The organism is Halobacillus sp. ACCC02827 (genome assembly GCF_030291935.1).
GTDB lineage: Bacteria > Bacillota > Bacilli > Bacillales > Halobacillaceae > Halobacillus.
Genome location: NZ_CP128168.1, coordinates 344,666 through 460,008, shown reverse-complemented (window position 1 = coordinate 460,008; position 115,343 = coordinate 344,666). Strand labels below are relative to the sequence as shown.

Below are 115,343 nucleotides of genomic sequence, written 5' to 3'. Positions count from 1 at the left end.
ACAGCCGCCGTTGTTACAGCGATGCTCGGCGGGACGAAGGAAGAAGTCACCGATGCCGTCTCGCAGGCATGGGTCGATAATTCCAGTCTCCGCACATACCGCCACGCGCCAAACACCGGATCACGGAAATCCTGGGCTGCCGGTGATGCGACAAGCAGGGGTGTCCGTCTGGCTTTAATGACGAGAAAAGGAGAAATGGGATATCCCACAGCACTATCTGCGCCAGGGTGGGGCTTTCAGGATGTCCTGTTCAGCGGGAAAAAGCTGACACTGGCCCGCCCGCTCGGTTCCTATGTCATGGAGAATATCCTGTTTAAAATCGCATACCCAGCCGAGTTTCATGCCCAGACGGCTGCGGAAGCCGCCGTCCAGCTCCACACGGAAGTAAAAGACAGACTCTCCGACATTGCCAGGATTACCATCACAACCCATGAATCGGCGATTCGGATCATTGATAAGAAAGGACCGCTGCACAACCCTGCGGATCGCGATCACTGCCTGCAGTACATCACAGCTGTCGGATTGATTTACGGCACCCTGAACGCCGACCACTATGAAGATGACACGGCCCGGAATCCGGATATCGACCGACTAAGAGGGTTGATGACAACGGTGGAGTGCGAGGAATACAGCCGCGATTACCTCGATCCGGATAAACGTTCGATCGCCAATGCTGTTCAGGTATTCTTTACAGACGGTTCCTGCACTGAACAAGTGGCAATTGAATACCCCCTTGGCCACCGCAGACGCCGGGATGAGGGAATCCCGCTTCTTTGGAACAAGTTCCAGGACAATTTGAAGACACGCTTCCCATTCCGTCAGGTGAACCGGATTATGAATCGATGTGAGGATTACGACCAATTAATCGATACATCCGTGCCTCAATTCATGGAATTATTCCGTATATAAGGAGGAGAACGTATCATGACATGGATAGTGGAACCTACATCGACCCAGCCGGAACGAGCAGCAGCGTTCAAGCGATTGATGGAAGAACAGGACCTGCTCAGGATTCCCGGTGCCCATGACGGCATGTCTGCCAAAATAGCCAAAGACGTCGGGTTCAAGGCCCTTTACTTATCAGGTGCCGCCTATACTGCCAGCCGTGCACTGCCCGACCTCGGCATGATTTACTCCAACGAAATGGCAGCAAAGGCACAAGAGTTGATCCGTGCCTCCGACCTTCCCTTACTTGTCGATATCGACACCGGGTACGGCGGGACCATCACCGTCGCCCGCGCAGCGATGGAAATGGTAGAGGCAGGAGTTGCTGCCGTTCAAATCGAGGATCAGCAGCTCCCGAAGAAGTGCGGCCACTTAAACGGAAAAACACTTGTCGATACAGAAGAGATGATGCAGAAAATCCGCACGATTAAAGAAACGGCTCCTACCCTCCTGGTCGTCGCCAGAACAGATGCTAAGTCGGTGGAAGGAATGGATGCGGCGGTCGAACGTGCGAATAATTATGTAAAAGCGGGCGCAGATGCTGTTTTTCCAGAGGCTTTGACGTGCGAGGAAGATTTCAAAAAGGCGTCCGATGCCATTCACGCCCCTCTTCTGGCCAACATGACGGAATTCGGGAAAACCCCGTATTTCACCGGGGAAGACTTCGAGGCATTCGGAATGAACATGGTGATTTATCCTGTCACCTCCCTTCGCGTCGCTGCTAAAGCCTACGAACGGATTTTCACGGAAATCCTGACCCAAGACACACAAAAGCACAAATTGTCCGACATGCAGTCCCGTGAAGAGTTATACGAAACGATCAACTATTATGATTATGAAGCACTGGACAAGAAAGTAGCCAAAACCATCCTCCCTGAAATCGGAAGGGAATCAAAATCATAAAAAAAGCCCCGGGATGCCTCTCCCGGGGCTTTTCATCAGCCGCGATGCTTGATCGCAAGGCCTTTCAGGAAATTCCTCGCATACTTATCGCCGCATGGTTTGTAGTTTTTATGCCCTTCTTTTCTAAGCAGCGCACTCAATTCGCCTTTTGTTATCGTCACACCGGCAAGTCCGATGATGTCGATCACATCTTCGTTGGTGAGTTTCAATGCTATTTTCACTTTCTTCAGCATGACGTTATTGACGCTGGAATAGTTCTTGATGGAACGGTCCGGTTTGACAGGGGTGCCATCCTTAGAAAGCTGAGGGCCCCTTTCAAATGTAATCAACCCGTTCAGGAAGGACTCCAACATGCTGTTCGTACACTTGATATGCACCTCGTCCTCGTACGCTTCATCATCGTATTCCTCATACTCTTCCTCCGGCTTGGTGAGAACTTTACGCACGTCCTCTTTCGTCAGCTCTACACCGCCGAGCTTGAATATTTCAACCATGTCCATGTCGCGGATATCGAGGGCATATCGCAGCCGTATCAATATATCATTATTATCCATATCATAACCTCCATGTAGTGTCGCGGATTCTTTTGCAGCAAAAGACGACCGGCCTGTTAAAGGACTATTTTAACACAAGTATCCCATTATCCATATCCCCTTCATCTTACCCAAGAACACACCGAAAAAACCGCCCCCATAGCGGGAAGCGGTCTATCGGGTTACGTCTCTGTTTTCAGCAGCCGCCTTAGTATTTTTCCTGCGCTCGTCTGCGGCAGCGAGCGGCGGATTTCGATGGCTGAAGGTACCTTGTAGCGGGCCATATGCTCCTTGGCCCATCCTTTCAGCTCTTCTTCCGTTACGTCGGCCTCCTGCTGCAGAACGAGGAACGCCTTCACAACCTCCCCTTTTCGCTCATCCGGGATACCGATGACGGCTGCCTGTACGACAGCCGGGTGCTTCTTCCACAGCGATTCCACATCTTCCGGGAAAATACTGAACCCGGAGGACTTGATCATCTCCTTACTCCGACCTTGAAAATACAGATAGCCGTCCTCATCGAAGTAACCGATATCGCCCGTATGCAGCCAATCATCCTTCCTAACCTCTGCTGTAGCCTCCGGACGATTCCAGTAGCCCTTAAACACACCCGGGCTTCGGATAACAATCTCCCCGGACTCCCCTGGTGGACAAGCTTCTCCTGTCCATGGATCATGGATCTCTATCCTGGAACCAGGAACCGGAACGCCGACGGAACCGAATTTCACCTTTTCCGCAGGCATATACGTATCGACCGTATGTGATTCACTCAAGCCGTACGATGCTTCAAACAAACGGCACCCCGGCGCTAGCTCCCTCCACCTTTCCGCAAGACTCTCCGTCACCGGCATACCGAAACTGGTACACAGGTTCAACCGCAAGTGTTCAAGCGTTCCTTCTGTTCCCATGTCAAGTATCGCCTCATTCATCGGTGCGGTGCTGTACCAGACCGTCACTTCATAATGTTTAAGCATCCTCAACGTTTCAACCGGATCAAAGCGTTCCATCAACACACACGGAGCCCCTGTGTAGACAGGGATATTCACGCCCATCACCATTCCCGCTATATGGCACAGCGGCATGACCGCAAGCCACGTTTCCCGATTCTCCACTCCGTTGGCGCTGACTGCAGCCGCCGTTTTGTAAAGGGCATTGCCGTAGGTAAGCATGGCCGCTTTCGGACGCCCGGTCGTCCCGGATGTAAAAGCAAGCAGAGCGGTCTCATCCATATCAACGGCGGTTGGCTTTTGTAACGAAGGGCCTTCAAGAAGAACATCTCTCCATGCCACTTCCCGCTGCTGCAGGGTTGAATCCTTCTCTGAAACGGCGTCTGCTCGGTACTCGCTGTTTCGAACGGCAATGACACGGGCGAGCGTATGCTCCATTTTTCTAACTTCCGAAAGCAGTTCGCTGCCCGCGAAAACGGCGCACATCCCTACTTCTTCCACGAAGTAATCCAACTCTCCAGCCTTATACATCGGACTGAGCGGACAGACGACTGCCCCGATGTACTGAATGGCATAATGAGCGATCACGTATGGTGGTCCGTTCTGCATGAAAAGCCCGATCCGATCACCTTTTGTAAATCCAGCGGAGGTTAAGAACCCTGCGACCTTCTGAACCTGCTCCAGCACGTCTCTCCAGTTCCAAGCCTTTCCGTAGTAAATGTACGCCGGATCGTTCGGACGCTGCCTGGCATGGTCCTGTAAGTATTCCGCCAAAGGTTTCTTCCCCTTTTTATACATCACCGTATCGTCTCGTCCCTGCTTCTTCATTCCATCCCTCCTACTGCGACATCGGCCAATCAGCGAGACGTCTGTCGCTTTTCACTGGACCGGAAGCCGTCGCCGATCGAAGGAAACGGAGAAGAAAGGAACGGGTAGCTTCCGGTTCAATAATGTCTTCAATCAGAAATTTGCCTGCTGCCTTCATCGGGGAGCTGTCGAAATTCCACTGCTCTAAATATTTGGCTCGTTCCTGCTTCGGATCTTCTGCCTGTTGAATATGCTTTCCATACACCACATTCACACCGACCTCAGGACCGGTGAAGTTGATTTCCGCCTCCGGCCAGGCAGCGACGACGTCTGCTCCCATTCCGGGTCCGCACATATTTCCATAAGCGGCTCCAATACTCTTTCGGAGAACGACCGAGTATTTCGGCACCGTCGACTTAGCAAGGGCCGTGTTCCAGTTCATAATCTTCGAAGCCATCTTCCGCTTCTCCGCCTGGCTGCTGATCCGGAAACCAGGCGTGTCATGAAGAAAGACGAGGGGAATATGGTAGGAATCGCACAGGCAGATGAAATCCACCGCTTTATCACATTCCTCCGGTCCCGGTGCACCTGCCATCTGCATCGGTTGGTTTGCGACGATCCCGGTTACCTGCCCGTCCAGACGGGCAAAACCGGTGATCAGTGCTTTTCCGTAAAACGATCGGTATTCCATGAACGTCTGCAGATCAAACAGAGTTGCGATAACCTCCCTCACATCATAAGGGCGCCGCAAATTGGCAGGTACGATGTCCATTACATCAATCCTCCGATCGCCATCCCCGCTGTGAACGACCGGCGGGGTGTCTTCTGCATTGGAAGGTAGGTAACGGAAAAATGTGCGCAGCATCTCGATGGCATCTTCCTCGGTTTCCGCTATGTGATCGATGTGACCCGTGTGGACGGCATGGACGCCGGTTCCGCCAAGATCGTCCGCTGTCAGCCGCTCCCCGCTTGCCATTTCGAGCATCCTTGGTCCTGCTACGGCCATCCCCGTTCCCTTCACCTGAGTGACAAAATCGGAGGTGACGGCCATCCATGTCGGACCGCCGTAGCATTCTCCAAGTATGGCAGTCAGGACCGGTGTTTCCCTCCCATGATCGAGCATGCAGCGAGGGAACAGTTTGTCACTGATGCCGTCGGAACCCATCCCGTCCGGCATCCGCAGTCCTCCGCCTTCACATAAGTTGAACAGCGGCAGCTTCCGTTTCTTCGCATAGGAATAGAAGAACTCACTCTTTCGCAGGTGCACTTCCCCCTCTGTTCCGGACAGCACGCGGACGTCCATCGCCTGAACGACCGCCTCTCTCCCTTCCACGCGGATCATGCCGCCGATCAGTCCGTCTGCCGGTGTCCGCTCTTCCATACCAGGTACCGGAGAATGTGCGGCCGCCCCTAGTTCCCAGAACGACCCGGCATCCGCAAGCAGATCGATTCGTTCCCTTGCACTTAATTTCCGCTGTTTCACTAAGCTTTCCTGTTTTCCCTCCACTATCGTATCCCCCTCACATACTAACCAGTCGGTATGTTTCGATTATACGTTTACCGTTCTGAAAATTCAATTATATTCCAAGTCAAATAAAGACGCTCCTCTCTTCCAAAGGAGCGCCTACTTATCTTCTTCCGGACGATACGTTTTCGTGAGATAGATCACAACGGTAAAGAAACATCCTCCGAAAATAAAACCGAGCTTCAACCATACGTTCGGAGCAATGAAAAACGCGGAGAAAAGAAAGGAAAACCATATCATGATCAGGACAGATACCTTCGCTTTGACAGGAATCCCTCTGCCCGATTTATAATTTTGGATATAGGAACCGAACCATTTATTCGTCATCAGCCAATTGTACAGACGGTCGGAACTGCGCACATAACAAGCTGCTGTCAACAGCAGGAACGGTGTCGTCGGAACCAGAGGGAGAACGATTCCCAACACGCCAAGACCGAGTGATATACTGCCAATGACGATCAACAGTACCTTTACAAACTGTTTCATCGATTAACCCCTTACTACATTCGTCGTATCTCTTCTTATGTTAACCTGATTCCCTTCATAATTTCCATTCGTAACCGTCAGTAATTGTTTCCATACAAAAAAAAGGCCGCCCTACGCCAAAGGTGCGACCTATTAATACCTTCTTTCCTTTATGTATGAAAGAAACTTCAGATTCCTCTAGTTCACGGTAATGGGTTTCTCTTTATGGGTATGCCAGTCCCCTTTTTCCACATGCAGCTTCACTTGATAGGTTCCGGATTCCGGGAACACATAGTCAGCCGTATACGTCTCTCCCGCTTCCTCCGCATCGACGAAATCATGGGACTCTTCCCCTTCTTTCCACACTTCGAAACGGACGTCCGCACCTTCCACCGGCGCTTCTGCTTCCATCACATGCGCGGTCAAGGTCGTCTCTTCCCCTTTTTCAACAGGCTCCTCCATCATGATATGGACCATCCCACCTTCCTCTTCCGAAGGCTCTTTCTGTGCAGAATCGACATCTCCGATGACAAGCTCGTCCTTCGGCATGTTGTGAGATCCTCTTGCCTGGACGTGGGAAACGACATAGTACAGACCCGCTTCCTCTACAGAGGTTTCGACCTCATACATGCCGTCCCCCGTTGATTCGCCTTCGAGCATTTTGTGGTCTTCCTCATCCTGGCCGTCCTGCCACATCTCGAATTGGACCTCGTCGGCATCATTTACAGCTTCTTCCCCTTTCGTTACATGGGCCTGTAAGGTGAAAGTGTCACCAGGTTCCAGCTGTTCTTCCGGAGTCGTTGAGAAACGGACGTCGAGAGGTACCAGATCACTATCCGCCGCCTGCTGTTCCGCGTTGTCTTCCCCTCCGCATGCCGTGAGCATCAGCAGTATACCAACCATAAGAAAAGTTCCGATTATTGACTTCCTGCCCATTCCGAAGCACTCCCTTTCATTATTGGACTTTCTTCAGATCTTCCACAATCTTGTCCATTTCGCTCCGCTTCGTTCCATCATACTTCTTGATGACCTTCCCTTCCGGATTGACGAGGAAGAAGCTTGTCCCGTGCATGTACTGATCAGAATCCGGGATCTCGTCGACCAGGTTGCTGAACGACTTGATGGATAATTCCTTAATCGTCTGGAATTCATACCCTGTCAAGAAGGACCAGTTGTCGTAGTCCGCTCCGAATTTGTCGCCGAATTCTTTCAACGCTTCCGGTGTATCATTTTCCGGATCGATGCTGAAAGAGACAAGCTGGGCATCGATATCCTCTTCCTCCATTTTCTGCTGCAGCACAGCCATATTATTCGTCATCGGAGGACAGACCGTCTCGCAATTTGTGAAAATCGTATCAGCCACCCACCAATCTCCCTCTAAATCTTCGTTACTTAATTTACCGTTATCTTGCGTCGTGAAGGAGAAAGACTGGACAGAGCCTGACATGTTCGACTCAATTTCCCCGCCGCAACCTGCCAGCAGCAATACTCCCAACAGAACCATTACGTATCGCTTCATGAAAACAACACCTTTCATTATTCATCTTCCAGATCCAATAAAGGAAAGGAAAGAGTAACTTTCGTCCACTCGTTTTCTTTAGATTGGATATTTATGTCCGCCTCGTGTTTGACGATAATTTGCTTGACGATGGCAAGTCCGAGACCAGATCCTCCTTCTTTTCTCGATCTCGACTTATGTACACGATAGAATCGATCCATGATCTTGGCCAAATCCTTCTCAGGTATTCCTGCCCCTGTATCGTGAATTTCAAGCAGGGCACGGTCTTCTTGCTGTCGCACAGTAATCGTCACTCCATCTCCTTCTTGACTATAGCGGATGGCATTATCCAGGAGATTGCTTAAGACTTGCTCGAGACGATCTGCGTCCCCTTTAATGATCAGCTCTTCATCAAGCTCAACCTTACAATCCATCCCCTTCTGTTGCAAAGGCAGTCGGAACTTTTCCACCACCTCCAGGACAAGCTGTGAGAAAGGAAGAATATCCAGCTGCATCGGATACGACTCCCCTTCCAGCTGAGCCAGGTCGAGCAGATCATGAACCAGCCGGGAGAGCCGGATTGTCTCCTGATGAGTGATTCGGATATATTTCTTTTCCTCTTCCTTTCCCATGACTCCTTCTATAATCGCCTCTGTATATCCTCTCATATAGCTTAGAGGGGTACGTAATTCATGGGAAACGTTCTGAAGGAACTCTCTCCGGTTGTTCTCAACTTCCTCCAGCGATTGAGATAATCGATTGAAAGAGTGGGCAAGAGCACCGACTTCATCCGATGAAACAACCTCCATCCGCTTGGTAAAATCCCCACCGGCCATTTCTTCAGAGATCATCCTCATATTCTCCAACGGCTGCACAAGCTGGGCAGCTATTTTCCTCCCCGCCCACACTAACAACGATAAGAGAATGAGAATCGCCCCGATTAAAATAAGAGAAATGGAATGAAAGGGCGCATAGACATCGTCCAGGGGCATATACAAAAATACCGCACCTGAGAGAGCATCTCCCTCCAGCAAAGGAATGGCCACAGCCAGAATATCCTGCTCAAAGAGCGGATGCTGCCGGACCATTGTAACGGTTTCACCATCAAGCAGCTTCTGCCTCTCTTCAAAAGTGATCAATGATTCCTGCAGCGGTTCCTCATAAGGCAGCGCACCGCTCAGCTCCATTGGATTCTGAGTAAAGATGATTTCCGCTTCCATATTTTCATTCATCCACCGCAGACGCTCCTGGAAGGTACCTCCCTCCCCATCTTCCATATACACATCCTTCAGATTGTTTCCTTGTAGAAGAAGCGTGTCTTTCTGATTGTCTACATAAAATCTTTCATAAAGAAAGTAGGTAAGTCCGATGACGATCAGTACAGCTCCGATGGAAACTACAGCCATCGTCACCCATATCTTCTGTTTCAATCCAATCGCTTTCAGCCAGTCTCTAATTGAATTTATAGCCGACACCCCAAACCGTCTGCACGTAAACTCCTGCTGACTTCAGCTTCAATCTCAACGTCTTGATATGGGTATCTACGGTTCTCATCGTCCCTTCGCTTCCAAATCCCCACACACGGTCAAGCAGTTGATCACGTGTGAACACCTGGCCTTGATTCTGGATTAAATGAGCGAGCAGTTGAAATTCCTTTCTCGTCAAATTTACTTTCTTTTGTTCGACCCGCACGACATGTCCTTTCAAGTCCACTTCTATCTTTTTATACCTGAAGTATCCTTCTCCTTCTATCTGGAAGCCTTTCGTACGACGGAGAGAAGCTTCGATTCTAGCTACCAGTTCCTTCGGGCTGAACGGCTTGACAATGTAATCATCCGCTCCTACCTTCAAACCATACACCCGGTCGTCTTCATGGCTCTTCGCCGTCAGCATCAGAACAGGAACATCAGAAAAACGCCGGATTTCCCTGCAGGCCTCCATTCCGTCCATCTTTGGCATCATGACATCCAACAGGACAAGGTCGATTTCTTTTGTCTTCAGCAATCGAACTGCTTCTTCTCCGTCCTGGGCCGTACACACCTGATAGCTGTGCGCCTCTAAATACGAAGTAATCAGGCGGATCATTTCCTTCTCATCATCCACAACTAATATGTTCATTCCTCTTTCCCTCCAGCTATCATCGTTACAGGCCCTCCATCTACAGCAATTTCCCTTGTGACTTCGAACGATTCGATGTCCATGACGGTTACTTTATCACTGTCGATGCTTGATACATAGAGGTTGCCATGTTGGGAGATGACGTCAAAAGGATTCGCTCCCACTTTAACCGTCTCTTTGTTTTCATAATCATCGAACGGGACCTTCACTACTTCATGAGACCCGTGACAGACTACATACAAATTCGAACTTCCTTCCGGGCTGTACAGATTGACCGGCATCAAGCCGACAGCTATCCGATCCATCTGCTCCCCTTTGTCGACATCAAACACATAGACGTGGCGGTTTAATTCACCATGTACCGGTCCATGGCCGCCGATATACAGTTTAGAATCGTTATACCACAGCCCCTCCGGCAGATGGGGAACTGCAATTTCCCTAACCACTTCAAAAGTCTTCGTATCAATGACGGAGACCGAGTCATCCTGCTGATTCAACACATACAGCATTTCTCCATGATCATCCGTCACCATGGAAAGGGGAAAAGAACCGACTGGTATCATCCCCGTAATCGCCTCTTTTTCTGTATCAAACACCTGTACCTGATTGTTTTTACTGTCTGCCAGATACAACTGGTGGCTGTCTGCATCATAAAGTAGCTTATTGACATCCGGTCCGACATCCGCCCAATTCTTTGTTTTCCCTGTTTCCAAATTCAACAGGACCAGGAAATCCTCTTTTTTCGTCGTGAAAGCTATATGTAGATCATCGATCCTTTCCATATCAGCAATAACGGTCCCAACCTTTGTATCCTTCAACAAATTACCCTCCGGATCCAGAAACGACATCCGATTGTCTTTCAAGTGGGAAATAACAATCGAATCTGCCGCCCCCTGCGGAATCACAACCTTGTCCTCCCGGCAGCCGGACAATAGAAGTAAAAGGACCAACAACAAAAACATCCAACACTTATTCATACCGTCCTCCCAACCTTATCCAATCATCCTGTCCAGTTACTAATAAGTATAAAAGATAATTATGAAATCTTTGCGAAATTCCAGGCAATTATTTCAAAATCATGGAAAGAAAGGAGAAACGCATTTTCATAGGAAAAACACCTCTCTATGGAGGTGTTTTCCTCTTTTATTTGTTAAGCAAGTTTTCTGCGCTTTGGAAGAGACTTTATCGATACTGCTGCCTCCGTACCCACATCGTTGCCGCCCACTTCTCTCCGGCAGTGACCGGCGAACCTCCATGAAGCGTACGCTCATTGATCGCAGGATCGTTATAGAAATACTCGAAATAGACCGCCATTCCTTTGTGAGGGGAGACGGTAAGGTTCATTTCCGGGAAATATGTTTCCCCGCCTTCTTCGACATCATTCAAGTAGAGGACGAGGGTGCTGATCCTCGGGTTTTTCGCGGCTCTGGAAGTAGAACGGAAATAGTCATGGTGCGCTTTATATTCCTGACCCGGTTTATAATGAAGGATATGAATCCCTTCTCCATGCTCCACCGGCACATTCATAATCTGAGCGAGGCGCTTCTCGATCCTGCCCGTCAACTCATCGTCCGGCAGAAACGCACTGCTGCTCGTACGGATATCACTCACATCATGATCGGAACCGATTTTGGAACGGTTCACCTTATCCTTCGACAGACGGATCAACGCTTCACACTCTTCCTCACTGACGACATTTCCCAATATAGCGATCTTCGGTTCTTCCATCTTCGCAAGAATCGTCACGTCACGATCCTCTGTCACAATCCTGCTTCCCGTATGATCGAAAATAGATGCTTCATTTACATGTGTTGCCACTTATTCATCAACCTTTTCTCATTTGATAAAACGCTTACAAAACAAAGGCATATCTTTATGGATATAAAAGCTATTCTATCATTTTTCTCTCCTTTTTTCTGCTGGTTTTCATAAAATTTACAAAATTGTTCACATATGAAATCGGATATCCAAAAAAAAGCTCTTCCTGCCTCATGGACAGGAAGAGCCTTCAACAAGCTGCTTCAATTCGGAGAAGTTTGAGGTCCGCCCCATCGCCCACATCAGCTTCGGCAGCAGCGCCTCGGTATTCATATCGTTCGAAAGGATGACCTTCTCCTGATCGATCACCCTGCCGACCTTATAGAGCGATAAGTCCGCTCCTTCTTCCAGGCACTGTGTCGTGATGACGACGATCTTCCCTTCCCCGATCAGTTCCTCTACGGTTTTGGTGAGATCGCGCTCGAGAAACGGCAGTCCGCCGCTTCCGAATGTTTCAATAATGACGGCCTGAAAATGATCTTTGATGAGATTTAACATTTCCGGTTTGACTCCCGGATACAGCTTGAACAAATGAACATCCGTGCACAGCCCCGTTTCCAGGCGAAAATCACCTTCCACACGATCCGGCACATCCATATTAGGCTCAATACGGTCGCCCTCGATATAAGCAATATATGGATAGTTGATACTTTCAAACGCATCATAGCTTTCGGTCCTCATTTTGACCGCATGCGTTCCTTCAATGACCCGTCCGCCGAAGACGACGAACACACCGGGTTCTCCTTGTTTTGCATAGGTAACAGCATCCGTCAAATTCCGCACTCCGTCCGTCTTCTGTGCATCGATCGGCTGGATGGAGCCGGTCAATACCACCGGCTTCTGCAGATTCGGCAGCATGTAGGACAAGGCTGCGGATGTATAGGACAGCGTATCCGTTCCATGAGTGATGACGAACCCATCGTAGTCCGGATAATGCGCATAGACAGCCTTTGCTATCTCTTCCCAATGCTCCGGCTGCATGTTCGTACTATCGATGTTGAGAACCGTATCCGTATCAATCTGTACGTCCTCTTCCTTCAATGGCAGATAACCGACCAGATCCTGGATGGGAATGCCCGGGATCAGCCCCTCCTCCGTTTGGATACATCCGATCGTTCCACCTGTCGACAAGAGAAGAATTCGTTTCATTATCTCCACACCTTTTTTATAAAATCCTAAAGCTCTATCTACTATAACAGACAGGAATGATTTTGGTATGCACTCCAATTAAGCTATACTAAGTCATGGGAGGATTACCAAATGAAATTAACCAGACTCACTGAACTTCGCAAACAAAAGAAATGGACGATGCAGGAAACGGCCGACCAGCTCGGCATCGCCAAAAGTACATATGCCGGTTATGAATCCGGATACCGCCAGCCTTCGCTGGATTCCCTGATCAAACTGGCCGATATCATGAACACCTCGATCGATTATCTATTGAACCGCACCGACGATCCCCGCTCTCCCGATGATCAAAAAATGGTTCTGTTGGACGATTCCAACCAGCCGCCGGATTGGGAAATCCGCATTGACGGTGCCGCCGCTACGGAAGATGAGCTTCACGATTTCCTGGCATTCGTAAGGACAAAACGTCAGCTCAGACAGTAATCAATCCATACTGACGATGCCGGGGCTTGTCATCTTATGCGTATCAAGAATACGGTTCAGTTCCAATTCTGTCAGCACCCCTTCTTCTAAACAGATATTCCTGATTGTCTGTCCTGTACGCAGGGCCTTTCGAGCAATTTCCGACGCTTTCTCATATCCGATATAAGGATTCAGTGCGGTAATGATACCGATACTGTTCTCTACATTGTTTTTCATCACCATATCATTCGCCTTAATATCTTTCACACAATAATCGGTGAATACTCCGAAACCGTTCTTCATGATTTTGATGGACTCCAACAAATTGAACACGAGCACCGGCTCCATGACGTTCAGCTGCAGCTGCCCTGCTTCTGAGGAGAGGCTGATCGTCTGATCATTGCCGATCACCTGGAAAGCGATCTGATTGATCACCTCTGCCATGACAGGGTTCACCTTCCCAGGCATGATGGAGGAACCAGGCTGGCGCGCCGGAAGATCGATTTCATTCAAACCGGCACGTGGACCGGAAGCCATTAATCGAAGATCGTTCGCAAGCTTGGACATGTTCAACATGCACGTCTTCAAGTAGCCGGAAATCTCCGTATATAAATCCGTGTTGGCTGTAGCGTCCACAAGGTTCTCCGCGGAAACAACCGGATAACCGCTGATGTCCCGCAGGCGGTCCACGACTTTGCTGACATAGGCAGGGTCGGCGTTCAACCCGGTACCGACCGCTGTCGCCCCTATATTAATTTCGTATAATTTCTCCAACGAACCGGAAATTCTTTCGATGTCCCGCCCGATCATTCTGCCGTAGCTGGCAAATTCCTGTCCGAGACGAATCGGAACAGCATCTTGTAAATGCGTCCGTCCCATCTTGATGACGGTATCAAACTCTTCCGCCTTCTCCATAAATACCACCTGCATACGGCGCATCGTATCAAGAAGCAGATCCAGCTGTGAAAGCACGGCCAGGTGAATCGTTGTTGGAAACGCATCGTTGGTGGACTGAGACATGTTCACGTGCGTATTCGGACTTAAAAATTTATAGTCGCCTTTTTCACGGCCCAGGATTTCCAAGGCCCGGTTGCTGATTACTTCGTTTGCATTCATGTTAATGGACGTACCTGCTCCACCCTGAATCGGATCGACGATGAAGTGATCGTGATGCTTCCCTTCAATAACCTCTGAAGCCGCCTTAATGATGGCGTCTCCCAAATGGGCGGACAAGCGCCCCGTGAAAACATTCGCTTCCGCCGCGGCCTTCTTCACCATGGATACGGAGGTGATGAGAGATTCATGGATTCTGTAACCTGTAATCGGGAAATTCTCGGATGCCCGCAGTGTCTGAATCCCGTAATAAGCGTCTGCCGGAATCTCTCTTTCTCCTAAGAAGTCTTTTTCTACTCGAGTTGTCTGTACTTTATACATGATGAAACCTCCTTCATTGTTTTATGAAATTCACAGCGAGATGTCGCAGCTGAACAGCGAATCGTCGCTTTCTTTCTCAATATCCAAATGGATGTTATCGATGACTTCCTGCATATTAACGTATTTTCCAAGATAGATCATCAATTTTGCAAGCAGAGCTTCCGTATTCATGTCTTGGGAAATGACGACCTGGTTTCGATCAATCTTCCTTCCCACTTCATACAAGTCGATGTCGATTCCTTCCTCCAAGCATTGCGTCGTCAGCACAACGACGACTCCGGCGTCGATCAAGGCCTTCACTTCTTCTGCCAGGTCGACTTCGTAGAATGGAATCCCCCCGCTGCCGAAACATTCGATGATGACACCCTTGTAGCTAGTAGAAATGAAGCGGAAAATCTCTCGGTTGATACCCGGATAGAGCTTCAGGACGAAGACATCCGTACACAACCTCGTCTCCAGCTCCAACCTACGTCCGCGTTCCGCGTCCAACGGCTTTGAATGGTAAGTGATGCGTGTATTATCAACATAGGCGACGTAAGGATAATTGACGCTCTCGAACGCGTGCTTACTTTTCGTCCTCATTTTCATCGCCCTCGTCCCCTTGATGACACGACTGTTGAAGACGATATACACCCCGGCCAGACCATCCGCTGCATAATGAACGGCATCCATCAAGTTCTGTTCTCCATCGGAATCGACCAGTGTCATTGGTATTTGTGAACCTGTCAGGACGACCGGCTTATCCAAATGCATCAGCATCGAATCGAGCGCTGCTGCCGTATAGGCCATTGTATCCGTGCCGTGGGTGATGACGAACCCGTCATAGTGGTCGTAATGGTCATGGATCATTGTCGCAAGCTTGACCCAATGATTCGGGTAAATATTTGTACTGTCCAAGTTCAAGGACACGATACAATCTACATCACACTGAAAGCGAAATTCGAGCCTCCCGACCATTTCCTCCGGACTCAGCCCCGGCGTGAGTCCCTGCTCGCTTTCGACCGAGGCAATGGTTCCGCCCGTACCGATAAGAAGAATTTTTTTCATTGATGAACACCCTTTCCCTGCTTCCTTTTTTTCTCTGTCATTTTGCTATATCAGATACATCCTCTTCCATATCCGTTTCTATTTCCGTTTCTGCTCCATCCGTATACCAGATGAATTTGCCTGTGTACCCGTAGATGATGACAAGCGCGATCGATACGAAGCTCATCCACATGAACGGCAGATAAGACAACGTCGACACACCGAGGATTCCCGCCATGAAAATCCCGTTATCCGACCAAGGCACCATTCCGGATGTCATCGTCCCGCCGACCTCCGTATTCCTTGATAGAACCCTGCGGTCGATATGTAGTCTGTCATAACTGCTTTCCATCAGCTTCGGTGTCAAAATCAGCGACACATACATCGCACAGCCGAAAATATTGGTGAACAACCCGGTAAAAATTGTTGATACAGAAAGGCTCCCGGCATTCTTGATCTTGTCCACGAACGTGTTCATGATGACGGTCAATACGCCCACCTTCTCCAGCATACCTCCGATACCAAGACCGAGAATGATGACCGCAATGGAGCCGAGCATCCCGCTTATTCCTCCCCTGTTCAGTAATTCATCGATGAATTCAGAGCCGGAACTGATCTGGAACCCATTGTAAGCTGTCTCAATGGATGACACGACATCCGCATTCTGAAACAATACGGCCCATATGATCCCGACCAATGCACCGAAGGAAATCGTCGGGATGGACGGCTTCTTCATGATCAACAATCCAATGACAATAACCGCGGGTGCAAGCATAAGCGGACTGATGTTGAAGGTATCATTCAAGGACGTCATGATCGATTGGACCCTGTCCAGATCGATATTGCTGCTGCCATGGTAGAACCCTGCTCCTGTAAAGAGAATAGCCGTAATGATAAACGCTGGTACATCAAGGTACAACATCGATTTCACGTGGGAAATGACGTTGACTTTCGACATCGATGCAGCCAACACCGTACTGTCTGAAAGCGGTGACAATTTATCTCCGAAATAAGCACCGGACAAGACTGCACCTGCTACTAACGGAAGCGGAAGCCCAAGCCCCTCACCGATTCCCATCATTGCAATCCCGGCGGTGCCGACAGTTCCCCAGGACGTTCCTGTGGAAAGAGATGTCAACGCACATATAATTAAAGTAGCTAATAAAAAGATAGAAGGATGAATGAAGTCAAGACCATAATAAATGATCGTTGGAACGACCCCTCCGGCAATCCACGTACCGATTAAAGCACCAACCGCCATCAAGATGATGACTGCTTCCAACCCGTTCGATATTCCTTTGATGATCGAACCCTGCAAGGAATCATACGTAAAACCCAATCTCAACCCAAGTAACATGACGATAAACCAACCGACAAACAGCGCCAGCTGAATCGGCAGTTCCAACAGCGCGGTAAACGAAAACACCACAGCCAGAAACGCAGCCAGCACACAACAGACTTCCAATAGAGACGGTAACCTTGCTTCCTTCATTGCAATCTCCTCCTATTTTCTTTTTAAAAACAAGCCAAGTACGCAATACGAGAACAATTTTCCTCATAATAACATAGGAATCTACTTTTTTGAATGCGTTTTTACGCATTTTGAGAATAATAAAGATTCTGGGATATTCTACAATAAAAAAAAGCCCTCCTGTCGCAGCGGCAGGAAGAGCCTTTTTGTCATATCTCTATCAGTGAACGGAATCGGACAAATCTTCTTCCGCTTCCTCTTGATTGGTATACCAGATGAATGTACCTGTGTATCCATATAGGATGACAAGCGCGATCGATACGAAACTCATCCACATGAATGGTAGATAGGATAACGTCGACACGCCAAGAATACCTGCCATGAAAATGCCGTTATCCGACCACGGTACCATTCCGGAGGTCATCGTCCCGCCGACCTCCGTGTTCCTCGATAAGACTCTCCGGTCGATTCGGAGCCTGTCATAACTTTTCTCCATCAGCTTCGGTGTCAGAATTAAGGAGACGTACATTGCACAACCGAATATATTCGTAAACAATCCGGCGAAAACCGTCGATACAGACAAGCTGCCCGCACTTCTGATTTTATCTACGAACGTATTCATGATGACTGTAAGGACGCCGACCTTCTCCAGCATGCCGCCGATACCAAGGCCCAGGATAATTACCGCGATGGATCCAAGCATGCCGCCGATACCACCCCTGTTCAGCAGTTCATCGATGAATTCGGATCCGGATTCAATTTGAAAGCCATTGTAGGCCGCATCGATCGAAGAAACCACATCCGCTCCCTGGAAGACCACCGCCCAAATGACTCCTACCAGCGCCCCGAAGGATATCGTAGGAATAGACGGTTTCTTCAAGATCAGCAAGCCGATGACGATCAATGCTGGCACGAACATGACAGGATTGATGGTGAACGTCTCATTCAAGGACGTCATAATCGACTGGACTCTGTCCAAATCTACATCTCCCGTCCCGTAATAAAAACCGGCAGCCGTAAACAGAATCGATGTAATGATGAATGCGGGCACATCCAGATAAAGCATCGACTTCACGTGCGAAATCACGTTAACCTTCGACATCGATGCCGCAAGGACGGTGCTGTCTGAAAGCGGTGATAATTTATCACCAAAGTAGGCCCCGGATAACACAGCACCCGCTACAAGTGGAAGCGGCAGTCCGAGTCCTTCCCCGATCCCCATCATTGCAATCCCCGCTGTACCGACCGTTCCCCAGGATGTTCCTGTGGATAGGGAGGTCAGTGCACATATAATTAATGTAGCTAATAGAAAAATAGAAGGGTGGATAAAGTCCAAGCCGTAATAAATGATTGTGGGAACGATCCCACCTGCAATCCAGGTACCAATCAAAGCACCGACCGCCATCAGGATGATGACTGCTTCCAACCCATTGGAAATCCCTTTGATCATGGAGTTCTGTAGAGAATCATACGTAAACCCTAAACGCAAACCTAGTAAAATGACAATGAACCACCCGACGAACAGTGCAAGCTGGATCGGCAGTTCAAACAGTGCCGTAAATGAAAATACGACAACCAGAAATGCAGCTAATACGAGAAATACTTCCAATAAAGACGGTAATCTTCCTTCCTTCACTTCAATCTCTCCCTATATCCTTTTCATATAATTTAAGTATTTTCTCATCATACCAACATAGAGAGCTTTTTTGAATACGATTTGTCATATTTGCTGACATTGGACAAGAAAAATTGTTCGGAATGAACACCTATCCGAGAGGCTTGAGGTGTAGAATCCACCCATTGCGGGTATATGAATAAACAAATGCTTCTTCAGGAGGTGACGCAGCATGGCAATGGATGTTCTGTGTGACGTGAAGAACTGTGTGCATAATGAAGACGGTCAGAAGTGTGGAGCAGAAACAATCTTCATCATCAGTGAATCAGGAAAAACCGCCTCGTCTCAAAACGAAACAGACTGCAAGACATTTGAAGCGAAGCACTAGACACATAACCGAATAGAAGGTATTCCTGGTAGCCGATGAGGGCTACTTTTTTTAGTTAAGACTGATAAAGATTATCGTTATCATGTTGTGCTTACAAACAAAATTTTGTAAAACAACCTCCCCCTCCCCCTCCAGCTCTATGGATATCGGAAAGACTACTTCCCTTTCCTCACAAATCGGCCGCCTCATGATTATTTGTTTATTCTTGTTTTATTTTGTTTATATAAAGGGGCCGTTTACGCGGCCGTCCCAAGGACCGCTTCTCCGGCCATTTCCGGGGATTAGTCCGGCCCTAGGCCATTATCGCAAACCGTCTCCCCTCATTTTTTTTTCGGCTATTTCGACGCAGGCTTGTATATGTATAATCGACTAACGGTACCTTAATGGTGTCTAAAGACAGAAGAAAAAAGCAGACATCCATGTCAAAAGATGTCCGCTCTGTTTTCTTATATATCGTACGGCTGGGGATCCCTTTTCGTAAAAGTATAGAGGCGCTTAAATCCTGCCTGTTTCGCCATGCTGACCGCGCTCTCCCAGTAATCTCCCGTTGTCTCCGGCTTGTGCGAGTCCGACCCGATTGTCAGGATCTCGCCGCCCACCTCTTTATAAAGCTTCAAAATATCCATCGTAGGAAAAGCCTCTCCGACTTTCTGGTTGGATAAGCCGGACGTATTGATTTCGATCCCGATGCCGCGATCGACCGCCTTCCGCAAAATTTTCCTTAACAATGCTTCGTAGTCGCGGAATGCGTATTTCTCTCCTGCCGTCCCGTCGTAGCGTTTCATCAAATCCAAGTGAGCGAGCACGTCTATATCGGCACCTTCGACAAGCGCGTACATTTCCTCGAAGTAGGCGCGGTAAGCCGCTTCCCGCTCCTTCTCCTGCAGGACTTTCCTAAGCTTCGTTTCTTCTATGTTGTGAACGGAACCGAGGATGAAATCGAGGTCTTTATCCCGTAAGACCTCCTCGTATTCCGCTTTCATCAAGTGCGGTTCGCATAATTCGATCCCTGCTTTGATGGTCAGCCTCCCCTCAAACTCCTCGCGGCATCTCTCTATCTCAGAAAAGTACCTCTCGAAGTCCATGTGTCCATATGTCGGCACATTCGGATTGACAGAGAAGTGTTCGGTAAAGCAAATCTCGTTAAACCCTTTATCCACTGCACTCGCACAAACGTCCTCCATCTCTGCCTTTGAATCAAACGAATGGTTCGTATGATGATGATAATCCGCTGCGTACATAATGCTTCCTCCTTGCCTTCTTCTAGTAAAAAAAGAAATAAGGTAACCCAGAAAAAGGTTACCTCATACAGGAACTTACTTCAACAGAGACTTGAAGTTATGAACGACGTTCTCTACGGTGAAACCGAACGCGGCGATCACTTCATCTCCAGGACCTGACGTGCCGAAAGTATCGACACTCATTACCAAGCCTTCGTCTCCTGCATACTCTCTCCAACCAAGCTTCGATCCCATCTCGACGACCAGCCGCTTTTTGATGGCCTTCGGAAGCACGTGCTCTTTGTACTCCGGCGCTTGTTTTTCAAACAGGTCCCATGACGGCATGCTGACGACCCGGACATACAGCCCTTCCGCTGCCAATTGTTCCTGCGCTTCCAAAGCCAAAGGCACTTCTGATCCAGCCGCTATCACAATCCCCGACGGTTCTCCAGTTGCTTCAGAGAGGATGTAGGCACCTCTTCTCACGCCGTCTGCTGCATGCGAATCCGTATGTTTAAGCGTTGGTACGCCCTGCCTTCCCAACACCAGCATCGTCGGCTGATCTTGCTGCTCTACGGCAATCTTCCAAGCTTCCTTCGTTTCATTTGCATCCGCCGGACGGAGGACACACAATCCCGGCATTGCCCGGAACGAGGCAAGCTGTTCGACCGGTTCATGCGTAGGTCCGTCCTGTCCTACCGCTACACTGTCATGGGTAAATACGTACGTGACCGGTATTCCCATGAGTGAGGCAAGCCGGACAGCGGGGCGCAGGTAATCCGAGAAAACGAAGAACGTACTGACAAATGGCCTTAAATGGTGCAGAGCGAGACCGTTGGCGATCGCTCCCATAGCGAATTCCCTGACACCAAAGCGGATGTTTCTACCCACGTAGTCGGAAGGAGTGAAGTCCGGGTACTTTTTCAATCGCGTCTTCGTTGAGGAATCTAAATCAGCAGACCCTCCGACAAATTCGGGCATTACATCAGCAAGTGCATTCAGCAGTTCTCCAGAAGCCGCTCTGGTAGCAAGCGTCTCCCCCTCTTCATAGGAAGGAAGCACCCGTGACCAGTCAACCGGGAGCCTGCCCGCCAGGAGCCTTTCTAATTCCACAGCCTGCTCCGGGAAGGCTTTTTTATATTCACTGAAGGTCGCTTCCCATTCCTGCTCCTTCGCTTTCCCTCTTTCTTTGATCGACCGAAAATCCTGGTAGACTTCTTCCGGAACGAAGAACTCCTCTTCATACTCCCACTTGTAGAATCGTTTCGTCCGCTCCACTTCTTCTTTCCCAAGCGGATCGCTGTGCGCATCGCTCGTTCCTTGAATACTGGATGCTCCGTAACCGATAATCGTTTTGATCTCGATAATCGTCGGCTTCTCCGTCTCCGCCTTCGCTTCCTCGATGGCACGCTCCACTGCCGAAATATCGTTGCCGTCTTCTACTTTAAGATAATGCCAATGACAGGAGGTGAACCTGCTTTCCACATCTTCCGAGAAAGAAAGGTCAACATCACCATCCAAGCTGACATCATTGGAATCATAGAGGACGATCAGGCGCCCAAGCCCTAAGTGACCTGCGAGAGACGCAGCTTCATAGGATACGCCTTCCATCAAGTCGCCGTCCCCGCAGATCGTGTACGTATAATGGTCGACAACCGGATATCCATCACGGTTGTAGGTTTCCGCCAGGTGCCTCTCCGCCAAGGCCAAACCGACACTTGCCGGTATTCCCTGACCGAGCGGCCCTGTCGTTACCTCTACTCCCGGAGTGATGCCGTATTCCGGGTGGCCGGGCGTTTTACTGCCAAGCTGCCGGAAATTTTTCAGATCATCGATCGATACCTCATATCCGGAAAGGTGAAGCAGGCTGTAAAGCAGTGTCGAGCCATGCCCTGCCGAGAGGACGAACCGGTCTCTATTGAACCAATTGGGGTTGTCCGGGTTTACGTTGAGGAAGTTCTTCCACAAGGCATAGGCCATAGGTGCAGCCCCCATCGGCATCCCAGGGTGACCATGGTCGGCTTTTTCTACACTATCGATATTCAACGTACGGATCGTATTGATGGACAACTCGGATACCTTATCTGTCGAAATGGACATGCTATCGCCTCCGTTATTTGAATTGGCACAAGATCAACTGGTTTTCTTCTTGAACGGGATGACCATAAGCGCCAGAATGACGACAAGACTGATGACAATAGCCAGCGGCCCGGCGTAGTTGGCAAGTGTTCCGAAGAAGATTCCACTCACACCGAAATCGGCATCCGAGAACGTCGTGTTGGCGAATCCAAGCTCTCCCAGGACCGGCAGCAGGAAGATCGGCAGAAACGAAATGATGATACCGTTTACAAAAGATCCCCCAACGGCTCCTCTTACCCCGCCTGTAGCATTACCGAACACGCCGGCAGCTGCTCCTGTGAAGAAGTGTGGAACGACGCCCGGAAGAATGATGGTACTTCCGACAAGTGCCATGACGACCATACTGAAGAGACCTCCGATGAAACTGGAGAAGAAGCCGATCAATACGGCATTCGGCGCGTACGTATAGACAATCGGAACGTCCAAGGCAGGCTTCGCATTAGGAACAAGCTTCGTAGAAATCCCTTTGAAAGCCGGGACGATTTCCGCAAGAACGAGACGTACTCCGGACAAAATGATGAATACACCAGCAGCAAAATTACCTGCCTGAATGAAAGAGAAGACAAGGAAGTTCGTGCCGTCGCTGAGTTCCGCTTCAATGAAAGACGGACCTGCTGCCAAAGCGACAATCAAATACATGACGACCATTGTAAGTGCAATACTTACCGTACTGTCCCGTAAGAAACCAAGACCTTTCGGAAAGTTGATTTTCTCTGTCGATGTGGACTTCTCTGATTTCAAGGCTTTCCCGACTAAGCCGCTGATTGCATAACCGACCGCACTGAAGTGACCTAATGCGACGTTATCGTTCCCTGTCAGCTCCCGCATGAACGGCTGAAGAATCGCAGGGGATAAGGTCATGATGATACCCAACGCAACCGCTCCGGCGGCGATTTGCGGAATCGTGTTGAAGCCGGCCACGGCCATGATGACGGCGAGCATACAAGCCATATATAACGTGTGATGCCCCGTCAGGAAAATGTATTTAAACCGGGTGAAACGGGCGATCAGAATATTTACAATCATTCCGAAGAACATGATAAGTGCTGTATTGGAACCATACTCATTTAAGGCAAGGGCTACAATCGCTTCATTATTCGGTACTACCCCGGAGACGTTGAACGCCTCCTGGAACATGGAGCCGAACGGTACCAAGGACGTTTCCAAAATACCGGCTCCCGCTGAGATGACGAGGAAACCGACGAATGTCTTCGTCGTTCCCTTCATCGTGTCTGACACGTTTTTCTTCTGGGCGACTAACCCGATCAAGGCAATCATAGCAACAAGAATCGCCGGTTGACTTAATATATCCACCAACACCGTCAGAAAGCTGTTCATTTTCTATCCTCCCCTTCCGCATGTTTCAACTGTGTTTATGCCAGGTTCTTCTCTTCGACGATCTGCTTCACTTTGTCACGCAGTTCATCCATATCAACGATGTTCTCCAGAACGACAACTTCTCCAAGATGCTGTCCGCCTTCTGCTATATCTTTAGCCAGGAAGAAGACATCCGCATCTCCGGGTGCTGCCGAGCTCAAATCCGAGTGTGACACTTCTACACCAGTAACCCCAAGCTCGCTCAAAATTTGATTAATATTCATTTCCACCATAAAACTCGTTCCCAGACCTGATCCACATACCGCTAAAAATTTCATTATAATTCCTCTCCTTCTTTTATAATCTCCATGATTTCTTCTTCACTTGCTGCATCCTTGATGGCCGCAAGCTTCGTATTATCACCAAGCAGCTTCGTTAAATGCGCCAGCGCCTTCAAGTGTGCTTCATTATCAATCGCAGCCAGACAGATGAACAGATCGATCGAATGCTCCGGCTTATCCAACAAAAGCACAGGCTCCCTCGTTCGGAGGAAGGACATACCGACTTCTTTCACTCCCGCATCGGGTCTCGCATGGGGAATCGCAATTCCCTTTCCGATGTGAATATAAGTCCCTATCTCTTCGACATTCTGAATCATGGCGTCGATGTATCGCTGTTCAATCTTCTCTGTATCAAGAAGCGGCTCTGCCGCCTTGGAGATGGCTGAACGCCAATCCAGTTTTTCATTTGTAAAATGGATCGTTTCTTTCGTTAATAGATCAGAAAGCAATGGCTTCTCCCACCTTTTCTCGGTATTTTTGAAGTACATGATTTCTATTAATTCGGAGACCAATTTCTTCTCATTCTTGATATCCGTATTCCTTCGGATGACTTCCATCACCTTTTCCAAAGGCACGCTGTTCTCGTGCAGCGAAGGAAACTCTTCCCTTACCGACTGGATCAAATGAGTCTTCTCCACCGATGACAACAGCGGCTTGACGAGGAACACAGGCTTGATGGAGGTCAACGCCACCGTGGAGAAAATCAAATCATAACTGGATGGCGGAACGCTCCCAATGGTGTCGGCTGTATGAGCCCGGGAGAATTGAACAGCCGGGAACATCTCCTTCAGCTGCGCCCGCAGCATGATCGAGGAACTAACCCCGTTGGAGCAGATGACCAACGCCTTGACATCCTCCGGATTCTCTCGTCTGTCCCTCTCCAGATAGCCTCCGAAATGGAGAGTGAAATATCCGATTTCCGCTTCGCTGATTTGTTTACCGGTCCATTCCGCCAGAGGCTTCAGCGACCTTCTCACAAACTGGAACAGCTCTCCATACTCCCCCTTGATCACTTCTTTCATCGGGTTGATCAGCGGAATATCGAACATAAGGCGGTAATAGGTCGGGACAAGGTGGTTGAACAGGCTTTGAATCAGGCTCGCTTTATTCTCGATGGGAAGAAGCGTATTCTTCTCAAATGCTGCAACGATTTTCTCTCCCATCTCCATGAGCAGCGGATGCGCATCACGGTTCACTTCTCCTTGTGAGGTCAACAGCTGAACAGCTGTAAAATAAACATCCTCCCCTGGACCTTCCGGAAACAGCTCAAAGGCTAACTCTTCCGCGGCCGGGTAAATACGCTCCTCTTCCAGCACCTTTTTTTCTTCGGACGTATAGAGAAGGTCGTCTTTCCTGCTTCGAGCCCGCATGAACACGAGATGATACACCATCTCCACCTTCCTGCTCCTCACAAGTCGGATTGTCTGCCACCGGTCTAAAAACGCTTCCATGATTGAAGTCGTTTCTTCGACCATCTCCTCCTTATGCCAGGCACCCAGAGTCCGGTCGATGATTTCTCTACCGAGCGGCTGAGAAAGTAAGTAATCCAGACAGTAGAGGGCGAAGCGCCGCTTGTCCATCTCGGAACCTTGGAGATGATACCCCTCCATCCGCTTGTAAACGAACTCCACATTCCATTCCAGGCACCATTCCCGAGCCTTCTTCACGTCGGCTAATGCCGTGTTTTTACTTACATTCAACAACAGTTGAAAATGGTAGCCGGATATCGGTTCCTGTTTGATGAACGCATAAAGATAGATCATCAGCGGACGATTCTCCTCTGAAATTATGAGATCGTTCCCATTAATATCCAACGGACCCCCGGAAGCTACGAATTCCTTCACCCGCTCATCCGCGACGATCCACTGATTTTCCATTTGTAGAGGCGGCAGATCCACGAAGGCCAGACTGTTATTCACTTTTTCTAAAAGGTAGTCGAATCTTCTTTCTGTCAAATCCAGTTCCAACATCATTTCAGGCTTCGTAATTTGCTTATACTTCATGATTCTCTCAAGAAACTGATAGGTTTTTTGATCAAGCAAAGCAAGTACCTCCGTTTCTAATTTAAATTATAAAACGCTTACATTATGATAACAACGCTATTCGAGCCCAACCTTTGTAGGAAGACTCCACACAGATTGGACTCTTCCACATAGTCATCCCCTCTATCTGCCTATTCTCATTCCTTTCACCCATTTTACCAGACGCCCTCCCCACCCTATCCAACTCCGCATATGGATACTATATCGATATCTATATAGATGATAAAAGGAGGAACGACATGGTACGAAGAGTAAGCCGATACAGGGCGTCCCTGCGGCAGCAAGCAGAGGAAGGACCTTCCTGTATGGTGACTGATTTGAATTATGTAGAAATCCCCCAGCCCGGCGGAAGAGAAGAAAGAGTGTTCACACTCCCGGATGGCACCCAGCTGGTCCTTCAACGCGTAAACATACGCATCACAGGGACCGTGACCGTCCTTTTGGAAACGGGAACGACGGATTCTACCGACTTTACGATTTGTGAAAGCTACTACTTGTGTGCGCCTACAGGAACCGACATTGAAGTCCGGGCCGCAGAAGCAGGCTGCCGGATTTGTACGGTTTCGACAAGCGAGGAAGGAACAGAGGTGACCATCACCATCGATCTCTGCCAGGATGTGCAGTCCGTCGCTTCTGTCGTTGTAGACTTAGAGGCAGGTTTCTGCAATCCGAGACAGCAGGAAGTGGAGCGCACGTGCCTCCCCCCTGTCCGTCCAAGGCAGTGCCCTGCCGTCTTCGGCGAAGAAGAGACGGATCCGGAACCAGAAACGTTTCCGACCCTTCAGTCGAGCTGCGTGGAAATACAACCTCAACAGGAGGAGAACCTCTGCATCCGCACGAACAGCGTTTATGATTGGATCAGAAGCAGAGTGGACGCGGAATTCACCGTCCTCTTCCCGCCGGTGTTCTGCCTTTATACCGTGACAGATACGGAAGGGGATTGTGGAGGAATCGTCGTCGGGGACACCATCTGTTATCCATGTGAAACCCCTTGTCCCCAAACGCTGCAATGCTCGAACGGGGTTTGCTCCCTGCTGCTTGAACTGACCGATGATGGATGTGTGACTTGTCCACCGGAAGCTGTAACCCTCCCGGCAGGATTCGCTTGTGAAGTACCCGGCCTTTCGTGTATTTATGTAGTGACAGAAGCGGACGGCGATTGCGGAGACCTTGTTGTCGGGGATTTGATCTGCCTGCCATGCGAGGCAGCCTGCGAGGATATCCTGCAATGCTCGAACGGGGATTGCACACTGATCTTATCCTTAACAGACGAAACATGTACCGTCTGTCCACTGGATGCCGTCCCGCTTCCTGCAGGGTTCGCTTGTGAAGTACCTGTCCTTTCCTGCGTCTATGAAGTGACAGAGGTCGAAGGAGACTGCACAGAAATCGTGGTCGGAGACGTACTTTGTTTCCCTTGTGAGGAGCCGTGTGAGGAAGTGCTGCAATGTACCAACGGCGTTTGCACACTTGTACTGAATAGAACGGAGGAAACATGTGTATTCTGTCCTCCTAATGCAGTGACCCTCCCCGAAGGCTTCTTCTGCGGTGTACCTTCCTGCGTGTATGCGGTCGGACTTATAGAAGGGGATTGCGGAGGTCTGGAAGAAGGCGATTTAATTTGTTTCCCTTGTGAGGAACCTTGTGCAGAAACGCTGATTTGCGGAAGCCAAACGTGCAGCCTCACATTGAATAGGACATCCGAAGAATGTCTACCTTGCCCGGTGGACGCTGTGCCTCTCCCTGCAGGAATTACCTGCAGCATTCAAGCAGGCCGCATTTACAATGTGAATCAACAGACGTTCTATGACTTGATCGCCGTCGCCGTTGCAGATGCGAACGACGGAGATACGTTGATCGTTACACCTGGAACCTACACCCAGACGGCTGCGCTTACCATTGATAAACCGTTGACCATCCGCGGCTTTTCCGCAGGCAGTACGCTCGTAGACTTCCCAGCACCCTTTACCGCTGAAACAGCCGTTTTCCTGCAGGCAGATGCGATTACACTGGAGAACCTCAGCTTCACTCGAACGTTCAGCGATGTGGCTCCTGATGAAACGTTAATCCGAATTCCTGCGCAAGGCGTCGGCGACTATTACAGCGGCATTGTCATCCGGGATTCCAACTTGACCGGCGGGGAACGGACGCTGATCGTAAACGTCGATGATTTCACGTTGGAGAACAATACCATCACCCACACAGGTGATGAGCAGTCCCTGGAAATACGTGGAGCGTTGGGTACTACGACAATCTCAGGGAACTCCTTCATCGGTGGAGCGACCAGTCTTGCCGCTATCCGCTTCCAGCCGAATACTCCGACGGATGAGTTCAGCGGAACCTTTTTAGTGGATGATAACACCATGGAGCGGCACAGCCAGTTCGTCTTCTTTGAAAACTCGGCTTTTACCAACGTTTCTATCTTTGTCCGCAGAAATACGATTAACCACCTGGACCGCGCGGGAAGCTCCATCATTTTCTATCCATTCAACTTCCCGGGTATTGATACGATTCTTATTGAAGAAAATAACATTACTAATCCGAACACCCAACGTTTAGCCGTGTATGTCGACTATAGGGATGGAGGCACCACTGCTCCTACCGCAGGACAGATCCAAGTGGTACGTAATACGTTGGCAGTCGCCTTGCCGTGGGGAAGAGCCTTCGATACCGTTTCTCCCGATGCGCCTGTTGGTTTCACTACCATCGGCATCCCATTCGGAATGTCGCTCACAGCCTTTGATTTAGTTGATAATACCATTATTCCTATTTAAGAAAAAAGAACTGTTAAATAATGAAAAAAAGGATGAACATTAAATACGTTCATCCTTTTTCTATATTCCCACCATAAGAAGATACATAGGCAGCAGGCGGCTTGCTGCTTAGAAACGTCTGGACAATGAAATCCCGCTTCGGCACATCTAAACGGTAGAGCGCTTCTACAACCCTTCCTTTATCATATGGTATTTCTCTCAGCTCGACTGATGCCTGCCCTTCCCCCAAATGAATAAGTGCATAACGCGCCAGCGGCTTATGGTAACAACCAAGCGCCCCCGGATTCAAATACATCCGCTTCTCCGTTTGAAAAAGATGCACCGGATGATGATGCCCGAAACAGACAATATCCCAGCTGCCTTCCACCTCCTCATAAAAATCGTCCAGCTTCCGGGCGGTCGGATGATAGTCCACCGGTTCAAAAGGATTCCGCCATATAGGGAATTCCCGTCTCGTTTCCTTCATATGATAATGCTGAAGAAGGATGTTGACCCCTTCCCGTTCCAGCGTGAGCTGCCTTGGTAGGGCGGTGAGCCAAGGGATGTAGGCGTCATCCAGGGATGCTGCCACCCATTCGTGATGAGCCCTGATGGTCTCACTCCGCTTCGGATACGCCTCTCCATGGATCAGAGCCAGCACCGCTTCTTCATGATTTCCACTTACGACCTGGACGTTCTCTCTTGCACAGATACAGGCCAGCACTTCATTCGGATGTGGACCAATGCCGATCAAATCGCCCAGGCAGAAGATTTCCGTAACGTCCGCGTGCTGCTCCATGTCTGCAAATACAGCCTCCAGCGCCTCCAAATTCCCGTGAATATCTGCAAGCACAGCGATTGTTTTCCTCATGGACAACCTCCATTTTCCGTATAGGACCTACCTCCATTATATTTGCCGGGAAGTAAGATTATGTAAACACAATGATCTGAACACTTTTTCCCCATAAAAAAGAAGGCCTCCGAAGAGACCTTCTTTCATAAAGTATTTATTCTACTGTACCAGCATCGGCAGGGTGTACACCGTGACGATAGAAGTCAGCATCGATTGGATCAAGCGGCTTACGGCCAAGGATAAGGTCCGCAGCTTTTTCAGCCAGCATCAATACTGGAGCGTGGATGTTACCGTTGGTTACGTAAGGCATAGCAGATGCATCGACAACGCGTACGTTATCAAGACCGTGAACTTTCATTGTGTTCGGGTCAACAACGGCCATCGGATCGGAAGCTGGTCCCATTTTCGCCGTACAAGACGGGTGAAGGGCCGTTTCCGCATCTTCACGTACCCAATCCAGGATTTCTTCATCAGATGTGACAGTTGGTCCTGGAGAGATTTCTCCGGCATTGTATTTCTTCATAGCAGGTTGCTGCATGATTTCACGAGTGATGCGGATCGCTTCGATCCACTCACGCTTATCTTGTTCTGTAGAAAGGTAGTTGTACACCATGCTTGGGTGTTCTTTCGGATCTTTGGAACGGATCTTCAAGGAACCACGTGCATCGGAGTACATTGGTCCGATGTGGACTTGGAAACCGTGATCTGTCGGTGCTTTTTGTCCGTCGTAACGTACGGCAACCGGCAGGAAGTGGAACATCAAGTTCGGATAGTCGACTTCGTCGTTGGAACGTACGAATCCGCCACCTTCGAAGTGGTTCGTCGCAGCTGGACCTGTGCGTCCAAGCATCCACTGAAGACCGATCCATGGGAACTTCTTGATATCAAGGTTCGGCTGTTCAGAAACAGGAACCGGGCAAGCGTGCTGTACGTACACTTCCAAGTGGTCCTGAAGGTTTTCACCGACACCAGGAAGGTCTACGACCGGCTTAATGCCGAGAGACTTCAGGTGTTCCGCATCACCGACACCGGAAAGTTGAAGCAGTTGTGGTGTATTGATCGCACCACCGGCAAGCACGATTTCTCCTGCTTTGACCGTATGCATCTTACCGTTACGCTTATACGTCAATCCTTTCGCCTTCGTACCATCGAAGTCGATGCTTGTAACGAATGCACGAGTCTTAACTGTAAGGTTCTCGCGGTCCATTACAGGGTGTAGATAAGCGCGGGAAGCAGATAGACGCTGTCCTTTGTACACGTGCTTATCGAACGGTCCGAATCCTTCTTGACGGAAGCCGTTTACATCTGGAGTTTTGTTATAACCAGCTTCTACAGCTGAGTTAAAGAAGGCTTGGAATAGAGGGTTTTTAGCTGGTCCGCGCTCCAATTTAATTGGACCGTCGTGGCCGCGAAGTTCATCATCCGGTGATCCTAGAGCATTTTCCAGACGTTTGAAGTATGGCAGGCAGTGTTTCCAATCCCAGTTCTCCATACCTTCATCAGCGCCCCAGCGCTCGTAGTCCATCGGGTTACCACGTTGGTAGATCATACCGTTGATGGAGCTGGATCCACCCAGTACTTTACCGCGGGCGTGCTTGATGCGACGACCGTTCATGTGTGGTTCAGGGTCTGATTCATATTTCCAGTCATAAAGGCTCTTACCTGCAGGGAACGGCAGGGCAGCTGGCATTTGGATCAAAAGGTCCCAGTTATAGTCACTGCGTCCAGCCTCAAGAACGAGTACATTTTTAGTTCCATCTGCACTTAGACGGTTACCCAGTACGGAACCCGCACTACCGCCACCAACAATTACAATATCATATGCTTCTGTCATATCTGTTCCTCCTTGGTGATGATTAGGATGGAGGGATGCAGGTCCATCCTGCTCCCTCCTCCTTCTATTTAAAAAAAGTAATTTACAAGAGTGTCTTCCTTAACCGGATAGCTGCTCGGAATTAAAACCAGTTGATTTGTTCCGGTTTAAGGTTTTGGAAAATGTGTTTTGTTTCTGTGTATTCTTCAAGCCCAAGTTTACCAAGTTCACGACCGATACCGGACTGCTTAAATCCACCCCATGGTGCGTGTGGGAAGTAAAGGTTGAATTCATTGATCCAAACCGTACCCATGCGCATCTTAGCAGCACAGCGCTCGGCTTTTACGATGTCATTCGTGAACACACCGCCGGCAAGACCATAAATAGAATCATTGGAAAGTTTAACAGCTTCTTCTTCTGTGCTGAATTTCTCAACAGTGATGACAGGTCCGAATGCTTCTTCCTGTACCACGGTCATGTCTGTCGTACAATCTGTGAAGATCGTAGGCAGATAGAAGAATCCTTTCTGCAGTTCCGGATCTTCCGGACGTTTACCACCGGCAGCAAGAGTCGCACCTTCTTTGATTCCTGCTTCTACATACTTCTCTACTTTCGCAAGGTGCTCCGCAGAAATCAGCGGCCCCATTTGTGTATCTTCATCAAATCCGCTGCCGAGTTTGAAGTTGTTCACACGGTCAACCAGTGCCTGAACGAAGTCATCATGAATGCTTTCTTCCACGATCAAACGTGTACCTGCAGAGCAGATCTGGCCTGCGTGGAAGAATACGCCGTTCAACGCCTGATCGACAGCCAATTCGAAATCAGCGTCGGCGAAGATGATGTTCGGGTTCTTACCGCCAAGCTCAAGTGCCAGCTTCTTCACGTTGGAGCTTGCCGCCTGCATGATCTTCTTACCTGTCACGATTCCTCCTGTGAAGGAAATAAGATCAACGTCTTCGCTGCTGGAAAGCTCCGCCCCGATGGTATCTCCTGCACCAAGGACAAGGTTGACAACACCTGCAGGCACTCCCGCTTCCTCCATCAATTGGAACGTCTTGATCGTTGTAAGTGGTGTGATCTCACTCGGCTTCATAACAAGCGTGTTTCCGGTAACTAGTGCCGGAGCAAGTTTCCATGAAGCTTGTAACAGAGGATAGTTCCAAGGAGTGATTTGACCACAAACACCGACTGGTTCATGTACAACTCTGCTGACAGAGTTCGGAATTGGAGAAGGGATGATTTCGCCGCCGTCCTTATCTGCAATCTCTGCATAATAACGGAACACGCCTGCGATGTCGTCCATATCTCCGCGGCTTTCTTCTACTGTTTTACCTGTGTCCAGAGACTCAAGGTAAGCAAGTTCTTCCTTATCTCTTTCAATAAGTTCCGCAATCTTACGTACGATTGCTCCACGCTCTGTAGAAGGAGTAGTCGCCCAGTCCCCTTGATCGAACGCTGCTCTCGCTGCTGCGATCGCTTCTTTTGCTTCGGTTTCATCGCCTTCCGGTACGGTCGCGATTACTTCCTGGTTATATGGGTTAATGATGTCACGCGTCTTCTCGGAATCCGCGCCTACCCATTTCCCGTTAATATAATGCTGCATTTGTAATTTAAGATCCATTTTTATCAACTCCACCTTTGAAGTAGATTAACTTTGTTAAGAATTTATTTAACGTTTTTAACACTAACACGAGAAAAAAATCATGTCAAACGTATTTCGGCATCAAATGTGCTTTCTTCGAAGATAACTCCTGGAATCCTTCTCTTATGCGAAAAATTGGACAGGTCAACTTCCTGAAAGTTACAATTATATTTGACATTCTCTCCAAACGAGTTATTATGAAGTTCGTTAAGAAGATTTGAAAAAAATTTAACACGATTTACTTTTCATCTGAAGGAGCGACCCTATGAGTGAATCTAAAGTAAACCCAAATGACAAAATAGAAGAAGCCAAAGATAAAGTCATAGGCGCCATTGCAGAGACGATGGATACGTACGGGGTGACCCCGGCTGCCGCGAACCTTTATGCGACCATGTACTTTGAAGATCAAATGACGCTTGATGAAATGCGTACAGAACTGGGCATGAGCAAACCGAGCATGAGTACCAGCGTCCGCAAACTCCAGGAAATCGAAATGGTCAAAAAAACATTTACACGCGGATCCAGAAAACACACCTATATAGCAGAAAAGAATTTCTTCCGTTCCTTTATGGCGTTTTACTGTCAAATGTGGGAACGGGAAGTGAAAACGAACCTGGCTGCAATAGCAGAAGCACAAGAAGATTTCATCGATGTCATGAAAGACGCCAAAAGCACGCAGGACGATGTGGCGAAAGCAAAGAAATACTACGATCAATTGGAAGAATCAAAAACCTATTACCACTGGCTGGATGACTTGGTCGAGAGGATCAGGAGCGGTAAGATCTTCGATTTCTTACCGAAAGAGCAGAGAGATTAAGTATAGACCGGACAGAAACGCTTCATACAGGCTCTTTGGCTGTATTAATGTTCCTTTTGTACGTAAAATTTATACCCATCAGCTATGGCATCTAAACAGTATTATTTTTACAAATAAAGCCTGGAGCACATCTCAATGTGCTCCAGGCTTTATTTGATTCCTTCTTATTGTAAACTGCTGTTTCCCGGCCTATGGAAACCTGGGTAAAAATAATACGTAAGATAACCTGACAACAAAACTGAATTTTCAGAACATTTATGGTTAACTATGGTTACATTGCATACATAGGAGGAATAGCCATTCGAAACGAAGCAGAAATACATAAAAGACAGACGCAATCCAAACAACTCCAAGAACCCCCTGTTGGTTGGAGGGAAAGAATCAAATCGCTCGGTCCTGCCCTGATCGTCGCTGCGTGCATCGTCGGCCCCGGAACGGTTACGACCGTCTCCATCGCCGGAGCAAGCTACGGCTTCCAAGCGATGTGGATTCTTATCATCGCCTGCTTGACGGCCTACTACTTTCAGAAACCGGTCGTTAAGTTCACCATCAAAACGAAAATGTCCGCTATGGATGGAATCCGTCTCTATATGGGGAAATGGTGGTCCGGCACGATTTATTTCGCCCTGCTGCTCGGAGCGATCGCTTTCCAGGCCGGTAACTTCACCGGAGCGGCACTGGCACTGAACTTCTTCCTCCCCTCCATCTCCATCCTGACATGGGTCGCCATTCTTGCCGTCTCCGCCATCGTCGTATCCTGGATCGGCATTTACCGGTTACTCGAAAATATCAACCGCGTCTTCATCGGACTTATGGTCCTTTCCTTTGTTCTGACCGTATTCCTTTCCGGTCCCGACCTCGGAGCATTGGTCACCACCGGATTCTCCTTCCAGGTTCCGGATCAGAATTACTGGCTCGTGCTGGCGCTGATCGCAACGACCCTGCCACCCAATACCGCTCTCGGGCTGTCCGCATTTATTAAGAACAAATATAAAGAGGAGCAGACCCTTTCCAAAGCAGCACAGCTGAAGCTCGCCCACTTTGACTTACGGACGAACCTCAGCATCGCAGCGATCATCTCGATCTCCATCCTGATTTGCGCCGGAACGGCCATTTACGGCACAGGCACCGAGATCACGAGCGCTGCAGACATGGCTTATCAATTGACCCCCCTTCTCGGTCAATACGCAGGTGTCCTTTTCTCGTTAGGGTTATGGGCCGCCGGGTTTTCTTCCGGACTTTTCAACATCTCCGTCCAACCTGCCTTATACGGTCAGGCGTTCGGAAAATCGGAAGACACAAGAACATCTACGAACCGCGCGCTTATGCTGATTGCGGGCATCACACCGATTGTGGTTGTCATGGCTTTCGGTCAAATGCCGATCCAATTGATTATGGGAGCACAGGCATTGAACGGGCTGCTTCTGCCTATGATCGTCGGTTCGATCTGGTATATCTGCAACAAGCCGGGCGTTTTAGGCAGCCACCTCAATACGCGGGGACAGAACATTATGTACGGGATCGTCATGCTGATCGTCTGCTTCCTTACGCTGCGAGTGCTCTTAAGTGTTACCGGATTGATTTAAATGGAGGATTAGCCCTATAAAGAAATGCCCTGCCGAAGCGAAGACGGCAGGGCATTTTCTCTGGATACGTACTTGGAGCGACTGCACCAAAACTCCGGCTCCGATAATGATATACTGAAGTCTAAGAACCGTTCCATCTGCACAACCGTGGTCGATCTTTTTCAACGGAGGTATTATACATTGGAAGCTGTTTTAGAAAAGCATGCTTATGACCCCCTGTTCCCTTTCGTCTATATGTACAGGATCGCAGGCAACACAGAGGATCCTCTCGTTTCTTTTCATTTTCACGATTGGTATGAGCTTGTCGTCGTTCACGAGGGCCGTGGACACTTTTTCATTGATAAGCACGTCTATCCAATGGAAAAAGGACAGATTTTTCATATTTCCGGGGAAATTATACATAAAGCGATCCCTGATCAAAAGGAGCCCTTCCTTTGTTCGGTGCTTCTATTTAAACCGACCCTGATCCACTCGAAAGAACTGAATGAATCCTTTTCCTATTTCGATCCATTCCTTAAGAATGGGTTTACCAGCCGTCTTCCCCAGGCAGGTTTCAAAGAAATAGAATCCTTCCTTGAACAGATGGACGAGGAAAAGAAAGAATGGAAAGGCAAGGGCTCGAAACACGCCCTTCAGCTCTATCTGCACTGGATTTTACTGATCCTGAACCGTGAATCGAAGGAGCTGCTTCCACCCGAGGCTTCCACAACTTCTTCGAGAAGGGAATCATGGATGAACGAAGTCCTTTTGTTTATCGACGAAACGATGTGGAAAGAGCAGCTCACCCTGGAGAAGCTGGCCAAAGAAGCACTCGTCACACCGGAACATTTCAGCCGCACGTTCAAAAAAACGACCGGATTCACCCTTCCTCAGTATATAAACTTGAAACGTTTGATAAAGGCGAAGGAATTATTAAAAACAACGGACTACTCCATTTCTTACATTGCCGACATATGCGGATTTAAGAGCCTGTCTTATTTCCACACGCTGTTCCGAAAAGGGATCGGCACGACACCAAGAAAATACCGGACAGACCATTCCGACAAACAGCCTTAATTTATTCGAGCTCCTTCTCTACGAAGGATTTCATCCATAGGCATACGTCCCAGAGATCTGCAGCAGGCGCTTGAGTATAAGGCAGCGTTTGCATGTAAGGCGAAGGCCCGTATTCCGGTGTAAAGGTAGTAAACCGATGGCCTTCCTTCTTCCTCTCCTCCGCCACGCGCTTCCACCACCCCAAATGAGAGTGGAGTTCCATTTGATAATGACTGTCCCGGGGGTCCGGTACCTGCGGGCCCTGCGCATACCCTACCCGCGAATGCACATGGATCGTTCGTTCACATGCCGTTTGAACAGCCTTCCCGTATCTCTCCAACAAGGACTCTGTCACACACACCCAGTGACTGAAATCAGCCGTGATCTTCAAATCCTCTATAGTGTTCAACAGCTTTTCGGTCGTCCAAGGTGTAAACAGAGGCCTGCTGCGATGCGTTTCGTGCCCGACAATAAGACCGAGCTCCTTCTCTACTCGAACCGCTTCCGTGAAAAAATCGAACTGTTCCCGTTCACCCATATCGTCGCGCCCGCTCTGCGCATTGACGAGTAAGGGAGCGAATTCCACACAGGCCGCGGCCTGCGCTTGGAACGATTCTTTTGTTTCTGCGAAGATTTGAGCCACGTAATCCAGCTCATAAGAATGCAGCAGGTCTTTAAATAAGGCCGCATTCTTCTTGGACGGCAAGGGGGCCTCTATTCCCTGGTAGCCACTCTCGGCAATTTTCCTCACTTGTTCCTCCAGGGAGCCCGTCATCCCCCATAACGATTTGATCGGTTTCACTTTCATCCTGAACACCCCTTTTTCTTCAAAAAAAGAAACGACCCCGTCGAGCCGCTTCCCTTTTTCTACCTATACTTATTTCTGATAAACTATCGGGTTCAACCGACTGTCTACCAAGTCCCCTTCGCCAAGTCCCGGCAGCCACTGCTGCTGATCTTTTTTCCTTGCGGCGGTATCGATGGCGGAGACCTGCGCCCCGTCGGCTACGTAGATGACCGTCATCACTTCCCGTGTTTGATCGGTCGGGTTCCCCGGCGCACTGTGGAGCGTCCACCCATTATGGAAGGTCGCGTCCCCCGCCTTCATTGCCCCGTGCGTCACAATGTCATAGGCTTTCTCCTCAATACGCCGGCCTAAAGTGGCATGGGAGTCATCCGAGATTCCCAGTTTACTAACATATCCCTCCAACTGGGACTTGGAAGCGAAGGATAACGATCCCATCTCTTCGCTTATATCCACCAGAGGCATCCACATGGTGATGGTGTTGGTTGTATCCAAAGGCCAGAATGTCTGGTCCTGGTGCCACGGAGTGTGACCGCCGCCCGGCTCTTTATAAAGGGCCTGATCATGATAGATCCGAACTCCTTCTACCCCTAACAGGTCGGCCGCAACCTTACCGAACCGCTCCGCCATTACGAATTTCTCTACTTCCTTCGACTTTTCCCATAGATTCATGACCTGCAGGAAGGCCTTACCGAAAGTATCCCTTTCTTCTAACGGGGCGGCCTGCTTGGCATAATCCTGTACCGCATCTTTGATTACGTTCCTGTACGTCCGAATCTCCTCCTGTGCGGCCAGGTTTCGAATACACACATGCCCCTTCTCCTGGTACTCTTCCACAAGCTGCGCGGACAACGGGAACTCATTTTCCAAATCAGGTAACGAAGATATTCCACCATTCATTTTCTGTTTCCTCCTTTATATTTGCTACACCCTTATTTTAAGAAGAATACCCGGAGCATTGTTTAAGATAATTAAGGTAAAAAGTGCTCATTCTTGATGTTTTATTAATCAACAAAAAAAGTCCCGGCGGAAGTCGTCTTATCCCTTCCGCCGGGACTGAAAGATTACGAGATAGAAGAAAACATGAAACGATGGCTTAACTGACGTTCACTTTATTAAAGAACTGGAGCAGATTGTTTTGAATCGATTGGATAGGACCTTTGAAGAGAGCATCGGGATCGGAATTGTATTCCAGATGAATAGGAAGCGTCCATAGACTGCCGGAGAACGGGACCATTTGGGTGGAAGCTGCATAACTCTGCGAAAAATAATGCTGGAAGATCGATGCAGGGAGAATAGAGTAGCCGATGCCTTTGGATATGCAGGAAGCAAGGATATTCAAGTCATCTACTTCCTGAAATCGATGAACGTCCAAGTGGCTGATCGCGCTGGTAATAAAACGTATATTATTGGCAAGAACCGGATTATCAAAAACCAAATACGGTTTATTCAGGAGCCCTACATTCTTCGGGTCCCCCTTGATCGCTGCATAATCCTTCTTCGAACAAACGAGAACCATTTCATCTTCATAGATAGGCGTACTCGTAAACGGTGTCTCCTTCTCGTTCTGATAGAAGATATTCACGTGCGTGCATTCATACTCCATCAGATCCTTCAATATATTCGTCGGCCGCGTCACGAACCGGTATTCGATGTCAGGAAAACTCAGCGCCATCTCTGTAATGATCTGCTCGGTGAAAATCGGCGCCAGCCATATGTTCATTCCGATTCGAAAGACCTTCGGATCGTTGGATATCGTTTTGAAGGAATAGTTATGCTGGGTCGCATCGGCACCGGTCAAGCGGAAAGAAGCATTACTCAGTTCCTGAAGCAGCTGCACGGCATTCGGCAGGAAATGGTACCCTTCCTTGGACAAGGTGACTCCCTCCCAGCTTCTAGTAAGCAGAACAAAGCCGAGCTCTTCTTCTAATTTGCGGATTCTCGTACTTAACGTAGGCTGGGTAATATGTAATAGATTCGCTGCTTTGGAAATGCTCTTTGTTTTGGCCACGGACAAAAACGACTCTAATCCCTCAAAATCCATTCAATATCCCCCTTAAATATTTCAGAATATTCTATATATAATAGCCTAAGTTCCTATCCTGCACAAGCTCTCCCACCAAGATATTAAAAAAATCTATATCCCCGCTCCGCCCTTTCCCTGTGCACGAGAGGCAAGGTATAAAAATTATCTATTACTTCCTCCCACCCCCGGCGTGCTACGATTTTTTTATAGAAAAAGATGTCGATAGAGACGCTGGCCTGCATACATTCGCTTCATTAAATAGAAGGAGGAATTACATTGACGAATCCACACGACGAGAAGTTGATCGGTGACATGAAAGAACAGGTCATTACTTGGAGAAGGCACTTCCATGAGTATCCGGAATTATCGTTCGAGGAAGTAAACACCTCGCAATTTGTCTACGATACGCTGCAATCCTTCGGGGGACTGGAGGTCAGCAGACCGACAAAAACGAGTGTCGTTGCCAGATTGAAAGGCAAATACCCCGGCCGTACGCTGGGGCTCCGGGCAGATATGGATGCTTTGCCGATCCAGGAAGAGAACGATGCCGATTTCCGTTCCACCGTGGACGGCGTCATGCATGCCTGCGGACATGACGGCCATACCGCCATGCTTCTCGGTGCAGCGAAAATACTAAGCGGCCAGAAAGACGAACTCAGCGGGGACATCAAGTTCATCTTCCAGCATGCCGAAGAGCTTCCGCCCGGCGGTGCACAGGAACTTGTCCGTGCCGGTGTGATGGATGGTGTAGATCTTATCGTCGGCCTGCACCTTGCCTCTACACTTCCACGAGGGAAATTCGGCATCGGTTATGGTCCCGTTACATCCAACTCCGACACCTTCGATTTGAAAATCATCGGCAAAGGCGGCCATTCGTCCCAGCCTGAGAATTCCATCGATCCTATCGTGATGGGAGCACAAGTCATCAACAACCTTCAGCACATCGTTTCGAGAAACACTTCCCCGTCAGAGAAGCTCGTCGTATCCACCACCACATTAAAAGCAGGAATCGCCAAAAACGTCATCCCCGGACATGTGGAAATCGGCGGATCCGTTCGATCGTTCGACAAAGAGGTCCGGGAGAATGCGGTCCAACTGATTGAACGGATTGCCCGCGGCATCACAGACGCTCATGGAGGCGACTATGAATTGGATTACCATTATGGATATTCTTCGGTCATCAACGACGAATCCTTAACGAAGACCGTCGAAGAAACCATCGTGGAACAGTTCGGAGAAAACTGGCTGCAGAAGACGGGCTCCATCATGGGCGGAGAAGATTTCTCGGCATATTTGACCGAGGCCCCGGGATGCTTCATCCCCGTCGGCGCAGGTAATGTAGAGAAAGACATCGTCTACCCCCATCACCACCCTAAATTTTCTGTAGATGAAGATGCACTGGAAGACGGGCTTCGCTTATTAATAAGCCTCTCGAAGAAAATACTCACCAAGGACAGCCAAAAGACGTTACTGACCAAAGCCTGATCCAAAATCCTAAGCACCTTAACCTAGAGAGGGGTATTCTATGAGTCCGGTAACAGCAACCTTAATCATTCTGGCTATCATTACAGTCGGCGAAGTCGTTTCCATACGCTCCAGGGCAAAAATCCCGACGTTATTAGTCGTGATGATCGGATTTTTCGTCTTAATTCAGACAGGCGTCCTTCCAACCAATATTATCGAAGCGTCCACCTTCGCTATTGTCGGCGCCGTTCTACAGCCGGCCCTGCTCGTTCATATGGGAACGTTGATCCCTATGAAAGTGATGAAAAGCCAGTATAAAGCCGTACTCATCACGCTGATCGGCTTAGTATTCTCCGTCGCCTTCATCCTGTTGATCGTCCCGCCGATCTTCGGCTACAGCACAGGCGTCGCCGGAGCCGGTCCATTGACAGGCGGGCTGATTGCCTACCTGGTCACGGCCGAAGCGCTGCAAAAAGCAGGCTTGGTCTCCTTGTTAGCCATTCCTATCATCGTACTGACGCTTCAAGGGTTGGTCGGGATGCCGCTGACGTCCATCCTCTTAAGAAAGCACGGCTTAAAAATCCGCACGGCCATGGAAGGCCGCACGATGACGGCTGCCGCTACAGCAGCGGAAGCGCTCCCTCCTGCCAGTCTATTGGACGAGGAACAATCGGAAGAGAAACCGAAAAGGCAGCTCATTCCTGAACGCTACCAGCAATCAAGCTTCATCCTTCTGTTCTTAGTCTTCGTCGGAGGAGCCATCGCAGTAGGATTGGAGAGCCTGACCGGCATCAGCTACAGCTTGTTCGGATTAGTGATCGGGATCGCAGGCGCCTACCTCGGCATCTACCCTGCCAAAGTATTGGAAAAAGCCAACGGATTCAGCATCGCGATGCTCGGCTTGATCTTCATCGTGACCGGTTCCTTGGTCGGCATCACGATCGCTGATATCACAGCCGTCCTTCCGGCTGTCGCCACCATCATTGTCGTCGGAACCATCGGTCTGATCGTCGGCGGAACCATCGGGTCGAAAATTTTCAAATGGGACCCTGCCAAAGGCATATCCGTCACCTTGACTGCTATGTACGGCTTCCCCGGTGATTACCTCATATGTGAAGAGGTCAGCCGGAGCATCGGCAGGACGAAGGAAGAAGAAGAAGCCATCCTCAACGAGATTCTGCCCCCGATGCTGATCGGCGGATTCACCTCCGTAACGATCGGGTCCGTCATTATCGCCAGCATTCTTGTCCAAACCATCTGATGAAGGAGAGATACATGTGAGCTACAAACTAATCAAAAACGGCACCCTCCTTGACGGTACGGGTGCCGAGCCCATCCCCGATGCAGTGGTTCTCATCAACGGGACGAAAATCGAAGCCGTCGGCAGCGACATCCACCTGCCGGAAGATATTGAGGTCGAGGTCATTGATGCCGATCAAGGCTATATCCTCCCCGGCCTGATTGATACACACGTGCATATGGTCATGGAGTTGAAGGACATCGGAGAGAGCCTCAACGAACCGTTCACCTTGAAATTCTACCAAGCGATCCACTACATGAAACGAACGCTCGACGCCGGAGTAACAACGATCCGCGATGCCGGATTCACCGACGTCGGAGTGAAAACAGCCGTCGAACAAGGCCTCGTCGCAGGTCCAAGAATGCAGGTCAGCATCAATCCCCTCACCATTACCGGCGGCCACGGCGACTCCTGGAGACACTCCGGCATCGACGCCACACCGAAGAGCTACCCGGGTCTCCCGAGCGGCATCTGCGACGGCCCCGAACAAGTCCGGAAAAAGGTGAGAGAAATGCTGCGGGCAGGCGCCGACGTCATTAAAGTCCACGCCACCGGAGGAGTGATGAGTCCCACCGACCATCCCGAATTCACCCAGTTCTCCGAAGAAGAACTGGCGATCATCGTCCAAGAAGCCACCTATCGCAAAGGCGTGAAAGTCATGGCTCACGCCCAAGGGGCAGAAGGAATCAAAAACGCCGTCAAAGCCGGTATCCACTCGATCGAACACGGCATCTTCCTTGATGACGAAGCCATCGAACTGATGCTCGAGAACGGCACCTACCTCGTACCGACCCTGTTAGCTCCCGTTTCCGTCCTGGAAGCCAGTGAACAGAACGATGACATGCCCGATTTCGCCGTCCAGAAAGCCAAAGAAGTCATCGACATCCATAAAGAAAGCATCGCCAAAGCCTATCAAGCAGGCGTGAAAATAGCGATGGGCACCGACGCCGGCGTCATGGCCCACGGCACCAACCTGAGAGAACTCGGCTTGATGTGCGACATCGGCATGACGCCAATGGAAGCCATTACCGCCTCCACAAAAGTCGCAGCCGAATGTATGGGATGGGACGACAAGCTTGGAACGATAGAATCAGGGAAACTCGCAGACCTGATCATTACGAAGCACAACCCACTGGAAGATATCAGATCGCTTGAAGACCCGGATGCGATTGTCACGGTTATCAAGGACGGGGTGATCGAGAAGAATTTGTTGTCTGTGGGTACGGAGAGCTTGACGTACAGTTCTTTATGACATAATTGATAGAGAAAAAAAGCCTGGCAGGAGTTCAACAGACTCGTGACAGGCTTTTTCTTTCCGTTAATACCGACATTATTTGCTTAGACAATAAAGAACCTCCTACACTAACGCCACTGACAGGACGATAGAGTAAAAGGTTAAAAACTAAAATATCATTTTCAAAATTAACTTAGTAAAAACATTGTCATGCCAGTAGCTGTTAATACCGCTAAACCGAACGCTCCCATGGCAAGCCAACTTGGTGTGCTATTCTTTTTCTTCACAATTAAATATTCGCATACTCTCACCACAGTGTAAATAAAGAAAGCCGGAATAAAAAGTGTTTCAAATGTAATGGGACCGTTAAATGCAATCATTAACGAAACGAAAATCATTCCATAGACTATGACTGACATAAACCCATTACTAATAGGATTTAAAATGCCGTTTTCTCTTTGAAAAGAATTAGTAGCCATACGAGATATCACCTACCTTTGGTTAGCCAAAGCAGTATCTTTTAACGCCTGCAATGCCAAAAATTTCAGCTGCTGCTCCTCCACCGATAGTTAACCAATCATCCACATTGGATGCTCCAGCCAATAATTTCACAGTGTTCTTGACGCCTCCAAGCGCTTTAATAGCTCGATATGCTTTTGCACTTGGAACAAATACAACGGCAATAGACGCTGTGCATTTAGTTGCATCCCAAACGCCTCCCCAGAATCCAAGCGAAACAACTTCAGAAGTTCCTGTTGATTTAGAGGCAACAAGCTCCCCTTGTTTTTCCACTTTAACTGATTCAACGTCTGATGAAAATTGTACAGAAGACCCAAGAACTTCAAACATCTTATTCAATTCTGCAATTTCTTCCTTGTCCTTGGCCAGTATAATATCCTCTTTAAATTCTTCTTTATCAAAGTTCGGATCAAACAAACCGTTTAGAAATGTTTGTTTATCTTCTTCTTCTAAGTTCTCTAAAATACCATCAATGGCTACGTATTGCTCCCATAATTCATCTTCACGTTTTTGTTCCTCATATTCATTCGCTTGCTTTCTCAGTGTCAAGGACGTTCCATTTTCTAGCTTAGCGTTTACAACTACTTATCAAAAAAAGCCTGATATGAGATAAGCAGACTCATGTCAGGCTTTTTAAAATATAATTTATTGATCCGCAAACTATGTGTGATAAGAATTTCAGTAAAGAAGTTTCATACCCTAAAAACCCACTTGGCTTACAGCATATGTGGCATGCTCCGTGCTGAATCCTTCAAACGTTAATTGATCGATCAACCCCTGTCTTGAAAAAGAGGTGTAGTCAAGATAATCCTGCGCCATCATAACAGCCTGCTCCTGCCAATCCACCGTAATATTCTCCACAGCAAAAGCAGCTTCCTCCTGGCTGAACCCCTCAAACACTAACTGTTCCATCAATCCAGACTTGGAAAAGGCCGTGTAATTAAGGTAGTCTTCCGCCATGGAAATCGCCTGTTCCTGAGAAAGAGTTAAGCTGTTTTCTTCCGCTTCTGCAGCTTTACGCTCCTCTTCAGCCTTTCGTTCCTCCTCTTCTTTCCTGGCTTGCTCTTCAGCCTCCTTCGCTTCCTGTTCTTTCTGGGCCTGTTCTTCTGCTTCCCTGGCCTCCTGCTCTTCCTGCTTTTGTTCTTCAGCTTCCTCAGCCTCTAGCTCTTCCTGCTCCGCCTTATCTTCCGCCTCCGTATCCTCTTCAGAAGTATCCACTGCTGCATCTTCAGAAACAGGAGAATCTTCCTCCATGGATCCAACAACAAACACCAGGACTAATACTGCCAAAAGGCAGCCGCCCGATTTGGCGAAATTACCGCGTCTGCTCCCTTTGCCTGCCAATGCCAAGACAACAAAGAATACCACACCGGCTAAAGCAGCTAACATTAAAAGTACTAAAAACGTATCCACTGATCCATCTCCCCCCAATAAGAAATGAAACACAAATACTACTATGGATATATATGCTTACGTCATTAAGAAAATTAAAGGAAAAGTCCCCAGAAGTTCAAGGCACTTCTGGGGACAGGTTATAATTCTTGTGTTTTATTTTAATCGGCCATAGAAAGGTTATATGAATAACACCTTTTCAACCAAGGGTTGGAGGAAAGGTTACATCATGCCGCCCATGGTTTCCCCCATTTAAATAGAGTATATTAATACCTCAAATAATAGTAATTAGAAGATTTTGTAGTAATCAATTAAGATACCTTATATAATGCCCCTTAAACACTCATGAGAAATAGTATGTCACGCAATCAATATAAAAAGGCACCACCTTTTGACGTGGTACCTCTATATCTCATAAATCTCTTCATTTTCTGCTTTTATATCAATCGGCAAACCAATCCTTGAAAAATTGAAAGCAAAATTGTGAGCCAAGTGTTCCCTGTATGGCGGCAGCAAACGCAAACGATTCCCCGGCTTTTCTTTCACAATTTTATTGATTGAGTTCACAGGAATTCTGTAACTATCTCTAAGCCCTACTATATGATACGTAAAACTAAAATCACTCTCAAAAAATGAGTTTAATAGATAGTAATCCAGCGTTTCCCCTTTTCTTAACTTATCAAAGAGTGAAACTTTCTTTTTCCTTTGACCCTTGGTTTTTAAATCTTCAAAATCAAAATCTTCCACACCTTCAGCCTCATAGTGTTGTTCCATTCTGGCCTTCAGATAATTTTTCACAGGTTCTATTGGACAAAGAGTGATTTCATCAACCTTAGGCTCATCGTTTTCCAGATCGCAAGCTTGAGTCATGACTATGACATCAATTATCGCGCCTCTTTTTTTAAAATAAGGATATTCATCATGCTCTTCGAGAATAGACACTGGACAATCTAAAATTATATCTCCTTGCGTTACATCTTTCGAATTCTCTACAACTTCATACCACTGAAACCCCAATATTAATGAACCCCCTTAAATATCAAAAGTTTTCTTAGGTTTTATCTTATAATTACTTTCTTCAACCTCAGAAAAACTTTTATCCCGGAAATTCATTTTTAATTTATTATCGTACGATTCACTACCTTGCAACTCAAAGCTTTCTTTTGGTGTAAAAGAATAATAAGCGTACTCGACAGCATCTTCGACTGTGGAGAAATCCATTTCTCGCTTGTCATCCATAGGTAGAGCCCCTTCCGTAATCGGGCTAACGGCAATATTATAAAAGCCTGTAGTACCACTGTATGACATAGGGGTAGATCTCATGATAACTTTCTCATGTCTCTTTGGATACATCTTCGTTCCCTGTAGAGTATTAGAAAAAGCAGGAGCATGATTCGCAACGGCAGTTGTACCAGATGCCATACAGGCTATTAAGCCAACCTTTATAAAATATTGAGCCACGACTTTATTACTGATTGAACTTTTCGGAGAATAAACTGTGAAATCACCATTAGTCTGCATCTCTGGAGCTACCATTATTCATCACCTCTCTTAAATGCCGGAATAGGGAAATTTCCTATTTGCCCTTTTGGTTCATAAAGTTCCGTTTCATAAATACCTTCAACAGGAATATCTACATTCCTAATATCCATTGCTATATAAACACCTTGATGTTTCAATGGATGCTTTGGATTAAATTCGAAGTGAAGCTTTGACATCTCTGTGTCCAACAATATCTCACCATCAGGACCTTTAAATACAATCCTGATTTCTTGATTTCTATCTAAGCCAATTAACCCAAAAACAATTGAAAAGGAAAAATTCCCAGGTAATGAATTAGGTCGAATTATGTCTAATAATTCATTAATCTTCGGCTTTGGATGTGACTCATCAAATTCGGCTCTGTCGCAATATACAAATGAAGATACCTTTGCCAATTTTCCCTTCCCTCCTACACTACTTCTCTCACCGTATATTATAAATTCTCTAGATAGGTGTTACTTCCTTTAATTAATTATAACCTTTTTAGAGGTATTTTTAAACGTTTTTAGCGCAACCATCATTTCCTCGGTTAAAAGGGAGAAAGAAGGTGATCCCTTTATTCAGTTGGGTTGTCATGTACACCTCATCCGTATCCACAGCAAAGAACACTACCTCGCGTTTCTTAAACTGAAACAAAAGCTCTTTTGGGTCCCGATCTTTTCGGAATTGATTCATGGAATTTTCCACCGTCTGACCGGTCAACTGATTCTTCAGTTCCATCACAACCAGAGGTAATCCATTCAATGAACTTCCCCATAAAGTCTAGATACTCTTTCATTTGTTCAGGAGAATGAAAGTGATTAGTAATACTTTTTTCCATCCCCTCTGTCAGTCGATTGATCTCCTCTTTGACCTTTTCCGGTGATTTCTGTTTGTAGGGTCGTTTAGTCTTCGCCATGATCCCCAGCTCCCTCACTGATGTTCATGAGTTCTTCCATTTCTTCCTCATCGTAATTAGATTCTGTATTTAATCTCCGCTTCTTTGTTTTCTTATGAGAAGGGGTGAGTAGAGTATTTTTGTTCACGCATTCCAAGAAATACATGCACCCCCCACCTGCTTTGTTAATTCAAATATCCTACAGAAAACAAAAAAAGCTACTTCCTTTTCTCAAGGAAGTAGCTTTTCTTATAATTCATTAATCATAATGCTTCGTAAGCGGGTGTGTAAGGAAAGACCTTACATCATGCCGCCCATTCCGCCCATGCCGCCCATATCAGGCATGCCGCCGCCAGCATTCTCTTCAGGAATGTCTGCGACTACCGCTTCTGTTGTCAAGAACATAGCGGCTACGGAAGCTGCGTTTTGAAGCGCAGAACGCGTTACTTTCGTTGGGTCGACGATACCTTGTTCGACCATGTTTACCCATTCGCCTGTTGCTGCGTTGAATCCTACGCCTACGTCTTCGCCTTTCAGACGTTCAACGATGATGGATCCTTCCAGACCGGCGTTGTGAGCGATTTGGCGGACCGGCTCTTCCAAGGCGCGAAGGACGATGCTTGCACCAGTCGCTTCATCGTCGGAAAGCTCAAGGCCTTTGACAGAGTTGATGATGTTGACTAGAGCTGTACCACCACCGGCAACGATACCTTCTTCTACAGCTGCTCGTGTAGAGTTAAGGGCGTCTTCGATACGTAGTTTACGCTCTTTCAATTCTGTTTCTGTAGCTGCTCCTACTTTGATGACAGCTACGCCGCCGGAAAGTTTAGCAAGGCGCTCTTGCAGTTTTTCTTTGTCGAATTCAGAAGTTGTTTCTTCTGACTGGGCACGGATTTGTGCAACGCGGGCAGAGATCTGCTCTGGATTGCCGGCACCTTCGACGATAGTAGTGTTTTCTTTTGTGATGACGGCTTTGGACGCGCGTCCAAGCTGGTCGATTGTTGTATTCTTCAGATCAAGTCCAAGGTCTTCTGTGATCACTTGGCCGCCTGTAAGTGTTGCGATATCTTCAAGCATCGCTTTACGACGGTCACCGAATCCTGGAGCTTTGACAGCTACAGCGTTGAATGTACCGCGTAGTTTGTTGACGACGATCGTCGCAAGTGCTTCGCCTTCTACGTCTTCAGAGATCAATAGAAGTGGCTTGGACTGCTGGACGACCTGCTCAAGGACAGGAAGAACTTCCTGGATGTTGTTGATTTTCTTATCTGTAATCAAGATGTACGGATCTTCAAGAACCGCTTCCATCTTGTCTTGGTCTGTGACCATGTATGGAGAAGCGTATCCGCGGTCGAACTGCATACCCTCCACCACTTCAAGCTCCGTGTTGAATCCTTTAGATTCTTCGATCGTGATGACACCGTCGTTACCAACGCGTTCCATCGCTTCAGCAATCAGCTGGCCTACTTCGTTGTCGGCAGCAGAGATGCTCGCTACCTGTGCGATAGACTCGCGGCCTTCGATCGGCTTGGAGATTTTGCGAAGTTCTTCTGTAGCAACAGCTGTTGCTTGTTCAATTCCGCGGCGGATTCCTACTGGGTTCGCACCGGAAGTGACGTTCTTCAGTCCTTCGCGGATCATCGCTTGTGCAAGAACCGTCGCTGTAGTCGTACCGTCCCCGGCTACATCGTTTGTTTTGGAAGCTACTTCAGAAACGAGCTGTGCTCCCATGTTTTCGAACTGGTCTTCCAATTCGATTTCTTTCGCGATAGTCACACCATCGTTCGTGATCAGTGGAGAACCGTATTTTTTATCCAAAACGACGTTACGTCCTTTTGGTCCGAGTGTTACTTTTACAGCATCTGCTAATGTATCAACACCACGAAGCATGGAGCGTCGTGCGTCTTCACTAAATTTGATTTCTTTAGCCATTTAAAAATGCCCTCCTCATTAAAATCGTATTTCTAAGTATTTATAGAAAGAAAGTGACTACTGGATGACAGCCAGTACATCTGATTCGCGCAGAATCAAGAATTCGCTGCCTTCGTATTTCACTTCTGTACCTGCGAACTTGGAGTAGATGACGCGGTCGCCTTCTGCAACTTCAAGCGCTACTTTTTCTCCGTTTTCTGTCACACGGCCGGAACCGACAGCGACGACTTTACCTTCGAGCGGCTTTTCTTTCGCTGAATCCGGAAGTACGATTCCGCTTGCAGTAGTTTGTTCTTCCTCAACTAGTTCAATAACAATACGATCACCAAGTGGCTTTAACAATTAGGACACCCTCCTTGATATGGTTGTTTCAAATTTTTTGTCGTTTATTAGCACTCGATGTTGGTGAGTGCTAACACAGTTATTATAATAATAAATCTGCCTTCGTTTTTCAAGTAGGAACTACACAATTTTTTTGCTTCTTTTTCGACAATATTCGTACGATAACCCTTATTTCTTACGTGAGGTTTTGAAACTGTGATAAAATACATAAAGTATGGATATTGAGGTTCACGGGCGGACGTTGTCTTGACCCGTTTACTGTTATATAAAAGGAGCCGTGAATTTATGCCAAACCGTTATTGGTATATCATTCTGACTTATGTTATTACACAGTTATCCGCCCTTGCCGGTGCACCGCTTCTGGTGGCTCTCGGTATGGGAAGGTATGATGCCGTCGCCGTCTGGTCCGTCGCCAGCTTCACGATCGCGACGATCATCATCTTGATTCTGCTGAAGCCTGATCTTCGGGAAGAAATGACGAGAAGCGATCGTTCTTCGGCCGGGTCTGTCGTGCTTTGGTCGATTGCGGGTGTATTCCTGGCGTTGTTCGCCCAGGCGATTGCAGCTACGATCGAATCGCAGCTGTTCGATGTGCCGGCAGGGTCCGAGAATACGATGGGATTGATGGAGATTGCGCGTCAGTCACCGCTGTTCATCCTGCTTCCGGTCGTGTTTGCACCGATTACGGAGGAAATCCTCTTCCGTAAAATCATTTTCGGGTCGATCTATAAACGAACGAACTTTTTCTTAGCCGTTCTCGTATCGTCCTTGATCTTCGGTGCTTTTCACTTTGATTTCACCCACATGCTAGTCTACTTCTCCATGGGAGTCGTATTCGCCTTCCTGTATGTCAAAACAAAACGAATTATTACACCAATCGTGGCACATATGGCGATGAACTCGTTCGTTGTCATCACGCAGTACTTCCTCACGGAGGAAGACATCAGAAGGATGCAGGAACAATTGGAGACCATCTTTATTGGAGGCTTTTTATAATTATGAGAACATCACCAATGTTCATGGCCATGCTCTACCTTTCCATGGGCGTCGCCTTCACGTATATTGCGGCCCAGTCGGCCGGTGAGACCGTGTGGAATGCGATGACCATCATCCTGGCGTCGGTCGCGACCGTCAACATCGCCGTCGCCATCCGGCTGTTTAATCTTCACAGGAAAATACAGCAGGCAAAAAATAAGAAAGAATAACAAAAGCAGGAGCTGCAGAGCTCCTGCTTTTTTATGTCTTGTATAGTGGGCATCAGACGTGAGAAGCGGGCTCCGGGAAAGGAAAGGCTTTCCGTGGGGCGGCCGGTGAGCCTCCTCATCGGAGCCCTTTATGTCAAACACAGCACCACAATACCAGTTCCTGCCCTCCGCTATCTTTATCTTCATTTCCTTAGAGGAAGATATGCAGGATCGGAGCCCGCTCTTTCCCCTTCAAAACCACCTATTCCTTCGAGTCGTCCTGTGCTCCTTTTAGTATAAAGGAGAAAGGGATGGCAAGGACGAGTACGACGCCGGAGACGAGGAAGGCTTCATTCAGCGTCTGCAGCGTGGCGGCCTGGAGGTCGATGTCGGAAGCCGCCTGGATCTGCGCCCTCCGCACTTCATAATAGACAGAGAAAAAGACGATGCCTATCGAGGACGACATCTGGCGGATGATGTTGTTCATCGCGGACCCTTGCGCGACGAGATGATCCGGGATACTGTTCATGCCGGACGTCGTCGCCGGCATATTGCCCATCCCCATCCCGACGCCCCGGACTGTATTCAACAGCAGGATCAGCCAGTAAGGGGTCGACAGGTGAAGGAAACCGAGGGCGAACGTCGCTGCCGCCATGATGGCAAGCCCCGGCGGGACGACATAGCGCGGCCCCTTTTTATCAAGGATTCTTCCTCCGATCGACATGAATACACCGCTCGCAGCCGCTGCCGGCAGGAATAAGAGCCCCGTCATCACTTCACTCCAGCCGTAGACGTTCTGGATCAACAGTGGCAGCAGGAAGATCCCGGAGAAGAGCCCGATCGAGGCGGCGGATGTAACGACAATCGATGCCGCATAAGTCGGGACCCGGAACACCGACAGGTTCAACAGCGGATCGTCCTGTCGGTTCTCGTAGAAAACGAACAGCACGACGGCTGCGAGTCCGACGACGATAAGGACGATGTTGATCGGGTCCAGCAGGTGATCCAGCGTCCTCCCTCTTCCGAGTGCAAACAGCAGACCGCCGATGCCGAGCGATACAATAAGAAATCCGACAAGGTCGAATTTCTTTTCGGGATGGGTTTCCGTCCGCTCCAGGTATTTCGAAGAGAGGACGAGTCCCGTCAGGCCGAACGGAATGTTCAAGGCGAAGAGCCACGGCCAGTCGACATATTGGATGAGAAACCCGCCGATCGTCGGTCCGATTGCGGGGGCGACCATAGCGGCGATGCCGTACACGCCGACAGCAAGGCCCCGTTCGTGCCGGGGAAAGGACTGGAAGATGAGCGCCATGGCGATCGGCAGCATCAGACCACCGGCTATGCCCTGGATGGCCCGGGAGACGATCACCATCGAGAGCGTCGAGGAGAAGAAGCCGCACAGTGAGCCGACAAGGAAGAGACAGAGCCCGGACAGGTACACCTTTTTCTTCCCGAACCGGTCGCCGAAGTAGCCGGTCAACGGCATCGTCATCCCCATCGCGACCATGAAGATCGTCAAAATCCACCCAACAGAGATGGCATTGGAATCGAATATTTCTATAAAACGTGGCAGAATCGGATTCAGCATGCTGTTGTTCAGAATGACGGTGAAGGTTCCGAACAGGACAGACACGACGACGAGCCACTTATTAGGTAATCGTTTCATCGTACCTTACCTCCTTAATTACCTAGTTACTATACCACCATCCTGCAACTCTAATCGCCGCTCGACCGATTTACGAGAGCGGAATCTTTTTTTCTTTGTAATCGCTTCCCTTCTCCCGCCTATGTTTATAACGTTTTTCAAGGTGGGTATAACAAAGAAGAATCACACAAGGAGGCGAACCATTTATGGGACGTTTAGATAACAAAGTAGCTGTCGTGACCGGTTCTGCGACAGGAATCGGAGCGGCAACCGTGAAATTATTCGCAAAGGAAGGCGCGACGGTGGTCTGTGCCGACATCAATGTCGATGCCGTGAAGAAAACGGTGGATGAAATTCATAACGAAGGCGGCGAGGCGGAGACGTACACGCTCGACGTATCGAAAGAGGACAGCGTTTCGGCATTTGCTGATTACCTGAAGAAGACATATGGCAACATCGATGTCCTGTTCAACAACGCAGGGATCGACGAAGAAGGCGGCAAAGTGCACGAATATCCGGTCGATCTCTTCGACCGGATCATCGCCGTCGATCTGCGCGGAACGTTCCTGACGAGCAAATACCTGCTTCCATTAATGATGGATAACGGCGGATCGATCATCAACACATCTTCCATGTCCGGAAGAGCTGCCGACCTCGACCGCTCCGGCTATAACGCGGCGAAAGGCGGAATCACGAACTTCACCCGTGCGATGGCGATCGACTACGCCCGTGACGGCATCCGCGTCAACTCCATCGCTCCCGGTACGATTGAGACACCGCTTGTAGACGGCCTTGCCGGTTCGAAGGAAGATAAGGAAGGACAGGAATTCCGCGATGCCAACAAGTGGATCACTCCACTCGGCCGACTCGGAAGCCCGGACGAAATCGCATCCGTCGCCCTTTTCCTCGCCAGTGACGACAGCTCCTATGTAACCGGAGAGGACATCACGGTCGACGGCGGCATCATGGCCTACACGTGGCCGGGTAAAATGCTGATCGATAAGAAATGGAAAGAAGAAACCGAATAAGAATAACAAAAAAAGATGCCGGAGCCGGCATCTTTTTTTTCAATCCTCTATTTTTCCATCCAACGGATAATGCTTCAAAAAGTAGACGAGCGCTTGAAGCTCAATCGCAAGATCGATATGATGCACCCTCACATCAGACGGCACGTTGATCCGAGCCGGCGTGAAGTTCAGGATACCCGATATTCCGCCCTCGACGAGACGGTCGGTGATCGCCTGCGCCTCTGAGGCAGGAACCGTCAGAATCGCGACCTTCAAATCGCCGATCTTCTTCTCCAGATCATCGATGTGATGGACCTCCACCCCGCCGACTTCACTCCCGATCCGATTCTCACTCGCATCGAAGGCAATCTCGATCTTTGTATTATTGTTCTTCGTGAAATTGTAATTAAGGAAAGCCGTTCCCAGGTTCCCGACACCAATCAGCGCGACACGTGTCGTCTCGTCCTGATCCAGCGTCTTCCGAAAGAAGGAAAGCAGGTACTCGACATTGTAACCATAACCTTTCTTCCCGAGGGCTCCGAAATAGGAGAAATCACGGCGGATGGTTGCGGAATCGACTTTAACTGCCTCACTCAATTCTTTCGATGACACCCGCAGTTTCCCCTGGCTGTGCAGGTTGTTCAGGAAACGGTAATATAACGGAAGCCGCTTCGCTGTCGCCTGAGGGATTTTCGCTTGTTCTATATCCATTGTCGTCTCTCTGCTCCTTTACTCGTCATTTCTTCGGTAATCTCCGTTCTTCCCTCCGGTTTTCTCTGCAAGGTAAGTCGGACCGATGACCATGCCTTTATCTACTGCTTTACACATATCATAAACCGTCAATGCTGTGGCAGAAGCGGCCGTTAGCGCTTCCATTTCTACCCCGGTGCTTCCCTTCGTCTTCACGGAAACCTCGATCAGCAGCTTTTTCGTTTCCCCTGTTTCCCAATCGAAGGATACATCGATTCCCTTCAAGGAAAGCGGATGACACATCGGAATCCAATCCGACGTTTTCTTCGCTGCCATGATTCCGGCGACTTGGGCGACCGCGAGCACGTCCCCTTTGGCCATTGTCTGGTTGGTAATTTTCTCGTATATTTCTTTCTTCACTTCCACACTCGTTCTCGCAACAGCCGTCCGGACCGTATCGTTTTTCTCTGATATATCGACCATCCGTGCCCGGCCCTGCTCATTAAAATGACTGAATTCCGCCATCTCCAACTACCCCTTTTATGTGATTGGTCATGCCGCAGGCGGCAACACTAGTTTCATTTTAACAAAAAATCACAGGGAAGTCGTTAAAGTTTTCACAATCTCGCGAGGGCTTCTGTTGCTAGCAGGCTCACCGATGATATACACTTGATTTATCGAGGTGAAACGACATGATTCTCATGCAGTTGAATCAATTGGAAAAGCGTTTCGGCGCTGAATTGATTTTATCTAATATTAAACTGGAAGTACAAAAGAACGACCGGATCGCCATTGTCGGCAGAAACGGTGCAGGAAAGTCGACCCTGCTGAAGATGATGGCCGGCGAGATGAGCTATGATGAAGGAAACATCTTCATGCCGAAGGAAACGACGCTCGGATATCTCGCTCAAAACACAGGCCTGCAGTCCGACGAGACGATCTGGAATGAAATGGAGAAAGTCTTCCTCCATCTGAAGGACTTAGAGAAAGAGCTGCGCGCGATGGAAGCGAACATGGCAGACCCTGACCTGATCTCGGATCAGGAACGCTACCAGCAGTTATTGACCGATTATGACCGCAAGCAGGAATACTTCAAGAACGCAGGCGGATACCAATACGAAGCGGATATCCGCTCGGTACTGAACGGGCTGAATTTCCAGCATTTCAACTGGGATACACCGATCACGTCCTTAAGCGGCGGCCAGAAGACGAGGCTGGCACTCGGGAAGCTGCTGTTGAAGAAGCCGGACGTGCTTATTCTCGATGAGCCGACCAACCACCTGGACATCGATACGATCTCCTGGCTCGAAGGGTACCTGCAGGGCTACCAGGGTGCGGTCGTCATCGTTTCCCACGACCGCTACTTCCTCGATAAGATCGTCAACACGGTCTACGAGATCGCCTTCCAATCCTCTAAGAAGTATCACGGCAACTACAGTAACTACCTGAAACAGAAAGAAGCCGACTTCGAGCAGGAAATGAAGCGATTTGAGAAGCAGCAGGAAGAGATCAAACGGATGGAGGACTTCATCCAGAAGAACATCGTCCGTGCGACGACGACGAAGCGCGCCCAGAGCCGGCGTAAACAGCTGGAGAAAATGGACCGGCTGGAAAAACCGAAAGACGATAACCAATCCGCAAAGTTCAGCTTCCAAGTGGCGAAGCGCAGCGGAAACGATGTGCTCAAACTGAGAGACTATGCGTTCCGTTATCCGGACAGCGATACGAACCTGTTCGACAAGGTTTCCCTTGATCTGAACCGTGGCGATTCGGTGGCCCTCGTCGGTCCGAACGGGGTCGGAAAGACCACCCTCCTTAAGACGATCATCGGCGATTTGGAAGCCGTCAAAGGAGACAAGCTGATCGGTACGAACGTCCAGATCGGTTACTACGATCAGGAACAGAATAAGTTGAATTCCACGAAGACCGTTCTGAATGAGCTATGGGACGATTACCCGATGAAAAATGAGAGGGATATCCGGACCATTCTCGGAAACTTCCTTTTCTCAGGCGAAGATGTCCTGAAGCCGGTCTCTGCCTTGAGCGGTGGAGAGAAGGCACGGCTCTCCCTCGCCAAGCTGATGATGCAGGAAGCGAACTTCTTGATTCTGGATGAGCCGACCAACCACTTGGACCTCGACAGTAAAGAGGTGCTGGAAGCCGCACTCGTCGACTATCCAGGAACGTTACTGTTCGTCTCCCACGACAGATACTTCATTAACAAAATCGCGACACAGGTCGTCGAGATGAATCCGGAGGAAACGAGACTGTTCCTCGGAGATTACGACTACTATGTGGAGAAGAAACAGGAAGAATATGAACTCGAGCAGCTGGAAGCCGAAGAGCGCCGCCTGAAAGAGCCCGCCAAGCACGAGCCACAGGCCAAGAACAGCTTCCAGGAAGATAAAGCTGCGAAGCGGGAAGAGCGGAAGAGAAACCGCCGTATCGCTGAAATAGAAGCGGAGATTGAACAGATCGAGCAGCAGCTGGAAGAGAATGAAGCCTTACTCTGTGATCCGGAAGTCTACCAGGACCATGAGAAGTCCCTTCAGCTCACGCAGGACAATGCCGAAAAGCAATCCGCTCTCGAGCAGTTAATGGAAGAATGGGAAACGCTGCACGATGAATAAGAAGAGAGCATCCACAGATGGTGGGTGCTCTTTTTTCGTCCTTATTTCTCTACAGATTATCAACAAAGTTACTAACAGCTGTGTATTTGATTTATCGGTTTTCAACAGGGTTATGCACATTATCCACAATAAAACCCTACGTTATCCACAAAAATGGTATCGCTTTCTTTTAAGATCACACATATCCACAACCTGGAAACCAAACGCATACTTATACACATGTGGATAAGAAAACAAAAACCCTCCGTGAAGGAGAGCTTTTGTCACCTCTTACTTTTTCCTTGCGCCGAACTGTTCTAAATCGAGCCCAGGGTTCGCATTGAGATCCCACTCGGACCGATGTCCTTGGTTAAAGGCAACTGCCCCTGCTGCTGCAATCATTGCTGCATTATCTGTACACAGCGACAGTGGAGGAATGAGCAGTTCTGTATCGATATCCACAAACTTCTTCTGAAGCGCCTGACGCAGCCCTCTGTTTGCAGCCACGCCTCCGGCGACGATCATTTGCTTGACGCCATATTCCTCAGCCGCGCGGGCCGCCTTCGTCGATAAGACATCGACGACGCTCGCCTGGAAGCTTGCCGCTACATCGGCATCCTTCAGTACTTCTCCCCGCTGCTTCGCTTTATGAAGCCGGTTGATGACGGCAGATTTCAAACCGCTGAAACTGAAGTCGTACGAGCCTTCTTCCAGCCAGGCACGTGGGAAGTCGATCGTCTCTTCTCCTTCTTGTGCCAGCCGGTCGATTTGAGGGCCGCCTGGGTATGGCAGCTTCAACGTACGTGCCACTTTATCATAGGCTTCCCCTGCGGCATCATCCCTCGTTTCTCCGATGATTTCATAGGAGCCATGCTCTCTCATCAGGACAAGCTCGGTGTGCCCTCCGGAAACGACCAGGGCGAACAGTGGGAACTCGAACTCTTTCTCCAAACGGTTGGCGTAGATATGGCCGGCGATATGGTGGACGCCGACGAGCGGTTTCTGCTTCGCAAAGGCGACGGCTTTTGCTGCATTCACCCCTACTAAAAGGGCTCCTACCAATCCCGGTCCTTCGGTAACGGCGATCGCATCCATGTCATCGATCGTCATCTCCGCCTCGTCCAACGCTTCTTCCAGTGTGATCGTCATCTGTTCGATATGGTGTCTTGAAGCGATTTCCGGAACGACCCCGCCGAACCGCTTATGGCTCTCGATTTGAGAAGCCACGACGTTTGCTACCAGTTCTCTTTCATTTTTTACGATGGCGACAGCTGTTTCGTCACAGCTTGTCTCAATTGCCAGTATATATTGATCCTTCGTCATTTTAATCCCACCCACATTACTAACGCATCTTCTCCGTTGTCGGAGTAATACCGTTTGCGGATTCCACCCGGTACCAGTCCGAACTTCCGGTACATATGCTGCGCGGCTGTATTTGATACCCTTACTTCAAGGGAGAGTTGAATCGCTCCATGTTCAATCGCTTGTTCGCACGTATGGCGGAAGAGGTTCTCCCCGTGCTTTTGTCCCCGGTAGTCCGGATGGATGGCGATATTGGTGACGTGTGCCTCGTCGATGATCAGCCACAAACCGCAATATCCGATAATCCTGCCCTCTTCTTCGACGACATAATAGTGGGCGTACGGATTATCATCCATCTCCTTTTGAAAGGTTTCCTCCGACCACGGGACAGGGAAGGAAATCTTCTCTACTTCCATGACCCCTTCCACATCCGCAGGCGTCATCTGTCTGATTGCTGCCATGTCACTGCTTCTCCTGCTGTTCCAGCCATTTGACTTCGGCCTCCGGCAGACGCAGATAATTCGGTACTAGATCATGCAGCGCCCCAGGTTCCCGGTCCACTGCGACGTCTGCAAGGATGGATGGACGAGCAAATTGGTAGGGAGCAGCCGGGATGACCGCTTTTTCCCCGAGGACCTCTTTAATCCTCTCTTCATGGACGGCGATATCCTGACTAAGGAAAAGAACAGGACGGTCCAATTCTTTCAATTGGTTCAGCCAGTCTTCCATAAGTATGTTCGTCTCCTCCATCACGACCGTCATGGATGAATCGTAAAGGCCTGTGTACACAAGACCGCGGCGCGCATCAAAGAAAGGACATACATATCCATTAAAGAATGCGCCTTGACGGGCAACAGCCTCCAGACTGGAAATGCCGACTACAGGAATGCCGAGTGCCCATGCCATCGTTTTCGCCGTCGTAAGACCGATACGCACGCCTGTGTAAGAACCGGGTCCGTGTGCGACAGCAATTCTGTCCAGCTCTTCCGGTTTCGTACCCGTTTCCTCCATCAACTGGTCGATCGCAGGCATGAGGCGGATCGAATGGTTTTTTTTCATATTCGTAACATATTCACCAGCGACGGTGCCGTCTTTCAGAACGGCCACCCCCATCACATAATTGGACGTGTCGATCGCAAGTATATTCATAATAAAATCTCCTTACATATCGCATCGAAATGTTCCGATTTCGCATCGAGTTTAATGGAACGGGTCGATTCGTCTTTGTAGTGGATCGTGATGTCGAGACGCTCCTCCGGCAGGTACTCCCGGATGAACTGCGCCCATTCGACGACCGTGACGCCTTCGCCTTCAAAGTACTCTTCAAAGCCGAGGTCTTCCTCGCTGTCCTCCAAACGATAAACGTCCATATGATAGAAAGGCATCCGTCCCTGGTACTCCTTCATGATCGTGAACGTCGGGCTGTTTATATTCCTCGTTACACCGAGTCCTTTTCCCAGTCCCTTCGTAAACGTCGTCTTTCCAGCGCCGAGATCTCCTTCCAGCGTCAGCAGATCTCCAGGTACAAGTCGTTCTCCAAGCCGCTCTGCAAGGCGCTGCGTCTCTTCTGCAGAAGAGCTGCTGCATTCATATATAGCCATAGGTTCATTCACTCCTCAAATGCGTGTAACCGGACTTTTCCAGCCGTTTTCTTTGTCCATGTTCCTGTAAATAGACAGAAGCTTCCGCCTGACGTTTGGAAGTAACACTTCCAACCCGGGTGATACGAAGTTTCAGCTGCTCCGCAGTCTGCTGAACGCGTTCCCAATCCTTTTCCGGGACGGTTCCGAGCAGCTCAAAATCTTCCCCGCCGGAAAGCATCCACTCTTTATATCGATCCGGATATACATGCATCAATGCATCCGAATACGGGAGATAGTCCGCATCAATAATCAAATCGACATCACTTGCTTCTGCTATTTCATTGGCTTCGTTGGCAATACCGTCACTGATATCGTTCAACGCCACTCGTTTCAAATTGGAGAGTCCTGCTGCGAAAGAAACCCTGGGTAACGGCATCCGGTGTCTTTCCACAAGAAAAGCCGTCTCCTTGTCCGGATTCTCCCCTTCTTTAAGGAGCCATTCGAGTCCTCCGCGCGAATCTCCGAGCGTACCTGTGACGAAGACAACATCAGCAGGCTGAGCCACAGAACGGTACCTTGCTTTATTTTTATCGACCATCCCGATTACCGTAACCGTCACAGAAAGCTCCTGTCCCGAAACGGTGTCCCCGCCGATCAAATCCATATGATAACCAGCAGCAAGAGTATCCATGCCTGCATACAGGTCATGAAGCTCCTGCTCTTCCCAATGGGAAGGGATCGTGATGGAAACGAGATAATAAGCAGGCGTACTCCCCATTGCAGCCAAATCACTTATATTGGCTGCCAACACCCGGTGACCGACATGATAAGGAGCCATTGTATCTTTCGTGAAATGGACCCCCTCCACCATCGTATCCACCGCTGTGACGATATCACTTGCGGGAGCGCGAAAAACAGCCGCATCATCCTGAATTCCTTTAATCAGAGAAGACTGCCGATAAAACTTCGGTTGAATTGATTGAATAAACGAAAACTCATCCATACATACGTCCCTTTCAATAAAAAAGTCTTTCTTCTTCTATTATACCAACAGGACGCTTAATATAAAAAATTCCATAATAAAAGCCTTAGGAAAGCATCCTAAGGCTGGAAGTTTAATTTTAAATAGTGGCGGTCCGGACGGGACTCGAACCCGCGACCTCCTGCGTGACAGGCAGGCATTCTAACCAACTGAACTACCGGACCAAACATTTAAAGACTAAAGTAAAATCGACACAGTGATCGATTTAAATTGGTTGCGGGGGCAGGATTTGAACCTGCGGCCTCCGGGTTATGAGCCCGACGAGCTACCAGACTGCTCTACCCCGCGATATTGTGGGAATATATATCCCATTATAATGGTTGTAATCAATGTGGCGACGTCCTACTCTCACGGGGATCTACCCGACTACCATCGGCGCTGAAGAGCTTAACTGCTGTGTTCGGCATGGGAACAGGTGTGACCTCTTCGCCTTCATCACCACATCAATATACATTTGAGGTGAACCCTCAAAACTGGATAAGGAAACATCTTTATCGAAAGAAACGTTTTTCACGCGATCTATGATCAGATAGATAAGTCATCGATCCATTAGTATCCGTCAGCTCCACGTGTCACCACGCTTCCACCTCGGACCTATCAACCTCATCGTCTCTGAGGGATCTTATTTGCTCGAAGGCAAAGGGAAATCTCATCTCAAGGGGGGCTTCATGCTTAGATGCTTTCAGCACTTATCCCGACCACACGTAGCTACCCAGCTATGCTCCTGGCGGAACAACTGGTACACCAGCGGTGTGTCCATCCCGGTCCTCTCGTACTAAGGACAGCTCCTTTCAAATTTCCAACGCCCACGACGGATAGGGACCGAACTGTCTCACGACGTTCTGAACCCAGCTCGCGTACCGCTTTAATGGGCGAACAGCCCAACCCTTGGGACCGACTACAGCCCCAGGATGCGATGAGCCGACATCGAGGTGCCAAACCTCCCCGTCGATGTGGACTCTTGGGGGAGATAAGCCTGTTATCCCCGGGGTAGCTTTTATCCGTTGAGCGACGGCCCTTCCATGCGGTACCGCCGGATCACTAAGCCCGACTTTCGTCCCTGCTCGACTTGTAGGTCTCGCAGTCAAGCTCCCTTGTGCCTTTACACTCTGCGAATGATTTCCAACCATTCTGAGGGAACCTTTGGGCGCCTCCGTTACTCTTTGGGAGGCGACCGCCCCAGTCAAACTGCCCACCTGACACTGTCTCCGGACCGGATCACGGTCCTGGGTTAGAATGTCCGTACAGCCAGGGTAGTATCCCACCAGCGCCTCCACCGAAGCTAGCGCTCCGGCTTCCAAGGCTCCTACCTATCCTGTACAAGCTGTACCAACATTCAATATCAGGCTACAGTAAAGCTCCACGGGGTCTTTCCGTCCTGTCGCGGGTAATGTGCATCTTCACACATAGTATAATTTCACCGGGTCTCTCGTTGAGACAGTGCCCAAGTCGTTGCACCTTTCGTGCGGGTCGGAACTTACCCGACAAGGAATTTCGCTACCTTAGGACCGTTATAGTTACGGCCGCCGTTTACTGGGGCTTCGGTTCAACGCTTCGCTTACGCTAACGCATCCCCTTAACCTTCCAGCACCGGGCAGGTGTCAGCCCCTATACTTCGCCTTACGGCTTCGCAGAGACCTGTGTTTTTGGTAAACAGTCGCTTGGGCCTTTTCACTGCGGCTCCTCGGCAGAGGAGCACCCCTTCTCCCGAAGTTACGGGGTCATTTTGCCGAGTTCCTTAACGAGAGTTCTCCCGCTCACCTTAGGATCCTCTCCTCGCCTACCTGTGTCGGTTTGCGGTACGGGCACCTCTTTCCTCACTAGAGGATTTTCTTGGCAGTGTGAACTCAGGAGCTTCGGTACTATAGTTCCCTCCCCATCACAGCTTGACGTTATGCCGGACGGATTTGCCTATCCGACCGTCTCACTGCTTGGACGTGCACATCCAATGGCACGCTCTCCTTATCCTCCTGCGTCCCCCCGTCGTTCAAACGGAAAGGAGGTGGTACAGGAATATCAACCTGTTGTCCATCGCCTACGCCTTTCGGCCTCGGCTTAGGTCCCGACTAACCCTGAGAGGACGAGCCTTCCTCAGGAAACCTTAGGCATTCGGTGAAAGAGATTCTCACTCTTTTTTCGCTACTCATACCGGCATTCTCACTTCTAAGCGCTCCACCAGTCCTTACGGTCTGACTTCACGGCCCTTAGAACGCTCTCCTACCATTGATCCTACGATCAATCCGCAGCTTCGGTGGTGTGTTTAGCCCCGGTACATTTTCGGCGCAGAGTCACTCGACCAGTGAGCTATTACGCACTCTTTAAATGATGGCTGCTTCTAAGCCAACATCCTGGTTGTCTAAGCAACTCCACATCCTTTTCCACTTAACACACACTTTGGGACCTTAGCTGGCGGTCTGGGCTGTTTCCCTCTCGACTATGAACCTTATCACCCACAGTCTGACTCCCAGAACAAAGTCTATGGCATTCGGAGTTTGACTGAATTCGGTAACCCGATAGGGGCCCCTCGTCCAATCAGTGCTCTACCTCCATGACTTTCTATTCTGAGGCTAGCCCTAAAGCTATTTCGGAGAGAACCAGCTATCTCCGTGTTCGATTGGCATTTCACCCCTACCCACACCTCATCCCCGCAATTTTCAACTTGCGTGGGTTCGGGCCTCCAGTCAGTGTTACCTGACCTTCACCCTGGACATGGGTAGATCACACGGTTTCGGGTCTACGACCGCATACTCACTCGCCCTATTCAGACTCGCTTTCGCTGCGGCTCCGCTTCTGCTGCTTAACCTTGCATACGGTCGTAACTCGCCGGTTCATTCTACAAAAGGCACGCCATCACCCATTAACGGGCTCTGACTACTTGTAGGCACACGGTTTCAGGATCTCTTTCACTCCCCTTCCGGGGTGCTTTTCACCTTTCCCTCACGGTACTGGTTCACTATCGGTCACTAGGGAGTATTTAGCCTTGGGAGATGGTCCTCCCGGATTCCGACGGAATTTCACGTGTTCCGCCGTACTCAGGATACACTCCGGAGGGAGAAAGGTTTCGACTACAGGGCTGTTACCTGCTCTGGCTGATCGTTCCAGATCGATTCATCTACCTTCCTCCTTGGTAACTCCAAAGGAGTGTCCTACAACCCCAAGAGGCAAGCCTCTTGGTTTGGGCTGATTCCGTTTCGCTCGCCGCTACTTGGGAAATCGCATTTGCTTTCTCTTCCTCCGGGTACTTAGATGTTTCAGTTCCCCGGGTCTGCCTTCTTATACCTATGTATTCAGCATAAGATCCTGCTCCATTACGAACAGTGGGTTTCCCCATTCGGAAATCTCCGGGTCAAAGCCTACTTACGGCTCGCCGGAGCATATCGGTGTTAGTCCCGTCCTTCATCGGCTCCTAGTACCAAGGCATCCACCGTGCGCCCTTATTCACTTAACTATCGTCGTGAAAAGACGTTTGTTTAAAACTTTCGATGTTTGATGTCTTGTCATCAATCGTTTCATCGTTAGATGATACGATGATTCCTTATCCAGTTTTCAAGGTTCACGTAGTTCAGAGAAATCTTTCGATCTCTCAAAACTGAACAACCAACCAAGTACGCTTCCGTTCTAAATCCTTAGAAAGGAGGTGATCCAGCCGCACCTTCCGATACGGCTACCTTGTTACGACTTCACCCCAATCATTGGTCCCACCTTCGGCGGCTGGCTCCAAAAGGTTACCTCACCGACTTCGGGTGTTACCAACTCTCGTGGTGTGACGGGCGGTGTGTACAAGGCCCGGGAACGTATTCACCGCGGCATGCTGATCCGCGATTACTAGCGATTCCGGCTTCATGCAGGCGAGTTGCAGCCTGCAATCCGAACTGAGAATGGTTTTATGGGATTTGCTACACCTCGCGGCTTCGCTGCCCTTTGTACCATCCATTGTAGCACGTGTGTAGCCCAGGTCATAAGGGGCATGATGATTTGACGTCATCCCCGCCTTCCTCCGGTTTGTCACCGGCAGTCACCTTAGAGTGCCCAACTGAATGCTGGCAACTAAGATCAGGGGTTGCGCTCGTTGCGGGACTTAACCCAACATCTCACGACACGAGCTGACGACAACCATGCACCACCTGTCACTTGGTCCCCGAAGGGAAATCCCTATCTCTAGGGAGGTCCAAGGATGTCAAGACCTGGTAAGGTTCTTCGCGTTGCTTCGAATTAAACCACATGCTCCACCGCTTGTGCGGGCCCCCGTCAATTCCTTTGAGTTTCAGCCTTGCGGCCGTACTCCCCAGGCGGAGTGCTTAATGCGTTAACTTCAGCACTAAGGGGTGGAAGCCCCCTAACACCTAGCACTCATCGTTTACGGCGTGGACTACCAGGGTATCTAATCCTGTTTGCTACCCACGCTTTCGCACCTCAGCGTCAGAAACAGACCAGAGAGTCGCCTTCGCCACTGGTGTTCCTCCACATATCTACGCATTTCACCGCTACACGTGGAATTCCACTCTCCTCTTCTGTCCTCAAGTTCCCCAGTTTCCAATGACCCTCCACGGTTGAGCCGTGGGCTTTCACATCAGACTTAAGGAACCGCCTGCGCGCGCTTTACGCCCAATAATTCCGGACAACGCTTGCCCCCTACGTATTACCGCGGCTGCTGGCACGTAGTTAGCCGGGGCTTCCTCGTTAGGTACCGTCAAGGTACCGCTCTATTCGCACGGTACTTGTTCTTCCCTAACAACAGAACTTTACGATCCGAAGACCTTCATCGTTCACGCGGCGTTGCTCCGTCAGACTTTCGTCCATTGCGGAAGATTCCCTACTGCTGCCTCCCGTAGGAGTCTGGGCCGTGTCTCAGTCCCAGTGTGGCCGATCACCCTCTCAGGTCGGCTACGCATCGTCGCCTTGGTGAGCCGTTACCTCACCAACTAGCTAATGCGCCGCGGGCCCATCTGTAAGTGATAGCGAGAAGCCATCTTTCAACTTTCCTTCATGCGAAAGAAAGTATTACCCGGTATTAGCCCCGGTTTCCCGGAGTTATCCCGATCTTACAGGCAGGTTGCCCACGTGTTACTCACCCGTCCGCCGCTCGTTCCACGAGCGTCACCCCGAAGGGATCAGCTCGCTTCCCGCGCTCGACTTGCATGTATTAGGCACGCCGCCAGCGTTCGTCCTGAGCCAGGATCAAACTCTCCATAAAAGTGTTTGACTTGCTCATTTTGCACACCGAATGTGCTTGTTTGAATTCTCTCTATATAATAGAAAGAATGTTTGACGTACTGGTTGGTTCGTTCAGTTTTCAAAGATCGATTATACATTCAATGGTGGGCCTGAGTGGACTTGAACCACCGACCTCACGCTTATCAGGCGTGCGCTCTAACCAGCTGAGCTACAGGCCCCAATGGTAGTAAAATTAATGGAGCGGGTGAAGGGAATCGAACCCTCATCATCAGCTTGGAAGGCTGAGGTTTTACCACTAAACTACACCCGCATATTACATTTTCAAACTTTCGATGGTCGGGAAGACAGGATTCGAACCTGCGACCCCTTGGTCCCAAACCAAGTGCTCTACCAAGCTGAGCTACTTCCCGTTAAAATGGCGCGCCCGAGAGGAGTCGAACCCCTAACCTTCTGATCCGTAGTCAGACGCTCTATCCAATTGAGCTACGGGCGCATGTATTAAAATGAAGCGACAAGGAATATTGTATCACAACTTGTTTTCGAACGCAAGAACTTTTTTTGAAAAAGTTAGTGCGGCCGAGAGGACTTGAACCTCCACGGGATTAACTCCCACTAGGCCCTCAACCTAGCGCGTCTGCCGATTCCGCCACGACCGCAAGTTGTTATTCACAATTCAATGCTGATCATGTAAATGGAAAGTGCGGGTGGAGGGACTTGAACCCCCACGCCGTGAAGCACTAGATCCTAAATCTAGCGTGTCTGCCAATTCCACCACACCCGCATAAAATGGTGAGCCATGAAGGGCTCGAACCTTCGACCCTCTGATTAAAAGTCAGATGCTCTACCAACTGAGCTAATGGCTCGCGTAAAAGGAATCTATTACACTTTGAAAATTATTTTTGCGCTTTCTGTTTTTCAAGCACAAGAACAATCATATAACTTATTCGTTTGTTTGTCAACCCTTTTTTCAAAGAAAAATGGCTGGGCCAGCTGGATTCGAACCAGCGCATGACGGTACCAAAAACCGTTGCCTTACCGCTTGGCTATGGCCCAACGACAATGGCGGTCCGGACGGGACTCGAACCCGCGACCTCCTGCGTGACAGGCAGGCATTCTAACCAACTGAACTACCGGACCTATGTAAAGATTGAAAGTGACCCGTACGGGATTCGAACCCGTGTTACCGCCGTGAAAGGGCGGTGTCTTAACCGCTTGACCAACGGGCCATTAAGATGAATGGCGGAGAAGGAGGGATTTGAACCCTCGCGCCGCTTACGCGACCTACACCCTTAGCAGGGGCGCCTCTTCAGCCACTTGAGTACTTCTCCGTAATGGCTCCAACGGTAGGATTCGAACCTACGACCGATCGGTTAACAGCCGATTGCTCTACCACTGAGCTACGTTGGAATAGTTATTATGTTTCGTTGTCGTCGTTTATCGGCGACGTTATATATATTATAACAATTCCCTTTGCTTGTCAAACCTTTTTCAAAGAAAAAATTGTTGTTTTTCAATGAATGTTGGTTCGTTTTTCTAGGGCTTATTTAATTTAACATGGACATGTTCTGTTCGTCAATGTATTTTTTACTTCTTTTTTAATTTCCCTTTACATTTGCCGCAACGGTACTTTCGGACGTCCATCCGTCTTTGGCGGTAGTATGATTGTCCGCATTGTGTGCAAACATATTGATGAGAGGTTTTTCGCTGGGAAGGCAGCGGTGCGCAGTGTCTTGGTGAACCTGTTTCCTTCAGCAGTGCTTCAAAGGCTGGATCGCGGTGGGTGTATCCTTTTCCTTCTATATGAAGGTGATAATGACAAAGCTCATGTTTGATGATGCCTTCTAATTCTTTCCCATCCAGTTCCTTTACATACTTCGGATTGATTTCGATAGTTCTTCGGGATGGAATGTACCGCCCCCCTGTAGTACGGAGTCTTGAATTAAAGTAAACCTTGTCTGGATAGGGTTTGTGGAAATACGTCTCGGAAAGCTGCTTCGTCCATTGCTGCAATTCTTGATCGGTCATCATCAGCGGTCACACCTCCTCTGTCTTCTGCATACTTTATCATATCCATGAAAAAATCGAAACGGAAAGGAGCGACTTCCATGCCGTCCTGGTTGAAGAAACAAATGGCAGATGCTTTCTATAATAAGGATAAATATCAAATAAAAGTGCTGAATCAATGTTGGTACTACTACCAGCATCTATATAAATAAAAACAACTACCCGGCGAGCGCTCCCTCCCAGGTAGTTGTTCGTTTTCTTATTTTTGGACCATCGTCAAAGCGATTCTCTGCTTCTTCGCATCCACTTGTTCCACCCACACCGTCACGACATCCCCGACAGACACGACGTTCATCGGATGCTTGACGTAGGAGTTGGATAACTTGGAGATATGGACAAGCCCGTCCTGTTTCACTCCGATGTCTACGAAGGCACCGAAATCGACCACGTTACGGACGGTCCCTTCCAGTTCCATTCCCTGCTGCAAATCTTCCATAGAAAGAACATTCTTCTTAAGGATCGGTTTCTGCAGATCGTCACGCGGATCTCGTCCCGGTTGAACGAGAGACTTCAAAATGTCTTCCAATGTAAGTTTACCGATGCCGGATTCTAGAGAGAGCTCTCCTGTATCCAAACCTTTGACTGCTTCGGACAACTGCTCCGTCCCAATATCCTCTGTCCTGTATCCGATTCCGGCAATCAGCTGCCTTGTGGCCTTATAGCTCTCCGGGTGAATAGACGTTCTATCGAGAGGATCCTCTCCGTCCAGTATGCGGAGGAAGCCGATACTCTGCTCGAACGTCTTCGCTCCCAGCCTCGGAATATCCTTAAGCTCGGAACGCTTCGTGAACTTCCCAAGCTCCTCCCGCTTCTTCACGATGTTATTCGCTACGGTCTTACTCAGTCCGGATACATACTGCAGAAGGGAACCGGAGGCGGTGTTTACGTTTACCCCTACTTGGTTCACCGCCGTCTCTACGACGAAACCAAGGGAATCATTCAATTTCTTCTGACTCACATCATGCTGGTATTGACCGACACCTATCGACTTAGGATCGATTTTGACAAGCTCCGCCAACGGATCTTGGACGCGTCGTGCGATCGATACAGCACTTCTCTCTTCGACTTGAAAATCAGGAAACTCTTCCCTTGCCAGTTTAGAAGCGGAATAAACACTTGCGCCCGCTTCGTTGACGATCATATAAGCAGCATCAAGGTCATGCTTCTGGATCAGATCTGCTATGAACTGCTCCGTCTCCCTGGAAGCCGTCCCGTTTCCTATTGCCATCAACTCGACCCCGTATTGCTTAAGGAACTGAAGAACCTTCTTCTCTGCTCCTGCTGTATCGTTCCTCGGTGCCGTCGGATAGATCACCCCGATATCGAGCACTTTCCCCGTTTCATCCACAACAGCAAGCTTACACCCGGTCCGGAAGGCCGGATCGATGCCCAGCACTACTTTCCCTTTTAACGGAGGTTGCAGCAGGAGGCTGCGCAGGTTGCTTGAGAACACTTCGATCGCCTGCTCCTCCGCCTGTTCCGACAGGGCATTACGGATTTCCCGCTCCACGGAAGGCTGGATCAGGCGTTTGTAACTGTCCTGAATGGCCGCAGCCAACAGCTCCCGCATCTTCCCTACCGTATTCCGGTGGATGACATTCCTCTCCAAGTACTGAAGGATCGCTTCTTCAGGAGGATGGATCGATACTTTCAATACCTCTTCTTTCTCGCCGCGGTTAAGCGCAAGAATCCGGTGGGAGACAATAGACCGTACAGGTTCCTGGTATTCATAGTACATCTCGAAGATACCCTTCTCGTCTTCTTCTGTCTTCTTGCCGGATGATTCGATCGTTCCCTTATCACGTGTCTGCTTGCGGACGCGCTCCCGGTAACCCGGATCTTCAGAAATCCATTCCGCGAGAATATCGTTCACTCCGGCTTCCACATCCTCCAGAGTAACAAGTTCCTTCTCCTCTGAAAGGAAGGCTTCCCCTTCCTTCTCAAAGTCCATGCGCTGCTTCTGCTCCCAAACCATCAAGGCGAGCGGTTCCAGCCCTTTCTCTTTAGCGACCGTGGCTCTCGTTCTTCTTTTCTGTTTATACGGCCTGTACAGATCTTCCACCCTCTGAAGCTGGGACGCCGACTCAATGTCCCGCTTCAATTCATCGGTTAACTTTCCCTGCTCTTCAATCAATCGGATGACTTCTTCTTTTCGCTGCATCAAATTCGTTACATAATTCCACTGATCCTCAACAGCTTTGATCTGTACTTCATCCAACCCGCCTGTCATTTCTTTTCGGTAACGGGCGATGAACGGAACCGTGTTTCCTTCATCTAATAATGCGATTACCTGCTTAATCGTTTTCTCATTCATTTTGGTTTGTTCGGCAACCAGTTTCGTTACTTCCGGCTGCACCATTACATCACTCAAAAAAAGACCTCCTTCAATGGCGTCTTCTTCATTGTATCAAATTACGCCGCTCCACACGCCACCGCCGCCGGAAAATATAGACAGGTACACAAAAACCCCTAGTCCCGCCACCATGGGATTCCAGGGGTTTAATCATATTCCATGACAATCAGTGTCGTATCGTCTTCCCGAAACTGTCCATACAACTCTTGATAACGATGGGTAATCTGTTCCACACTTCTTGTTCTTGTCAATTCACTCGACAGCCGACGATCGTTGACGCCGTCTGAAAACATCAGGAAGAACATACCTTTCTCTGCTTTCCCGCGGGCTACCCGCAGTGTTCGGGGATATCCTGCCAAATAGCCGGCAAGCGGAATATTCCTGCTTCTCTTTCCATCCGCATCAATCGTAATAACACCGATGTTGCCGATCGAAGAATAAGAGTAGGTTCCTGTATGAAAGTCGATCCGGAGGATTCCAAGAACGACTCCGCGTTTGCCGACGAGTGCTTCATTACACTTTTTCACAAGCGCTTCAATTCCTAGATCAGGATTCCATTGAATAACCTTCATCACAGCATCCGCTGATTCCTTTGCCAACTCGCCGCTTCCTAATCCATCTGCGAGGGCGCAAAGGAAACCATCTTCCGTCTCTATATAGAAATAACTGTCTCCGCAGTGGTAATTGCCTTTTTTCGCTTTTTGAAAAACAGATAAATTCACGCGCTTACTCTCCTTTTCCACTAGAATACCTCTATGGATTCAGATTGCAAGGCTTCCCTCAACTTACGGAGTGCTCTTCTTTGCAGTCGGGAAACATGCATTTGTGATATTCCCAGTCGCTCTCCGGTGTCTTTCTGGCTCATGTTCTCAAAATACGTACACTGCAGTATTTCCTGCTCTCGTTCGCTCAGGATCGGGAGTATCTTCTCAAGCAGCATCTTTTGGTCGATGTTCGAATATCCATCATCCTGATTCCCGATTAAATCGAGAATGGTAACGGTACTCCCGTCGGAATCGGCTTCAATCTTCCTGTCGACGGACAAGGCTTTGTAGCTTTTGCCCATTTCCATCGTTTCCAGAACATCTTCCTCCGAAACTTCCAGATAATCAGCGATTTCCAACACAGAAGGAGAACGCTGCAGCATATTCGTCAATTCTTCGGCCGCTTTCTTAATCTTCGGGCCGAGTTCCTTGATCCGCCTCGGTACATGGACACTCCATGTCTTATCGCGGATGAACCGTTTGATTTCACCGATGATGGTCGGAATCGCAAAGGATTCAAAAGACTTTCCGAATTCCGGGTCGTACCTGCGGATGGCAGCTAGCAGACCCAGCATCCCCACCTGCACCAAATCTTCGTGGATCGTACTGTTCTTGGAATACTTCCGAGCGATGGATTCGACCAGGTCTTTATAAACAAGAACGATCTTCTCCTGTATTACCTCATCACGCGGGTGTTCTTGTAAATGTGCTATCCATTCATATACTTCTTCATTGTGGTGTTGTGATTTGGTCGCCATCTTGACCCACCCCAGTTTCATGGAGGTATTTCGTCATTAAGACGATGACTCCATATTTACTGTTGATTTCAACTTTGTCCATCAATGCATCGATGAGGAACAGGCCGAAACCACCTTCGCGGAGCTCTTCAATATCATCATCCTGCTTGTACGGGCCGATGTCTTCTTTCACCTCGCCCAAATCAAAGCTTCCACCGTGATCTGCCACCATGACTTCCAAGCGGTCCTGATATACTCCAAAGCCGATCGTAATTTCGCCTTCGCCCGTTTCTTTATACGCATGCTTGACGGCATTCGTAATGGCTTCTGATATCGCCACCTTCAAATCCTCGATATCTTCGTAGGAAAAACCCATACGGTTGGCGATCCCTGACGTACTCAGACGAACAACCCCGATGTATTCTGCTTTGGCTGGTACTTTCACTTCGACAAAATCAAATGGTTCCATTATTACATTCCACCTTGCACTGTAGAATCAATCGTCATGATTTCGGTTAAGCCGGTGATTTTAAACAGACGATATACCCGGTCCTGCATATGGATAAGTCTCATTTCCGTTCCATGTTCCTTCGTGGACTTCAGAGCACTGATGAACACACCGAGACCTGTAGAATCCATATAGCTGACACTTCCAAAATCCACTTCGAGTACCTGACCTTGTTCTTTCGTCAAAGGAAGCAGCGTTTCCTTCAATTTAGGAGCGGTGAATGCATCTACCTCTCCGGATAAAACAACGGTCGTAACACTTTCTTTATTCGTAACATCTATAGTTAAGTTCATACCATTTACCCTCCTAAGATCCTAAAAAAGTCAATCACATCGATAGTACCCGTCCCAACAGGCCGTTAAACATTACGGCGCAGGATAATCAAAGTGAAATCATCGCGAAGCTGGAAGTCCTGCAAACGCTCGAAATGCTTGTACACATGGTCTACAATCCCTTGAGCAGGCAGGTGTGCGTACTGTTTGATGACGTGGAGAACTTCTTCCTGTTCGATGAACCGCTCCCCCTGACGGCATTCGGTCACACCATCTGTCAGAAGAATGATCATGTCTCCCTTTTCCACTTTCTTTTCATATTGCGTGTAAGTGACATCCGGTGAAACGCCGAGCACCAGGCCGGGAACGTCAATTTCCTCAAATTCGTCCCTGTCACTATGGTAATAGAAACCCGGTTCGTGACCGGCCGAGGAATAAGAGAAAGTGTGATCGTTGGTATCGTATAATCCGTAGAACATCGTAATGAACATGCTCGCATCGACGTTGCGTTCCACGACGCGGTTCAGGCTCCCAAGAATGACGCTCGGGTCCGTCCTCATTTCAGGAAAACTGTCCATCGAATATTTGATCATCGACATACACAAGGCCGCCGGGACCCCTTTACCGATGACATCAGCGATAGCAATTCCGAGACTCCCTTTTTCGTCATCCACGAAGTGATGATAATCTCCGTTCATCTGCTTGGCCGGAACGCTCAGGGCTCCGACCTCTACTTCAGCAAGCTCCGGCTTAACTGTCGAAAGCAGCGTCTTCTGCATATTGGCAGCTACCGATATCTCTGATTTCAGCTCCAGCTGCTTTTCCCTGAGAGACTGATACTCCTGATAGGCAAGACCATAGGAGATCATCGTTTCCAAAAGGAAGTTCATCGAAGATTGAATATACTCGGGCATATCCGGGTATATTTCTTGTAACGACTGAATGTGGACATTGATGATTTCTTCCGGTGAAATATTCTGCTGCATCGAATGCTTACTGAACTGCTCTGCCTGATACAGAGCCTGCTCATCTTTCGTCTTAATATACTCCTGCAAAAGTTCCTTATAATTCTCCAAATCGAGCTTCAATGTACTCATCAGTTATACCTCCTCTAACGGAGCCATTTAACAACTCTTATTTCCGTACCTTCCCCTTCTTCCGAAACGATATCGAAATCGTCCATCAATCGTTTCACTCCGGGCAATCCGGCACCAAGCCCTCCGGAAGTCGTAAAGCCGTCTTCCATCACCTGGCTGATATCTTTAATTCCGGGACCGCTGTCCATCGCAACAATTCTGATTCCTTTTTTGTTCATATCTTCCATCACTTCAAAACATACTTTCCCCGTTCCAGCATATAAGTATATGTTCCTTGCCAGTTCAGATATGGCAGTGGCAATCCGCGCTTGATCAACGGTGCCGAAACCGATTTTCCTGGAAATGTCCCGGCCCAGTTGTCGTGCCCCGACGATGTCCCACTCCTTTTTTATATTGACACAGGATTGGAAGTCCATACTCACTCCTCCAATTCCTGGCGAAGTTTAATCAGCCCTTGTTCTAAGTCTAATGCTGTAGGAACGTCTTGGAGATGGATACCCAAGTCAATCAGAGTCATGGCAACAGCCGGTTGGATACCTGTCAGTACGACCTTGGCACCCATCAAATCGGACATGGTCACCACATCGCCGAGTACTTTGGCAATAAAGGAATCAATGATGTCCACAGACGTCAAATCGATGACGACCCCTGTCGCACCACTTTCATGGATCTTACTGAGCAAGTCTTCTTGAAACTGGATAGCTGTCTGATCATCCAAATCGATCTGGATAGAGATCAACAGATAATTATGAAGCTTCAGAATCGGTATTCTCACTGTTCTCACTCCTTATCTAGCGAATCAATCAATTTCTCAATATCCTCGTAGGTGTTTTGTGTATCTTCGATCCGGCGATTCGTTAATTCGAGCGCTGTTTGAAAACCTTTTCTCAAGGAGCTCTTCGTAGGGAACTTCCCTAAATCGATACCAAGATTGACGATGGTCTGGGCAATTTCCGGACGTATCCCTACCAATATGCAGCGGGAACCGATAAGACGGACCGCTTCTGCCGCCTGGATGATGTGGTGGGCAACCATTGTATCGACGACCGGAACTCCGGTAATGTCGATCAGCACGACTTCCGCATTGTGCTTGATGACCCCGTCCAGCAGGTTCTCCATAATGAGCTTGGCACGTTCTGTGTCGATCGTTCCGATAAGCGGCATGATCGTAATGTTTTCCATGACAGGAATGAGCGGAGCTGAAAGTTCCTGAAGAGCGACACGTTGAAGGGAAACGATGTGTTCCCAGCTCCCGGAATACTCATTAACAAGGCGGTTGATGATCGGATCCACCCAACCGTCCACTTCCTTCAGTACCCTGGAGAAATAATCCGAGTCTATTTGATCCGACTGGTTCAGGATGAAGCCGGTCACCACGCGGCGGAATACCTGCATCCCATCTGTCAGATAGCTCAGCGGCCAGCCTAAGTTAATCAGCCGCTCCGAGAAATCGTCCAAATCGGAGGACAACCCCTGTTTTTCAATGCTGGAGAAAATGACATTGACGAATTCCCTGTTTGTACTTTCGAACATTTCGTCGGAAATCGTCGACGTATAGTCGTTCTGCTTATGTGCATTCACTTCTTCCAACCACATTTTTACTATGTCATCACTATACTCGATTACTACGTTCTTCAATCGTTCGTCCATTTTTTCAAACCTCCGCCTGTATTACCCTTCTATAATTCCGTTCTAATAATATTTGAATATAATATTAACAAAAATAAGCGAATTATCATACCTTCACGCATTAAAAAATCACGCCATCATCATTACCCTTATAAATCTTATTATAAACTATAAACGTAAAAAAAAATAAAGTTACCTTTATCCAGGCAACTTTATTATGGAATAGCTTAGACGGATCAGAAATCGATCAAACCGAGACTGATCTGCAAGGATTTGTTCACTTGCTGCATCATCGGTTCATCCAGTTGAGTAATCTTGTCGGTCAAACGCTGTTTATCAATCGTTCTGATTTGTTCCAATAGGATCACAGAGTTTCGTTCGAACCCGTATTTTTCTGCGTTAATTTCTACGTGTGTAGGGAGTTTGGCTTTTTGTATTTGCGCAGTAATCGCGGCGACGATTACCGTAGGGCTAAAACGATTACCAATATCATTTTGGAGGATGAGTACAGGACGAACCCCGCCTTGTTCGGATCCCACGACCGGGGACAAATCAGCGAAATAAACGTCTCCTCGTTTGACTATCACCGGCTTCACACCCCGCTCACTAATTGCTCCAGGGTGTGGTCTGCCTCCTCTTCAGCTTGGAACGCTTCTGAAGCGATGTTGAGATTGATTTTCGCCATTTCCATGTAGCCTCTACGCATGGATTCTCTTATATGACGCTGTTTCTTTTCACGCAAATACATTTTCGTTGCTTGACACATGAAATCGCTCCGATCACTGTTTTCGAGTTGAATGAAGCCATCCACTTCATTGAGTAGGTTATCCGGAATCCGGATGACAATCTCCTGCATGCTATCGGACAAAACCATACACCTCCACCATCTTCTCTCAAAAGAAACCAGTCAATTAGTCCACTCTAATCTTATCAAACGGGAGTGTCCATTGCAAAGGAGTGTTGGAATTTTTTCGTGAATCATGGAACCTGTTATCCTTACATAGGGAGAATTGTCCAATCCGCGTCAGAGAGCGTTTTTGACATCTACGATCCTGCCATCTTTCACGTACACACGCGGTACCCGGCTGCCGATCATACAAGGCACCTCGTAATTGATGGTATCCAACCTGGAGGCTATGTCATCTGCGGAGATCTCCTGATCCTCCTGTTTACCAATTAAGGTAACCTTTGTCCCTATAGGATATTCCTGATCCAGCCGAATCATGAGTTGATCCATGCAAATTCTTCCGACAATCGGATGGCGCTTTCCGTCAACCAGCACGTCCATCCCCTGCAATTTCCTCGTCCAGCCGTCCGCGTAACCGATCGGTACGGTGCCGATCCACTCGGTTTCCTGCGCCTTATACGTGGCACCATAACTGACTGCTTCACCGGCTTCCAATTGTTTCACGTGAATCAATTGACTGTGCAGCGACATCGCGGGCTGCAAATCAATCGGACGTTCCCGCTTCACATCCTGCGACGGATATAAACCGTACATGCTGATACCAAAACGGACAAAATGGGCCGTTTTTTCCGGAAAGCGCATGCTCGCTGCGCTGTTACTCGTATGAATTTCGACATTTTCCTGCCATTTTCCTTCAAAATGAGCGAACAATTCATCAAAGCGGCGCTGCTGCTCCTCCAAGTATGTCGTATCTGCTTCATCAGCTGTCGCAAAATGGGTGAAAAGCGCTTCTAATTGGAAGTTCGGGCGCTCATCGATATAAGGAAGGATTTCATCCAGCTCGGCTTCGGAACGTACTCCGATGCGCCCCATCCCTGTGTCCAACTTCAAATGTATACGGAGCGGCCGTTCCAATGCCTGCTCTCCAGCCTGATCCAGCCACTCCCGCTGAAATACGGTGACGGCGATATCATGGACGGCTGCCAGTGCCGCATCTTCCGGACGAATCCAGCCCATGACGAGCAGCGGGGCTGTCACACCCGCTTCTCTTAGTTTCAACGCTTCATCCAGGATCGCGACGGCAAGTCCTTCCGCTCCTGCTTCCAAGGCAGCCTCTGCCACCTGGATATCTCCGTGTCCGTAGGCGTCCGCCTTGACAACCGCATAGATTTTCTTTGAAGAGACGAGACGCTCCTTCAATTGATGGATATTCTGTGCAATATGGTTCAGATTCACTTCTACGTAAGTATCTCGATAGTAACTCATTGGCAAAACGTCCGCTCCTCTGCAACTAATGTATCTTCCTATTATTGAATGATTGCCGGGGACTGTCAAATCGCATAAGGGGGAATCTTTAGAGGTACGGAAAATAAAAATAAAGCAGACCGTTAAGCCTGCTCCAACCAGCGACTATTTCACCATGTCTCCATTATAGATGGAGCTTGCTACCGAAATCATTTCATCCTTCGTCAATTCATTGCTGGCAAGCTGATACGTGGTTCCGTCCTGCGTCCATTCCAGACGGTTATTCTCCATCGCACCGATCACGCCGCCTTCAAGCTGAACCGGGTCACCGTTCACCTGTACGGAGAATAATGCGCTTGCGGCTTCCACCTCTGCTTTCTCCTGGACAAGCGTGAAATTCTTCTCGCCGGCATAGCTCATAATGATCCGCTTGCCGTCATCTGTTTTGACTTCCTGCTCTTCTGCAAGTTCTGCACCGAATGTCTCTTCCGGATACAGCACTTCTTCAAGCTCTTGTCCTTCCATGTTCGCAACAGGTGCTTCCGTCGGTGCCATCGCCATATTCTTATCTACATCAAAGTCCTCTTTCTTCAAGGAATCATCTTTGGCGAAATTGGCGAATTGGACTTCCACCAGTGCGTTCATATCCTGATCAAATACTTGAACCATGACGGGCTGGTAAGACTTTTTGTCGAAGAAGATCTTCTGATAAGGGAGAGTCTTATTGTTTTGGTAGTTGGTCTTCGTCTTGAATTCATAATATTTATCCGACGTCGTGAATTCGGCATCATCATCTGCCTTGATGTCATTCAACAAAGACGCATATAAATAAGGCTGGCTCGTGTTCTGCGGCCATTCACTCTGGAACTTGAAGCTCTTGTTCAAGGCAGGTGTCAACACATAAACACCGCTGTCATTCTTCAGGATGATCTGGCTTCCCTTCTCATCCTTGTCGCTGTTCAATTTCACCCGATAGAAATCATCTTTCTTATGCCACACTTGAATATGGTATTTCTGCTCTGCCTTGCCGGTTTTCATCTTCATGTTTGCTTCGGTCTTATAGCCTGCCATTTCCTCCGACTGCTTCTCCAGCTTCTTGACAACATCCTCTTTAGACTGGGTGCCGCAAGCTGCCAGTGTACCTAAGACGAACAAACTGAATAGTAGAATCAGAAAACGTCTTTGCATAAGACACAACTCCTTTGTCTCTACTTAAGGACAAAGGGAACGAAATCATGAGAATGTACGAAACGTTCGGGACAATCCTTCAATGACATCCGTCGCAAGCAAATCGACATTCGATCGATCTGATTCCACAAGAAGGTCTGCTGTCCGGCCGTGAACAAAACAGCCGTCGCAGACGGCATCCAGCACATCCGCCCCCTGCATGATCATAGCAAGCAGGATTCCGGACAAGACATCACCACTGCCGCCTTTAGCAAGACCCACATTACCGGAAGTATCGACACGCTGCCGCCCGTCCGGTGACGTAATGATAGTAGAAGGGCCTTTCAGAACAAGATAGACGCCGTATTTTTCTGCGAATGCACGTGTAAGAGAAAAGGGAGATTGCAGCACTTCTTTTACAGACAGACCAAGTAAATGCGCAAATTCTCCTGGATGTGGAGTCAGTATCGTCGGGTACTGCCGGCTTCCTACCGCTTCAAGAAAAGCTTTGGCATGGTACAAACCGTCCGCATCCAGAAGCAGAGGAGCTTCCGCATGCCGGATGATTTCACCTACGAGAGATTCTTTGGAATCCTCCCTGCCAAGCCCCATGCCGACAGCAATGCCATCATATCCTTCCAGATTATCTTGGACTTGTCCACGGAACAAGTCTACGAATGTCGCCTCTTGGACGAAAGAGGCAATGGCTGGAACGGCTTCTTTTTCGGTACCGACAGCTACCAACCCCGCTCCGCTGCGCAGAGCAGCTCTTGCCGACATGGCTATTGAACCCGGCATGAGCGCAGATCCTCCGATGACCAACCCTTTTCCATGTGTTCCCTTATGTGCATGAGCATCCCGTTTCGGCAGCGTCTCTTGAACTTCCTGCTCCCTCCACCATCTACGCCGGATATCCGGAAGCAGCGGTTTTGGAAGACCGATTTCGACGACAGACCATTCGCCATAGAACGGCTGGGTCTGCTGCAGGAACGCACTAAGCTTCGGCGCTTCGATGATGGACGTATAGTGAGCCCGGTACCCGTCGAATTCCTCGTCCGTTTCACCTGCGGGGACTCCAGTAGGAATATCCACTGCCAATCGCAGGACGTCTGCTTCGTTACAGAGGTGGATGATCGAGGCGATCGGCTCTTTCAACCGCCCTTTGACCCCTATACCGAGAATCGTATCCACGCAGATATCCGATTCCTCCAGGAGAGCTGCGATCGCAGCCGTTTCCGGACAGACCGTACACCTGTATCCGGATGCCTTGAACAACCGTTTATGTTCCAAAGCGTCGCCACGGATCTTATCATCCGGCACCACCTGCACGACCTCCGTCTGACAGCCCAGGTTCATCAACGTCCGGGCAATGACGAAACCGTCTCCCCCGTTGTTTCCACCTCCGATTAAGACGACAACCTTCTGTTGAGGTTCGATCCGTTTCAGAAAGTCATAAGCGACGGCACGTCCTGCATTCTCCATCAACAGTCTGCCGTCTATTCCCGCTTCCATCGCCAACCGATCCCGTTCGTACATTTCATGTGCGGTCACAATATCCAATTCGTTCCCTCCTACCCGCATTACAATGTTATGAGACAACCTATGTAATTATGTCTTATGCCTATACCTCACGTGTTCCTTTCCAAAACCACCTGAGCAATGGCGTGCTGACTGCTGTGGCTGATCGACACCCAGATCTTCAAGTGCTCCATCCCCCGAACCGATGCTTGAGGAGCCCCCGTCTCAGCCGAAGAAATTTCTATATCTTGAAAGCCTGTTTTTCCGATTCCCGTTCCCAGTGCCTTCGCACAGGCCTCCTTGGCAGCAAAGCGGCCGGCAAGAAATTCGACGCGTCTTCCTTCATTCAGCATTTCGTATCGCTGATATTCGTTTTCCGTCAATATTCTTTGAACAAAACGGGGATTTCGCTTTATACTTTGATTAATACGATCCAACTCAATGATGTCTATTCCAATTCCTTCTATCATGCCTGCATCTTCCTTTATCTTCATTCTAAACACAGTATACCCGATGATGAGGGAGATAAAAAAAGAATACGAAGTACCCTATATGACTACATTGACAATAAGAAGGTCTTTAAAAGGAGACGAATCGAATGTTTGTACGTACAGAAAGCTTTAAGGAATTTCTGAAATTCTACCCTGTCATATCATTTCTAGTCGGACTCCATCTCGTCCTATGGTTACTGATGGACTTCCTGCAGCTGGGATTCGCTCAAGAGTGGAAAGCCTGGGGGATGGGAGTGAACGTCTTCGTTCTTAACGGAGAATACTGGCGGCTGGTGACACCGATCTTTCTTCACGCCGGCTTCGCTCACGCATTGTTCAATTCCTTTTCTCTCGTCCTCTTCGGCCCTGCGCTGGAGCAGATGCTCGGGAAGGTGAAATTTATCGCTCTCTACCTTTTCGCGGGTATCGCCGGGAATGTCGGAACGTTCATCGTTGATCCTTCCGCCTACTACGCCCACCTTGGTGCGTCAGGAGCGATTTTCGGGATATTCGGGGTCTATATCTTCATGGTCTGGAACCGAAAACACTTGATCGATCAAGCCAACTCTCAAATTATCGGTGTCATTGTGGCATTAGGTTTGTTTATGACCTTCGTCCGACCGAACATTAACATTCTCGGCCACCTCTTCGGATTGATCGGCGGATTCGCCATCGCTCCTGTCGTTCTCCGGAATGCCCGCCCCTTCTCCATCTGGCAGGTAAGGCGCAACACGAACCGGAACGACGGCGACATTCATTTCGATCCGGACCGCTGGCGCAAAAAGAAATTCAGCAGCAGGCAGACAGGGAAATATATCGTGGGGGGAATCATCCTGTTCCTCGTCCTCATAGCCCTGCTGAACAGATAAAAAAAACGATCAGCACCTCTCTCAAGAGGGCTGATCGTTTTTTTATCAGCTGCGGCCTTTACTTTGGAAGCTGCGCTGTTTTCCGCCTTTACCGTTGAAGTTACGGTTGCGGGATTTATTCTTACTGTTGAAGTTACGGTTACCGCCACCACGGTAGCCGCCCTTCTTCTTGCTCTTATCACGCTGGGCGTTCTTCACGCTGATCGGTTGAACATGAGATAGACGAACCGGAACTTCACTGCGTTCTTTCGTCATCATCTTCAGTGCTGCAGCGATCAGGTCTGTGGAATCATGCTGTTGAAGCAGCTCATCCGCCGCCTGCTTGTAATTCTTCAGATCATTCTTCTCGATCATTTCCAGAAGCTTCTCGACCGCAACTTTCTGCTGCCCACGCGCTGCTTCTTCAGAAGAAGGAACTTTCAAACGTTCTACTTTCTTCTTCGTGATCTTTTCGATCAAGTGCAGTTGGTCTTTCTCTCTCGGTGTGACGAAAGAAATTGATTTACCTTTACGACCAGCACGTCCTGTACGGCCGATACGGTGAACATAGCTTTCCGGATCTTGCGGAATATCGAAGTTGTACACGTGAGTTACATCGGAAATATCCAGACCACGTGCTGCTACGTCTGTCGCCACAAGGATTTCAATACGTCCGCGCTTGAACTTGTTCAATGTGGACATACGCTTTCCTTGAGTCAAATCTCCGTGGATTCCTTCTGCACTGAAGCCGCGTGCCTGAAGACCGTCAGCAACTTCGTCAACACGGCGTTTCGTACGGCCGAAGACGATTGCCAAAGAAGGATCATGGATATCAAGAAGACGAGTCAAAGTATCGAACTTATGCTTCTCCGGAATTTCCACGAAGAACTGCTCGATGTTTTCCACAGTCATTTCTTTTGCTTTAACTTTTACTTCTTCCGGGCTGTTCATCAGCGTTGTCGCGATATCACGAATCTCTTTCGGCATAGTTGCGGAGAACAGAAGCGTTTGGCGTTCTTCCGGAAGGGCCTTAAGAATGTCACGGATATCATCGATGAAGCCCATGTTCAGCATTTCGTCCGCTTCATCAAGAACCGCTGTGTGAACACTTTCCAATTTAATCGTTTTACGACGGATGTGGTCAAGTAGACGACCAGGTGTCGCAACGACGATGTGGTTGTTCTTCAGGGCGCGGATTTGGCGTTCCATGTTGGACCCACCGTAAATCGGAAGGACACGGACACCTTTTCCTTTACCTAGTCGGTTCAATTCCTCTGCTACCTGAATAGCCAGTTCCCTTGTCGGGGCGATGACAAGACCTTGAACGGCTTTCACCTGTTTGTTGATTTTCTCCAGCATCGGAATACCGAATGCCGCCGTCTTCCCCGTACCTGTCTGCGCTTGGCCAATAACGTCTTTCCCTTCAAGTCCTAGAGGGATGGTCTGTTCTTGGATTGGTGTGGTTTCTTCAAATCCCATCACATCTAATGATTTTAGAATGGGGTTTGATAATCCTAGTGATTGAAATGTTGTCACAGTAATTTCATACTCCTTTGTTTTTAAATCTTCTACCTATATACATGTAAAAAAAGCCTTCTGCCACAGGAAACGGGAGAGGCTTCTCTGGTATCTGCCTGATAGATTCATTCATCATAACATATATAACATCATTAATTCTACACATTTCCGCTGTGCTTTTCAAACCCAATAATGATAAAATTAGTAAAAATCGATGTGTTATGAAGGAGGATTCGCTTGAATAAACCTCCGTTTCATCCTTATTTAATTGTATTCATCGGTGTTATTTCCATCTCCACTTCCGCCATATTCGTAAAGGCGGCGGGTGATGCCCCCGCATCGATCATCGCTTTTTACCGACTGCTGATGGCCGTATCCATCATGGCCCCTTATGTAGTATGGAAACATATAGATGAAATCAAACACCTTCACGTGAAAGAATGGCTTTTGACGACTATTTCCGGTATTTTCCTTGCCTTCCACTTCATTTTCTGGTTCGAATCACTGAACTATACCAGTGTGGCAAGCTCCGTCGTCCTCGTATCCCTGCAGCCTGTCTTCGCCTTTATCGGTACCTTCCTTTTCTTCAAAGAGAGGTTTACGACCGGAGCGGTGATGAGCTTGATCATCACCATCACAGGAAGCGCTATCATCGGGTGGGGGGACTGGCAGCTGAGTGGACAGGCCCTGTACGGCGATTCGCTGGCACTCCTCGGAGCGGTGATGGTGACTGGGTACTTTCTGCTCGGCCAGAAATTGAGACAGAGGCTTTCTTTAATGGCCTATACCTTCATCGTGTACGGAACGGCTGCCGCTACATTATTCCTTTATAATACGGCCTTCTCTTTTCCCTTCACCGGGTACGACGGTCGGCAGTGGACGGTTTTCTTATGTCTCGCCATCATCCCAACGTTCTTCGGGCATACATTGTTCAATTGGACAATCCGATGGCTCAGCGCCGCAACCATATCCATGGCTGTCTTATTAGAGCCGGTCGGCGCGGCGGTTCTTGCTTATTTCTTCCTTGGAGAACTTATAACTTGGTCTCAGTTCCTCGGAGGCAGCATCGTCCTCTTCGGGTTAATGTTGTTCCTACTCAGCACGACCATTACGTATTCCAAGCGCATCAAACATAAGACTGGAAAAAGCTGACCTTTGCAGGATGGCGCTTTCATGTCAGAATAGAAAGACGATAAATTCGAGAGCAGGTGACTATATGACGATTCAATTGATCATTGACGGCGGCGGAGATGTTCCGCAGGAAATGATGGATCGATACGAAATCAAATCCGTTCCTTTGAACATTCATTTTGGAGAAGAAAGTTATAAATCAGGGGTGTCCATCGACCTCCCTACCTTTTACGAGAAGATGAAACAATCGGACGAGCTCCCCCGTTCTTCCTCCCCGAGCCCGAATGACTTCTATGAAACGTACAAAGAAATCGACGCGCATCGGCCGATTCTCGTCCTCTCGATGACCAGGGGACTCAGCAGCACCTACGACAGCGCTGTAATGGGGAAAGACATGCTGCTTGAAGAGCAGCCGGACAGGGAAATCAAGGTTTTGAACACGAAAACCGCTTCCTGCGGCATCGCCCTGCTCGTTCATGAAGCACAGCGGAAGATTGAGGAAGGACTTTCTTTCGAAGCAGTCGTATCTCATATGGAAGAACGAATTGAGAAGACGACGACCTTGTTCCTCTTGAAGACACTCGAAAATGTCATCAAAGGCGGACGATTGGATAAAATGAAAGGCGCAATCGCTAAGACGTTAAACATCAAACTCTTAATGAGAGCCAGCGAAGACGAGGGATCGGTGGAAGTCACAGAGAAAGTCCGCGGCGATAAGAAAGCCCTTCGTCGGTTCATCGAGCAGATTGGAGAATATGCCCATAACGTCGAAGACCGCATCATCGCTCTTTCCCATTCCAATGATGAAGAGCGTGGACGGAAAGTATTAGGCGCCATCCAGGACCGCTATCCGTTCAAGAACAGTTTGTTCATGGACGTCGGACCTTTGATTTCCACCTATGCAGGAGAAGGCGGTCTCGTTATCGCATTCTTCCGCGACTAACTATCGTTGACCGGGAAAAACCGGGCGCGGAAAGCGTCCGGTTTTTTTTCATGCTTTCAAGAAGCTTATCCCTTTCAGGAAAAACCGATAAATCCACTCCATCAATATGAGAATCTACAGGTGAAAGACCGGTGCGGCCGGTCACGAAGGTACAGTGCTTCTAGGATGGACAAAATCGAGCACTTCATCAAAAAGTTCTTCCTGATCATCGCCATGACAGATCAAATGCTTCGATTTCTTTAAGAATACCAATTCCTTCTCCACCGACGGTATTTCTTTCTCTAAGTAAAGCGCCGCCTTCTTCGGCACCATGCCGTCCAGCTCTCCCTGAATGATCAATACCGGACAACGGACATGACGAAGGTACGGCCTTGTAAACTGGACACACTTCATAAACTCGAAGGTGGAAAATAAATAAGTATCCTTCAACTTCTTCTTATATCGAAGGAACAGCTCATTAGAGGAAAGGACTCCTTTCCACGCATCGAACACCATTTCTGCCACATCCTTATACATCTGCGGCAGGCTGACATACTTCCCCGCTGCCGACAGCAGCACAAGCCTGTCAAGACGGTATTTAGCCGTCAAGTATGCCGCAATCATTCCTCCCATCGAAAAGCCGATAATATAAACTTTATCATTGCGTGTCATCATATCAAGCAGGGTGAGTTCCGCCGTCGCAATCCACTCCTGATAATAATGCCCCTCCAAATCCAAGTCTTCTCCGTGCCCGGGGAGTGTCGGATTGGCTATTTCCCAGTCCGTGCGCTTCTTCAGGAAGTCAACGAGAGGTTGTACCTCCTCCGGGCTTCCCGTATACCCGTGGATACACAAACATCCGATAGTCATCATCTTCTCCTCCAGATTGTCATCATATTGTATAGAAAAAGACGCGCACTGCAGCAGCGCGCGTTACTTGAAGCCTTTAACGAATGAGCCGAGACCTTTGACTATCGGACTCACCTGCTGCATCGTTTTCACGACCTGCCCGGTCGTCGACATCATCTTATCGAAATCAAGCTGCCCTTCTTCATTCTGAAAATATCCCATGACTCCTTTAGGAATCGAGGAAGCGTCAAAAGAGGCGGATTGTTCTCCGGTCTCAGTATAACCCGGATAATTGTAACTATTCATGAAGGGCTGTTGCTGCTGGTACGGCATATAGGAAGCATCTGTGTACATAGGATAACCCCAGTTACCTCCCTGGTTTGAATACATCGGATAATTATTCTGACGATAGGCGGTTTCAGTCGGATAATAGTACCAACCATTGGAATAGGTTTGGTAAGGATCTTGGTACATGTCAGGTCCCACCTTTACATTATTTACTTCAGCCTATGTCAAAAGACGAAAAAAGTGTAAAAAAAACAAGTGATTTCCCATCACTTGCACCACTTCAAGAAAAATTCATGGAATCTGTGTCCACGAAGAAAGTCTCGTCTGATCTTATTTTCAATGCTTGCTTCAGCTTACGTTCCTGAAAACCGAGGATCTTCTCACCATCTATGAAAGTGGCAGGCGTGCCATAAATCTTCTTGCTCTGTAATTCTTTGAAGTACTCTCTGTTCTCAGAAATGTTCTTCTCTTCATATTCGACATTCCAATCCGAGAGCTTCTCCAGCACACGCGCACAATGGGTACAATCATTACTGGTATACACGATGACGTTCCGCTTACCCAAGCTTCTCCCTCCTTACATCTTTCCTTACGCCTATTAATTCATACCCGTTCCGTTTAGCTTTAAACATGAAATCCCTTCCTGAATTCCCATAGAAAAAGACAGAGGGTAGTCCCCCCCTGTCTCCCTATCCAAGCCATCTTTCATAAAGATAATCGATTTCCGTCTGCAGCTTTGCTGTTCCGGTATCCTCTCCGCCCTTTCGCTTTCGCTCTTCCAGCTGCTGCTCCAACTGCTGAATCTGCTCTTCCAGAGGGAGTTCCACCTTCTCCGGCTGCGATGGTTGTGTCGGGTCTTTCTTTTGTTTCTCATCCAGACTTTCCAGCCATTCTTTACGTGTTTCCTCATACGTGCCGATCCGGCGCTTTAACTGTCCATTCATCATGTACGCTGTTTCTGTAAAGCAGCGGTTTAAGAACCAACGATCATGAGAAACACCAATGACCGTCCCGTCGAATTGATTCAATGCCTCCTCCAAAACCTCCTGCGATTCCACATCCAAATGATTGGTAGGTTCATCGAGGATCAAGAGTTGGATATCCAGATGCATGAATACAGCAAGCTTCAGACGCATCTGTTCTCCCCCGCTTAAATGACGGAGCTTCCGAAATACGTCGTACCCATAAAACAGAAATCCAGCAAGATGATGACGGGCCTCTCCTTCTGTCACACGAATCTGCTCCCTGTAGAAATCGATCAGACGCCGGTCACCGTCCACCCCTTTTAACGGTTGCTGCGGCAGATAGCCGATTCGAAGGTCCGGCGCCCGCTTGATCTCTCCATGATCCGGCTTCTCTTCTCCTAACAGCATTCTAAGCAGTGTCGATTTCCCGCTTCCATTCGCCCCGACAATCGCCAGTCGGTCCTGATAACGGACATGCAGATGAAGGTCCTCCAGGATGGTATCATTCTGATATGCTTTATACAGGCTGCGTACGACGAATAAATCTTTCCCTGATCGGTCTCCTGCATCAAGGCGGAGCTTCATCTTCTTCGGATCGAGAATCGGTTTATCGAGTTTTTCCATCCGTTCCAGCGCCTTCTCCATACTTTTGGCTTTCTTGAACAATTTCTCATTCGGAGGATTGGCTTCATTCGCCCATTGTCTGAGTCTGCGGATGGCTTCTTTCATTTTCTTTATTTTCTTCTGCTGCTCTTCATATTGATGGAATTCGGCAAGCAGCTTCTCTTCCTTCTGCTTTTCGAAAGCAGAGTAATTTCCCTTATATACATCCACCGCTCCAGCTTCCAGATCCATGATATCCGTGGCGACCCGGTCGAGGAAAGAGCGGTCGTGGGAAATCGCACAGACCGTTCCGCTGTACTGGAGCAAATAGGACTCGAGCCATTCGATAGCAGGGAGATCGAGGTGGTTCGTCGGCTCATCCAATAATAGAACGTCCGGCTCTTCGAGAAGCAGTTTAGCGAGACCGAGCTTCGTCTTTTCTCCTCCGCTTAAATCATTGACGCTCCTATTAAGAAGAACCGTGATTCCAAGGCCGCCTGCGACCTGTCGAATGGAGGAATCTATACCATATCCTCCAAGCCTCGTGTACTCCTCCTGCAAATCCCCATATTCCTCTATGGCCCGTTCCAGCTTCATCGGGTCCGTCATCTCTTTTTCCAGCAGCTTCATTTTCTCTTCCATTCGGATCAAGGATTGGAAGGCTTGGCGCAGGTAAGATTCCGCTGTATCTTCCCAAGCGGATGGAATCTGTTCCAGATAACCGATTTTCAACCCTTTTTGGATGAAGATATCTCCGCCGTCTATATCCTCCTGTTTCAGCACGATCCGGAACAGAGTGGATTTCCCACTCCCGTTCCTGCCTACGAGTCCGATCCGCTGCTGCGCCTTCCATTCCATATTCAAACCTTCAAACAATACTTCGCCACCGACGATCTTATTTATATCTTTTAATGTAATTATCATCATTACGTTCCTCCTAAAGACAAATGAAAAAAGCACAAAAAAAGCCAGAGGTCCCGTTACCTCTGACTTTGGCTTTCTTATATGATCAGATATGAGACGTTACATTCCTTCCTATTCAGCTGTTTTTGGACATACGTGTCCCTGTGGCAGCTGAATCATGAATAATTGCACGACGCAGATAATTCAATTGGTAATCAAGCGTGTGCATCTGTAACATCTTCATACCTCCTTTGTCTTTAGTCTACTTGCCATTTTACAAAAGAATCAGATAATTGTCTACTCCTGTTGTGCGTCGGCGTATTTACCGAGCTTCTTCAGAAGGTCGATCGCCTGGCGTTTCTCCTCATCGGTCAAGCCTCCGAGAATCGACTCGATCCGCTTCCAATGGTCAGGAAAGATACTGTGCAGGAGCTCTCGGCCCTTGTCCGTAATGGAAGCGAAGGTGATCCTTCTGTCGTTAGGACACGGCACCCGCTCCAAGTATTTCTTCTTCTCCAGCTTGTCCACCACATAAGTGATACTGCCACTCGCGAGCAATATCTTCTCTCCGATTTTCTGGAGCGGCTGCGGTCCTTGATGATAAAGCAGTTCCAGTACCCCGAATTCCGTCGGGTTCAATTCGTAGCGTTGTATATCATCCTTCACCAGATCGGATATCGTCCGCTGTGCTTTTGACATAACGACAAACAGCTTCAGCGAAGGGTCTTGTTTCTTTTCTTTATATAACTCTTGTTCGTTCATGACGTCCGCCCATCCTTTTCCATGATCAGGCTTTCCGGTTCCCGCTCCTCATCGTCTGCGGGGACTGAGAACACGATGCCTGCAATAGTAGATAGTATAAGTTTAACAAATTTGCTCTGTCAAACCATCCCACCTTGGGAAATAAATATTCCGGTCAATTTCCCGGGCCGATGTGCAGCGCCTCCGGTCCCCCACCGAGAAAAGTGAAATGGGCAGGCAGGACCTCTATGCTCGTCGGTGTTTTTCCCTGAATTTCCCCGTCCATATCCACCGCTTCCTCTGCTTCCGTTTCTATCTTGATTTCCCTGCCTTGTCGATGGAAAAGCTCCTGGAATTCCCGATCTTCGGCCGAAGGTTTACCCGCGTTCAACAATTCCCGGAAAAACGTCAGATTCGAGTTCTTCACGATTAACACATCCAGTTTGCCGTCCTGAAGATGGATCGTAGGAAGCGGCACCCGTCTTGTTCCGATGAACTGCCCATTCATGACCAGCACCATTACTGCTTCGCCATCGATCTCTTCCCCATCCACCGTCACCTTGAAGCGGAATGGGTCGGCTTCATTCATCGTCTTGAAGGCACTGATGAAATAGCTGAGTACACCCAATCGGTTCTTCTGGTTCGGATCAATGTTCGTTGATGTCTGTGCAACAAGACCGATCCCCCAGAAATTGATGAAATACCTGTCGTCCGTCTTCCCGGCATCCACCGACAATTCCTCACCTGTTATGATCGCTTTCGCTGCCTGCTGCAGCCTCTGCGGAGTATCCAATACTCGGCTGAAATCGTTGCAGGTGCCTCCCGGCAGCACACCGATGACCGGGCGCTTTTCCAGTTCCGCCAGGTGATTGATACATTCGTGAACTGTCCCATCCCCACCAAAGATGAGAAAGACATCCACTTCCTCTCCGAAGCGGCGGCATACTTCCCCGACTTCTTCCACCTCGAACGTCTGAATGACACGAAGCTCTGCAATTTCCCTGCTTAAGGAAGGAAGCGTCTGCTGCAAAGCCGTATCCAGTTCCGCTTCCTCTTTATTTCCATTATATAAGAAAATACCACGCTGATATCGAGGCATGACTATCCCATCCTTCCTCCTATCATAATTGACTATTTTCCATCCTTTGAAACCACTCCCTCTCTTTTTATCGCTTCCCAGAACCGCTCCGGCTCATCCAGGGTCAGGTAGATGCGATCCACCCGCTTCTTGAGACCGAAGAAAAGGTGTATGTCCACAGCGTCTGCAAGCTCCAGCACAAGCTGCGGAGGCACCGGTTCGAATCCTGCCAGCCCGAGATGAACAGCGCGCTTATCCTTTCGCCAGCGCTCATCACCCGCTTCATATACAGCCAGTTCCATTATATCAACCGTATCGATCACTGTATGGAAACGAAGTCCTTTTTGAATGTGGAGACGGTCATCCTCAAGGATAACCGGAGACTTCCGGATTGCCTGGTAGTCTCCGATCAGGAAAAGCAGGGCATACATATCAAGCACCGTCGCTATCCATGCGGCCATATGGCTGTACTGCATAAGCATGACGTGCACAGCAATTATTTCAATCAGCATTGCGTGGACGAGCATGAGAAACACCCCGAAGTACTCACTTCGCTGGTGATAGCTGAAGCTGTTCGGCGCAGCAGGAACGCGGTCGAACCGCGGAAACAAGGCGTAACGAATGGCAGAGGCGTCGGTTGCAAGAAATCCGCTTAACCGGGAGAACGCACGGCCTCTCCCTTCCAGATCGAAGGTCCGCTTATTCGCGGCGAAGATGCGTGGAAGGAGATGAGGATATTCCTGGGATGCTCCTTGAAAGTGACGCTTCCATTCCGGGTATTTCTTTACGAACAAGACGATCATCCCTATTTCAAAGAGGACGACAGCCGCCTCCAGAATCAAGACTGATACATTCAACAGGAATAACTCTTCCTTTGCGTAATCAGGAACAATCCAATGGATGAAAAGAAAACCGAGTAAAATCATCGGCGCAAATACAGACAGCGTCGGTTTCCTTCTCAATAGAAAGGTGAAGACGACAACAGGCAGAACCACCATGACGTCAAGCACCGTCCCCCATACGAGCAGGGGATCCACCCGCCCCGTCCATTCCCATTTTTGAATAGCTATATTGGATCCAAGCAGCAGGAAAATAAATACCAAAGCGATATAGAAGGACTTCGGTTTACGCTCTATTAATCCACCCATCTTCTGCCTCACTCCTTTTCCTTCATTTTACAATAAATCCAGCAGGAAAAATGTGTACAAATACCTTCTATTCGTTAAGCACAAAGAATCAGGCGGGAGGATTGCCTTCTCTCCTGTTCTGATTTATACTTCTATTTGTTTAGGGGGCTAAATAAATGGAAAAGAAAAAACAAATTGATCATTCTCTGGGATATAACATCCACATGGTATCCCATTTTCTAAAAAACATATATAACGAAAGACTCGGCGAATACGGATTGACACACGCCCAGGCGAAAGTCATCTACTTCCTTGCGACATCCGGGGAACAGTCCCAGACAGAAATGCAGAAGAGACTCCATATCCAGGCCTCTTCTATGAACGGACTCATTGAATCGTTATTAAAGCATGAGCGTATTTTGAAACGCCCAAGCGAAACGGACAAACGGACAAAGCTTATTTCGCTTACCGATCAGGGCTTGGATCTCTACGACACGATCCTCCAGATCATCGACGAAATCGAAACAGAAGCTACAGAAGGATTGTCCTGGGAAGAAGAACAGGTGATGAACGCCTGGCTGAAAAAGATGCAGAACAACTTGAACCGCGACCTTACAAGGAGGGACGGCAAATGAAAGAACAGAGTCAGCGTTTAGGTACACAGCCGATTCCGAAGCTGCTGGCCAATTTATCGATTCCCGCTATGGTAGGAATGTTCGTCATGGCCTTATACAACGTCGTCGACACGCTATTCATCGCCCGCGGCGTCGGCATTCTCGGCGTTTCCGGGGTGAGTATCGGATTTCCTGTCATGATGATCATCATGGCCATATCCGCTGCTGTCGGTATCGGGGGTGCTTCCGTCATCTCAAGACGTCTCGGGGAGAACAAGCCGGAAGAAGCGAACCACGTCTTCGGCAACGTCCTGTTCACCATCGTGCTCGTCAGCGGCATCGGTCTGATCGGTGCCTTCACCTTTCTCGAACCACTGTTAAGACTGTTCGGTACGACCGACAACATCATGCCTTACGCGCGTGATTATTTGTTCCCAATCATGGTCGGATCGTTCTTCTTCTCGTTTGCGTTTACAACGAACAGCATCATCCGTTCGGAGGGGAATTCGAAGTTCGCCATGATGACCATGATCATCCCTGCTGTCATCAACATCATTTTAGATCCAATCTTCATCTTCGGTCTTGATATGGGCGTGCAGGGGGCGGCGGTTGCAACCGTGATTTCCCAGGCGACCGTCACCGTCGTCATTTTAAATTACTTCCTTAAGGGAAAATCCTCCCTTGCTATAAAAACGGCGTACCTCCTCCCTGTATACAAAGTGCTGAAAGAAGTCGTGACCATCGGCTTACCTGCCTTCATTCGGCAGGTGGCAGGGAGTGCGATGATGATTGCGATCAACTTGATGCTTATTAAATTCGGCAGCGAGTTCGAAGTCGGCGTCTTCGGTATCGTCCAGAAGCTGACGATGTTCACGATCATGCCGATGATCGGAGTCCTTCAGGGCATGCAGCCGATCATCGGGTACAATTACGGTGCGAACAATGATGAAAGGCTGAAGGACACCATCAAACTCGGAATGAAGGTTGTCACGATAATTTCCGCCCTCATCTTCATTATTATGATGGTCTTCCCGGAAGGCTTGATGAAGATTTTCACCGGAGACCAGGAGACGATCGATTCCGGTGCTCATGCCATGCGGATCATGTTCTCTCTTGCTATATTAATTGGTGCTCAGGTCGTAAGCGGCGGTTTGTATCAGGCTTTGGGCATGGCAAAGCCTGCGCTGATACTTTCCATGGCACGCCAGGTTTTATTCCTGATTCCGCTCGTACTGATCCTGCCGAACTTCTTCGGCGTGACCGGCGTATGGCTTGCCTTCCCGTTATCTGACCTGTTTGCGTTCACCCTGTCTATGTTCTTCCTGTACAAAGACAGGAAGCTCTTCTTCCATACGAAGAAGAAACCAGGAAACTATGATACAGCAGCCACTTAACGTATTTCCGGGCGCTGGAAAACGATAAGGCTTCACACCTGCCCTCCCGTCCCCTTCAGGGCCTGAAAATCAATACTGAAACAAACAAAGGTGCTTCTTTGGAAGCACCTTTGTTATATCCTTGAAAGCTGCCTCTTCTTTCCGATGGAGTCCACCATTTTCAGGATTTCTCATTTTTCCAAAGATTACAATCCTTTATAGCAACTGGTGACAATTTCCGTTAAAATAAGACATAGCTTTAATTTTGCTGCCAAAGGATGGAGGACATGACTTATTCAGTAAATCTCATTAAGTTGTTCACCCGCCGGGACGATCATTTATTTCGTTTGAATGAAGCCGAGCGGCTGAGGAACGTTTGGAATCTATTATTCTTCACTTTAGTATTAACAGTCCTTACATACACATGGACGGCTTGGCTCGGACTCGGCACGGATGCGATCTCTGCCAATATGGACGGGTTGACCCGTACAGAATACGAACAGAGGAAAGCCTGGTTTCTGATCGGCCGGACAGCGTTCGCCCTGGGAATCTTCCTATTCGTCCTGTTCATCTCTTCCTTTTTCTTCTGGTTATTTAATAATGTATCTTATAAGAAACTGTTCATCATCCAGATGAACGTATTGTTGATCATGCTTTTGGAACGGATCACATGGATTCCGCTCATGGTCTACGCAGGTATCGACTGGTATGTATCCCCTCTTTCCTTCGGAGTGATCGCTTCCTACATCACTTCCATCGAGTGGATCATTTATTTCTTCGGAGCGATATCCATTTTTCAATTGTTCATCATCTGGTATCAAGTCAAATGTCTCACTTGGTTGTCTACTACGAGAAAAGGGTGGATATGGACTGGAGTCATCGTTTGGCACATCCTCTTATGGGCCGGTACCTCCGCCCTTGCCCACTATGATTTGTTCCTACTTTATCTAATCAGGTAAGAAAGCAGCAGGTGGAAATACTATGGCAAAAGTTAATGTGAAAGGGCGCATCCTGGGATTATTAATCGTCGCATTTATTGTGGCAAACGCTCTCCTCATTTATTTCGATGAGGAAGAGAAGGTCGAGCGAAAATCCTACGTCCACGACTGGTCACAGACAGTAACAGAAGATTTGGCGGAAACGCTGGAGACAAAAGGAGTTTTCACTTCGGAAACGACTACCCCTGTATACTTAAATGAGGAGCTTGGCAGCTTCCAAGAGTTTCTCGTTGAAGAAGGAGATACCGTCGCAGACGGCGATGACCTGTACACTTATGCTGTATCAGATTATTACGCCCAGGAAGCACAGCTTCAGGGAGACATCGACCGCATCGAGCAGGAAATCTCCGCGACACAAGCGTACATAGAAGAATTGGAAGACTATGAAATTCCGGAGCCGTCCGAGTCGACGTCCGGAATGAGCGCTCCCAGCTTTTTCGGGGGAGGAAATCCGGATGAGACGGAAGAAATGACGGATCGTTCACCTCTGCAGCAGGAGGACACTTCCTCCAATGCGGAAGCAGAATACTTGAAGCAGGAGAAGCTTGCCGAACAGGCGTCGGAACTTATGAAACAGGAAGCGATGCTCGAAATGAAGGAAGACCAACTCGACCAGCTGCAGCAGGATGGCGATCAGATTACCGTTACAAGCACCTTCGCTGGAACCGTCACGGAAATCTCGGAAGAGCTGGATGCTCCGCTGCTTACGATCGCTTCCACCGATCTGATTCTCTCCGGCACATTAGATGAGTCGGCGCGTACGACTGTGGATGAAACGATGCAGGCAGACATTAGAGTACCGGAGCTGGATATGGAAAGCACCGGTTCGATCAGCTCCATCGATACCCATCCGGATCGTACGTCTGTAAAAGGAACGAGCCGGTATCCTTTCACCATTGCAATGGATGACTTGAACGAAGACGTTCTACCAGGGTATCACGCTGAAATAAGCATCATTACAAACGAATCTCCAGGCGCTGTCACCGCCGCCGATGAAGCGCTCAGCACAGAGGAGAATCTCTTTGCCTGGGTGATGAATGAAGACGGTGAAATGGAGAAGCGGGAGATTGAGAAAGGCATAACAGAAGACGGCCTCGTCGAAATCGTTCAGGGCTTAGAGGAGAACGAATGGCTGGCCGTTCAGCCGGAAGATGAGTTCCGTAACGGAACGGTCTTCTTCACACCGATCTATATCGATGATGTCCATGCTAAGAAATTATTCAAGCTGGATAAGCAGACGAAGTTGACCTACGGTATGCTCGGGTTTCTGGCCAGATAAAGCACGTATGAAAACGCAGGCCCTACGCCTGCGTTTTTCTTTCTTCTGCTTACCCCCTCCAAGCAGTCCTCCTTCTTTCCCCACAGGAAATAGAGGCCTCCTCCCTTCTCATAAAACCCTCTGCGCAAAAGGCATATCCTTTGCATCTCCCCTCCACTCGTGGGACGATAGTCATAGACATAACCACCAACAATGAAGGGGGCAGGCAGATGAAATTAAGCATACTGGATCAATCCCCTATCCTATCCGGGGGAAGCCCGCAGGAAGCATTAGCACAAACATCTGAGCTTGCAAAATGGACAGACGAACTTGGCTACCATCGCTTCTGGGTGTCGGAACATCACAGTACGGACAGCCTTGCAGGGTCCGCACCCGAAGTATTAGCCGCCCATCTCGCTTCACAAACCAAGAAGATCCGCATTGGCACAGGCGGGGTTCTTCTCCCGCACTACAGCTCCTACAAAGTAGCGGAAGCCTTCCGCATTCTGGAGACACTTCACCCGAATCGTGTGGATGTAGGTATCGGCCGGGCACCAGGAGGAAAACCGAACGTGAACCTTGCCCTGAACCGCGGAAAGCTTCCTAATACAGAAGGCTATCCGCAGCAAGTGGAAGAATTAATGGCGTATCTTCACGGATATGACCCGCACGGTATGGATATATATGCGTCACCGAAAGGACAATCAGCGCCTCCTGTATGGATGCTCGGTTCCAGCGGGACAAGTGCTCGGGTCGCAGCTGATTTAGGCACCTCTTACTCGTTCGCCCACTTTATTAACGGCCGGGGCGGGACGAGAGCAGTCGATCGATACAAAGACTATTTCACTCCATCTACGCAGCAGGATAAACCAGCTGTGAATGTATCTGTTTTCGTCATCTGTTCAGAATCGGATGAGAAAGCCGAGTATTTGGCAACAGGACTTGATTTAGCCCTTCTACAAATTGAGCGCGGAACCGATATGAACCATTTTCCGACACCGGAAGAGGCACTCTCCTATTCTTATTCCCTCTATGAAGAAGAGAAAATCCGCGAGAACCGGCACCGTATGATCGTTGGATGCAAGGAGAGAGTAAAAGAAGAAATGGTCCAACTCGCCGACGACTACGGGGTCGATGAATTGATCGTCAATACCATTGTTTCTCCATTCGAGGAACGCATGCGGTCGTATGAACTACTGGCGGACGCCTTCTCTTTGAATAAGGAATACTCCCGACACTAGGAACTCTGTTCCTGGTGTTTTTTGTATGAATTTTTATATCCTGCTCAACAAATAGATCGGCTTACCGATTTAATAGATGTCAGACATCATACAAAAGGAGTGGCTAACGTTGAAAGTTCGATTGCTCGTGTACATGTTTCTTGCGCTATGGATCCTTACCGGATGCAGTGAAAACTTAGAAAAGGCAACGGCACAGACCTTTTCTGCCGGACTGCTCGTTACAGAAAGCGGTCTTGGAGATAACGCCTACAGTGACTCGGCATTTCAAGGATTGGAACAGGCCAGGGATGAGCTTGGCATTACATTCGATTACAGAGAACCATTCGATAGAGACTATGAGGCAAAGGCGGAAGAAATGATTGAACAGGGTCACGACGTGATCATTGGACTCGGATACAATTCCCAACCTGCCATTGAAGCCTTGGCGGATAAATACCCGGAGCAGAAATTCGTGTTGATCGATGCTGTATCTGAAAAAGAGAACGTCCGATCCATCCTGTTCAAAGATGAAGAAGGCAGCAGATTGATAGGCATGATTGCCGGTTCCAAAACAAAATCCGATGTGGTCGGATTCATCGGAGGAGAAGAAATGCCTGTTATTCAAAACTTCGAAAAGGGATTTCGGGAAGGAGTAGCGGCCGTGAACCCGGATGCAAAGGTTCTGACAGGCTATACCGGCTCGTTCGATGACGATGAAGAAGGGGCCCGATTAGCTGCTGATATGGCGGATAAGAACGCGGACTTCCTTTTCCCTGCTGCAGGATTTGCCGGAATTGGAGTATTGAAAGAAGCACAAAATCAGGGGATCTATGCCTTCGGTGTCGATACGGACCAATTCTTCGTAGCGGAAGATGCCGTTGTGTCTTCCATGTTGAAAAACGTCAACGTGGCGTTATACAGAGTCATGAAAGAACTGCAGGAAACCGGTGAAATCACTACAGGACCGGAGACGCTTGGGATCAAAGAGAACGGAATCGGACTTGCACCTGTCCGGATCATCGAATGGACAGAAGCAGACGAACAGATGATCGACGAGGCGGACGGGAAGGAATAAAGGAGGAGAACGATCATGACCATTGCGAAACGATTATACATAATGACGCTGATCCCCCTGTTCATATGCCTTATTCTGATCGGCTTCATCGTTTTCCAAATGATGAAGTTGCAGCAATCATCGAATCAGGACGTGCAGATTCTATTAGAAACGAAAGAACTGCACGGAGGACTTGTCACAGTGGAACAAGCGTTAACTACCTATGGATATAACCCATCCGCTGCTTTCCAGGAGGATGCGGAAACGCAGATCGCCCAGATGGAAGAGTCATTCAAAGAAGTAGCTCCCCTCGTCACAACAGCCGCTCAAAAACGCTGGTACGAGCAGGCAGAAGCGAAATTTGCTGATTGGAAGAACCGGGCACAAGAGGCACTGGCGGACAGCGATGTCAATGAGGTACAGCGGCAGGCTTCCAGAACGGCCGGAATAACGAATGACGTGTACATGCTGGAGCAGGAAGGGCAATACTGGTATCAGAACCAAATAGACAGGCAGAAGGATGCTATCCGTCAGCTGATTACATTTACCATCATTGCTGCCACGGTCCTTCTCGTCCTGACCATCCTGTCTACGACCAGACTGACGAAACACATCGCCAAACCGCTTCGCGCGCTTGCCGATAAAGCAGCAAGCATTGCGGACGGTGATTTGACGACGGAGCTCGTGGTCATGGACAAAGAGAAAGATGAAATCGGGCAATTGAAACGATCGTTTCAAACGATGGTCGATCAACTCCGGGGAACCGTGTCTTCCGTTCACCAAATCAGCCGCCAAGTCGGTACATTCAGCGGGAAATTGAACGAAGAAATGCATGCCCTTACGGAAGTCTCCGACCAAGTTACTCAGTCTACGGACGAGTTGGCCGCGGGAAGCCAGTCCATATCCAATGACATGCAGGATGTCGCCTCCTTAATGGAGGAACTGCACCACAGCTTCTTAAAAAACACAGAGCTGGGATCGGCTTCGAGACAAGCAGGGAAACAGGCGCGGGCGTTTGTCGAAGAAGGAAGAGAAAGTGTCACGAGTCAACGTTCGTTAATGGAGGAAAGCAGCGCTTCCCTCTCTCGTGTCGAGAAATCGGTCACGGACTTCATCCAATACACCGACCGTATCGATACGACGATCAAAGTCGTCAATGATGTAGCCGAACAAACGAACCTTCTTGCTTTGAATGCTGCCATCGAAGCGGCCCGCGCCGGGGAACACGGGAAAGGCTTCGCTGTCGTTGCAGAAGAAGTAAGAAAACTTGCTGATCAATCGACCAATGCTACGGCAGATATATCCGACATGGTCAGCCAAATAAGAAACGGTGTCCGGAGCATTGAAAAGGAGATGACCGCTGCTCTCTCCCTGGCAAAGGAACAAACCGGTGCTTCCGTCAAATCAGAGACCGCCTTTGAAAGGATTACTGATCAAGTAAAAACAATAGATACCCGATTGGAAGAGCTTGTCGATGAACTCTCTCACTCTAAAGACCGCAGCGAAAACGTCCACGCTTCCATGGAGAACGTCAGCAGCGTCATCGAACAAACAGCGGCAGGTACAGAAGAAATTTCTGCATCAACCGTGGAACAGCAGTCCGCCTTTGAACACTTACGCAAGGAGGCGGCCCATTTGACCACCATGGTGACAGAGCTGAACGAACAAATCGATCACTTCCGCTGGAATAAAGAACAAGCATAAAAACAAACCGCTCCTCAATGAGGAAGCGGTTTTCTTTATCTTCTCTTCGGTCTGCCTGCCGGTCTTTCCAACGAAAGCAGGTCCTCATCGATGTTCATTACCTTCTGTTCTACCATCCGTCTGGCATCCGTGATACCTTTATTGTAAAAGATCGGACCTGCTTCCTCTGCCATCCACTGGACGAAGTGATCGGCCGCAAGCTCTCCGAGCACCTCGTTCCGCTCCATTTCAAAATGCTGCTGCACCTGATCGATCAAATATTCCCGTTCTTCTTTCGTCAACGATTTCATGCTTCATCCCTCCTCCCCCATCGTAGCATACTCTCACGCCATTCCTGTCACGCAGACGGCATCGTTCGGTTTGGCGTCACGGAGATGGATGCGAACCTGTTGAAAACCAGCCTTGACCAGCAGGGCCTGCAGCTGGCCGCCTAACAACTCTGCTGTATCATCCCCCGCTCCGTCCTCGTGCGGGCGAATGGTTAACGCGATTTTCCCGTTTCTCCGCATCAGCCCCCGCAAATAGAGGAGCGTCTCCAGCGGCTTTTCCCAATACGTACTGTTATTGACGGCGTAGACTTTATCCAGCGGCTGAGTGAAAGTGGTCACCTGAGATGCTTCTCCGTGATAGAGGCAGACATCTGCAGTACTCTCCCGTTTATGTAGATGGCGCAGTGCCGTGTACACCATCGCTTCCGATGGATCGATTCCGAACAAATGGATTCCCGGTACTTCCAATGCCTTTTTCAATGCCCCTCCCGAACCGAAGCCGATCTCCAACACCCGGTCCCCCTCTTCCAAGGTAAGAAAATGGATGGTCCATTCGTTCAACGCTTCATTCTCCCGTTCCATATACTTTCCAGCGAGCTTACCAATCCATCCTTCCGGTTTTGCGAACTGTTCATACAGCATGTCGACACCTCCTAGTCCTTTCATACCCCGGGAAGCCCCTCCGCATGCAGGAAGCAGGAATAGTTTCCTTCCTGTCTTTTTGTTTGTATGATAGAAAAGAGTCCAATGGATGATAAAGATGGAATAGATAGAGGAGGAATTTCATGAACAAGTTTTTCAGTCTCATGCTTTTTCTGGCTGCCCTGGTCTTCTTATCTGCGTGCAGCCAGGAACCGAACAGCACCGATTGGTCGGACCAATCCTGGCAGGCCATCGAATCAGCTTCTGAGAATACTACCGTCCGTTTACATATGTGGGGCGGGGATGAAAGCATTAACCAATATATCGACGAATGGGCAGCTCCCCGCATGAAAGAACAGTTTGGTGTAACGTTGGAGCGCGTGCCGATGGACACACCGGAAATTCTGCAGAAGCTCCAAACCGAAAAACAAGCCGGCAAACAGGATGGATCGATCGATCTTATCTGGCTGAACGGCGAAAATTTCAAAAATGCTAAAGAAAACAAATTATTGAGCGGAACAATCACCGACGGTCTGCCCAATTTCCAGAAATATTATGATACGGACTCACCAGCCTTTCAAAAAGATTTCGGCACAGAGGTGGATGGAATGGAGGCCCCATGGGGAAAAGTTCAATTCGTCTTTTTCTATGATTCCGCCAAAATTGAAAACCCGCCGGAAACTTTTGAGGAACTGCAAACGTGGATCCACGAAAACCCAGGTAAATTTACGTACCCGCGCGCAGAAGATTTCTCCGGCAATGCCTTCCTGCGGCATATTTTGTACGCAAAGGCAGACAAGCCTTCGGACATCTATGATCAGCCTCTCGATGAAGAGACCATCAAGCCGACAGCAGATCAGACATGGGATTATTTAAAGGATATAGAAGAAGATCTTTGGCGGTCCGGCGAACATTATCCGAATGACCTGACTGAATTGGACCGTCTATACAGCGAAGGCGAGGTATGGATGACGATGGGGTACAACGAAGCACGCGCAGAATCATTAATCGAAGACGGCGTATTTCCTGAAACAACGAAATCCTTCGTCATGGAGCCGGGGTCCATCGGAAATACCCACTTCCTGTCTGTACCGTTCAATAGTCCGAACAAACCAGGCGCTTTGACGACCATCAATTTCCTGTTGTCTCCGGAGGCACAACTGGCCAAGCTTCAGCCCGATTCCTGGGGTGACAACACACCGATCAGCCTCGACCTGCTGCCGGAAGAGCAGAAGCAACAGTTTGAAGCGGTTGATCGGGGCGATAGTGTCCTTCCTGTAGAAAAATTGGAAGAAAGCTTTCTGCCCGAATCAGCAGCTTCTTATGTCGAATGGATGACGGAAGAATGGTTTAATGAAATCGTTCAGGACTAAGAGCCTGTGGTTGCTGCTTCCATCCCTTCTTTTTCTGGTCATGCCGTTTTATGGATTGGCAAACGGCATGATCCAAAGCCTGATGGATGACGGAAGTGTGCGGCTTACGCACTATAAAGAGCTTGCAGACAACGGGAGATTCATAAGCTCCATCAGCTTCAGTGTCCAAACGGCTTTCCTTGCCACGTCCCTTTCCATGGTCATCGGGCTCGTGATGACCAAGTATTTCTATACCTATCTCAAGAAAACATCGTCACGGCTCCTCGTCTGGATACCAATGCTCTTCCCTCATTTTGTATGGGGGTATGTCGTTCTCCTGCTCTTATCGGAATCGGGTGTGGCGGCTCAAGCATTGACTTCTTTTGGCCTGTTGGCCGGCACGGAAGCTTTCCCGATTTGGACACGGGACCCGAACGGGATCGGCATCATCATTACTTATGTATGGAAAGAACTCCCGCTTGTCATTCTGCTGCTCTTCCCTGTGTATGCAGGAATAAACAGGGAGTATTATGACCTTGTCGAAACGATGGGCGGCAGCGGCTGGCAGAAGTTCAAAACAGTGGACATGCCAAGCCTCACCCCCGTCTTGATCGAGACGTTCCTCATCGTCTTTGCCTTTACCTTGTCTGCGTATGAAGTGCCGGCATTGCTTGGAACGACTTATCCAGAAATGGCAGCGGTATTAAGCTATGACTGGTTTTATGGAAGCTCTTGGGATGATCGTCCGCTTGCGTTTGCTGCAATGATTTCTATAAGCATTCTCTTGCTTGCTCTGGCTGTCGTCGGTTATGCCTTTGTAAACAGAAGGAGATGGAGAAGAGCGAAAGGAGAATCTTTATGACCTTGAAGAAAACATTGTTTTACCTGGTCACAGGGGGAGTATTCGTATTTCCTCTGTTCCTTTTGCTTTTACAGAGCATCAGCGCTCCATTCCGGTTCCACACAGGAAATGGGATCACGCTTCAATGGACGAGCTATCAGCGGCTTTGGAATGACCCTTATTTGATCGAAGCGACAGGGACATCCGTTCTAATAGCTTTCAGTGTGCTTATCCTCAACTTCCTGATCGCCCTCCCCGCCGGAAAAGCTCTTGCGACGACAACTTTCCGCGGCAAGGCGATTCTGGAAGCATTCCTGCTTGCCCCCCTGCTTATTCCCGTTCTTGCCATTACCATGGGCCTTCACCTTTGGATGATCCGAATCGGGTTGGCAGACACAGCAGCAGGCGTCATACTTATTCACCTGATCCCGACGGTTCCCTACAGCATCAAGATTTTCCATAACACCTATAAGCAGATCGGATCTTCCATGCTGCAGCAGCCCGAAGTACTGGGAGCAGGAAAGCTCCAGCAGCTGTTTACCATTGAACTGCCCCTGATGAAGCCGGCGATCCGGAGCACGACATTCCTGACGATCGTCATCAGTCTCAGTCAGTATGCGATAACTTCGATCATTGGGGGAGGACAGGTACGGACCCTTCCGATGGTTTTCTTTCCGTTCATGGAGAATGCCGATCCGTCCCTGATGTCCGCCTTCTCCATTTGGTTCGCACTCGTACCACTAGCTATGTATGCCATAGTGGAAGGAATGATTTCCTTCCTCCCATATACTCATACACGATGGAGGAATCAACGATGACAAGCCCAGCTCTGGAAATTCAACGGATCACTAAACAGTTTAAAGGACCGGTCGTATTGAGTGAACTTTCCTTTACCATGGAAAAAGGTCAGATACTCAGTGTGGTCGGACCATCAGGAAGTGGGAAAACCACCCTCCTGCGTGTCCTTGCCGGCCTGGAAAAACCGACAAGCGGAACAATCCTGATGAACGGACAGGATATTACGAGGCAGAAAGCCAATCAACGGGATATCAGCCTCGTCTTTCAACAACCGCTCCTGTTCCCCCATATGACTGTGGAAGAAAACATTACGTACGGAGCGAAAGTATCCAAAAAATACACGCCCGAAAAGATAGAGCAGCTGCTTGCTGCCATCGGAATGACAGATTACCGAAGCCACTTCCCATCACAAATATCCGGCGGCCAGCAGCAGCGGACCGCGCTCGCCAGGGCTATGGCGACAGAACCGGAAGTTATATTGTTCGATGAACCATTCAGCAGCCTCGACCCTCATCTACGCCAGGATCTGCGCTATTGGGTGCGTGACTTTTTAGTGAAACGGAACACGACCGCTTTGTTCGTTACGCATGACCTGGAGGAAGCTATGATCATGGGGGATCGGATCGCCCTCTTTCAGGATGGAGCCTTTCAGCAGATCGGGGATGCGGATACGCTCCATGACTATCCTGCCAACATCCACGTCGCATCCTTCATGGGTGGCCACTTTATCATTGATGACCGGACCTACGTGCCTTTAAAGCATGTAAGATTTCACTCGTCGGAAAAAGAAGAGGATAGCTTGACTTTTCAGGGAAGGGTGGAACACATTACGTACAACCACGGCCATCCCATCGCTCATATCGAGCTTCCTGAGCTGGAGAAGAAGCTTGCCATCCCTCTCCAGGACCGCTCGCTTATAGAAACGGACGTACTTCTATATGTAAACAAGGCGGACGTTCGTACCTTTCAGGCGGGGATAAAGTGAGCAGGAAAAGCATCGGCCGGGCTCTCGTCGTTTTAACTGTGTTCCTCTTCGCAGTCTTTATCGTGAGGAGCCAACTGAACGTATCCCCGGATCATATCCGCTCCTACATCCTATCCTTCGGTGCGTGGGGGCCGGCCCTCTTCATTTTGCTGTATGCCGCCGGTCCGATCATTGTTTTTCCGACTTCGATCCTTTCGCTCGCCGCAGCCTTCGCTTACGGATTGTGGCCCGGAATCCTTTATATCATCATCGGAGCGACAGCAGCATCGATCACCGGCTATGCGATGGGGCGTTTCTTCGGAGATTCCGTCCTGAAATTCGAAGAATCCAAATGGGCGGCAGCGGTCTATCCGAGGATGAAGCGTCAAGGTTTTCTGTATGTATTCATTCTGCGCCTTATCCCACTAGTCGGTTTCGATATTTTAAGCTACCTTGCCGGAATGACAAGAGTCCGCCTCTCTGCTTTCCTGCTCGCTACCGTCATAGGGATGCTTCCCGGTTCTTTTGCCTACAGTTTAGTAGGTACAAGTCTGGCCAGCGGGAACCGCAGCTTGATCATTGCAGCTTTCAGCGTCTTCGCCTTCGTCCTCGTTCTTACTTTCTTATTCCGCAATAAAGTGAAAGAATGGTTAAAAATACGCTGAAAAAAAGTCTTTGACGAGTCCTGTGCTGAAGGACAGACGTCAAAGACTTTTTTATTGATATTTGGCCATGAATTCTTTGTCTATTTTATGCTTCATCTTCCAAGCCTGCCGGTTATGGGCACTGAGCGGTCCATAGATAAGGAATCCCCGCTTTCCGCCTGTCGACAGAATATACATGGCATTTTTCTGAGGAGAGAAATGCTGCAGTTCTTTCCCATCCAGATAACTTCTTAGATTGTTAAACAACACCGGCCCCTGCTTTACCGCATAGACACCACTTTTCGGCAGATCGGGATGATCCATCATGGTGACACAATCGCCCGCACCGAACATGTAATCGAACCCTTCGAATTGTAAGGTCGAACGAACGTAAGCAAAACTCCGTTCATCCACTTCCACACCCGAGCGTTCAAAGACGGTATCACCGAAAGCTCCGCCCAGCCAGAGCACACCTGTGTGGCGAACCTGATTGCCGGTAGCTGTATGGACATGGGAGTCTGAAACCTCCTGTACACGTTCCTGCTCCCAGACTCGCACACCCTTTTCCCTCAACAATCCTTCCAGCTTCGTAGAGACCCATTTTGGCGCATCCGACAAAATGCGACCGGATGTAATGATACGTACCTGGCCGGGAATCCCCTGCATCTCTTTATAGGCCTGCATCGACAGAGCCAGCTCCGTCCCGGCCGCTCCCCCACCGATAATGAGCGGCATCGGTGTTTCCCGCAATTCCTTCATTTGTTCAATGAATTCGTCATTCGGCTTGACCGAGCGCGCAGGCGACTCTGCAAAATCAGGGGGGAGACTCCCAGAACCGATATCAAAGCTGACGACATCGAACGGATAAGCGGATCCATCTTCGCAAATGATTTTCTTATGACGAACGTCGATCCTCGCTGCTTTCTTTTGAATCCGGTGAACACAGGCATCTATAGTCAGCCTCCTGAGATCTACACGTGTCTCTTCCTCTTCATAGATACCCTCTGTAAAACCGGAGAACATTCCTGAGTAATATTGGTAACGGTTTGGCGAGATCAAACATACTTGTACGTTCGGAAGCGGATTCTCCTTCCACTGGCGCAACACTTCTAAATGGGCATGACCCGCACCAACCAATAACAACCGTTTGTACAAATGGCAGAACCTCCTTATAGAAAACGTCCACATGGGGACCATGTGGACGTACCGATTAAAGACTTGCTTTCAAAAACTCCAGCACTTCTTCGGGAGTCTTCGCGTTCGCACTGTGAAGATGTGCCTGTTTATTACCGTTCTTGAAAATCAAGAGACTCGGAATGCCCATGACTTCATATTTCTCCGCCATTTCCGGAAGTTCATCACGATTAACATCGTACCATTGATATCCGTTGTACTCCTCGAGAATATCTCCGATAAACATGTCCATACGGCGGCAATCCGGGCACCAGTCCGCTTGGAACTTCACAATAACCGGCTGCTCGCTTTCAATGATTTCGTTGAATGTATCAACAGTATGAATAGATTCCATATCTTCCATTCTCCTTTGTGCTTCAATCTATCTTCCATCTTAATAGAATCTGGAACTTTTGTCTTACGTTCTGCTTATTTATATTCGACTCTTCCGAGCAGCCACGCCGCTGCCAGACCTGCAAGGAACGTAACGATGCTGACGATCCACATGACACCGTTCTCCGGAACTCCCGGGAAGATGACGAAGACGGACCCGATCACCAATCCGATGATGACGGCAAACGTCCCAGCCGTATAATTCTCCAGGAAAAACTTGACGATTTTACTCATCGTTATCAGTCCGATCAGAATTCCAATACCGACCACGGCAATGATGTCGATCCGGAAATCAGAGATACCGCTGACAACCGTCGAATAGATACCGATGATCAGCAAAATGAACGATCCGCTGATGCCCGGCAGAATCATAGCACTGCTGGCAATCCAACCCGAGAAGAAGAGCAGCAGATACGTTGAAGCTGTCATGTTTTGCAGCGGCTCGGATTCTCCTGTCTGGAAAAACACCATAGAAGCGACCGCGGCTGCACCGATCAGAAGCAGCAGGTAATGCTGAGCTTTAAAGGTATGCTTCATATCCGCTTTATGCGCTAAATAAGGCAGGACTCCGATGATCAGACCAAGGAAGAAAAACTGGGTCGGACCAGGATAATGCTCAAACAACCATTCAATTACATTAGCAAGCAGGACGATCGATATACCAATACCGATTCCAAGCGGGATGAGAAAACGAAGATGCCGTTTCCATTCCCTGCTGAATATTCCATTGATCGCTTCAATCAGACGATCATAAATACCTAAAACGACCGCGATGGTTCCTCCACTGACTCCCGGAACGACATCACTCGCTCCCATCAGCAGTCCGCGGTATATGTTCTTCCATTCCCACATCATCCATAACTCCTTTGCGACATGCATAGTCACTCTCTATTCTATCAGACTTCGAATCTCCTTAATGATACAATTTCATGAAAATAATTAAAAAACAGTGAAAAAGCGGTTACGGATGAGCGGGAGATAAAAACTGCCGGTTAAGCGGAATCCCTTTCCATTTGTTCATTATCCCTTTCTATCGCCTTCTTATCGGCACGCAGCGCCTTGTACAAGGATACGACCATGAGAATCATGACGAAGGAAAAGGGGAAAGCGGCTGAAATCAAAGCATTCTGCAGTGCCTGCAGTCCACCTGAATACAGCAGTACCGCAGCCATGGATGATTGGATCAGTCCCCAGACGAACTTGACCATCGTTGGCGGTGTCAGTGAACCGTTCGTCGTCTGCATTCCGAGCACGAACGTAGCGGAATCTGCTGATGTAATAAAGAATGTACCGATCAGACACATCGCGATAATCGACATAATCAAACCGAGTGGATAATTGTCGAAGGAGCCGAATAATACCTGCTCTGTCGCTAATTGGGTCAGGTCTGCATCTCCACTTCTCTGCACTTGAATGGCAGAGGAACCGAATGTGGAAAACCAAAGGAATCCGATGGCTGACGGGACGAGCAGGACACCGGAAAGGAATTCCCGAATCGTCCGCCCTTTAGAAACACGGGCGATGAAGATTCCTACAAATGGAGACCAGGCAATCCACCAGGCCCAGTAGAAAACCGTCCAGTCATTGATCCAGGTTCTGCTTTCTTCACTGTTCGGCGCAAGACGGAAACTCATTCCTGGAAGGTTCTGTAAGTATGCACCGATTGTATCTGTGAACATATTCAAAATGAATAAAGTCGGTCCGACAATCAGCATCACAAGCAGGAGCAGACCTGCCAAAATCATATTCGTATTACTTAAGTACTTGATCCCTTTACTTAGCCCTGTATAAGCAGACATCATGAACAGCACCGTAACAATCAGGATAATGGTCAATTGGATTCCAAAAGAATCCTCAATGGAAGTCAGATACGTAAGGCCGCCGTTGATCTGCGCTGCCCCGAACCCAAGTGTCGTTGCCACACCTACAATCGTTGCGAATACAGCGATGACGTCCACCAGTTTCCCCCACGGCCCCTTCATTTTCTCTCCAAAAAGCGGTTCCAGGGTCGAACTGATCAAAGCGGGTGCTCCGCGGCGGAACTTAAAGTAAGCGAGCACAAGCGCGACGATGGCATAAATTCCCCAAGCATGCACACCCCAGTGAAAATAAACGAACCGCATCGCTTCGTTAAGAGCGGCATCAGAACCCGTTTCCGACAAAGGTGCGTCGGATGCAAAAAAAGTTGTCGGCTCGGCCGCTCCCCAAAAGACGAGTCCGATCCCCATCCCTGCGCTGAAAAGCATTGCAAACCATGTGGGATAACTGTAATCCGGTTTATCTGATGGTTTTCCCAATTTGATTTTCCCGTATGGGCTGATGATCATGTACAGACAGAATAGTACGAAACCTGTGACAATCAATAAATAATACCAGCCGAAATGGACAGAAATGTAGGTTTGAATACTACCTGTGATCTCCCCTAAGTTGCCGGGTGCCACCGCCCCCCAAACGACCGACAATAGTGCGATGGCTAATGTGATCCAAAATACGGATGTAACCTTATTCATCATTCGTCTCCTTTCCGACCTGGTGAGATTCCCGGGTAAGAGGCATCCTCCGGTCATGGAAGTTCTTATAGACGAATACCCATACTTAGAAAATATAAACAGAAAAGCGGACTTTCTTCCTGAGCATAATGACCGTAACGCCCGTCACAATAAAGTTAAAGCCTTTAATAATTTTATCCCGCAGCTATATAACAAACATCAATACAGCAGCCGGATCAACCAATGATGCTGCGGGCGATGATGCATTAATCCTTGTTTCAGCCATTCTTTTTGATGCTCATTCAAGTGAGGATACAGCAACTTGAAATCTGCTTCGTTCTTTTCCGTATCAGAAAATGCTTTATACAAAAGGACAATTTCCGGATTTAAGTAAGGCAGCCCGTTCTCCGAGCGCAGATGCATGGAAGATAGATCATAATGAACAGCTGCGGAGAAACGGAACCTCTCCTTTTCCTGTTCCTGCAGCCACACATTTACTTCCTCCCCTGTAGGAGCAAGTACACGGAGACTTCCACTGGGAGATGTCCCAAGCGGGGACCAATCGCGGAAGAAGCTGCTGTCCTCAGGCTCTATTAAAGCAATATCCACATCATGATGATGACGGGTTTCTTCTCCTATATGAAGATCCACTGCCCAGCCTCCCGCCACCCACCATCTACCAGGAAAGTCCCTCATCCAGTCTCCAATATTTCTACACGGCTCAAACATGCTTTTCCTCCTCCTCTCTCTCTATGTTTACCTATCCCGGCCCATCCTAGCCCACTCTTACAAACCTATCCTTGTTTGGTAGAATGAAGAACCATAGAAAGGAGGTGGAACGAAATGCTTACAGGAAAATCCTTAGAATTACGACCTGTTTCAGGGGAAGACTGCTTCGGGAGGAATAAGAAGCATCGTATGAAGAATGCTGATGTTTCCTGCAGGAAAATGTAGGGAAGGCTATATTGAATGACCTATTATCTGATTCATGAAAGGGGAGTATGATGAAAGAACAGTTAAAAAATCCAGTTTTTCTTATTTCAGCAACCGTCGTAGCCATTTTAGTCGTGATCGGGGCCGTCAATCCGACAGGGTTCGGGAACGTCGCCGGCACTTTATTCGATTTCACAACCTTGAATTTCGGTTGGTTTTACCTGATTTCCGTATTCGGATTCGTCCTATTTCTTATTATTTTGAGCATAAGCAAGTACGGCAAAATCAAAATCGGTCCTCAAGACTCCAAACCGGAATTCCCATTCTTCACATGGATCGGGATGCTGTTCTCCGCAGGATTCGGGGTAGGAATCGTCTTCTACGGAGTAGCAGAACCGATGAGCCATTTCTTTGAGACCCCTTTCTCTGACCTCGAACCACAAACAGAAGAAGCAGCCAGAGTCGCTATGGGATATTCCTTCTTCCATTGGGGTGTCAGCCAATGGTCGGTGTTCGCCATCGTCGGTCTGATCATCGCCTTCCTTCAGTTCCGGAAGGATAAGAACGGCCTGATTTCTACGGCTCTCGAACCTGTACTCGGCAAATCCAAAGTGGTCAAAAACACGACAGACTCCCTGGCCGTCATCGCTACGGTAATGGGAATTGCCACCTCTCTCGGACTCGGCATCCTGCAGATGAACGGCGGGTTGAATGCCGTATTTGATGTTCCGAACAACACCACAAGCCAATTACTTATCACCGCCGTTCTGCTTATTCTATACTTAACCTCTTCAAGCACAGGATTGAATAAAGGCATCAAATGGTTGAGCAACCTGAACCTCGGTCTGTGTCTTCTTCTCCTGCTGTTTGTCTTTATTGCAGGCCCTACTGTTTTCATCCTGAACAGTTTCACATTGGGACTAGGAGACTATCTGAACAACTTTGTCAGCTACAGCTTGAGGCTTACGCCTTATCAGGGAAACAATGGATGGCTGCAGGACTGGACGATCTTTTACTGGGCTTGGGCCATTGCCTGGTCTCCATTCGTCGGAGCATTCGTTGCGAGGGTTTCCAGGGGACGAACAATCCGGGAATTCGTTTTCGGTGTGCTTGTCGTGCCGCCATTAATCGCCTGCCTATGGATCGCCACTTTCGGTGGTACGGCATTGAACAGTGACCTTAACAGTGGAACATCGATTGCATCTGCTGTTAGTAACGACATCACCGTCGCTTTATTTGAAACATATGAATACCTTCCGTTGACAGGAATCATGTCGATGCTGTCTATCTTATTAATTGCAACATTTCTTATTACATCGGCAGACTCCGCCACTTATATCCTTGCAAGTATGACGACGAACGGAAGCCTGACACCTTCTCTCCCGATTAAAATCGTCTGGGGTGTACTAATGGCGGCTATTGCGGCTGTTCTACTCGTCGCAGGAGGACTGAATGCGCTGCAGACGGCCTCTCTTGTTTCCGCCCTGCCGTTTACCATCATTCTGATCATTTTCGTTTACGCCTTTACGAAAATGATCCGTAGAGAACCTCTACCGGAAAGAAAACGGAAAAAATAAACAAGAAGACGCCTCCTTGTTAAAGGAGGCGTCTTCTTGTTTAACCCATGCCGGGATCGCCCGGATCTTTGTCAGGATGAACGGAGCCCATACCAGGGTCGCCCGGATCTTTCGCATACGTATGACCATCTGAAAACGAAGCACCTGCGGCCGAAAGCAATACAAAAAGGAACAGCAACGTCAGCATTTTTCTCATGAAAAATCTGCCTCCAATTATGATTGTATTCGTTTCAAGAATTCCAAAGGTACACGTGCAAAGAAATGGTCCCCACGTTCGGTAATAAATCGTTTATGTGCAAGATTCAACCGATCTTCATCCCGCTCGGCAAGCCCCATGTAACTCTCTTGAAAAGGAGTCAGCACAGGAAGCGTCCGCAGGAAATCCTTCGCCCGCTTCACATCCCCTTTCACAATACAAAGATGTGCATTCTCCACAGGGTCCGGTGTAGTGACTCCCTCCGTCTTATGATGGAAAGCCGAGATGAACGGAAGCGATCGGTGAAGAACGGAGTCAATGAGAGGTCTTTCGTTGATTCTCTCTGCGATTTCCAGAGCTTTACTGAGCGGCTCGATGGCAGAATTATATCCGTCAAAGAGTAGACATAAGGCCAGGTGATGATACATACGATACTTCCGCTTCGGTGAAAGTTCTGTATTGATCATCTTATAAGCGTACCGGCTGGCGAGAATAGAGTTGTCTGTCTTCCAATAATGCTGGAAAAGGAGCTCCTGGTACCTCTGATTCAAATAATAATACATGAGGGGTTCATCCACGGCTCGAAGCGCAATCTCACAGTCATCTAAATATTTATCCAAGGCTGTGTACATCTTCAAATCATAGTAGGAATAAACGAGGGTGAAGAGGTGAAGACAATGCATGGAAGGGTTCGTAAACCGGATAGCCTTCAGTTGATGAACGCGGTCCATCGTTGATTTTCTTTGGCGGCGATCCATCAAGATACTGTAAAGAAAAGACACATCTTTCCTGATGCACGGCTGATTCATCCAACATGTTAGATCATCGAACAAATCATTCATGTAGAGAAATTCCATCGAGGCGATCTGTTCGGATAACTGATCAGGAGTATGGGCGAAGATGAAATCCCGTGTCTGATTAAGTGCTTCTATTCTGGAATAACGTTTCAAGTTATTCAAATAAATGGTATATAACGAAGAGCTTCGGTTCATTTGCAGACTTGTAAGCGGACTCGGCTCAATCAACTTATAATTCACCATAAGCACCAAGACTCCTCTCTTATGCTTATTTACATTTTATTGAATAAAATTCCACCTGTCCAGTACAAACCAATTGGTATGCCGCTATATTACCTAGAATACACCTAAAGATAACCGCCCCTGAGAAGGTTGCTGCTTCTCGAGAGGCGGACGATCAAGTATTACTGTATCAGTTCGTGCTGCACAATTAAAAAATGATGGAGGTCAGAAACCATACATTCCAGAGTACCAGCCCATATATCAGTACCTTCTCCGTACTGGAACCCGTCTTAAATGTAAATAAAAACTGTACGTACTTTTTAGATATAGGATACCCAAGAGGGATACCCTGTTTTGTTATGTAGTCCCCGAAAAGGTGGGATACAACACCGATCATCAAACCTCCCAGGTAAAACCATGGGATATTCAACGTTTGTTCCAATATGTAACCATATAATGCCAGCAGACTCACGAACAGGATCGAGTGGGTCATTTTCCTATGACCGCGGATCATAATTAGAATGGGCAGCAGAAGCATGACGAAGATCTTCAGCTCATCCCTGTATGTATCCAAGTACTGAGGTGCAAATAAGTAGCAGAGGAAAGCGAGGGTAAACACCGTCATCAATCCTCTCCAGAACTTACTGCCAAGCGTGGATGTCGGTGTATCGATATCTGGTAATAAGGAACCGAATAAAACAAAGACAAAATATAAGATCGTTTGAAATGGTCGCTCGGAAACCAATTCAAAGGAAGGAAGCAGCGTCAAGGCACCCACCCCGAAAGTGAATCCGACGACCTGGTGTCCACGTGCCATCATGATGTTTCGAACCTCTCTCTGTTTAAAAAATAAACCCACATCCAGCTGGATAGTGGGAAGTCAACACTCTTTTTCCGGTAGACCGCTTAATTGAAACTTCGGTCCTTCCATCGTCTGTTTGCCTTCAATCGTTAACGTTTCCGTCAGATGCATGATCCGCCCGTCGATTGCAACGGGGATATCGTTGATCTGATGCAGTTCGTCATCTGCCTGAGGTTCCCCGATCGTCATTCCGATATCAGGTTCCCCGCAGCCGTACCCGGCAAAAAACAGGCGGAGACAACCGGCTTCTTCGTCTTCTAAGATCTGATGCAGTAAGTCTCTTGCTTGATCGGTTATCTTCATGACCTTCATCCCTCCGCCTCTAAAATACCACACTTTTCCGAATCGATAAAATAACAGGATTGCAAACAAAGAAGCACCCGGAAAACGGGTGCTTCTAAAGGTATGACTTATACAGCTCTTGGCTTAAGTTCTACTTCGATGTTACCACGAGTCGCTTTGGAGTATGGGCAGAATTCGTGGGCAGCTTTCGCAAGCTCCTCAGCTTCTTCCTGCGTCACTCCCTTAATATCAACATTAAGTACAACGCCGATTTTGAAGCCGTTGTCCGACTCATCTTTCAACAGACTTACGTCAGCAGTGACCTCTGAATCGATGTCTTTCTTCTGCTTGCTTGCCATTAGGTTCAATGCACCGTCATAGCATGCAGAATATCCGGCAGCAAACAGCTGCTCAGGGTTGGAACCTTTTTCATTTCCTTCACCCGGCTGGACCAGGTTCAAATCGATCAAACCATCATCAGAAATGACATGGCCGTTACGTCCACCTTTAGCTGTTGCGTGTGCTGTAAACATTGCTTTACTCAAAATCACCACTCCTCGACTGATTATTTAAAATCATTCACAATAAACTCATACCTCATAATTCCCTACATTAAACCTTCCTAATCCTCCTATACCTCATATTCTTCCTT

General features: G+C 48.7%; 112 protein-coding genes, 14 tRNA genes, 3 rRNA genes and 1 pseudogene (2 of these 130 running past the window's edge). 32 read left to right on the top strand and 98 right to left on the bottom strand.

The genetic code is table 11. The annotated features are described in order from the left end of the window. Both QRD89_RS02495 and prpB read left to right on the top strand, forming a co-directional pair. Positions 1-909, top strand: partial view of a bifunctional 2-methylcitrate dehydratase/aconitate hydratase gene (locus tag QRD89_RS02495; protein WP_286096240.1) — the 3' portion only. It extends 534 nt beyond the left edge of the window; the window shows 909 of its 1,443 coding nt (coding positions 535-1,443); its start codon lies off the left edge, out of view; its stop codon occupies positions 907-909. Positions 910-924: 15 nt separating this feature from the next. After that, positions 925-1,848, top strand: a complete 924-nt coding sequence (gene prpB / locus QRD89_RS02490) for a methylisocitrate lyase (protein ID WP_286096239.1) — start codon at positions 925-927, stop codon at positions 1,846-1,848. Between the two features lie 35 nt (positions 1,849-1,883). Here prpB and QRD89_RS02485 read toward each other — a convergent pair whose 3' ends face one another. The 11 genes from QRD89_RS02485 to QRD89_RS02435 form a co-directional block, all read right to left on the bottom strand. After that, the gene (locus QRD89_RS02485) at positions 1,884-2,402 is read right to left on the bottom strand and encodes a YehS family protein (RefSeq protein WP_286096238.1); all 519 of its coding nucleotides are present in this window, start codon (positions 2,400-2,402) and stop codon (positions 1,884-1,886) included. 161 nt (positions 2,403-2,563) lie between these two features. Beyond that, the gene (locus QRD89_RS02480; protein WP_286096237.1) at positions 2,564-4,156 is read right to left on the bottom strand and encodes a class I adenylate-forming enzyme family protein; all 1,593 of its coding nucleotides are present in this window, start codon (positions 4,154-4,156) and stop codon (positions 2,564-2,566) included. 10 nt (positions 4,157-4,166) lie between these two features. Continuing rightward, positions 4,167-5,642, bottom strand: a complete 1,476-nt coding sequence (locus QRD89_RS02475) for an acyl-CoA carboxylase subunit beta (protein WP_286096236.1) — start codon at positions 5,640-5,642, stop codon at positions 4,167-4,169. A gap of 117 nt (positions 5,643-5,759) precedes the next feature. Further along, positions 5,760-6,146 (bottom strand): YbaN family protein, encoded by a 387-nt coding sequence (locus QRD89_RS02470; protein WP_008634393.1) that lies wholly within the window; start codon positions 6,144-6,146, stop codon positions 5,760-5,762. Between the two features lie 177 nt (positions 6,147-6,323). Continuing rightward, positions 6,324-7,061 carry a FixH family protein gene (locus QRD89_RS02465; RefSeq protein WP_286096235.1) on the bottom strand — a complete coding sequence of 246 codons (738 nt, stop codon included), beginning with the start codon at positions 7,059-7,061 and terminating at the stop codon, positions 6,324-6,326. Positions 7,062-7,080: 19 nt separating this feature from the next. Further along, positions 7,081-7,644: an SCO family protein gene (locus QRD89_RS02460; RefSeq protein WP_026578812.1), complete on the bottom strand. Its 564-nt coding sequence runs from the start codon at positions 7,642-7,644 to the stop codon at positions 7,081-7,083. 17 nt (positions 7,645-7,661) lie between these two features. Beyond that, a complete protein-coding gene (locus QRD89_RS02455) occupies positions 7,662-9,098 on the bottom strand; it encodes a sensor histidine kinase (protein ID WP_286096234.1) in 1,437 nt (478 codons plus the stop codon). Further along, on the bottom strand, positions 9,076-9,741 hold the full coding sequence (locus QRD89_RS02450) for a response regulator transcription factor (protein WP_286096233.1): 666 nt from the start codon (positions 9,739-9,741) through the stop codon (positions 9,076-9,078). The genes QRD89_RS02455 and QRD89_RS02450 overlap by 23 nt, the downstream gene beginning before the upstream one ends. Further along, positions 9,738-10,718 carry a YncE family protein gene (locus tag QRD89_RS02445; RefSeq protein WP_286096232.1) on the bottom strand — a complete coding sequence of 327 codons (981 nt, stop codon included), beginning with the start codon at positions 10,716-10,718 and terminating at the stop codon, positions 9,738-9,740. The genes QRD89_RS02450 and QRD89_RS02445 overlap by 4 nt, the downstream gene beginning before the upstream one ends. A gap of 205 nt (positions 10,719-10,923) precedes the next feature. After that, positions 10,924-11,559, bottom strand: coding sequence for a 2OG-Fe(II) oxygenase (locus QRD89_RS02440; RefSeq protein WP_008634390.1), 636 nt, complete (start codon positions 11,557-11,559; stop codon positions 10,924-10,926). A 171-nt stretch (positions 11,560-11,730) separates the two neighbouring features. Next, positions 11,731-12,708 (bottom strand): asparaginase, encoded by a 978-nt coding sequence (locus QRD89_RS02435; protein WP_286096231.1) that lies wholly within the window; start codon positions 12,706-12,708, stop codon positions 11,731-11,733. A 111-nt stretch (positions 12,709-12,819) separates the two neighbouring features. Here QRD89_RS02435 and QRD89_RS02430 point away from each other — a divergent pair, with 111 nt between their 5' ends. Continuing rightward, positions 12,820-13,170, top strand: a complete 351-nt coding sequence (locus QRD89_RS02430) for a helix-turn-helix domain-containing protein (protein ID WP_026578817.1) — start codon at positions 12,820-12,822, stop codon at positions 13,168-13,170. Here the strand turns inward: QRD89_RS02430 and aspA are convergent, their stop codons facing one another. The 4 genes from aspA to nhaC (QRD89_RS02410) all read right to left on the bottom strand — a co-directional run bounded on the left by aspA (position 13,171) and on the right by nhaC (QRD89_RS02410) (position 18,716). Then, the gene (aspA, locus tag QRD89_RS02425; protein WP_286096230.1) at positions 13,171-14,583 is read right to left on the bottom strand and encodes an aspartate ammonia-lyase; all 1,413 of its coding nucleotides are present in this window, start codon (positions 14,581-14,583) and stop codon (positions 13,171-13,173) included. A 30-nt stretch (positions 14,584-14,613) separates the two neighbouring features. After that, the gene (locus QRD89_RS02420; protein WP_026578819.1) at positions 14,614-15,630 is read right to left on the bottom strand and encodes an asparaginase; all 1,017 of its coding nucleotides are present in this window, start codon (positions 15,628-15,630) and stop codon (positions 14,614-14,616) included. Positions 15,631-15,667: 37 nt separating this feature from the next. Beyond that, positions 15,668-17,101: a Na+/H+ antiporter NhaC gene (nhaC, locus tag QRD89_RS02415; protein WP_286096229.1), complete on the bottom strand. Its 1,434-nt coding sequence runs from the start codon at positions 17,099-17,101 to the stop codon at positions 15,668-15,670. A gap of 199 nt (positions 17,102-17,300) precedes the next feature. After that, positions 17,301-18,716: a Na+/H+ antiporter NhaC gene (gene nhaC / locus QRD89_RS02410; protein ID WP_008634379.1), complete on the bottom strand. Its 1,416-nt coding sequence runs from the start codon at positions 18,714-18,716 to the stop codon at positions 17,301-17,303. Positions 18,717-18,927: 211 nt separating this feature from the next. Here nhaC (QRD89_RS02410) and QRD89_RS02405 point away from each other — a divergent pair, with 211 nt between their 5' ends. Continuing rightward, the gene (locus QRD89_RS02405; protein ID WP_008634378.1) at positions 18,928-19,083 is read left to right on the top strand and encodes a DUF1540 domain-containing protein; all 156 of its coding nucleotides are present in this window, start codon (positions 18,928-18,930) and stop codon (positions 19,081-19,083) included. 446 nt (positions 19,084-19,529) lie between these two features. Here QRD89_RS02405 and QRD89_RS02400 read toward each other — a convergent pair whose 3' ends face one another. The 5 genes from QRD89_RS02400 to QRD89_RS02380 form a co-directional block, all read right to left on the bottom strand. Then, positions 19,530-20,324 (bottom strand): histidinol-phosphatase HisJ family protein, encoded by a 795-nt coding sequence (locus tag QRD89_RS02400; protein ID WP_062515665.1) that lies wholly within the window; start codon positions 20,322-20,324, stop codon positions 19,530-19,532. A gap of 75 nt (positions 20,325-20,399) precedes the next feature. After that, a complete protein-coding gene (gene tkt / locus QRD89_RS02395) occupies positions 20,400-22,403 on the bottom strand; it encodes a transketolase (protein WP_286096228.1) in 2,004 nt (667 codons plus the stop codon). 33 nt (positions 22,404-22,436) lie between these two features. Continuing rightward, positions 22,437-23,780 (bottom strand): PTS ascorbate transporter subunit IIC, encoded by a 1,344-nt coding sequence (ulaA, locus tag QRD89_RS02390; RefSeq protein WP_008634374.1) that lies wholly within the window; start codon positions 23,778-23,780, stop codon positions 22,437-22,439. A 35-nt stretch (positions 23,781-23,815) separates the two neighbouring features. Then, positions 23,816-24,097: a PTS sugar transporter subunit IIB gene (locus QRD89_RS02385; RefSeq protein WP_008634373.1), complete on the bottom strand. Its 282-nt coding sequence runs from the start codon at positions 24,095-24,097 to the stop codon at positions 23,816-23,818. Next, positions 24,097-26,142: a BglG family transcription antiterminator gene (locus QRD89_RS02380; protein WP_286096227.1), complete on the bottom strand. Its 2,046-nt coding sequence runs from the start codon at positions 26,140-26,142 to the stop codon at positions 24,097-24,099. Before QRD89_RS02380 ends, QRD89_RS02385 begins: the two co-directional genes overlap by 1 nt. Before the next feature lie 239 nt (positions 26,143-26,381). Between QRD89_RS02380 and QRD89_RS02375 the strand changes: the two genes are divergently transcribed. Continuing rightward, on the top strand, positions 26,382-28,916 hold the full coding sequence (locus QRD89_RS02375) for a BMQ_0737 family morphogenetic spore coat protein (protein ID WP_286096226.1): 2,535 nt from the start codon (positions 26,382-26,384) through the stop codon (positions 28,914-28,916). Between the two features lie 49 nt (positions 28,917-28,965). Here QRD89_RS02375 and QRD89_RS02370 read toward each other — a convergent pair whose 3' ends face one another. The 3 genes from QRD89_RS02370 to betB all read right to left on the bottom strand — a co-directional run bounded on the left by QRD89_RS02370 (position 28,966) and on the right by betB (position 33,182). Continuing rightward, positions 28,966-29,766, bottom strand: coding sequence for a metallophosphoesterase family protein (locus QRD89_RS02370; RefSeq protein WP_286096225.1), 801 nt, complete (start codon positions 29,764-29,766; stop codon positions 28,966-28,968). Between the two features lie 136 nt (positions 29,767-29,902). Continuing rightward, positions 29,903-31,582 (bottom strand): choline dehydrogenase, encoded by a 1,680-nt coding sequence (gene betA / locus QRD89_RS02365; RefSeq protein WP_008638953.1) that lies wholly within the window; start codon positions 31,580-31,582, stop codon positions 29,903-29,905. Between the two features lie 121 nt (positions 31,583-31,703). Further along, entirely contained in the window at positions 31,704-33,182 is a 1,479-nt protein-coding gene (gene betB / locus QRD89_RS02360) for a betaine-aldehyde dehydrogenase (protein ID WP_286096224.1), read from the bottom strand. Between the two features lie 286 nt (positions 33,183-33,468). Here betB and cudC point away from each other — a divergent pair, with 286 nt between their 5' ends. The 3 genes from cudC (at position 33,469) to QRD89_RS02345 (ending at position 36,662) form a co-directional block, all read left to right on the top strand. Beyond that, positions 33,469-34,020, top strand: coding sequence for a choline uptake/conversion transcriptional regulator CudC (cudC, locus tag QRD89_RS02355; RefSeq protein ID WP_286096223.1), 552 nt, complete (start codon positions 33,469-33,471; stop codon positions 34,018-34,020). A gap of 257 nt (positions 34,021-34,277) precedes the next feature. Continuing rightward, on the top strand, positions 34,278-35,606 hold the full coding sequence (locus tag QRD89_RS02350) for an Nramp family divalent metal transporter (RefSeq protein WP_286096222.1): 1,329 nt from the start codon (positions 34,278-34,280) through the stop codon (positions 35,604-35,606). Between the two features lie 24 nt (positions 35,607-35,630). Next, positions 35,631-36,662, top strand: a complete 1,032-nt coding sequence (locus tag QRD89_RS02345) for an AraC family transcriptional regulator (protein ID WP_286096221.1) — start codon at positions 35,631-35,633, stop codon at positions 36,660-36,662. 1 nt (position 36,663) lies between these two features. Here QRD89_RS02345 and QRD89_RS02340 read toward each other — a convergent pair whose 3' ends face one another. The 3 genes from QRD89_RS02340 to QRD89_RS02330 all read right to left on the bottom strand — a co-directional run bounded on the left by QRD89_RS02340 (position 36,664) and on the right by QRD89_RS02330 (position 39,490). Continuing rightward, entirely contained in the window at positions 36,664-37,449 is a 786-nt protein-coding gene (locus tag QRD89_RS02340; RefSeq protein WP_286096220.1) for a sugar phosphate isomerase/epimerase family protein, read from the bottom strand. Positions 37,450-37,518: 69 nt separating this feature from the next. After that, entirely contained in the window at positions 37,519-38,346 is an 828-nt protein-coding gene (locus QRD89_RS02335; RefSeq protein WP_286096219.1) for a phytanoyl-CoA dioxygenase family protein, read from the bottom strand. Positions 38,347-38,542: 196 nt separating this feature from the next. Beyond that, a complete protein-coding gene (locus tag QRD89_RS02330) occupies positions 38,543-39,490 on the bottom strand; it encodes a LysR family transcriptional regulator (protein ID WP_286096218.1) in 948 nt (315 codons plus the stop codon). Positions 39,491-39,748: 258 nt separating this feature from the next. On the opposite strand from QRD89_RS02330, the gene QRD89_RS02325 reads away from it, so the two are divergent. The 3 genes from QRD89_RS02325 to QRD89_RS02315 are packed head-to-tail and all read left to right on the top strand — an operon-like array spanning position 39,749 to position 43,488. Next, entirely contained in the window at positions 39,749-40,957 is a 1,209-nt protein-coding gene (locus QRD89_RS02325) for a M20 metallopeptidase family protein (protein ID WP_286096217.1), read from the top strand. 40 nt (positions 40,958-40,997) lie between these two features. Continuing rightward, positions 40,998-42,197, top strand: a complete 1,200-nt coding sequence (locus QRD89_RS02320) for a hypothetical protein (RefSeq protein ID WP_286096216.1) — start codon at positions 40,998-41,000, stop codon at positions 42,195-42,197. A 16-nt stretch (positions 42,198-42,213) separates the two neighbouring features. Next, complete coding sequence (locus QRD89_RS02315; protein WP_286096215.1) at positions 42,214-43,488, top strand: metal-dependent hydrolase family protein; 1,275 nt, start codon at positions 42,214-42,216, stop codon at positions 43,486-43,488. A gap of 170 nt (positions 43,489-43,658) precedes the next feature. Here QRD89_RS02315 and QRD89_RS02310 read toward each other — a convergent pair whose 3' ends face one another. From QRD89_RS02310 to groES, 10 genes and pseudogenes are all read right to left on the bottom strand, one after another. Continuing rightward, positions 43,659-43,949 (bottom strand): hypothetical protein, encoded by a 291-nt coding sequence (locus QRD89_RS02310; protein ID WP_286096214.1) that lies wholly within the window; start codon positions 43,947-43,949, stop codon positions 43,659-43,661. A 22-nt stretch (positions 43,950-43,971) separates the two neighbouring features. Beyond that, the gene (locus QRD89_RS02305; RefSeq protein WP_286096213.1) at positions 43,972-44,538 is read right to left on the bottom strand and encodes a hypothetical protein; all 567 of its coding nucleotides are present in this window, start codon (positions 44,536-44,538) and stop codon (positions 43,972-43,974) included. Between the two features lie 150 nt (positions 44,539-44,688). Continuing rightward, on the bottom strand, positions 44,689-45,402 hold the full coding sequence (locus QRD89_RS02300; RefSeq protein WP_286096212.1) for an Ltp family lipoprotein: 714 nt from the start codon (positions 45,400-45,402) through the stop codon (positions 44,689-44,691). A gap of 384 nt (positions 45,403-45,786) precedes the next feature. After that, positions 45,787-46,398, bottom strand: coding sequence for a hypothetical protein (locus QRD89_RS02295; RefSeq protein WP_286096211.1), 612 nt, complete (start codon positions 46,396-46,398; stop codon positions 45,787-45,789). 15 nt (positions 46,399-46,413) lie between these two features. Then, positions 46,414-46,917 (bottom strand): hypothetical protein, encoded by a 504-nt coding sequence (locus tag QRD89_RS02290; protein WP_286096210.1) that lies wholly within the window; start codon positions 46,915-46,917, stop codon positions 46,414-46,416. Beyond that, positions 46,917-47,318 (bottom strand): DUF6941 family protein, encoded by a 402-nt coding sequence (locus QRD89_RS02285; RefSeq protein WP_286096209.1) that lies wholly within the window; start codon positions 47,316-47,318, stop codon positions 46,917-46,919. The genes QRD89_RS02290 and QRD89_RS02285 overlap by 1 nt, the downstream gene beginning before the upstream one ends. A 118-nt stretch (positions 47,319-47,436) precedes the next feature. Then, positions 47,437-47,667, bottom strand: a pseudogene (locus tag QRD89_RS02280) (type I restriction endonuclease); the annotation flags it as partial. Positions 47,668-47,807: 140 nt separating this feature from the next. Further along, on the bottom strand, positions 47,808-47,966 hold the full coding sequence (locus tag QRD89_RS02275; RefSeq protein ID WP_286096208.1) for a hypothetical protein: 159 nt from the start codon (positions 47,964-47,966) through the stop codon (positions 47,808-47,810). Positions 47,967-48,100: 134 nt separating this feature from the next. Further along, positions 48,101-49,732 carry a chaperonin GroEL gene (groL, locus tag QRD89_RS02270; protein ID WP_026578832.1) on the bottom strand — a complete coding sequence of 544 codons (1,632 nt, stop codon included), beginning with the start codon at positions 49,730-49,732 and terminating at the stop codon, positions 48,101-48,103. A gap of 57 nt (positions 49,733-49,789) precedes the next feature. Then, a complete protein-coding gene (gene groES / locus QRD89_RS02265; protein ID WP_008637806.1) occupies positions 49,790-50,074 on the bottom strand; it encodes a co-chaperone GroES in 285 nt (94 codons plus the stop codon). Positions 50,075-50,359: 285 nt separating this feature from the next. Between groES and QRD89_RS02260 the strand changes: the two genes are divergently transcribed. Together QRD89_RS02260 and QRD89_RS02255 are read left to right on the top strand one after the other, a co-directional pair. Then, on the top strand, positions 50,360-51,070 hold the full coding sequence (locus QRD89_RS02260; protein ID WP_008637807.1) for a CPBP family intramembrane glutamic endopeptidase: 711 nt from the start codon (positions 50,360-50,362) through the stop codon (positions 51,068-51,070). Between the two features lie 2 nt (positions 51,071-51,072). Further along, positions 51,073-51,279 carry a YdiK family protein gene (locus QRD89_RS02255; protein ID WP_026578833.1) on the top strand — a complete coding sequence of 69 codons (207 nt, stop codon included), beginning with the start codon at positions 51,073-51,075 and terminating at the stop codon, positions 51,277-51,279. A 241-nt stretch (positions 51,280-51,520) separates the two neighbouring features. On the opposite strand, the gene QRD89_RS02250 is transcribed toward QRD89_RS02255, so the two are convergent. Then, positions 51,521-52,924, bottom strand: a complete 1,404-nt coding sequence (locus tag QRD89_RS02250) for an MDR family MFS transporter (RefSeq protein WP_286096207.1) — start codon at positions 52,922-52,924, stop codon at positions 51,521-51,523. A 185-nt stretch (positions 52,925-53,109) separates the two neighbouring features. Here QRD89_RS02250 and QRD89_RS02245 point away from each other — a divergent pair, with 185 nt between their 5' ends. Then, a complete protein-coding gene (locus tag QRD89_RS02245; protein WP_008637812.1) occupies positions 53,110-53,931 on the top strand; it encodes an SDR family oxidoreductase in 822 nt (273 codons plus the stop codon). 39 nt (positions 53,932-53,970) lie between these two features. Here QRD89_RS02245 and QRD89_RS02240 read toward each other — a convergent pair whose 3' ends face one another. Continuing rightward, on the bottom strand, positions 53,971-54,621 hold the full coding sequence (locus QRD89_RS02240) for a redox-sensing transcriptional repressor Rex (RefSeq protein ID WP_008637814.1): 651 nt from the start codon (positions 54,619-54,621) through the stop codon (positions 53,971-53,973). Between the two features lie 18 nt (positions 54,622-54,639). After that, positions 54,640-55,125, bottom strand: a complete 486-nt coding sequence (moaC, locus tag QRD89_RS02235; protein WP_286096206.1) for a cyclic pyranopterin monophosphate synthase MoaC — start codon at positions 55,123-55,125, stop codon at positions 54,640-54,642. A gap of 167 nt (positions 55,126-55,292) precedes the next feature. On the opposite strand from moaC, the gene QRD89_RS02230 reads away from it, so the two are divergent. After that, a complete protein-coding gene (locus tag QRD89_RS02230; protein ID WP_062515690.1) occupies positions 55,293-57,230 on the top strand; it encodes an ABC-F family ATP-binding cassette domain-containing protein in 1,938 nt (645 codons plus the stop codon). A 270-nt stretch (positions 57,231-57,500) separates the two neighbouring features. On the opposite strand, the gene tsaD is transcribed toward QRD89_RS02230, so the two are convergent. The 23 genes from tsaD to QRD89_RS02115 form a co-directional block, all read right to left on the bottom strand. After that, positions 57,501-58,532: a tRNA (adenosine(37)-N6)-threonylcarbamoyltransferase complex transferase subunit TsaD gene (gene tsaD / locus QRD89_RS02225; RefSeq protein WP_286096205.1), complete on the bottom strand. Its 1,032-nt coding sequence runs from the start codon at positions 58,530-58,532 to the stop codon at positions 57,501-57,503. Next, positions 58,529-58,972, bottom strand: a complete 444-nt coding sequence (gene rimI, locus QRD89_RS02220) for a ribosomal protein S18-alanine N-acetyltransferase (protein WP_008637819.1) — start codon at positions 58,970-58,972, stop codon at positions 58,529-58,531. The genes tsaD and rimI overlap by 4 nt, the downstream gene beginning before the upstream one ends. 1 nt (position 58,973) lies before the next feature. Further along, positions 58,974-59,660, bottom strand: coding sequence for a tRNA (adenosine(37)-N6)-threonylcarbamoyltransferase complex dimerization subunit type 1 TsaB (tsaB, locus tag QRD89_RS02215; RefSeq protein ID WP_286096204.1), 687 nt, complete (start codon positions 59,658-59,660; stop codon positions 58,974-58,976). Further along, positions 59,657-60,112 (bottom strand): tRNA (adenosine(37)-N6)-threonylcarbamoyltransferase complex ATPase subunit type 1 TsaE, encoded by a 456-nt coding sequence (gene tsaE / locus QRD89_RS02210; RefSeq protein WP_286096203.1) that lies wholly within the window; start codon positions 60,110-60,112, stop codon positions 59,657-59,659. Before tsaE ends, tsaB begins: the two co-directional genes overlap by 4 nt. 4 nt (positions 60,113-60,116) lie before the next feature. Continuing rightward, on the bottom strand, positions 60,117-61,097 hold the full coding sequence (gene thiL / locus QRD89_RS02205; RefSeq protein WP_286096202.1) for a thiamine-phosphate kinase: 981 nt from the start codon (positions 61,095-61,097) through the stop codon (positions 60,117-60,119). Between the two features lie 126 nt (positions 61,098-61,223). Beyond that, positions 61,224-61,300, bottom strand: a tRNA-Asp gene (locus QRD89_RS02200). Between the two features lie 47 nt (positions 61,301-61,347). Then, a tRNA-Met gene (locus tag QRD89_RS02195) sits at positions 61,348-61,424 on the bottom strand. A 41-nt stretch (positions 61,425-61,465) separates the two neighbouring features. Further along, a 5S ribosomal RNA gene (rrf, locus tag QRD89_RS02190) occupies positions 61,466-61,579 on the bottom strand. An 86-nt stretch (positions 61,580-61,665) separates the two neighbouring features. Continuing rightward, positions 61,666-64,584: ribosomal RNA gene (locus QRD89_RS02185) — 23S ribosomal RNA — on the bottom strand. Positions 64,585-64,766: 182 nt separating this feature from the next. Then, a 16S ribosomal RNA gene (locus QRD89_RS02180) occupies positions 64,767-66,330 on the bottom strand. Together the 16S, 23S and 5S rRNA genes with 14 tRNA genes alongside form the textbook arrangement of a ribosomal RNA operon. A gap of 122 nt (positions 66,331-66,452) precedes the next feature. Then, a tRNA-Ile gene (locus QRD89_RS02175) sits at positions 66,453-66,529 on the bottom strand. A gap of 18 nt (positions 66,530-66,547) precedes the next feature. Next, positions 66,548-66,621: transfer RNA gene (locus QRD89_RS02170), tRNA-Gly, on the bottom strand. A 23-nt stretch (positions 66,622-66,644) separates the two neighbouring features. Then, positions 66,645-66,721 (bottom strand) — tRNA-Pro (locus tag QRD89_RS02165). A gap of 6 nt (positions 66,722-66,727) precedes the next feature. Continuing rightward, positions 66,728-66,804 (bottom strand) — tRNA-Arg (locus QRD89_RS02160). A gap of 78 nt (positions 66,805-66,882) precedes the next feature. After that, positions 66,883-66,967 (bottom strand) — tRNA-Leu (locus QRD89_RS02155). Positions 66,968-67,010: 43 nt separating this feature from the next. Further along, positions 67,011-67,092: transfer RNA gene (locus tag QRD89_RS02150), tRNA-Leu, on the bottom strand. Positions 67,093-67,098: 6 nt separating this feature from the next. Then, positions 67,099-67,174 (bottom strand) — tRNA-Lys (locus tag QRD89_RS02145). Between the two features lie 115 nt (positions 67,175-67,289). Continuing rightward, positions 67,290-67,364 (bottom strand) — tRNA-Gln (locus QRD89_RS02140). Positions 67,365-67,371: 7 nt separating this feature from the next. Beyond that, positions 67,372-67,448: transfer RNA gene (locus QRD89_RS02135), tRNA-Asp, on the bottom strand. Positions 67,449-67,465: 17 nt separating this feature from the next. Continuing rightward, positions 67,466-67,537, bottom strand: a tRNA-Glu gene (locus QRD89_RS02130). Positions 67,538-67,548: 11 nt separating this feature from the next. After that, positions 67,549-67,639: transfer RNA gene (locus QRD89_RS02125), tRNA-Ser, on the bottom strand. A 4-nt stretch (positions 67,640-67,643) separates the two neighbouring features. Further along, positions 67,644-67,718: transfer RNA gene (locus QRD89_RS02120), tRNA-Asn, on the bottom strand. Between the two features lie 177 nt (positions 67,719-67,895). Further along, positions 67,896-68,339 carry a SprT family protein gene (locus QRD89_RS02115; protein ID WP_286096201.1) on the bottom strand — a complete coding sequence of 148 codons (444 nt, stop codon included), beginning with the start codon at positions 68,337-68,339 and terminating at the stop codon, positions 67,896-67,898. Between the two features lie 77 nt (positions 68,340-68,416). Between QRD89_RS02115 and cmpA the strand changes: the two genes are divergently transcribed. After that, the gene (gene cmpA / locus QRD89_RS02110) at positions 68,417-68,527 is read left to right on the top strand and encodes a cortex morphogenetic protein CmpA (protein ID WP_008640235.1); all 111 of its coding nucleotides are present in this window, start codon (positions 68,417-68,419) and stop codon (positions 68,525-68,527) included. 47 nt (positions 68,528-68,574) lie between these two features. On the opposite strand, the gene QRD89_RS02105 is transcribed toward cmpA, so the two are convergent. The 15 genes from QRD89_RS02105 to acpS all read right to left on the bottom strand — a co-directional run bounded on the left by QRD89_RS02105 (position 68,575) and on the right by acpS (position 81,042). Further along, the gene (locus QRD89_RS02105; RefSeq protein ID WP_035387936.1) at positions 68,575-70,734 is read right to left on the bottom strand and encodes a Tex family protein; all 2,160 of its coding nucleotides are present in this window, start codon (positions 70,732-70,734) and stop codon (positions 68,575-68,577) included. Positions 70,735-70,874: 140 nt separating this feature from the next. Further along, on the bottom strand, positions 70,875-71,450 hold the full coding sequence (locus QRD89_RS02100; RefSeq protein WP_286096200.1) for a SpoIIE family protein phosphatase: 576 nt from the start codon (positions 71,448-71,450) through the stop codon (positions 70,875-70,877). Positions 71,451-71,470: 20 nt separating this feature from the next. Beyond that, positions 71,471-72,250, bottom strand: a complete 780-nt coding sequence (gene sigB, locus QRD89_RS02095; protein ID WP_026576974.1) for an RNA polymerase sigma factor SigB — start codon at positions 72,248-72,250, stop codon at positions 71,471-71,473. Then, positions 72,222-72,698 (bottom strand): anti-sigma B factor RsbW, encoded by a 477-nt coding sequence (gene rsbW, locus QRD89_RS02090; protein ID WP_008632948.1) that lies wholly within the window; start codon positions 72,696-72,698, stop codon positions 72,222-72,224. The genes sigB and rsbW overlap by 29 nt, the downstream gene beginning before the upstream one ends. A 2-nt stretch (positions 72,699-72,700) precedes the next feature. Beyond that, a complete protein-coding gene (locus QRD89_RS02085; RefSeq protein WP_008632949.1) occupies positions 72,701-73,030 on the bottom strand; it encodes an STAS domain-containing protein in 330 nt (109 codons plus the stop codon). 65 nt (positions 73,031-73,095) lie between these two features. Next, on the bottom strand, positions 73,096-74,106 hold the full coding sequence (locus tag QRD89_RS02080) for a PP2C family protein-serine/threonine phosphatase (RefSeq protein ID WP_026576975.1): 1,011 nt from the start codon (positions 74,104-74,106) through the stop codon (positions 73,096-73,098). A gap of 14 nt (positions 74,107-74,120) precedes the next feature. Next, the gene (locus QRD89_RS02075) at positions 74,121-74,522 is read right to left on the bottom strand and encodes an anti-sigma regulatory factor (RefSeq protein WP_008632951.1); all 402 of its coding nucleotides are present in this window, start codon (positions 74,520-74,522) and stop codon (positions 74,121-74,123) included. Between the two features lie 2 nt (positions 74,523-74,524). Then, positions 74,525-74,881: an STAS domain-containing protein gene (locus QRD89_RS02070; RefSeq protein WP_008632953.1), complete on the bottom strand. Its 357-nt coding sequence runs from the start codon at positions 74,879-74,881 to the stop codon at positions 74,525-74,527. A gap of 5 nt (positions 74,882-74,886) precedes the next feature. After that, complete coding sequence (gene rsbRA, locus QRD89_RS02065; RefSeq protein ID WP_008632960.1) at positions 74,887-75,756, bottom strand: RsbT co-antagonist protein RsbRA; 870 nt, start codon at positions 75,754-75,756, stop codon at positions 74,887-74,889. Positions 75,757-75,971: 215 nt separating this feature from the next. Continuing rightward, a complete protein-coding gene (locus QRD89_RS02060; RefSeq protein WP_008632962.1) occupies positions 75,972-76,322 on the bottom strand; it encodes a type II toxin-antitoxin system PemK/MazF family toxin in 351 nt (116 codons plus the stop codon). Between the two features lie 5 nt (positions 76,323-76,327). Beyond that, positions 76,328-76,609, bottom strand: coding sequence for a CopG family ribbon-helix-helix protein (locus tag QRD89_RS02055; protein ID WP_026576976.1), 282 nt, complete (start codon positions 76,607-76,609; stop codon positions 76,328-76,330). A 150-nt stretch (positions 76,610-76,759) separates the two neighbouring features. Then, the gene (alr, locus tag QRD89_RS02050) at positions 76,760-77,908 is read right to left on the bottom strand and encodes an alanine racemase (protein WP_286096199.1); all 1,149 of its coding nucleotides are present in this window, start codon (positions 77,906-77,908) and stop codon (positions 76,760-76,762) included. 144 nt (positions 77,909-78,052) lie between these two features. Beyond that, positions 78,053-79,075, bottom strand: coding sequence for a LolA family protein (locus QRD89_RS02045; RefSeq protein ID WP_008632968.1), 1,023 nt, complete (start codon positions 79,073-79,075; stop codon positions 78,053-78,055). A gap of 45 nt (positions 79,076-79,120) precedes the next feature. Further along, positions 79,121-80,605, bottom strand: a complete 1,485-nt coding sequence (locus tag QRD89_RS02040; RefSeq protein ID WP_353477947.1) for an NAD(P)H-hydrate dehydratase — start codon at positions 80,603-80,605, stop codon at positions 79,121-79,123. A gap of 77 nt (positions 80,606-80,682) precedes the next feature. Then, the gene (acpS, locus tag QRD89_RS02035; RefSeq protein ID WP_026576978.1) at positions 80,683-81,042 is read right to left on the bottom strand and encodes a holo-ACP synthase; all 360 of its coding nucleotides are present in this window, start codon (positions 81,040-81,042) and stop codon (positions 80,683-80,685) included. Between the two features lie 128 nt (positions 81,043-81,170). Between acpS and QRD89_RS02030 the strand changes: the two genes are divergently transcribed. After that, positions 81,171-81,932 carry a rhomboid family intramembrane serine protease gene (locus QRD89_RS02030; RefSeq protein ID WP_286096197.1) on the top strand — a complete coding sequence of 254 codons (762 nt, stop codon included), beginning with the start codon at positions 81,171-81,173 and terminating at the stop codon, positions 81,930-81,932. A 45-nt stretch (positions 81,933-81,977) separates the two neighbouring features. On the opposite strand, the gene cshA is transcribed toward QRD89_RS02030, so the two are convergent. Beyond that, positions 81,978-83,447 carry a degradosome RNA helicase CshA gene (gene cshA / locus QRD89_RS02025; RefSeq protein ID WP_026576979.1) on the bottom strand — a complete coding sequence of 490 codons (1,470 nt, stop codon included), beginning with the start codon at positions 83,445-83,447 and terminating at the stop codon, positions 81,978-81,980. A gap of 219 nt (positions 83,448-83,666) precedes the next feature. Here cshA and QRD89_RS02020 point away from each other — a divergent pair, with 219 nt between their 5' ends. Next, positions 83,667-84,581: a DMT family transporter gene (locus tag QRD89_RS02020; protein ID WP_008632976.1), complete on the top strand. Its 915-nt coding sequence runs from the start codon at positions 83,667-83,669 to the stop codon at positions 84,579-84,581. A gap of 64 nt (positions 84,582-84,645) precedes the next feature. Next, positions 84,646-85,503 carry a DegV family protein gene (locus QRD89_RS02015; RefSeq protein ID WP_008632978.1) on the top strand — a complete coding sequence of 286 codons (858 nt, stop codon included), beginning with the start codon at positions 84,646-84,648 and terminating at the stop codon, positions 85,501-85,503. 141 nt (positions 85,504-85,644) lie between these two features. On the opposite strand, the gene QRD89_RS02010 is transcribed toward QRD89_RS02015, so the two are convergent. The 7 genes from QRD89_RS02010 to QRD89_RS01980 all read right to left on the bottom strand — a co-directional run bounded on the left by QRD89_RS02010 (position 85,645) and on the right by QRD89_RS01980 (position 92,057). Next, a complete protein-coding gene (locus tag QRD89_RS02010) occupies positions 85,645-86,352 on the bottom strand; it encodes an alpha/beta hydrolase (protein ID WP_008632981.1) in 708 nt (235 codons plus the stop codon). A 63-nt stretch (positions 86,353-86,415) separates the two neighbouring features. Beyond that, positions 86,416-86,805, bottom strand: a complete 390-nt coding sequence (locus QRD89_RS02005) for a YppG family protein (protein WP_008632983.1) — start codon at positions 86,803-86,805, stop codon at positions 86,416-86,418. 94 nt (positions 86,806-86,899) lie between these two features. Then, complete coding sequence (locus tag QRD89_RS02000; protein ID WP_008632984.1) at positions 86,900-87,184, bottom strand: glutaredoxin family protein; 285 nt, start codon at positions 87,182-87,184, stop codon at positions 86,900-86,902. Positions 87,185-87,308: 124 nt separating this feature from the next. Next, on the bottom strand, positions 87,309-89,114 hold the full coding sequence (gene abc-f, locus QRD89_RS01995; protein WP_286096196.1) for a ribosomal protection-like ABC-F family protein: 1,806 nt from the start codon (positions 89,112-89,114) through the stop codon (positions 87,309-87,311). Between the two features lie 273 nt (positions 89,115-89,387). Continuing rightward, positions 89,388-89,852: a MarR family winged helix-turn-helix transcriptional regulator gene (locus QRD89_RS01990; RefSeq protein WP_026576983.1), complete on the bottom strand. Its 465-nt coding sequence runs from the start codon at positions 89,850-89,852 to the stop codon at positions 89,388-89,390. Between the two features lie 154 nt (positions 89,853-90,006). Then, on the bottom strand, positions 90,007-90,930 hold the full coding sequence (locus tag QRD89_RS01985; RefSeq protein WP_008632998.1) for a YegS/Rv2252/BmrU family lipid kinase: 924 nt from the start codon (positions 90,928-90,930) through the stop codon (positions 90,007-90,009). Between the two features lie 32 nt (positions 90,931-90,962). After that, a complete protein-coding gene (locus QRD89_RS01980) occupies positions 90,963-92,057 on the bottom strand; it encodes a hypothetical protein (RefSeq protein ID WP_286096195.1) in 1,095 nt (364 codons plus the stop codon). A 155-nt stretch (positions 92,058-92,212) separates the two neighbouring features. Here QRD89_RS01980 and QRD89_RS01975 point away from each other — a divergent pair, with 155 nt between their 5' ends. The 7 genes from QRD89_RS01975 (at position 92,213) to QRD89_RS01945 (ending at position 100,257) form a co-directional block, all read left to right on the top strand. After that, positions 92,213-92,671 carry a MarR family winged helix-turn-helix transcriptional regulator gene (locus QRD89_RS01975; RefSeq protein WP_008633000.1) on the top strand — a complete coding sequence of 153 codons (459 nt, stop codon included), beginning with the start codon at positions 92,213-92,215 and terminating at the stop codon, positions 92,669-92,671. Next, positions 92,668-94,044, top strand: a complete 1,377-nt coding sequence (locus QRD89_RS01970; RefSeq protein ID WP_286096194.1) for an MATE family efflux transporter — start codon at positions 92,668-92,670, stop codon at positions 94,042-94,044. Before QRD89_RS01975 ends, QRD89_RS01970 begins: the two co-directional genes overlap by 4 nt. 266 nt (positions 94,045-94,310) lie before the next feature. Next, entirely contained in the window at positions 94,311-94,982 is a 672-nt protein-coding gene (locus tag QRD89_RS01965; protein ID WP_026576986.1) for a hypothetical protein, read from the top strand. Positions 94,983-95,004: 22 nt separating this feature from the next. After that, on the top strand, positions 95,005-96,300 hold the full coding sequence (locus tag QRD89_RS01960; protein ID WP_286096193.1) for an efflux RND transporter periplasmic adaptor subunit: 1,296 nt from the start codon (positions 95,005-95,007) through the stop codon (positions 96,298-96,300). A 209-nt stretch (positions 96,301-96,509) separates the two neighbouring features. Continuing rightward, entirely contained in the window at positions 96,510-97,520 is a 1,011-nt protein-coding gene (locus tag QRD89_RS01955; protein WP_286096192.1) for an LLM class flavin-dependent oxidoreductase, read from the top strand. Between the two features lie 109 nt (positions 97,521-97,629). Further along, positions 97,630-98,574 (top strand): BMP family lipoprotein, encoded by a 945-nt coding sequence (locus tag QRD89_RS01950; RefSeq protein WP_008633005.1) that lies wholly within the window; start codon positions 97,630-97,632, stop codon positions 98,572-98,574. 15 nt (positions 98,575-98,589) lie between these two features. Beyond that, a complete protein-coding gene (locus tag QRD89_RS01945) occupies positions 98,590-100,257 on the top strand; it encodes a methyl-accepting chemotaxis protein (RefSeq protein ID WP_286096191.1) in 1,668 nt (555 codons plus the stop codon). 35 nt (positions 100,258-100,292) lie between these two features. Here QRD89_RS01945 and QRD89_RS01940 read toward each other — a convergent pair whose 3' ends face one another. Together QRD89_RS01940 and QRD89_RS01935 are read right to left on the bottom strand one after the other, a co-directional pair. Beyond that, positions 100,293-100,547, bottom strand: coding sequence for a DUF2164 domain-containing protein (locus QRD89_RS01940; protein ID WP_008633007.1), 255 nt, complete (start codon positions 100,545-100,547; stop codon positions 100,293-100,295). A 33-nt stretch (positions 100,548-100,580) separates the two neighbouring features. Beyond that, the gene (locus tag QRD89_RS01935) at positions 100,581-101,168 is read right to left on the bottom strand and encodes a class I SAM-dependent methyltransferase (protein WP_062515722.1); all 588 of its coding nucleotides are present in this window, start codon (positions 101,166-101,168) and stop codon (positions 100,581-100,583) included. Positions 101,169-101,311: 143 nt separating this feature from the next. Here QRD89_RS01935 and QRD89_RS01930 point away from each other — a divergent pair, with 143 nt between their 5' ends. Genes QRD89_RS01930 through QRD89_RS01910 form a run of 5 tightly spaced genes read left to right on the top strand, consistent with a single transcriptional unit; the run spans position 101,312 to position 105,788 of the window. After that, complete coding sequence (locus QRD89_RS01930) at positions 101,312-102,541, top strand: ABC transporter substrate-binding protein (protein ID WP_286096190.1); 1,230 nt, start codon at positions 101,312-101,314, stop codon at positions 102,539-102,541. After that, positions 102,522-103,382, top strand: a complete 861-nt coding sequence (locus QRD89_RS01925) for an ABC transporter permease (protein ID WP_286096189.1) — start codon at positions 102,522-102,524, stop codon at positions 103,380-103,382. Before QRD89_RS01930 ends, QRD89_RS01925 begins: the two co-directional genes overlap by 20 nt. Next, positions 103,379-104,179, top strand: a complete 801-nt coding sequence (locus tag QRD89_RS01920; RefSeq protein ID WP_286096188.1) for an ABC transporter permease — start codon at positions 103,379-103,381, stop codon at positions 104,177-104,179. The genes QRD89_RS01925 and QRD89_RS01920 overlap by 4 nt, the downstream gene beginning before the upstream one ends. Further along, the gene (locus QRD89_RS01915; RefSeq protein WP_286096187.1) at positions 104,176-105,144 is read left to right on the top strand and encodes an ABC transporter ATP-binding protein; all 969 of its coding nucleotides are present in this window, start codon (positions 104,176-104,178) and stop codon (positions 105,142-105,144) included. Before QRD89_RS01920 ends, QRD89_RS01915 begins: the two co-directional genes overlap by 4 nt. Further along, the gene (locus QRD89_RS01910) at positions 105,141-105,788 is read left to right on the top strand and encodes a TVP38/TMEM64 family protein (RefSeq protein WP_026576995.1); all 648 of its coding nucleotides are present in this window, start codon (positions 105,141-105,143) and stop codon (positions 105,786-105,788) included. The genes QRD89_RS01915 and QRD89_RS01910 overlap by 4 nt, the downstream gene beginning before the upstream one ends. A gap of 51 nt (positions 105,789-105,839) precedes the next feature. Here the strand turns inward: QRD89_RS01910 and QRD89_RS01905 are convergent, their stop codons facing one another. The 5 genes from QRD89_RS01905 to QRD89_RS01885 all read right to left on the bottom strand — a co-directional run bounded on the left by QRD89_RS01905 (position 105,840) and on the right by QRD89_RS01885 (position 110,551). Continuing rightward, a complete protein-coding gene (locus QRD89_RS01905) occupies positions 105,840-106,922 on the bottom strand; it encodes an FAD-dependent oxidoreductase (RefSeq protein ID WP_008633018.1) in 1,083 nt (360 codons plus the stop codon). Positions 106,923-106,977: 55 nt separating this feature from the next. Next, positions 106,978-107,295 (bottom strand): thioredoxin family protein, encoded by a 318-nt coding sequence (locus QRD89_RS01900; protein WP_008633019.1) that lies wholly within the window; start codon positions 107,293-107,295, stop codon positions 106,978-106,980. 74 nt (positions 107,296-107,369) lie between these two features. Next, the gene (locus tag QRD89_RS01895) at positions 107,370-108,185 is read right to left on the bottom strand and encodes a DUF368 domain-containing protein (protein ID WP_062515728.1); all 816 of its coding nucleotides are present in this window, start codon (positions 108,183-108,185) and stop codon (positions 107,370-107,372) included. Between the two features lie 140 nt (positions 108,186-108,325). Beyond that, positions 108,326-109,843: a glycine betaine uptake BCCT transporter gene (locus QRD89_RS01890; protein WP_286096186.1), complete on the bottom strand. Its 1,518-nt coding sequence runs from the start codon at positions 109,841-109,843 to the stop codon at positions 108,326-108,328. Between the two features lie 198 nt (positions 109,844-110,041). Further along, positions 110,042-110,551, bottom strand: a complete 510-nt coding sequence (locus tag QRD89_RS01885; protein ID WP_286096185.1) for a nucleotidyltransferase domain-containing protein — start codon at positions 110,549-110,551, stop codon at positions 110,042-110,044. A gap of 272 nt (positions 110,552-110,823) precedes the next feature. Here QRD89_RS01885 and QRD89_RS01880 point away from each other — a divergent pair, with 272 nt between their 5' ends. Further along, entirely contained in the window at positions 110,824-112,332 is a 1,509-nt protein-coding gene (locus QRD89_RS01880) for a BCCT family transporter (protein WP_026576997.1), read from the top strand. A gap of 40 nt (positions 112,333-112,372) precedes the next feature. Here the strand turns inward: QRD89_RS01880 and QRD89_RS01875 are convergent, their stop codons facing one another. From QRD89_RS01875 to QRD89_RS01850, 6 genes are all read right to left on the bottom strand, one after another. After that, positions 112,373-112,528 carry a hypothetical protein gene (locus tag QRD89_RS01875; protein ID WP_161484934.1) on the bottom strand — a complete coding sequence of 52 codons (156 nt, stop codon included), beginning with the start codon at positions 112,526-112,528 and terminating at the stop codon, positions 112,373-112,375. A 17-nt stretch (positions 112,529-112,545) separates the two neighbouring features. Beyond that, on the bottom strand, positions 112,546-113,568 hold the full coding sequence (locus QRD89_RS01870) for an AimR family lysis-lysogeny pheromone receptor (protein WP_026576998.1): 1,023 nt from the start codon (positions 113,566-113,568) through the stop codon (positions 112,546-112,548). A gap of 187 nt (positions 113,569-113,755) precedes the next feature. Beyond that, positions 113,756-114,367: a metal-dependent hydrolase gene (locus tag QRD89_RS01865; protein WP_008633029.1), complete on the bottom strand. Its 612-nt coding sequence runs from the start codon at positions 114,365-114,367 to the stop codon at positions 113,756-113,758. Positions 114,368-114,427: 60 nt separating this feature from the next. Then, positions 114,428-114,721, bottom strand: coding sequence for an iron-sulfur cluster assembly accessory protein (locus tag QRD89_RS01860; RefSeq protein ID WP_236096532.1), 294 nt, complete (start codon positions 114,719-114,721; stop codon positions 114,428-114,430). Positions 114,722-114,819: 98 nt separating this feature from the next. Then, positions 114,820-115,236 (bottom strand): organic hydroperoxide resistance protein, encoded by a 417-nt coding sequence (locus tag QRD89_RS01855; RefSeq protein WP_008633032.1) that lies wholly within the window; start codon positions 115,234-115,236, stop codon positions 114,820-114,822. Between the two features lie 86 nt (positions 115,237-115,322). Then, positions 115,323-115,343, bottom strand: the end of a protein-coding gene (locus tag QRD89_RS01850) for a YkvA family protein (RefSeq protein ID WP_008633033.1). The gene runs 252 nt beyond the window's last position; 21 of the gene's 273 nt are visible here — the last part of the coding sequence; its start codon lies beyond the right edge, outside the window; it ends in the stop codon at positions 115,323-115,325.

Coding starts and splice junctions, on each gene's coding strand:
- prpB (WP_286096239.1), top strand. CDS start 925: ATGACATGGATAGTGGAACCTACATCGACCCAGCCGGAACGAGCAGCA.
- QRD89_RS02485 (WP_286096238.1), bottom strand. CDS start 2,402: ATGGATAATAATGATATATTGATACGGCTGCGATATGCCCTCGATATC.
- QRD89_RS02480 (WP_286096237.1), bottom strand. CDS start 4,156: ATGAAGAAGCAGGGACGAGACGATACGGTGATGTATAAAAAGGGGAAG.
- QRD89_RS02470 (WP_008634393.1), bottom strand. CDS start 6,146: ATGAAACAGTTTGTAAAGGTACTGTTGATCGTCATTGGCAGTATATCA.
- QRD89_RS02465 (WP_286096235.1), bottom strand. CDS start 7,061: ATGGGCAGGAAGTCAATAATCGGAACTTTTCTTATGGTTGGTATACTG.
- QRD89_RS02460 (WP_026578812.1), bottom strand. CDS start 7,644: ATGAAGCGATACGTAATGGTTCTGTTGGGAGTATTGCTGCTGGCAGGT.
- QRD89_RS02450 (WP_286096233.1), bottom strand. CDS start 9,741: ATGAACATATTAGTTGTGGATGATGAGAAGGAAATGATCCGCCTGATT.
- QRD89_RS02445 (WP_286096232.1), bottom strand. CDS start 10,718: ATGAATAAGTGTTGGATGTTTTTGTTGTTGGTCCTTTTACTTCTATTG.
- QRD89_RS02435 (WP_286096231.1), bottom strand. CDS start 12,708: ATGAAACGAATTCTTCTCTTGTCGACAGGTGGAACGATCGGATGTATC.
- QRD89_RS02430 (WP_026578817.1), top strand. CDS start 12,820: ATGAAATTAACCAGACTCACTGAACTTCGCAAACAAAAGAAATGGACG.
- aspA (WP_286096230.1), bottom strand. CDS start 14,583: ATGTATAAAGTACAGACAACTCGAGTAGAAAAAGACTTCTTAGGAGAA.
- QRD89_RS02420 (WP_026578819.1), bottom strand. CDS start 15,630: ATGAAAAAAATTCTTCTTATCGGTACGGGCGGAACCATTGCCTCGGTC.
- nhaC (WP_286096229.1), bottom strand. CDS start 17,101: ATGAAGGAAGCAAGGTTACCGTCTCTATTGGAAGTCTGTTGTGTGCTG.
- QRD89_RS02405 (WP_008634378.1), top strand. CDS start 18,928: ATGGCAATGGATGTTCTGTGTGACGTGAAGAACTGTGTGCATAATGAA.
- QRD89_RS02400 (WP_062515665.1), bottom strand. CDS start 20,324: ATGTACGCAGCGGATTATCATCATCATACGAACCATTCGTTTGATTCA.
- tkt (WP_286096228.1), bottom strand. CDS start 22,403: ATGTCCATTTCGACAGATAAGGTATCCGAGTTGTCCATCAATACGATC.
- ulaA (WP_008634374.1), bottom strand. CDS start 23,780: ATGAACAGCTTTCTGACGGTGTTGGTGGATATATTAAGTCAACCGGCG.
- QRD89_RS02385 (WP_008634373.1), bottom strand. CDS start 24,097: ATGAAATTTTTAGCGGTATGTGGATCAGGTCTGGGAACGAGTTTTATG.
- QRD89_RS02375 (WP_286096226.1), top strand. CDS start 26,382: ATGGTACGAAGAGTAAGCCGATACAGGGCGTCCCTGCGGCAGCAAGCA.
- QRD89_RS02370 (WP_286096225.1), bottom strand. CDS start 29,766: ATGAGGAAAACAATCGCTGTGCTTGCAGATATTCACGGGAATTTGGAG.
- betA (WP_008638953.1), bottom strand. CDS start 31,582: ATGACAGAAGCATATGATATTGTAATTGTTGGTGGCGGTAGTGCGGGT.
- betB (WP_286096224.1), bottom strand. CDS start 33,182: ATGGATCTTAAATTACAAATGCAGCATTATATTAACGGGAAATGGGTA.
- cudC (WP_286096223.1), top strand. CDS start 33,469: ATGAGTGAATCTAAAGTAAACCCAAATGACAAAATAGAAGAAGCCAAA.
- QRD89_RS02350 (WP_286096222.1), top strand. CDS start 34,278: ATGGTTAACTATGGTTACATTGCATACATAGGAGGAATAGCCATTCGA.
- QRD89_RS02345 (WP_286096221.1), top strand. CDS start 35,631: ATGCCCTGCCGAAGCGAAGACGGCAGGGCATTTTCTCTGGATACGTAC.
- QRD89_RS02340 (WP_286096220.1), bottom strand. CDS start 37,449: ATGAAAGTGAAACCGATCAAATCGTTATGGGGGATGACGGGCTCCCTG.
- QRD89_RS02335 (WP_286096219.1), bottom strand. CDS start 38,346: ATGAATGGTGGAATATCTTCGTTACCTGATTTGGAAAATGAGTTCCCG.
- QRD89_RS02330 (WP_286096218.1), bottom strand. CDS start 39,490: ATGGATTTTGAGGGATTAGAGTCGTTTTTGTCCGTGGCCAAAACAAAG.
- QRD89_RS02320 (WP_286096216.1), top strand. CDS start 40,998: ATGAGTCCGGTAACAGCAACCTTAATCATTCTGGCTATCATTACAGTC.
- QRD89_RS02310 (WP_286096214.1), bottom strand. CDS start 43,949: ATGGCTACTAATTCTTTTCAAAGAGAAAACGGCATTTTAAATCCTATT.
- QRD89_RS02290 (WP_286096210.1), bottom strand. CDS start 46,917: ATGGTAGCTCCAGAGATGCAGACTAATGGTGATTTCACAGTTTATTCT.
- QRD89_RS02275 (WP_286096208.1), bottom strand. CDS start 47,966: ATGTATTTCTTGGAATGCGTGAACAAAAATACTCTACTCACCCCTTCT.
- groL (WP_026578832.1), bottom strand. CDS start 49,732: ATGGCTAAAGAAATCAAATTTAGTGAAGACGCACGACGCTCCATGCTT.
- QRD89_RS02260 (WP_008637807.1), top strand. CDS start 50,360: ATGCCAAACCGTTATTGGTATATCATTCTGACTTATGTTATTACACAG.
- QRD89_RS02255 (WP_026578833.1), top strand. CDS start 51,073: ATGAGAACATCACCAATGTTCATGGCCATGCTCTACCTTTCCATGGGC.
- QRD89_RS02250 (WP_286096207.1), bottom strand. CDS start 52,924: ATGAAACGATTACCTAATAAGTGGCTCGTCGTCGTGTCTGTCCTGTTC.
- QRD89_RS02245 (WP_008637812.1), top strand. CDS start 53,110: ATGGGACGTTTAGATAACAAAGTAGCTGTCGTGACCGGTTCTGCGACA.
- QRD89_RS02240 (WP_008637814.1), bottom strand. CDS start 54,621: ATGGATATAGAACAAGCGAAAATCCCTCAGGCGACAGCGAAGCGGCTT.
- moaC (WP_286096206.1), bottom strand. CDS start 55,125: ATGGCGGAATTCAGTCATTTTAATGAGCAGGGCCGGGCACGGATGGTC.
- QRD89_RS02230 (WP_062515690.1), top strand. CDS start 55,293: ATGATTCTCATGCAGTTGAATCAATTGGAAAAGCGTTTCGGCGCTGAA.
- tsaD (WP_286096205.1), bottom strand. CDS start 58,532: ATGACGAAGGATCAATATATACTGGCAATTGAGACAAGCTGTGACGAA.
- rimI (WP_008637819.1), bottom strand. CDS start 58,972: ATGGCAGCAATCAGACAGATGACGCCTGCGGATGTGGAAGGGGTCATG.
- tsaB (WP_286096204.1), bottom strand. CDS start 59,660: ATGAATATACTTGCGATCGACACGTCCAATTATGTGATGGGGGTGGCC.
- tsaE (WP_286096203.1), bottom strand. CDS start 60,112: ATGGCTATATATGAATGCAGCAGCTCTTCTGCAGAAGAGACGCAGCGC.
- thiL (WP_286096202.1), bottom strand. CDS start 61,097: ATGGATGAGTTTTCGTTTATTCAATCAATTCAACCGAAGTTTTATCGG.
- QRD89_RS02115 (WP_286096201.1), bottom strand. CDS start 68,339: ATGATGACCGATCAAGAATTGCAGCAATGGACGAAGCAGCTTTCCGAG.
- cmpA (WP_008640235.1), top strand. CDS start 68,417: ATGCCGTCCTGGTTGAAGAAACAAATGGCAGATGCTTTCTATAATAAG.
- QRD89_RS02105 (WP_035387936.1), bottom strand. CDS start 70,734: ATGGTGCAGCCGGAAGTAACGAAACTGGTTGCCGAACAAACCAAAATG.
- sigB (WP_026576974.1), bottom strand. CDS start 72,250: ATGGCGACCAAATCACAACACCACAATGAAGAAGTATATGAATGGATA.
- rsbW (WP_008632948.1), bottom strand. CDS start 72,698: ATGGAACCATTTGATTTTGTCGAAGTGAAAGTACCAGCCAAAGCAGAA.
- QRD89_RS02085 (WP_008632949.1), bottom strand. CDS start 73,030: ATGAACTTAACTATAGATGTTACGAATAAAGAAAGTGTTACGACCGTT.
- QRD89_RS02080 (WP_026576975.1), bottom strand. CDS start 74,106: ATGAGTACATTGAAGCTCGATTTGGAGAATTATAAGGAACTTTTGCAG.
- QRD89_RS02075 (WP_008632951.1), bottom strand. CDS start 74,522: ATGGACTTCCAATCCTGTGTCAATATAAAAAAGGAGTGGGACATCGTC.
- rsbRA (WP_008632960.1), bottom strand. CDS start 75,756: ATGGACGAACGATTGAAGAACGTAGTAATCGAGTATAGTGATGACATA.
- QRD89_RS02055 (WP_026576976.1), bottom strand. CDS start 76,609: ATGGTTTTGTCCGATAGCATGCAGGAGATTGTCATCCGGATTCCGGAT.
- alr (WP_286096199.1), bottom strand. CDS start 77,908: ATGAGTTACTATCGAGATACTTACGTAGAAGTGAATCTGAACCATATT.
- QRD89_RS02045 (WP_008632968.1), bottom strand. CDS start 79,075: ATGCAAAGACGTTTTCTGATTCTACTATTCAGTTTGTTCGTCTTAGGT.
- acpS (WP_026576978.1), bottom strand. CDS start 81,042: ATGATAGAAGGAATTGGAATAGACATCATTGAGTTGGATCGTATTAAT.
- QRD89_RS02030 (WP_286096197.1), top strand. CDS start 81,171: ATGTTTGTACGTACAGAAAGCTTTAAGGAATTTCTGAAATTCTACCCT.
- QRD89_RS02015 (WP_008632978.1), top strand. CDS start 84,646: ATGACGATTCAATTGATCATTGACGGCGGCGGAGATGTTCCGCAGGAA.
- QRD89_RS02010 (WP_008632981.1), bottom strand. CDS start 86,352: ATGACTATCGGATGTTTGTGTATCCACGGGTATACGGGAAGCCCGGAG.
- QRD89_RS02005 (WP_008632983.1), bottom strand. CDS start 86,805: ATGTACCAAGATCCTTACCAAACCTATTCCAATGGTTGGTACTATTAT.
- abc-f (WP_286096196.1), bottom strand. CDS start 89,114: ATGATGATAATTACATTAAAAGATATAAATAAGATCGTCGGTGGCGAA.
- QRD89_RS01990 (WP_026576983.1), bottom strand. CDS start 89,852: ATGAACGAACAAGAGTTATATAAAGAAAAGAAACAAGACCCTTCGCTG.
- QRD89_RS01985 (WP_008632998.1), bottom strand. CDS start 90,930: ATGCCTCGATATCAGCGTGGTATTTTCTTATATAATGGAAATAAAGAG.
- QRD89_RS01980 (WP_286096195.1), bottom strand. CDS start 92,057: ATGGGTGGATTAATAGAGCGTAAACCGAAGTCCTTCTATATCGCTTTG.
- QRD89_RS01975 (WP_008633000.1), top strand. CDS start 92,213: ATGGAAAAGAAAAAACAAATTGATCATTCTCTGGGATATAACATCCAC.
- QRD89_RS01970 (WP_286096194.1), top strand. CDS start 92,668: ATGAAAGAACAGAGTCAGCGTTTAGGTACACAGCCGATTCCGAAGCTG.
- QRD89_RS01965 (WP_026576986.1), top strand. CDS start 94,311: ATGACTTATTCAGTAAATCTCATTAAGTTGTTCACCCGCCGGGACGAT.
- QRD89_RS01960 (WP_286096193.1), top strand. CDS start 95,005: ATGGCAAAAGTTAATGTGAAAGGGCGCATCCTGGGATTATTAATCGTC.
- QRD89_RS01955 (WP_286096192.1), top strand. CDS start 96,510: ATGAAATTAAGCATACTGGATCAATCCCCTATCCTATCCGGGGGAAGC.
- QRD89_RS01945 (WP_286096191.1), top strand. CDS start 98,590: ATGACCATTGCGAAACGATTATACATAATGACGCTGATCCCCCTGTTC.
- QRD89_RS01940 (WP_008633007.1), bottom strand. CDS start 100,547: ATGAAATCGTTGACGAAAGAAGAACGGGAATATTTGATCGATCAGGTG.
- QRD89_RS01935 (WP_062515722.1), bottom strand. CDS start 101,168: ATGCTGTATGAACAGTTCGCAAAACCGGAAGGATGGATTGGTAAGCTC.
- QRD89_RS01930 (WP_286096190.1), top strand. CDS start 101,312: ATGAACAAGTTTTTCAGTCTCATGCTTTTTCTGGCTGCCCTGGTCTTC.
- QRD89_RS01925 (WP_286096189.1), top strand. CDS start 102,522: ATGAAATCGTTCAGGACTAAGAGCCTGTGGTTGCTGCTTCCATCCCTT.
- QRD89_RS01920 (WP_286096188.1), top strand. CDS start 103,379: ATGACCTTGAAGAAAACATTGTTTTACCTGGTCACAGGGGGAGTATTC.
- QRD89_RS01915 (WP_286096187.1), top strand. CDS start 104,176: ATGACAAGCCCAGCTCTGGAAATTCAACGGATCACTAAACAGTTTAAA.
- QRD89_RS01900 (WP_008633019.1), bottom strand. CDS start 107,295: ATGGAATCTATTCATACTGTTGATACATTCAACGAAATCATTGAAAGC.
- QRD89_RS01895 (WP_062515728.1), bottom strand. CDS start 108,185: ATGTGGGAATGGAAGAACATATACCGCGGACTGCTGATGGGAGCGAGT.
- QRD89_RS01890 (WP_286096186.1), bottom strand. CDS start 109,843: ATGAATAAGGTTACATCCGTATTTTGGATCACATTAGCCATCGCACTA.
- QRD89_RS01885 (WP_286096185.1), bottom strand. CDS start 110,551: ATGTTTGAGCCGTGTAGAAATATTGGAGACTGGATGAGGGACTTTCCT.
- QRD89_RS01880 (WP_026576997.1), top strand. CDS start 110,824: ATGATGAAAGAACAGTTAAAAAATCCAGTTTTTCTTATTTCAGCAACC.
- QRD89_RS01875 (WP_161484934.1), bottom strand. CDS start 112,528: ATGAGAAAAATGCTGACGTTGCTGTTCCTTTTTGTATTGCTTTCGGCC.
- QRD89_RS01870 (WP_026576998.1), bottom strand. CDS start 113,568: ATGGTGAATTATAAGTTGATTGAGCCGAGTCCGCTTACAAGTCTGCAA.
- QRD89_RS01865 (WP_008633029.1), bottom strand. CDS start 114,367: ATGATGGCACGTGGACACCAGGTCGTCGGATTCACTTTCGGGGTGGGT.
- QRD89_RS01860 (WP_236096532.1), bottom strand. CDS start 114,721: ATGAAGGTCATGAAGATAACCGATCAAGCAAGAGACTTACTGCATCAG.